We start from the raw sequence: 115,343 nt of genomic DNA on the forward strand, positions 1-115,343 counted from the left end.
CTGGTCTGTCACCATGGACACCATTTGGCCGAATTTCATTATTCAGCGTGAAATGAATACCTTGGGTATTCGCCAGATTATTCCCAATGGCCCGAACAGCATGATTATGCAATGGACCATGTTCGGCTATGAAGATGACAGTGAAGACATGCTGCGCCACCGGCTGCGCCAAGGCAACCTCATGGGGCCTTCGGGTTTCCTGGGCCTGGAAGACAACGAAGCGCTGCGCTTTGTGCAAGAAGGGATGCGCCGTTCCAGTACCGACATCAACGTTGTCAAACTCGACGCCGACAAAATTGGTACGTCAGACTCCCTGATTTCGGAAGCAGCCATTCGTGCCATGTACAAATACTACCGCGAAGTAATGGGGATCTAATATGCTTTCAACAATGAAAACCGACTTTTCCTATCAGCCTGTAAAGGTTGACGCTGCACGAGCGCAGCAACTGCGTGCGGAAATCGAAGCGTTTCATATCGAGTATTGCGCGGTACTGGATGCCTGCGATGTCAAAAAATGGCCTGAATTCTTCACTGAAGACGGCCTCTATCGCATTACCTCGCGTGAGAACGCCAACCAGAACATGCTGGTTGGCCTGGTTTATGCGGAAGGCCGCGGCATGATGTACGATCGCGCCGTGGCGATTGCACAAACACAAATGTTCGCACCGCGCCACACGATGCATATGGTGTCGAATATCCGTGTAATCGATGAGTCGAATGAGGTGATTGAGGCGGAAGCCAACTACCTGTTGATTCAAACGCTGATCGAAGGCCCTTCCACCATTCATCTGGCCGGCAAGTATTACGACCGCTTTGTGCGCAGTGAAAACGGCCTGCTGCTGAAAGAACGTCAGGTTGTATACGACACGGAAATTCTGGCTACCGACCTGGTTTATCCGGTTTAATAAAAAACCGCTGCTTTTTAAATAGTCCCTTTCTTGGGGACATTTAAAGCAGCGGTTTTTTGTTTGCCTTGGCAGACAGGTAAATATTTAAAGCCCTTCCAAGGCCTTCAACGCTTCATCACGTGTCATCACAGTGGCGTATTTTTGCTCCATGTCGAACATGTTCGCGTCGTGCGGGCCTATGGCACGGTCACCCACGCAATCAGACAACACCAGCGGACGAAAGCCCCACTGCATCGCGTCAACCACGCTGGCACGCACGCAACCACTGGTTACCGCACCGGCCACCACCAACGTTTGCACACCACGCATGGCCAACCAGGCAGCCAGCGAGGTACCGAAGAACGCAGACGGAACCGTTTTACGCACCACGTATTCGCCTTCCACCGGTGCCAGCTCAGAGACAATGGCGCTGTTGGGGTGATCTTCCTTCAGACCCAGCATACTGGGTACTTTCAGCGAAAAAATATTGTTATCGGCACCGTCGTCGGCAAAAACAATACGCGTATGCGCAACCGGCCAGCCACGCTTGCGTGCTTCAGCCAGCAAAGGCACGGTATTCTGAATCGCTTCTTTAATATTGCCGCCCCCAAATACCTCGGGATCGGCAAAACCATTCACAAAGTCGATAATCAGCAGGCCCACCGGGGCCTTCAGTTCGAACTGATTCCCGAACCCTTGTTTGGCATAGGTTTGAACGTCGTTACCTTGGCTCATTTAACACCACCATCCAGCACTTTGCCGTTACGCACCACTTCTTCACCGTCGAGCGACACGGTGCAATTGCGCAAAGGGATATCAATATGGCAAGCCGTTGTGCGGCTGCCACCACCTTCGTTATTCGGCCCTAACGAGAACAGGAAGTTGCCCTCATAGGCGCGCGCATCCATGCCGATGGTTTGTTCTTTGTCGTACAAGCCCAGAGTGGACCAATAGCAGCGCGGTTGCAAACCCCAGCCAATGTGGGAAATAGCATAGCCTTCAGGATCGTTGAAGGAAGCCATGTATTCACGCAGCAGTTCGGCATCGACACCACCTTCAATCTTGGTGGCGTAGCCGTTCTCGACCGTTAGAATAATCTGGTCGGTCGTATAGCTTTTCTGCGGTAACAGGATATCGCCCTTGTCGATCACAATACGGCCTGTAGCCTGACCTTCGTTGGGGAAGGTAAAGGCAAAACCGCTTGGCCAGTGATCCCAGCGGCCGACCTCATCTACAAAGGCATATTCTGCCGTCGCCGGGAATTCACCAATGGGGCAGCGCAAATCGGTACCCGCGTCCGAGACCACCGTCATTTCCTTGGCCGCCTCAATACGTGCCGCCGCCGTTTTCACGCGTTTGCGATCGGCTTCGGTAGGCACCGTGCGCACCAAGACTTCAGGTGGCTCAACAGCCAACAGAATTTTCGTGCCGCTTTTCAGAATGTCGATTTGCTCCGGCGAAAACAAAAGCGTCATAAGGTCGAGCACCAAATCGCTTTCTTTCAGGCAGGCAATCGCGGCCTTGTTACCCGTAAGCGGCGTGGTCCCCAGATAGGCCAGCGGATCACGACTAAGCGCTTTCTCGGCATTCACCGGCGGCAGATCGAGCCGGTTCATGACCGCCCCCAGGGATTGCACGGCAATCGCCGCACACCGCAAATTCTGGGGGTGCGTAGCGGTACTGGTCAGAATCGTTACAGTTTGGCCCGCCTCGAGCTTGGACAAACGCAGCACTTCCTGCCAGGCGGAAACAAGTTGGTAATCACTCACAGGCATGATGAACTCCTGAAAATAGCGGAATTAGGCGCGACGGGTTAGCGGGGCACCCAGGAAATTGCCGAAAGCCTCATAAAAGCCTTCTTCGTTGTCCCAGGGAATCATATGGCCCGCGTCATTCACGTGGGAAATAGCGACACCCGGGATCAGTGTCTTGATTTCTTCAATGTCTTCTTCACGAATGACGTCACCCCGCTCTGCCACCATGAGCATAGTGGGCACTTTGACCTTGGGCATATCGGCGTGAACGTCGTCTTTGTGGAAGTCTTCAAAGCTGGTGATGATGGCGCGTTCGTCGCAAGTATGAAGCCACTCGGCGCGCAACTGCAGTTGCTCTTGTGTCCAGGTGGGGCAAAAAGCACGCATTTCTTCAGCACTGCAGCCCTTGCGCGCCAGTGCCATGGAGTCGACATACCAGGGCAGCTTCGACGGATATTCGCGACGACCAGGGCCCGATACGGGGGGATCGACCATGACCAGGCGCGTCAAACCTTCCGGTTCTGAACGAGCTGCACGCACGCCGATGCGGCCACCCATTGAGTGGCCCACAATGCTGTAACGCTTCAACCCCAGCGCTTTGGCGAACTCAATAACATCAGCTGCCTGCGCATCCAGACTGTAATCGAGCGTATCGGAAGCTTCCGATAACCCACGGCCGCGAACATCGAGCACGTAGGTGTCAAAGTGTTGGCCAAAACGTTCTGCGACAAAGCCCCAAGTAATAGCCGGGCTGGTAATGCCGGGAACAATGACAACCGCATCACGGCCGGCCCGCTCGCCTTCATTGCCCCCATAACGCAGGTAATGCTGACGAATACCGTTAGCGTGAACATTGGCCCCATACAAAAACGCACTCATACTATCTCCGTTTAAAGCTTGAACAGGCGCTCGGCATTGCCATGGCAAACCAGCGCACGTGTTTTTTCATCCATCGGTGCCGTTTCGATGAAATCGGCGGCCACCGCAGTTTCTTCATAAGGGTAATCTACCGAAAACATAACACCTTCCGCGCCCATTTCGCCAATGGCACCCATTAAAGAAGGATGTGAACATACGCCCGATGTCGTGATGACGATGTTGGAGCCAAAATATTCGGATGGCTTGCGCTCCAGCGTAACGCCCTGCGGATAGACGGCAAAACGGCTGTCGAAACGCCAGCGCAAAAACGGCAGCCCTTCGCCCATATGCCCCAGAATCAACTTCAATTTCGGGAAGCGATCAAACACACCGCCGAACAACAAGCGCAATGCATGCGTGCCGGTTTCCACACCCCAGCCCCAAGTGGCGCCCATCAACTCAGGATGTTTGGTGAACATGTGCGGGGTATCGAACATATTGAAGGGGTGCAGATACAAGGGCACATCCAGTGCCTGCATACGTTCCCAAAACACGTCAAACGCCGGGTCATCGTAATACACGCCATGGGTGTGGCCGTTCACCAACGCCCCCTTGAAACCCAGCACATTCACCGCGCGCTCGAGTTCGTCGGCCGCCGCCTTGGGATCTTGCATGGGCAAATGCGCAAAGCCGCCAAAACGGGTGGGGTGCCGCGCAATCTGCTCTGCCAGAAAATCATTGTTTTCCTTTGCGCGGGAAATAGCAGCAGCCGTGTCTTTTTCGGCCTGCACACCAGGGCCCGTTTGCGAAAGAATCACATAATCGATTCCGGCCGCGTCCATTTCCTTCAAACGAATTTCATCGAAATCGGTAAGGCGACGCGTTAAGTCGGCCGCCACGGCAGGGTCGATCAGGCTGACAAACGCTTTTGAATAATCGCCAAAACCCACACCTGAAAAGTGCTCTTCCAACGCAATTTTACGAATTCGGCTCACAACAACTCTCCTCTTGCCTAAAGCGATAATATAAAGTTAATGTCAGTATACTGACAAAATCATCCCGCTCCTATGGCGTAAACCCTTATTTAACGATTCGGATAGAGATCAAACAGACTTCAACGCCGCCCGGCCATGTTGATTGTTCGCTTCCACAACTTCAGCCAGCAAGGTCATGAATGTCTTGCGATCAGCCGGCGACAGGGGCTCGATGAGGCGTTGCTGCGATCGCGCCATACCGTCTTTCAGCGACTCCATGAGCGCCAGCCCTTCAGGCGTGATATTGGCCTGACGTGAGCGTTTGTCAGTGGGGTTCACGCGCCGCTCTACCAGGCCTTTCTCCTCAAGCCGCTTGATCACATCAGCGGACGTAGTGCGATCAAGCCCCAATTCATAACCAATTGCAGTTTGATCCAGCCAGGGGTTGCGTGACAATACGGTCAGAATGCCATATTGAACCGGGGTGATATTCCCCTCTTTGCATTCCTCGAAGAACATTGCATAATGAATTTGATTCAACCGACGCACCAGGAACCCCGGGCGCGACCAAAGCCCCTGTTGGCTGAATACATCAGGCGTAATGTCGTCGGGCAAGGGCTCTTTCTTCATTGAACCGGCGGTGCCTGGCTGCGGCTTTTTTTTCTGTTCTATATCCGAAACTGAATCGTTGTCCGGCATGGCTGAATAACTCTGTCTCATAATGCTTTAGTCTCTCGTGTTTTTACTCAGTATACAGAGCAATTGAATGATTTGCATCGGTATTTTCACGATTGATACAACTTCACGATCCGCCCGTTCATTTCCCTGCCAATTCCAAAAACAATAGCAATAGTGCTAGTACAGCGGCAATTGCACCAAAGTTGGCTCATTCACCCCATTTTGCAAGGCCGGCGCAAGAGAACTCACCCGCACGCCCAGCAAACGCACGCGGGCCGAAAACTCAATCCGCTTCAAGCACTGCCGGGCGGCAAAATGAATTAACTGAACGTCATCCGTTTCCAGATCCAGCGAATAATCGCGGGTGACGGTCCGGAAATCTTCAAACCGCAATTTAACGCCTACTGTTCGCCCCCTCACGCCTTTGCGTTTCAGGTCCTCACCCACTTTTTCACATAAGTTGAAAAAGATAGACGACAAATGCGCGCGGTCGTGCACTACGTGCAAATCCCGATCGAAGGTTGTTTCCCGGCTGACCGATTTGGGCTCGGAGTGCGTTACAACTGCTCGCTCATCACGCCCTTGTGCAACCTGCAATAGCCAATAGGCATAAGTTCGACCAAAGTGTGTTTGCAACATGCCGGCATCGGCCATTGCCAATTGCGCAATCGTTTCAATACCTAAAGATTGCAATTTCTGCGTGGCTTTCGGCCCGATTCCATTAATTTTCCCAACCGACAACGGCCAGATTCGGGCCGGAATGTCGTCGTAGGTCAGGATGGTCAGGCCATCCGGTTTTTCCAGCTCGGAGCCGATTTTCGACAAAAGCTTATTGGGTGAAATCGCAATAGAACAAGTCAGACCGGTTGCCTCGAACACAGCCTCTTTCAGCCGCCGTCCGATGACGTTCGACGGCTCTTCGAGCGACGTCAAATCAATATAGATTTCGTCAATGCCGCGATCTTCAATACAAGGGGCAAGGGTAGCAACCGCTGCCTTGAACCGGCGCGAATAATCACGATAAGCATTGAAGTCGGCAGGCAGCAAATAGGCGTCGGGGGCCAATTGCGCCGCTTTCATCATGCCCATGGCGGAAAATACACCCAATGCCCGCGCCTCGTAGGTGGACGTGGTCACGACGCCGCGCCCCACATACTGACGCAAACGCCCGAACACGCGACGACCATCGGCGCGTTCAGCAGGGGCCGGCGTATTGCGCCCCCCAATCACCACCGCCTGCCCCTTCAGTTCCGGGTACTTCAGTAGCTCAACCGACGCATAGAACGCGTCCATATCAAGATGCGCGACACGTCGGGCCTCGCCGTGAATCGGTTGGTTGCCTGAATCGGTATCGTTGTAGGAAAGAGGGGGTGGCGGCATCTCGACATTTTAATAGTCCACGCGTACGCCCAACATAATACTGCGGCCGGGCAACGGCGCCACCTGAGCGAGATAAGAACTGTGGTTAAACGCCAAACGGTTTAAAAGGTTGCGCCCTTGCAAGTAAACCTGTGCATCAGCCCCTTGCGCCTCGAAATCATACGCAACACCGGCGTTAAGCATGGTATACCCCGGTGTCTCAATTTCGTATGCGGCGATCCGGTCCTGACGCAAAACCCTGATTACCTCAAGGTTTGCCCGCCAGTCCTGCCATTGCGCATTAATCCGGCCGCCCAGGCGCGCGGCGGGAATGCGCGGTAGATCCCCGCCGCCATTCGTTAAACGCCCTCGCGTCACGTCACCGAAAACGCCTACGGAAATAGTCCGATTCACCTGGTAATTCATATCGAGCTCAAGACCCACAAACTGCGCGTCCTGCTGCGCATAGCGAATTAAGCGGAAATCCTCATAACGATCCAGCGTTTGAGCATAAATATAATCTTTCACGCGGTTATAAAATACGCTGGCTTCAAAAGTGAAATCGCCCTCGGTCTTTCTTAACGTCAGATCCACACCGGTTGATTTTTCGGTGCCCAAGTCCGACTGCCCTATTTCATATGTATTCGTGGCCAAGTGAACGCCATCGGCATAAAGTTCCTGAGCTCCCGGCATGCGCTCCGCCCGGGAAAACTGCAATGCCAGAGAATAAGCCGGCGCAAACTCCCATATCGCGGCGGCCGATCCCGACAACGCCCGGCCCTGATAAGCCGGCTGGGTTGAGTCCGGACGAATCGACTGCCAATCGTGCCGCATCCCAACCTCAAAACGCCAATCATTCAAACGATAGGTCTCGAGCAACGCCACGCCCCACGTTTTCGTATGCGTGCTCGGTAAAAATCGCTCAGGCCCGGCGGTATCGAAACGACTTTGACCATTTTGCAGCGCGAACACCCCTTCCCATCCAGCAATAGGAGCATGTGCCAACTCGAGACGCAAATCGTACGCCCGGTTTTTAAACGTGCCGGCAATCTCGTCATGTTCCATTTCGTCGTGTCGGTACTTTGCAAATCCGGCGCGCCAGCTCAGCCGCGTTAACCCGGGTAACGGGTTACTGTATTCGCCGCGGGCATCAAACCGTTGCGACTTCAACCGCGTAACCGGGGTATCGCCCTCATCTGAGCCTTCATTATCGTGGTCATCGTGCCCCTCTTCCTCATGATCCTCATCATGATCATCACAATGCAGGGAGAAATCATGAGCGCTGCATTCGTCGTAGCCATGGTCATGGCCCGGTAACCCGTAACGACTGTTCATCTGGCTGAACGACAACCCGGTATAGCCGTTATCGTGAAACCAACTGGCGCCGATACTGCCCGTTGTGCTCCGGGCAAATGATCCGGGCAAACGCGATGTCGACCAATCAGGCACCCGGTAATCATCGGAATGGCGTGTAGAGCCCTCCAACCGGATAGCGAAATTTCCCTCCCCTGCCGTGACACCCACCGCACCCGCTCGCTCGCGGGCACCGGACGCGCCCCGCAAATTGGCAAACCCTTCAACGCCATCGACTGGCACCGCATCCGGTATCCGGCTATCGACCACATTCACCACGCCGCCAATCGCGCCCGCGCTATATAACAAGGCCCCCGGACCCCGAATGACCTCGATTCGATCAGCCAGCATCGGATCAACCGTTAAAGCGTGATCCGGGGAGATGCCGGACGCATCCATCACATCCGCACCATCTTGCAACACCACCACGCGCGGCGCTGTTTGTCCGCGAATAATCGGACGACTCGCGCCTGCCCCAAAGGTATCGGCGCGTACACCGGGTAGCCCCTCAAGCGCCACGCCCAAAGTTGTTTGATCACTTAACAGCAAACGCTCTCCCGAAAGCACCGATACCGGTATCGTGGCGTTATCCGCATCAGTTCTCAACGGGTTGGCTTTAATGACAATCTTTTCTAATTGCTTCGGCTCCGACGCAGGCGGCTCCACTGCTGCAACGCCAACACCATAAAAAGCCGCAACCAAGCCCACACCGGCATTCCAACTGCTTACCCAAACTTTTTTCACTTTCCTCTCCATTAATTTTGCAATGTTATAACATAACTTTTAATGGCAAAGAAAAACCCCGGTGAGGGTCACTCCCGGGGCGGATAAAGCAACTTACTGCCGCTTACTTAGTCGGCGAACTGCCACATTTTTGTTTCTGGGTTGATTTTCAATACACGACCCGGAATATAGGCATCACCCGATTCCTGGAACTCATACTTCTGAATGCCTGAGAACGTTTTCAAATCAACAAACGCGTCTTTAATCAGTTCACGCGCTTTATCGGCCGGCGTATTGCCGTCGATATTATTCTTGCGCATGATGTCGGCATAAAGCAGCACGGCGTCATAACTCAAGCTCCAGTTAGCGGTATTGGCCGGGTCACCCATCGTATCGTCGGCACGTTCAAGGAAACGCTCAACATAAGCCTTATTCAGCTCATTGTCACCGGTGGAGCTGTTCACTGTGGTAAAGCCCATCGAGTGCCAGTTTTTACCGTTATCACCAACCGTATAAACAAACGGGCCGGGCCAAATCAGCGAATTACCCATAACAGGCGCTTCAATGCCTTGCACATTGAACTCCTTGGCTAATTGCAAAGCGTTATGCCCCAACGCCGACACCATAATAGCGTCCGGATCCAGGCTTTTCACTTTAATCGCAACCGGCGAAAGATCGGTTGCACGGGTGGAGAACTCAACCAATTCAATCACTTCCACGCCATGCTTTTTGGCCAAGGCTGCATAAGCGTCGGCACCTGCTTTGCCTGATGCCTCACGCACATCGGCCACAATAACGATGCGCTTTGTATCAGGATAAATTCGCAAGAAGTCCGCAAAGCCGTCTGCAATGAATAAATCATCAGGCGGTTGCAGGCGGACTGTCCAGGGACGAATGGTAATACCCGGCTTGGCGGCAGTCGACGTTAAAGCCGGCACACCCATGCGGTTGGCCAACGGGCTGACTGTTTCCCACTGGGTGCCGGTCATGGGACCGATAACCGCAAAAACGCCGTCGTTGGCGAATTGGCGGAACATCAATACCGCCTGGCCTGGATCCATTTGGGTATCGGCAAACTGCATGTCGATCATGCTACCGTTTACGCCACCTGCCTTATTAACGTCTTCGACGGCCAATTCAATCGCTAACTGCTGCGATTTCCCATACGCCCCCAGCGGACCGGTTTGCGGTAACAACGTACCCAACTTAATGGGAGGCTTGTCGGCAGCCGATACGCCGAACGGCAATGCCAGCGCTGCGGCCAGCAACATTGCAAAACGCCATTTTTTCATAATATTTGTCTCCGTAACTATTAAAGGACTGATGAAACACTTGTTTACTGCGTTGCTTGAGCAGTCGGCGACGCCGGCTGCTTGATCTTGCCATGCCCCAAGAAACTGGCCATGATCGCTGGATCTTTAGCCAGCTCTGCCGCATCACCAGAGGTTAGGAACACCCCTTGATTCAGAACATACGCCCGATGCGCCAGACCCAGCGCGCTGCGAACGTTCTGTTCGACCAGCAAGATCGTCATGCCCGAGTCGCGAAGCTCGGCCAAAACTTTGAATACTTCTTTGGAAAACAAAGGCGACAATCCCATCGAGGGCTCATCAACCAGCAATAAACGCGGCCGATTGATCAGCGCCCGACCAATGGCCAGCATTTGCTGCTCACCACCGGATAATCCACCGGCCAACTGTTTGCGCCGCTCGCCCAGCCTTGGAAAGCGCGCATACACCTCTTCAGCCGCCGTTTCAAAAGAGGTATCGGTAGGCCGAATCTCCCATGCCAGGCGTAGGTTTTCCTCGACCACCATACCCTGCAAGGTACCACGCCCTTCAGGCACATGAAGCATGCCCAAGCGTGCCAACTGATGCGCCTTCACGGTGCGAATATCCTGGTCAAGGAACGTGGCCTGACCATCGGCAATGGGCAAAATGCCGGACAGCGCCCGCATTAAAGTCGACTTCCCCGCCCCATTGGCCCCAACAATCGATACCGTTTCCCCCTCTGAGACATGCAAGCTAACCCCGCGCAGGGCCTTAATGGGGCCATATGACACATGCAGGTCATTCACTTCAAGAATCCGGCTCATTCGTCGTCTCCCAAATACGCGCGCCGCACTTCCGGGTGCTCCAAAACCGCATGCACGTCGCCTTCAGCTATCTTTCGGCCATAATCCATCGCAACCGCGCGGTCTGACAAACTGCGAATCAGGCTCATGTCGTGCTCAATCAAGACCATCGCGCCTACGCGGCTTCGAATACGATGAATGTCTTCGACCAGTTGCTCTGTTTCGGCATCGTTCATGCCCGCCGCAGGTTCGTCCAGCAACATGAGTGCCGGCTTACCTGCAAGCGCACGTGCTATTTCAAGACGACGCGAATCGCCATACGATAACGAAGCCGCCAGATCATCCGCTTTATCGGTTAATTGCATCATATCCAGCAACGCCATTGCCTCAGCGCGGGCTTTCGCCCGCCCGGCAAAGTTCCACAGAGAGCGTAAAGGCGATGTTGCGTGGCGCTTATCGGCCACCATCACGTTCTCCAGAACCGTCATGCGCTTGAATAAACGAATGTTCTGAAACGTGCGCCCCACCCCGCGGCGCCCAATTTCATAGAGCGGTAACGTACTGATTTCATGACCCTGAAAACGAATACTGCCCGCCGTAGGGCGATAGAAACCGGTAATCGTATTCAACAGTGCGGTCTTACCCGCGCCGTTGGGGCCAATCAAACCAAGAATTTCACCTTCGAATACCTGCAAACTAATACCGTCAAGCGCACGAATGCCGCCAAAGGACTTTTGCAGATCGGTAATGTCCAAAATCACTTTCCCGCTCATGCTGCTTTCCTTTCAATAGCTTTTGAGGTTTTCCCGGCACGCAAGGTGGGAAAACGGAAAGACAGCAAGCCGTCGGGACGCACAAGCAACATCAGCAGTACCGCCAAGCCGAACACCGTTGGACGCCATTCGGCCAGTACACGAAAGTATTCCGGCAGCAAGGTCATGACAACGGCACCCACAAACGGGCCGATCATATTGTTCACACCGCCCAACACCACATACAACACCACGTAAATAGCCAACAGAACGTCGAAATTCTCGGGCCGCACGAACGTCAGGTAATGACCATACAAGGACCCGCCGACAGCCGCTACCGCCGCACCGGCTGCAAACCCGATCAGGCGAACAGCCGTAACATTAATGCCCATAGAGGCGGCAACACGCTCGTCTTCACGAACCGCGTCAAACACCCTTTGCAGCGGACTGAAAGAAACCACCGCCAGCAAAAGCCCGACAACCACAACGGCAATCACCACGGCAAACAAGTCGGTACCCAGCATGCCGCTCATGCCCCCGATTCCGCCCAGGAATTCGAGATTTTCAAGCAGTACCCGTACACAGAAGGTAATACCCAAGGTGGCCAGAATAAGATAAATGCCCCGTAACCTTAGTGCCGGAAAGCCGATGACCCCGGCAATAACCGCGGTGATCGCCGCCGCAATAAGCGTGGCCGGCCAGAACGACAGACCCATTTCCGTGGTGAGGTAACTGGCGGCATAACAGCCAATCGCCATGAAAGCGCCTTGCGCGAACGACAGGCTGCCCGTTAACAGAACGATATAAACACTCCAGGCCAGCAATACATTAATGCCTGTGATAATTAAGTAATCGCTTATCAAACCCGCTGCTCCCTGGAATGTAGCCCGCCCGCGAACAAGCCCGCGGGGCGCAGCAGAAGAATCAGAATCATCGCCAGCCAAACCGTCATTTCACCCAGGCGGCCCCAACCGAAATAGAACATTAGCGCCTCAATCACGCCAATAAGCAATGCAGCCAGAACGGCGCCACGCAAATCGCCCATACCGCCGATCGCCATGATAGCCATGGCTTTCAAGCCGAAAGTCAGACCAATCTCCGACCCGACGGCGTCACTGCGCAAAGCGAGCAACAACCCTGCAATAGCGGCCAATGCTGAAGAGATGAAAAACACGGCCTGCTTAACACGCAACACATTAACGCCGAGCAAGGTCGCTGACGTGGGCGCCTCCGCCACCGCTCGGATCTGACGGCCGATTTTCATATGATGAATCAGAAAATGCAGTCCAATCATCAAAGCCAACGTGACCGCCAGCACCATTAATTGCAGGTTCAGAAACCTGACCCCCGCTATTTCAAAGGTTTCGGTCAGCCAGCCCGTTTGTGGGGGAAGAGGAACATTCTCGTTCCCCCAGAACTTATGCACAAGGTCAATGAAAACCAGGCCAAGCGCCAGTGAACTTAATGCCGCCGTGATACGTGAGTCGGCACTTTGAAAACGCCGAAATGCCACGAACTCGGTAAACAAACCCAGCAAACCGCCAATAAGAAAAGCGAAAATAAACGCCCACTCCAATGGCAGGTAAGTCAAGGAGACCAGCCCGATGAAACCACCCAGCATGAACACTTCCGGGTGAGTGAAATTAAGCTTGTCGAGGACACCGACAATAAGCGTGAACCCGATGGCTACCAGCGCATACATGGCGCCGCTAACCAATCCGTTCAGTATCTGGCCTAGCAACATTGATTGCCTCCTTTATGCAGAGGCCTGAGCCGGTGCCGCGCGCTTCATGGTTTGCAAGCCTGGCAAAATTTCCTTGGCAAACATATCCATGTTGCGACGCGTAAGCTCTTCCGACAAATTGCCGAAATGCAGCATCGTTAGCAAATTACCGAAGTGCATTTCGTTCCAATGCGACTCAAGCTGCTGGCGCACAGTGGCCGGGCTACCGCAAACAAGCATACCCATGTCAATGGCCATTTCAATGGTCAGGTCTTGCGACAACATCGCCTTAGCCGCCATGATGCGCTTAAGAGAATCCCGCGAGCTGTACCCGGGCGGAAGCAGCATCTCGAACGGCATTTTCAATAAACGATTGCGGAACAGTTCAAACGGCTCGCGCGCCTCTTTAATGGCCTGCTCGTCGGTGTCTGCCACATAAACAGGTACCGCCCAGCCCAACTGGCTATCGTCTGCTTCGTAGCCAAACTGCTCGGCCGTATCACGATATGACTGCAAATATTTTTGCACCGCCTTGGCAGGGCTGAACGTTTGCAAATAAGTGTAGCGGTGGTCGGGATGCGCCGCCCAATCGATGGTTTCCTTACTGCCCTGAGACGGCACCCAGATTGGCGGATGCGGGTTCTGGAAAGGGCGTGGCCACAAGTTCACGTAATCCACGTTGTAATGCTTGCCGCTGAACGATGTAGGGCCGGGTTGCGTCCAGGCTTGTACGATCAGGTCGTGCGCCTCGTGGAAACGTTCGTGAGAAATGGTTGGGTTCAAACCGAAGGTATGGTATTCGGCACCAATGCCGCGCACAAAACCCGCAATTAACCGCCCGCCGGTAATCACGTCGAGCATGGCGTACTCTTCAGCCACCGTCATGGGGTGTTCGCGCAAAGGCAAAGCACTACCCAAAATAGCAATTTTCACGCGCTGCGTGCGACGCGCCAAAGCCGATGCCATGACTACCGGGGAAGGCATTAAGCCATAGGCGGTTTGGTGATGCTCATTGACCGCCACGCCGTCGAAACCCAATGTTTCTGCATACTCCAGCTCATCAAGATAACGGTTGTACAGCTTGTGACCTTTAACTGGGTCATAGAACTTGTTTGGCAGTTTCATCCAAACGGTTTCATATTCCTTCGTGGCCTCAAAATCCAGGTCGGCATACGACATCAAATGGAAAAGAGTGACATTCATGACTATTTAACCCCTTCAATAAATTGCTTAACAGACGCGCTGAACTCATCGGGAAACTCAACCTGAGGTAAATGCCCACAGTTTTTGAAAACCTGAAGCGTCGCGTTCGGCAGCTTTGGCTGCAGTGCCTCGCCTACCGCTAATGGCATGATTTTGTCTTGCTCACCCCAAATTAGTTTCACCGGCGCCTGAATACGATGGAGCCACTTGGGCAAATTCAGGTCATACAAACGCGGCTGCCAAGCCAGCCTTGCAACCGTTTCACGGTTCTTAAGCATGATGTCTTGCGCTTCCTCGGTATCGGGTGCCATCGACAGCACTTTCTGCGCAATGTCTTGATTAAAGAAAGTATTGCGGGCTGCCGTTTCAGCATCCCAAAGAAAAATATCACCAGGCAGAATGCCGGGAACACGTACACCCGCCGTACCCACCAAAGTCAACGACTTAATACGACGAGGCTCGCGAATCCCCATCTCCATACCAAGCCAGCCACCCATCGAGCTGCCCACCACGTGCACGCTGTCGAGTTTCATATGATCGAGTAGATCGAGATAAAAGTAAGCCAGGTCTTGCATGTTATCGAGCCATTCGGGCTCGTCCGACATGCCAAAGCCGGGGTGCTCGGGAACGATTAAGTCGTAGTCTTGTGCCAGCACTTCCATGAAAGGCTGAATCATGGGTGCGCCGTTGGCCCCATGCAGATACAACACCGTTGGGCCTTTACCACCCCGCCGAATGCGGGTTCGGCAACCATCAACGGTAATAAAAGATTCTTCAAACGCCATATTGCTGACTCCTGTTCTAATTAACGGACGCCTCGACGCTGGCGGCAAGGCGCGCGCGGCGGGCAAACTCAACAACCTGGCCGGCCATGATATTCAGCTGGGCGGCCACGTCGGGATTCTTGATACTGCCATCGGCCTCGAACGGCTTCAGGCTGGAATTAATCACGGCGGCGTAGGGTGTCGGCCAGCCACGAAGCGCATGCACAATTGAACGCAATGTCGACAAGGTTGAACCCATGGCTTGCGCACCATCGGCGCACACAATGCAGCCCACGGCACGATTGTCGAAGTACGGACGCTCGTCGGCGCGCATGTCTTCGGTGTAATCAAGCGCGTTTTTCAAGTGGCCGGAAATCGACCCGTGGTAGCTGGGCGACGACAAAATAATGCCGTCAGCCGCGCGCAAAGCCTCGACCAAACGCTGGGCATTTTCCGATCGCGATGCCACTGCCGGATCAAACGTTTCCATATCCAGGGCGGGACCGGACAGCATCAAGGTGCGCGCACCTTGACTCTCGGCCATCCGGAGAGCAGCCGCCATGGCCTTTTCCGACGTTGAGCCGACACGCATCGTGCCGCCAATCCCTACAATCAAAGGGGAATCTGTGTTCATACCTAATCCTTCACAAACCAAACTTTTTGCCACGCCAATAAGCCAGCCTGACCAATGAGCTTTAAAAATGACGTTACGGGTACCACTACCCAGACACTTGTCTCCAAACTACTATAGGGGTTTCTGGTTTTTCTTAAATTTATGACGTATAGTCATGCTAAAACTAAGCATGCTTTTTTTAAATGGTAAAGATCTGAAAATTACCTGTCAATAAGCCTAGGGTAAGTCCTGATACGATTTAGAAATGAAACAAAAAGACACTTCACACAATGCAGCCGAACCCGGATCCCCCGCGCAAAACCCGTTTATCAAGCTATACGATATGCCTGGATATTTGCTGCGTCGGGGCGGGCAATTCATTAATGCCACGTTCGACGCCGAAATGGGAAAAATGGGCCTGACAGCCAGCCAACTTGCGGCTTTCCTGGCGGTCAGCATTCAGGAAGGGATGGAGCAACGCGAACTGGCCGCCCGATTGAACTGGGACGAAGCCACCGTTGGCGGCATGGTGCGGCGGCTTGAGGCGCAAGGTTATTTTGAACGGCGCAGCAGCCCGAAATCGAAGCGGGGCCTGCAAATTTACATGACCCCGAAAGGCAAGGCACTTTATAAACAAGCCGAGCCTCATGTGGCTCGTATTCAAGTCAATGTAATGCGAAATCTTGCACCCGACGAACAAAAAACGTTGCTTTATTTGTTAAGCAAAATGATGGGCGAAAACAACTCGTACTATCAGACGGACGCTCCCGAATAAAGACGGCAGCGCCACGCGGATACGATTGGGATTTACTCGCGATACATTTGAAATGATGCGCTGCGCTGAGCGATGCGCCAGCCTTCTTCGGTGCGTACCAGGTAATCGTCGAACTGGCCGGCAACCTGGCGGACATCGGCTTTTCTGCCAAAAGCTTCAAGCGGCGAATCGGCGGCGGCACTCCATAGCAACACATAACTGGTCATTCGCGCAGAATTAAGGTCTGCTTCGTACACCACCGAATTGGTGACGAAGTGACGCGTAAGGCGCTCTTTCGGCTTACTTTGGTAGGAAGCCAGTATTTGCGCGCGCCCTACCAATGGCTCGCCCCCCGGCCTAACCAACGAGGCATCGGGCGTAAACAACTGCACCAGGGCTTCGTAATTTTGCTGATCGACCAGGCAAGCGGTACGCACCGCCAAATCTTTGCAAATCGTATGAATCGCCTGCATATCGGCGTCGAGATGATGCTCCATTCCTTTTTCCTTTTATTCGCGCGAAAGCCAGATATCCAACAAGGCACTGACCGCTTCGGGCTGCTCCATGGTCGACATGTGTCCACAGTGCTCAACCGCGTGTAACGTTACCCATTGCGCCGGCACCATATGACTCATCGCCTCGTGTCGCGCATAAGGGCTCCAGGCGTCTTCACGGCCACAAATAAGTGCGGTTGGGCAGTGCAATTTGCGCAACACCGGCCCCGCATCGGGGCGACCCAGCAAAGCATTAATTTGCGCTTCGAATTGCTCCGGCGTGCGGCGTTCGATCATATCCAGAATTTCATCGAACAAGGGTGACGCCAGACGATCGGGATGCACCATGCCGGGCGCCCACAACTTACCCATTTCACGCATGCCATGGGCTTTTGCATGCTGCAACAGCTTCATGCGCTTTTCACGCTCCTGCGCACCGGCCTCCCCCGCCGCGATAGGCTCATAACCCGTGTCGAGCAAAGCCAAACGCCGCACCCGTTGGGGTGCCATACGAACAACCTCAAGCGCAACCCGTCCGCCCATCGAATGACCAGCCAATGAAAAAACAGGGGCGGTCACTTCGGCCAGCACCTTTCTCGCCATGCCCTCGATGGAGCCCAGCTCGGCGTAGTGCGGTACGACCGTATCAACGCGTTGTCCCATCGCCTGACGTTGATGAACCCATACTGCGTCGTCGCACAACAACCCGGGCAACAGCACTAATGTTTCTTTCGACATGAAATATCCTTTGACTTAACGGTCGGCCCAAACGCCGCGCGGCACGCACACGTGGCCATCGAAAAGCCAACGTGCCGTACGAATTAATGCAGCTTGCGCCACACTCACGCCGTCAGCCGTTCGTTCCAATGCAATTTCCACCCCCATATGCCCAGTGGGGTGCTCAATTTCAAGCTTAATATGATCGCCATCGGGCACCACCCCCACACCCTCGCAAACCGTACCGGGCATGGCAACGGCCGTTGCCACGCTAACCGCCGCCAACACGCCAATTGACGCATGGCAACGGTGCGGAATGAAACAGCGCGTGTTAACAGCACCGCCGTGTTCAGGTGGCGACACCAAACACATTTTCGGCACCGTGCGTTCAGACACGTCACCCAGGTTCATCATCGGACCGACCTTCAGGCGGATCGCCTCGATACGCGCCTTCAGCGCCGTGTCGGCATCGAGCGCTTCCCGTGTCTCGTTACCCGTGCGCCCAAAATCCTGCGCCCGCATCAGCACCATGGGCATGCCGTTATCAATGCAGGTAAGCGACACACCGTCGATGACATCCTGCCTCTTTCCAGTGGGAAAAAGTGCGCCGCAACTGGAGCCGGCAGTGTCACGAAATGCAATTGGAATAGACGCCGCCGTACCCGGCACGCCGTCTATCCGTTGATCGCCTTCATAAACAACCCGCCCACCTGGTGTAGCAACATGTGCAACCGCTATTTGCCCCGTATTGACCATATGAATGGCAACCGGCGTCACGCCCTCCTGTGCCGCCACTATTCCCGTTTCAATGGCGAACGGGCCTACACCCGCCAGAATATTGCCGCAATTCTGCCCGTAATCAACCCGCGCTTCGTTAACGACAACCTGCGCAAAAAGATAATCGACATCGGCGTCGGCACGCGTTGACGGCGACACAATAGCGACCTTGCTGGTTAAAGGGTCCGCGCCGCCAATGCCGTCGATTTGGCGCGGGTCGGGCGACCCCATGACAGCCAATAAAACCGCGTCACGAACGGTGGCGTCGTCGGGTAAATCGGACGCATGAAAATAAGCCCCCTTCGACGTGCCGCCCCGCATTTGCACACAAGGAATACGCGTTTGCATCATCGCCCCGTGAATTACAAATCATTCAGAGAGTTAACGTAACGCAAACCCTTGGCCTCAAGGCGCTCGCGCATGCCGTAATAATCAAGACCCAATTCCCCGGTTGCCAGCACCTGACGCGTCTTTTCTTCTTTTTCCATCCGGGCCAACGCGGCCTGAGCAACCTGAGGCACGTCGGCCACTTGCACCACTGCCACACCGTCGTCGTCGGCCACAATAACGTCGCCGGGGTTAACCAATTGGCGTGCGCAGGTAACCGGAACATTCACGGAGCCCAACGTTTCCTTGACAGTGCCCTGGGCCGAAATGGCACGCGACCATACCGGAAACTGCATTTCAGTTAATGCACGCACATCGCGACAGCCGCCGTCAATTACCAGGCCCAACACACCGCGCGCCATTAAGGAAGTGGCCAGAAGATCGCCGAAGTAGCCGTCGGTGCATTCAGACGTGGTTGCAACCACCAGAATATCGCCTTTCTGACACTGCTCAACCGCCACGTGAAGCATCCAGTTATCGGCGGGCGGCACCAAAGCCGTAATCGCCGAACCGGCAATGCAGGCCCCCGGCCAAATGGGCCGCATATAGGGTGCCATCAGGCCCAAACGACTTTGTGCTTCATGTACGGTTGCAGCACCTGCCTTTTGCAGCAGTGCAATATCGGCCGGGTCGGCACGGGTTACTTTTTGAACGACAACGCCTCGCTTCATGCCAGTTCTCCTACCACTGAGGGGGTTAAACGCATATAGCCTTCCGCATACTCGATATTTCGGGCTGCGGTAATGCCTATATTACGCTTGGCCTGCACACCGCGCTGTTGCGCAACCCGCGTGTAGTAAGCCCATAAATGTTCTTGGCCGGCCATGCATTCAATCGCCTGGCGCTTTTTATCCCAAACATGGGTGATATCCAGAAACGTATTCGGCACCCATTCGCACTGCTCGGTTTGATGCGGTTCAAACGCATAAACCGGCGGCGCGCCCACCACTTTCTGGCCGGGGTTGTGCCCTTCGGCCTGCGCAATAACGCGTGCCTCTTGTGCAACATGCATCGCCAAGGGGTGATCGAAGTTGTAGGGGTCTTTGACCGAATGGCTTAACACAAATGCCGGTTGCAATTCGCGATAGACATCGACCAGACGCATTAATGTTTCGTCGGAGATGCGCATGGGGTAATCACCGACATCGAAAAACTCAATTTCAGCGCCCAAAACATCGGCCGCGCGTTGTGCTTCTTCCTTGCGCGCCGATTTAACCTTATCAAGCGTCATATCGCCTTTACGCCACAGCTTGGCCGACTCACCGCGCTCACCAAATGAAAGGCAGATCACTTTCATGCGATAACCCAGCGCGGCATGTACCGCAATCGCCCCGGCTGAACGCCAGACAAAATCGGCGGAATGCGCGCTCACCACCAGGCCCGCGCGCTGATCTGTTGTATTTGAATTACTCATTATTACCCCTCGCGAAGATACGAATCATGCAATCAAGCCAGTGTGCCAAAACTGAACCGGAGTGACCAGTGACATCGCGCGCAGGGCAATGCGTTTTACTTATACTTATAAAAATTAACTCAGCTCTTTCGCTAATATCTGGAGTTCTTGAATAAACAGACGAATGCTTGCACTGGGGTCAGCGTCGGCACGCATCGTCAAACCAATCTGACGCGATGTTTCCTCTACCGCTATAGGCAGAATACTAAACACACCCGAAGAAATACCGTGGAAAATCTGGCGACGCGACAATAAGGCAAGCCGATTGCTATCTTGCAACAATGCCTGCAACACTATGGCGCTATTCACTTCCAGTTCAGCAGAAGGCGGGGCAACCCCCGCTGCGCGAAATGCGCGTTCGAACGCCTCTCTTGCAGGCGTGCCGCTTAACGGCGCTATCCAAGGCTGGTCCACAACATCGCGCAGCGTTCTCAACGCCTGCTTTTCCAACGGATGGCCACGCCGCACCACGACTGAAAGCGTATCTTCAAACAACGGTGTTTGCACAACATCACTGCCCGGCGCGCCGGGGCGCAAGGCACCCACTACGACATCAATATCAGCATGACGCAACTGGTACATCAAGCCATCGTACGTGCCATCCACAATGGTCACTTTCAGATCATGACGCCGGACCAACATGCGATCAACCGCACGCGGCACCAACACACCGGCTGATAAAGGCAAAGAACCAATGACAATCCGCCCCTGCATCCGGCCGTCGAACGCCGCCAGATCCTCACCGGCATGACGAAATTCCGCCAAAGCCAACTTCACGCGGCGCAATAAAGCCTCGCCGTTTTCGGTTAACCGGACACCCCGTGCGGAACGCTGGAAAAGTTCGCACCCCAGCAGATGAGAAAGTTGCCGCAATGTTTGGTTGACGGCCGGCTGACTCACCCCCAGCCGCTGCGCCGCAATAGTCTCACTGCGGGTGTCACAAAAAATAATAAACGTTTGAAGATGCCGGTATCCCACCGTGTGAACAAATCGGCTTGTCGCCACCGGCGCGCCACTTTGATCATGCCCTTTCAGCTCAGTCTCGGCCAACTGAAGCTGCGCCATCGCACGCTCGGCACGATACGACAACAAACGCCCCACCGGAGTTGGCAACATACCTCTTGCCGCGCGCTCAAACAAAGGGCGGCCCAAATCGTCTTCCAACTCCCGAATTGCGCGCGCAATAGCCGATTGCGACAACGGCAGAATCAGAGCCGCCTGAGCGGTGCTTCCCGTTCTACAGACGGCTAGAACAGAACGAAAACGGCGCAAATGAGGCGCCAGCAGGCCGGGCATGGAATGACTCCTTTCTGGGAAGGGGTCATTTTAACGGCCGTGGACGCCGACGTCCTGAATAACATTACAAAGGCATCATGCCATCGAGCACAACAACCGCGGGCTTGAGCGAATCGCCCGACTGCACTGCTTTGACCAATGCGCTTAATGTTGTGTGCTCATACCGGTACTGCGCACACGCTTTGTAATAAACCGCCGTTACCCGCAAGGAAGGCGAACAGCCTATGCGCGTTAAGTCCTGGCTTAAACGGGTAACGCAAAAGCCACCCATGTAGCAAACCAAGGTCATGCCGTTATGCGACAACCTGACCCAATCAAGGCTCGGCTCATCGACACGCGGCGCAACAAGCGTCACACCGCGCCCAACCTGCGAAGGCATGAGGGGCAGTCGCAATGCCGCCGGATCCAGGGTGTCATCACCCACATTGACTGGAGTACGCAACCGCGCCACCGAATAACCCGCCCGCCGATAACGCCGCATCTGCCCCAACGCAACCGTTTGGCCCCGCGACTCATTATCTTGCGGCTCCAACCGGATCACGCGTGCGGAAGGCGGCGCCAGCTCAACCACACTTTGATGAACCCGCGCGTCTACCAACCACACTTCGCTTTCCTGAAGTGCACGCATGGCTCGCGACGCGGTAAGCGCAAGTGTATTGTGGTTACGTGCCCGCAACCAAAACATGCTGGTTGCGCCGCTGGAGATAAGATGGACGAAAGTATTCATACCTTTCATGCAAGCAAATAACGTGCCAGAAAGAAATGCTCAAACCCTATTCAGGCTAACGAGGTGATGCCGGCGCGTGCGGCTCAATCTGCCTCATCCCCGAACATTTCCTGCACCACTTTGGCGCGATGCGACAGCACATTCGCCTGGTTCAACGATCCTTTGTCGGTTATTTCCCGCGCGACGGCAGACGGGGGCTCAGTTGGAATGGCGTAGCAGTCAATTCGTGTGGAGCTGCCCGGATGCATGGCGTTATGACGCGCAATGGCGGCGCAAACATACTCGTGAATAGCGGGATGATGCGCCAGCGCGGCATAGTTCAAATCATTCTGCCCCACATGACGTCGGGCAACCCCCGTATCCAGAAATACCAGCAAACCAAGGCGATCCCGCCCCTGGCCGGCAATTACCACATCGGAAACCAAAGGCAATAACTCACCCATCAGCAAACCACGCAAGCGCCCAACCGATACCCAGGTGCCTGAATGCAACTTGAAATTCTCACTGATGCGGCCTTCAAAAATGATGCCTTTCGACGGTTCGCTTTCATCGGCAAGACTGGCCGCATCACCGCTGCGAAAATAGCCTTCTTCATCGAAAACCCGTGCGGTTAAATCGGGCCGCCCCAGATAACCGGGCATCACATTCGGCCCACGCACCCGAAGCTCAAAACGTCCATCGACAGGCGCGAACTTGATTTCACAACCGGGTACCGGAATACCCACATTGTCGGCTCGATGCGATTCAAAAAACACACCGGTTGCCAAAGGCGCGGTTTCTGTCGCGCCCCACGCCGTTATCATAGGCACCCGATGCCCCCGCACCAATTCAGCCAATGCCTCAAGGTCGGACCACGTTTGTTGAGGCATGCCGGCGCCGGCATAAAACATAAGGTCAAGCCGACGAAAGAAGCTTTCACGCAATACGGAATCGTCGCGCATACGCACGACCAGTTGATGAAACGCCAACGGCACGTTGAAATGGATGGTGGGTGAAATTTCGCGCAAATTGGTAATGGTTTGCTCGAATAATGACCCTATCGGCTTACCCTGATCGATATGCAGGGTTCCACCATTGCACATCGCCAAAAAAAACACCTCATTACCACCAAACGTATGATGCCAGGGCAACCAATCCACCAAAATAGGCGGCCGCTCAAGCACAAAAGGGAAAATCTGACGCAACTGCTGCTGGTTGGCACACAACATGCGATGCGTATTGATCACCCCCTTGGGCGCCCCCGTTGAACCCGAGGTAAACAAATATTTGGCAACAGTATCAAGGCCGACTTTGTCATTTGCCTGCGTGACCGCGTTGGTGGGCGCTGTACTTAAAACCGCATCTAAAGCGGTATGGCCGGGCACGGCTTCCGGCGTAATCACCTGCAAAGGCAAATCGCACACTTGCACTAACTGCCCAACCCAGTCTGTTTGCCCCACGTAAGCCACGCAAGGCTTCAACGTGTCGACGCACACTTTCAGTTTGTCGTGCGCCCCTTTTTGCGAAACATAAGCCGGCGAAACAGGTGCAACCGGCACCCCAACATAAAGCGCACCCAACAAAAGCGAAGCCGTCGCCAATGAGTTTTCGGCCAAAATCAACAATGGGTTGTGCGCATCACACCCTTTATCGAGCAAAAACTGCCCCACCGACCGCGCCTGCATCAGCGCCTGCTCGTATGTTAGATGCTGCCAAGCCTGCGTTTCATCACGTTGCGATAAAAAGACCTGCCCAGGCGCCTTCTGGGCCCACGCAAGCAGGTAATCGGTAATACGCGGTGCGTACTCAGCCAAAGGTTGGCTACTACGCAAAACAAAACCGCCGTTATCCAGCGGTGAACAAGTGGTTTCAGTGGGGCCGAAGAATGTGGTCATAAGGAGATTATCTTCTATTGACTTCCTCAACGCCACTGAATCCCTTTGCAAACAAAGTTAAACAAGCTACGTAATTAAGTGGAATAGCCGAGCACCAATACAATAATGAGTGCGGCAATGGCATACCAAATCCAGCGTTGCTGCATTGAAGGTTGTTTGCCACCCGAATCCCGGCCCGCTGCCTGCCCTTTGGATGCGGCATCTTCCGTGGGTTGCGCCGCGTTGTTCGAGGCCCCAGCACCCGACGCTTCACCCTCACCTGCACCCTCCGGCTCAACCCGCTGTTTAAAACGCTCGAAAAATTCGTCGGCCATTTTCTTGGCAACGCCGTCGATCAGGCGAGAACCCACTTGGGCCAGCCGGCCCCCGACCTTGGCCTGCACTGAATACTCCAGTTCGGTTTGCCCAGGCAAATCGCCCAAAACAACACTGGCATTGCCTTTGCCAAAACCGGCAGCACCACCCGACCCATCAAACGTTAGCGTATAAGACTCAGGTGGGTTGATATCGCCTAACGTTAACTTGCCCTTGAATTTGGCCTTGATCGGCCCGACCGCTGCGGTCATGACAATGTCGTACTCATTTTCGCCGCTTGCCACAAACTGATCACACCCTGGAATACATTGCTTCAGTACCTCAGGGTCGTTCAACGCCTCCCACACCTGGGCCCTGGGCAGTTGAATAACTTGTTTTCCAATTAACTCCACACGACCCCCTTACGCCTGGCTACCGGCATTGATTCGATCAGCCGCCAGCCGAACCGCCTGAATAATTTCAGGATACGCGGCGCAACGACACAAATTGCCGGCAAGATAATGTTTGATTTCCGACTCTGTCGGGTTAGGATTGGACGCCAGCAACTGTTTACTCATCAGCAAGAAGCCGGATGTGCAAAACCCGCATTGAAATGCGCCGCAATCGATAAAGGCTTGCTGAACAGGATCAAGCTGACCCGAAGCATCCAGGCCCTCAACCGTTTCGACCTGGGTACCATCCAGGTCAGCCGCCAGCGCAAGACACCCGCTAACCGACTTGCCGTCAACAATAACGGTACAGCAGCCGCACAACCCTTGCCCACAGCTTTCACGCGCACCGTAAAGTTCAAACGTGTTACGCAACACATCCAGCACGGAATGATGGGTTTGCACATGGGCCTTAACAGGTTGGCCATTCAAAACAAAACTAATTTGAGTATTGTTGGATTCGCTCATCACTCCCCCCACTGGCGAAACTTGGGATCATTCGCATGCAGTTCCCGGCACACGGTTTCATATTTCATTGGCATCGACGTAAGTCGCACCCCAACGGCATCTTCGATGGCTGCCGCAATGGCCGACGCCACACCGAACGCACCACTTTCGCCGACCCCTTTGGCGCCAAACGGACCATTGTTCTGGTAGGCATCGACGGCTTCGTTGCCCATTTGGTCGGGCAAGTCGGTAATGCCTGGAATCTTGTACTCGGCAAATGACGCATTGCGAAGCTGGCCGTCCTCGTCGAACTCCATGTTCTCGTACAAGGCCGCGCCTATTTGCATAATGGCAGCGCCCGAAACTTGCGTTTCCACAATCTTCGGATTCAATGCCGTACCGCAATCAACCACGTTTTCCATGCGTACCAAACGGAACTGGCCGGTTTCCGTGTCCACCTCAACCTCAACACCGCAACCGCCAATCATCCAGTTCGGCGTGATGCTCTCGGAGTGTCCCGTTTCCTTGTTAGGCGAAATGTAATCGGGAATATAGCTGCCAACCCCAACAATATTGCCGGCCTGCATGCCGTAGCGCTGCTTAAGCAATTTGCCGGCTTCCAACGGTTCCCCTTCAGGCACACCCAACTGAGCTGCCAGCACCTTCATTTTCTCGACGGCATCTTCGGCCGCAAGGCGTACCGCGTGACCCATATGGAAGGTTGAGCGTGACCCCAGCGTCGCCATGTCGTAAGGCGTAACGTCGGTGTCCGGACGAATGACCTTGATGTCTTCCGGATCAATGCCCAACACTTCAGCCGCCACCATCGACATGGTGGTATTGGAAGCCTGCCCCATATCAACCGTCGACATATGCAGGAAGCAGCTGCCGTCCGCCGAAAGGGTAACCATGGCCACCGACGTGGTGGGCGCAACAAGCGCCTTGAAGCCCACACCCACACCGCGACCGCGTCGCAGTTTTTCTGTTCCACGATCAAACGGCTCATTCCATTTCATGCGTTCGGCCGTGCGATCCAATACTTCAATTAATGCCGCATCGCGCATGATGGTGCCGGTGGCATGCGGACGCCCTTCTCGCAACATGTTCAGGCGACGGAACTCAACCGGATCCATACCCAGTTCACGCGCAATAATGTCGGCCTGGCTTTCGTACGCCCACACCAACTGCGTAATACCAAAACCACGGAACGCGCCCGCCGGCGGCAGGTTGGTGTACACCTGATAGGAATCCACCCAAACGTTGTCTATTTCATAAGGCCCCGGTGCCGTAAAGCCCGACTTTTGCGTAACACGCGGGCCAATATCGGCATAGGCACCGCCGTTCCACCACACCGTGCACTTGCGGCCCGTAATACGCCCTTCCTTATTCACCGCCGACTTGATCTTGAAGGTGGTGGCGTGCTTGGTAATGGTGTAGAACTGTTCTTCCATGGTTAACGCGACGCGCACCGGGCGCCGTGCCAGCATGGTAAGCGCCACAGCCAGCGCTTCCAGCTTCACATACAACTTCGCACCGAAACCCCCGCCCAGAAACGCGGTTCGTACACGTACACGAGATTCCGGCCAGCGCAACAAGCGCGCAATTTCCAGGCGCACAAACGACGGGCTCTGCGAAGCAGTGTGCACGGTAATACCAGAATCCGTTAATTCACCCACCGAAATCATGGGCTCCAACGGTGTATGCATCACCTGCTGGGTACGGAACGAGTGCTCAAAAATATGGTCGGCTTCGGCAAACGCTTTTTCCACATCACCCGTGCGCACCTGGAAATCCAACGCAATATTGGTATCACGCCTTCCTGCAAGGTGCTTCAGATCGGGGAATGTGCCGGCTGGTCGCAGCTCGTCGTGCACCACTACTTTCGACTCGGCTGCCTCCACTTCATTAAAGACCGCAGGCAACTCTTCATAGGTCACGTCAATTAGATGTGTGGCTTCTTCCGCAATATACGGGTCTTCCGACAGCACCACGGCAACAGGCTCGCCCACATAATGCACTTTGCCCACAGCAAGAATCGGCTGATCGTGAAATGCGGGCCCGAAATAGGGCTCGGGCATCACCGTCATAATATCTTCCGAGGTGATAACGGAATGCACGCCTTCCAGCGCTTCTGCTTCCGACTTATCGATAGACACAATACGTCCGTGCGCAACCGTACTGCGTAGAATTTTGGCATGCAGCATGCGCGGTAGCGTAAGGTTGTGAATGTATTCAGCGCGGCCGCTTACTTTTGTCTGGGCCTCGAAACGACCCCGGGAACGCCCCAGTTCGCGCGTTTGATCGCGTTGCGTTTCCATTTTCATGATGCCTCCTGTTGTCCGCCGCCCACTGCTGCACGCACCGCGCGCCCCAGATAAACGCTAAGCAAGTGTTTTTTGTACTGCGCGGAACCATGTTGATCGCTAACAATATCCAAACCATGCGCGGCTTCTTCGCCTGCCTGCTTCAGCAAAGCATCAGAAAGCGGTTGCCCCACCAACAATTGAACGGCATTGTCGAGCGACGTGGGGCGATCGGTTGCCGCGCCCACGATCAAGCGCGCGTCGGCCAAGCGGTCTTGCTCCATTTTCACCACAGCTGCCAGGCCTAACGTTGGCCAGTCGTGCGATACGCGTGTGGTTACTTTGAAATACGCCGCTTGCCGCCCCTGCATGGGTGGCACAATCACTTTGGTAATCAGCTCATTGCCGGCCAACGCGGTTTCGTAATAACCCAGGCACAAATCTTTCACGGGTAGCTCACGCGAACCATTCGGCCCCTGAATCACCACCGTGGCACCCAACGCGGTTAACACCGGTGGCATGTCCATGTGGGGATCGCCATGGGCCAGATTGCCGCCAATCATGGCTACATTGCGCACCCGAATATTCGATAACGTTTTAAACGTACGCGCCAACATGGGCCAACCCTGTTGAATCTCAGGCGAGCGCTCCAGTTCTGCCAGCGTCGTCATGCCGCCAATATGCAAAGAGCCGTCGGCGGCCACTGCAATTTGGCGGAACTCATCTTCAACATGGCGCAAACTCACCAAACGTGCCGGCCGCAACACGCCGGCTTTCATCATCAGCATAATGGCCGTACCGCCGCTAACCGGCCGTGTGTCGGGGTCGTCTGCACTAAGCAGGCTAACCGCCTCGGCCAGTTGCCTGGGCTTAACGTAATCAAAAGGCTTCATCAGGTTGTCTCCTTTCCCTACCCTTGTTATTTACTGCTGCACGCGGCTGCGCAACTCAGACAGCATGCGTGTAATGTCTTTCGGCACCTCAAGCGGCGTTAAATGACGCGCGCCCTCAATGGTTTTCAGGCGTGAACCCGGAATACCCTGATACAAGGCTTGCGCCATAGCCACCGGCGTGGCGTAATCTTCCGTTCCCACCACAATCGACACCGGCATGCGCAACCCCAGCAACTTCGAACGTGCATCGAACGCCCCCATGGCATGGCAGGCGCCTTCATAGCCGGTTAAATCATTGGCCACAAACACCGCCACGCTCTCTTGCACAACCTGCGGATGACGTGCCCGGAACGGCTCACCAAACCAACGCGTTTGCTGGAAACCCACCAAACTGCCGAACCCTTCCAAACGCGCTTTCGCGGCACGGTTGGCCCAATCGGCGGCGGCATTTTCGCCGTACCAGGCGGTGGTATCGATTAAGCCCAACGCACGCGTGATATCGGCGTTATCAATGGCAAACTGCAATGCCACACAGCCGCCCATCGACGCGCCGGCCACCACCACCTGGTCAATACGCAAGCGATCAAGTAAAGCGCGAACGTCAGCCGCCATGGCGGCGATGGTATAGGGCCCCTGCGGTTTGCTTGAACGGCCATGACCGCGCAAATCAACACATAGAACGGAACCTTGTTTGGCCAATTCAGGCGCCACAAAGCGCCAGAAGGAGTGGTCCATCGCCAAAGAGTGCAACAACACGGTGCAAGGGCCGGGCTGTTGCGACTCGAAATACTGGTAGTGCAAATTCACATTGGGTGCCACGGCCTCATTGCCGTAACGGGGGGTACATTCAGTTGTTGTCATATGCTTGTCCAATTCGTTGTTGAAGCAGGCTAAGCCTGAGCCGCAGGCGCCACAGTGGCGTCGCCTTCGCCGCTGCGCTGCAAACCGTCGGCCACCATGCCCGAGGCCTTGGCGAACTCCAGGTAACGACGCACCAACGCGGCCGCTTTATCACGCCCTTTGGGGCAACCCATCGCCTGCTCAATCACCGTGAAGCGCCCCTCAAGCACGCGATAGCCGGGGAACTGTCCCGCATGGGTGTTCAAGGGTTGACGTACGCCTGCAACCGTACTGATGCCGTCGGCGTCGAAACGCTCAATCGCATCTTCCGACAAGGGATAACGCACAATCTCAGCGTTCTTCAACGTGCGCGACAAGAACAGGTCGTAAGCCGCGCCTTTGCCCACCGCCACCGTCACGCCTTCCTGATCGACATCTTCGATGGTTTTAATGGGGGAGTCTTCGCGCACCATATACGTACCTTCAATCAGCACATACGGCGCGGTATAGGCAATGGTTTCGGCGCGCTTGGGGTCGATGGCCAGAAACGCAATATCCCAGACGTCATCTTGCGCAGTATCAGCAACCTTGCCCGCAGTGTCGAATGACACAAACTCAACTTCCAACCCAACACGCTGTGCCAGGCCACGCGCCAGATCGGCCGAGACGCCTCCCGCCTTCCCTTCCGGCAATCGCTTGGCCAACACCGGGTTGCCATAGTTAATGGCGGCCCGAATGCGGCCTTTGGGCGCAAGCTCTTGAATGGCGTCGGGATCTGCTTTCCAGTCTGGCTCATGTTGGTTGCTATTCAAACCACGGCTCCTTATATGAATTAATTTTTTTCATTGATGTGTTTGTTGTGAAAACAAACCAAAATATTTGCGTTCTTTTAAGCCATTACCTTCGGTAAACGGCTTGCCTTCTTCATCGTAACGGAACACAATTAAAAGAACTAACGATACTTATTCATTACAGGCATGAATTAAATTCATGCGAATTCACTACACCTTGACCTGTCTGTTTTCATCCTCGCCGTCCGTTAAAAGATGCCCCGCAATCTGCCCTCTTTAACCAGCCTGCTTGCCTTCGAAGCCGCCGCACGTCACTTGAATTTCACGGCGGCGGGCAAAGAGCTGCATCTCACGCAAACTGCGATCAGCCATCAAATAAAAAATCTCGAAGACCATCTTGCCACACGGCTGTTCGTACGACGTAACCGTGCACTGGTGCTAACCACCGCCGGGCAGCAGTATCTTGAATCGGTGCGGGACGCTATTGGTTTATTGCAATCGGCCACCGCAAGAACACGCGACGAAAAGTCGACCGAAGTTTTAACCATTCACTGCCTACCCACGTATGCCATGCAGTGTTTAATTCCCCGCCTGCCGGAATTTCAGGCCTTGCATCCCAACATCACGCTGCAGGTTCTCACCCACTCCACCTTCGACCAGTTCCGCCAACGCTCTTACGACATCGCCTTCCGTTACGGCACCGGCCAATGGCGCGGGCTGAAAACACAATTGCTGCAAAGCGAAGAAATCTTCCCGGTTTGCACCCCCACGCTCGCCCAAGGCATCAACCCGGAAGCCCCCCACGCTGCCCTGGCCCAGCTGGCCCAAATTCGAACTTATTTTTCGTCCACGTACCAAGATGACTGGCCCGTATGGCTTGAAGCCGCCGGCCTGGGCAATATCGAGTTTGCCCGCGAAATCATTTTCAACTTGCAAGTTACGTCGTTGCACGCCATTGTGAACGGGATTGGAGTGGGGCTGGGCCGCACTCCGCTTATTGACACTTACCTGCGTGAGGGCACACTAAGCGCCCCGTTCAAGTTGAAACTGAAAACGGGCTCAGGCTATTACATCGTTTGCCCTGAAGACAAAGCCGAGCACCGTCGTATCCAGGTGTTCTGGAAATGGGCCTGTGAAACCTTGGGTGCACAACCCGATGAATGAGGCTGCAACCCACACCACCCAAGCGGGCACCTTTCAACCTATTGGCGCCTTGCTGCAACATTATGCGTGGGTCCATCCCAATAAAACCGCGCTGGTCGACGTCGACAACGGCCAACGCCTGAGCTTTAAAGCCCTGCGGCAAGCCGTCGAACAAAGCGCCCTTGCCCTTAAGCGTACCGGCCTGCAACCTCAGGAAAAGGTGGTACTCACGGGTGACAACAGTATTGCGAAAGTGATTCTATGGCTCGCCATATGGCGTGTTGGAGGTGTTGTTTGCCCGCTCGACCCCGGTTTCATTCGCGCCTCGCTCAGCACCGTGGTCAACGCAATCAAACCTGCACTTGTACTTGCCGGCAATACACACGACCATGACCCAGCCCCAGGTACATTGCCCAATTCGATTCGCATCGTTTCTTACTGGGATACGCTCGACAACGGGGTTGTCATGCTCGACGCCCAAACAACGATAAGCACATCCACACACAGCACAAGCACTGAAACATCCTTTCCCGTAAATCAGGCTCACGACGTCGCCTGTATTTCCTGCACGTCAGGCACCACAGGCCGGCCCAAAATCGTGGTGTACGACCATCAGGCCATGTGGCTCAACGGCCTGGACTCAATCGCTATGCTGCAACTGGACTCAAACGACCGAATGCTGGAATACCGTTCGTTGAACTGGTACTCCAGCCAGATTCTAAGTTTGATGCCGTTTCTGCAAACAGGCCTCACACTGCATTTGGCTCGTCGATTTTCATTAAGACGCTTTGGTCAATGGATATACACACACCAACTCACCGTGAGCGTGGGCGTGCCCACGATTATTCAATTGTTATTGAAAGAGCCCATTGCACAGCATGAAAAGCTTTTGTCATCATTACGCGTCATCACATCCAGCACCGCGCCGCTTGCCATTGCACACTGGAAGGCATTCGAACAGTACTATCAGCGCCCACTCATTAACCTTTATGGCAGTACCGAAACAGGCTGGATCAGCGGCAATCGAATCCACGACCGCAAACCAGGCAGTGTTGGGCGCGTGTTGAGCTCGGTCCAGCTTAGCTTTGCCGCTCAACGCCCCATGCCCGGCGACGCCCCTATGCTGCAACCGTTTCTGGTTAATACGCAAAAAATTGCCCTGGGTTATCTGGACCCGGACGGTACCTTGCAACCGTTACGCAATCAGCCATTCCTAATGCGCGATGCCGCGCAACTGGATACTGACGGCTATTTACATGTTTGGGGGCGAACCGACGACCTCATCATACGGGGCGGGGTCAAAATTTCACCTGCCGAAGTGGAAGCTATTGTTGTGGGCCATCCCCATATCCAAGACGCCGCGGTTATTGGCATGCCCGATGAACTATACGGTATGCAAATCGTCTGTTTCTTCGTCCCTTACCAACATCAGGCCACTTCCACGGTCGACATTGTTCAACACTGCCGGCAAGTATTACCCCTGGAAAAAATTCCACAACACTTGATTCCGCTGTCACGCCTGCCCCGTAATCATCGGGGCAAAATTCTGAGATCGCAACTTACCTCACTGGCCCGCAATTTATTGAAGGCATAATCATTTGGGAATTTATGCATTTTCTGCTAGAGTTCCTAAAAAATGTATATATATCAACATATTAGGCAAGCTTAAATTATTATAAAAAAAAGAACTCATACGTCTTTTCGCAACATCAAATAATCGCTAAAGCGTTCTGACGCAAGTTCTTTTTTTTTAAACACTTGAAATCAATTTCCGACTTCCGATACGGAATCCAAACCAAATGGAGAGAGACACAAAATGTATTTGAAGAACACGTGGTACGTTGCCTGCACCCCCGATGAAATTGCAGACAAACCGTCAGGGCGACAAATTTGTGGCGAACGCATTGCGTTTTATCGCGGTAAAGATAATAAAGTTTGTGCAGTGGAAGACTTCTGTCCACATCGCGGCGCGGCACTGTCTTTGGGGTACGTGGAAGACGGCAACCTGGTATGCGGCTACCATGGCCTGGTGATGGGCTGTGACGGCAAACCCGTTGCCATGCCAATGCAACGCGTGGGCGGCTTTCCATGCGTTAAGCGTTACGCGGTTGTTGAGCGCAATAACTTTATCTGGGTTTGGCCGGGCGACGCCGACAAAGCCGACGAAAGCCTCGTACCTTCGTTTGAATGGGAAAACAACCCCGAGTGGGCCTACGGCGGCGGGCTGTTCCATGTGAAGTGCGACTATCGCCTCATTATCGACAACCTCATGGACCTCACCCATGAAACTTATGTGCACACCGACAGCATTGGGCAAGAGGAAATCGATGAGTCGCCGGTGAACACAGCGGTTGACGGCGACAGTGTTATTACCAGCCGTTACATGGAAGGCATTCAACCCCCGCCATTCTGGCAATTCGCGCTAAAGCAAAACGGCGCCGACCCCACCGCTGACGTTGAGCGCTGGCAGGAGTCACGCTTCAGCCCACCCAGCCACGTACTCATCGACGTGGGCGTCGCACACGTTGGCAAGGGGGGCGTCAATGCACCTCAACAACACAAAGCCCGTTCAATCATTATCGACTTCATTACCCCTGAAACCGAAACCACCACCTGGTACTTCTGGGGTATGGCACGCAACTTCAACCCGCAAGACAAGGCCCTCACCGGTAATATTCAAAAAGAGCATAAACGTATTTTCCTGCAAGACGTCGACGTTCTGGAAGCACAACAACGCAACCTTGAAGCCAACCCCGGCCGACGCTTGCTGATGTTGAACATCGATTCCGGCGGCGTACAAGCCCGACGCATTATCGAACGCCTGGTCAAGCAAGAGCAGGAAGAAAACGCGGCCTCCGCAGCCTAACTTGCCAAAGGTGCGTCCCAACCGGGACGCACCAAAAAAAGAGCCCCCGCAAAAGCGGGGGCAATACCGGAGGCCTTTACAACCAGCCTTTACAACACTTAACGCGCAACACCCAACAAGTGATTCAACTTGTCGTGATCGTCACGTAACTCGGCGGCCGTGCCTTCATGCACCACCGTTCCCCGATCCAACACCACAGCCCGCTCTGAAATAGCCAGAATAAGCTGAGGGTGCTGTTCCACAATAATCGCGCTCAGCCCCTCGTCGCGCGTGACCCGACGAATACCCTGGATAACCTCTTCAACCAGAATCGGAGCCAAACCTTCGGTGGGCTCATCAAGCAGCAACAACTTGGGGTTCAGCACCAATGCCCGGCCAATCGCCAGCATTTGCTGCTCACCACCCGACAACTGCGTACCCATGTTCTCTTTCCGTTCGGCCAGGCGCGGGAACATCTCATACACACGATTAGGCGACCATGGGCCGGGTCGCTCAATCGCCGTTAAATTCTCGTGTACGGTTAACGATTTAAAAATATTTCGTTCTTGCGGTACCCACCCAATACCGGCCGCCGCGCGTTGATAAGGATTCAACTTTTGCAACGGCTTGCCCAAGAGTTCGACACCGCCCTTGTAATGCTGGGTCACTCCCACAATGGTATTAATGAGTGTTGTTTTGCCCGTGCCGTTACGCCCAAGCAAAGCCAGCGTTTGGCCCTCTTCCATTGACAGGGAAATATCCTGCAACACCACCGCACCCGCGTAGCCGGCGCTTACACCTTCCATTCTCAGCAGTTCAGCCACCTGCCACCTCCTTTACCAGCTCGCTTGGCTCTCCATGCCCAAGATAAACCTCTTTAACACGAGGGTCGTTGGCAATGGTTTCCGGATCCGCTTCCGTTAACAGCGCACCGTTCACCAACACCGTCATGCGAGTGGCAAAGCTGAACACCAAATCCATGTCGTGCTCAATAAGCAAAATGGATACGTCTTTAGGTAAAGCGTCAATAATGGCCAGCAGATCCTGACGCTCCCCTTCGGGCACGCCCGCCACCGGCTCATCGAGCAACAGCACACGTGGATTACACGCCAAGGCAATGGCAATTTCCAACTGACGACGCTTGCCGTAAGGCAATACATGCGTCGGCTGATTCATCACGTCTTTCAACTTGAATTGCTCAAGCAACTCATCGCAACGATCCATGACGGCTTTGTTCGACCCCAGCAACTGCCACAACTTGCCGCCCAGACCCTGATGTTCGGATACCGTCAGTGCCAGCGTTTCAAGCGGGGTTAAGTCGTCGAACAACTGGTTGATCTGGAAAGTACGCACCATGCCGCGCTTAACCCGCTGGTGCACCGGCAAGTGGGTCACATCATCGCCTTCCAGCAGAATCGTCCCTTCCGTAGGCTCCAACACGCCGGTGAGCAAATTAACAAAGGTGGTTTTCCCCGCGCCGTTTGGACCAATCAAGGCATGACGGGCCCCTTTGCGCAAATTCAACGTGACGTTATCGATGGCGGTAATCCCGCCGAACCGCTTCACCAAACCCGTTGCCGAGAATGCGTATTCGGTTTCAGCCATGTGTTTCCCTCCTGAACCAGGTCCAGGGGCGCAACAAGCGGTCGCGCCCTACCCGCATTAACACAACCAGGAACAAACCAACCCAGAAGGTCCAGTATTGCGGCGTGATGTCGGACAAAATATGGTGCAGGCCACTGAACACAATTGCCCCTACAAAACCGCCGTATACCCATGCGGTGCCGCCAATCACAACCATTAACAATACATCGGCCGATTTCTCGAAAGAAAACACTTCCAATGAGGCAAAGTTCATGCTTTGCGCTTGCACCGCCCCCGCCACACCGGCAATGGCGCCGGCAATGGTGTAAATCAGTATGATGCGGCGCTCGGCACTAATGCCAATGGCCGTGGCACGCAAGCGATTGTCGCGAATCGCCTTCAGGCTGAAACCAAAGGGTGAATGCGCCAACCGTCGGCAAATGAACAAGAAAACCAACAACACTACCAGCGAATAATAAGCCGCCGTAATACCGTCGAACTTAAACTGGAAAATGCCGAAGATAGGAGCCATATCGACGCCCTGCAAACCGTCAGCACCCCCCGTCAAACCGGTTAGGTAGTTGGCTAATTCATAAAGTATCAAAGAAACACCCAAGGTCACCATAACCACCGTCAGATGGGTACCCCTAAGTACGGTAACACTGAAGATAAGCCCACCAATACCGGCCACCACCATCCCTGCCACGAGGCCGATGATCGGATCGGGAGAAACATGAATGCAAAACAAGCCGGCGGCATAGGCCCCCAAACCAAAGAAGGCAGCGTGACCCAACGACATAATGCCGGTGTAGCCCAGAATCAGGTCGAGCGAAATCGCATACAGCGCCATAATCGCCATTTGATTAATTAGAAACGACTGCCCTGGAAACAGCGCCAAAATCACAAACGGAACAACCCAGAAGAACGGCTCCCAGATTCTAAAGCGCGTATTACGCAACAACGTAGATTGAACGTCACTCATGGCTATTTACTCCCTCTGGTCGCAAACAACCCTTGAGGACGCCACAAGAGCATGACAATCATTACGATATACACAATGAAAGACCCTAGTTCCGGAATGTAGTATTTGCCTGCCACGTCGGCGATACCCAGCAAGAGCGACGCCAGCAGCGGGCCGGTAAGAGACGACGTTCCGCCGATCGCCACCACAATAAGGAAATAGATCATGAATTTGAATGGGAAGGTGGGGTCAAGACCCAATACCTGCGCACCCAGTGCGCCACCCAGCCCAGCGAGACCGGAGCCAAATGCGAACGTGGAAAAGAACACCACATTAACATTGATACCCAGACCGTCTGCCACGCGCTGGTCATCAACGGCCGCGCGCAAGCGGCTGCCAAAACGTGTTTTGTTCAATATGTATTGCAGCACGAACGCCAGCGCCACGCAGATAGCAATAATAAGAATCCGGTAATGGCCCATGGCCAGAATCTGATCGCCAATCGCAATTTCACTGCGCCCACGCAACCATTCGGGTAATTGAATAATTTGCTCGCTTGAGCCAATACTGTAATCAACCGCCGTCACGGCAATAAACGCCAGGCCGATTGAAAACAACACTTGATCAAGCGGCGGTTTGTTATACATGGGGCGATATAACGTGCGTTCCAGCACGGCACCCAACACCGCCGCCACAATAAATGCGATGGGCATGCACCACAGGAAGGGCACATCATAGTTCCGCATCAGCAGAACCGTGGTGTACCCCCCTGCCATGGCAAAGGCGCCGTGCGCCAGGTTGATGAAGTTCATCAACCCAAGCGTCACGGACAAACCAATAGCCAGTACAAACAACAGCATCCCATACGCGACGCCGTCAAAAAGTATGGTCAACATTACTTGGCTTCGCCTACAGCGTTAACGTTTTCAACAACATCGAACTCAACGTTGTGGTATTCATCGCCCACTTTTTTGACTTCGCGCATGTAAATGTTCTGAATGAAATCGCGATACTCAGGATCCAACGTAACCGGACCGCGTGGGCTTTCAAAGGAAAGACCTTTCATTGCATCAACCAGCGCCATGCCCTCTGCCTTACCATCGCTCTTCTTCAGCGCTTCGTAAATAAGCTGCATGCCATCGTAGCCGGCAACACCAAAGAAGTTGGCACGACTGGTGGGGTCAAACTTCTTGTAGGTTTCCTTGAACTTGCGATTCAATTCCGAATCATGGTTGTTTGAGTAGTAATCGGAAGTGATTGCACCCATTGCAGCATCGCCGCCTTCGTTCAGGTTGTCGTCGTCAGTAATGGCGCCGTGGCCAATCAACTTGATACCCGCTTCGGCCAAACCGCGCTGACCATACTGCTTCATCAAGGCCGCACCGGGGCCGGCAGGCAACATCACGAACAACGCATCGGGCTTCATGTCGCGAACACGCTGCAAGAATGGAGCGAAGTCGGGGTTGCGCATAGGTACGCGGATTTCTTCAAGAATTTTGCCGCCGCCTTCCAGGAAATATTTTTTGAATGACTCTTCCGACTCGTAACCCGGCGCATAATCAGGCACCAGCGTAACGGCTGTTTTAATGTCGTTTTCCACCGCCCACTGAGCAATACCCGAGGTAACCTGCTTAATGGTGCCGCTGGTTCGGGTAATAAAAGGCGAAGCATTGGTAACGGTTTGCGTTTGGGCCGCCATGATCACCATGGGGGTTTCCGACTCGGTGGCAACCGGTGCAACCGCCAACGCGATTGGCGTCAGGCCGAAACCGGCAATAACATCAACGTCGTCGTTCACAATCAGTTCTTGAGCCAGCTTGCGGGAGTTGGCAGCAACACCGCCGTCGTCTTTCAGAATGATTTCAACTTTACGCCCGGCAACCGTATCGCCGTGGTGTTCCATATAAGCCTGAGCACCGGCATAGACCTGACGGCCGGTCGAGGCGAAAGCACCCGTCATCGGCACAATCAAGCCAACCTTGAAGGGCTCTTCAGCCGCCCGGACTTGAGGGGCCTGAAAGCCAATTGCTGCTACTGCCATTGCGCCAACCAACGTGCGCAGGAAAAAACGCTTTTTCATAGCTATGTCTCCGTTATCGTTTGAATTAAAACTACAACACCTATTTACTACGACACTTCTTGAAAACCCTTTAGCTCCTTTTTGGTTTTCCTAACTCAGCCACAAACTCAGTCGATCTTGTCGAGCAAATTCGCGCCCTGATACAACCAATCGACTTCCCATGGAATATCGACATCGCGACTCTTGGCAAGTTCATTACGCAACAGGCGCTCACCTTCACGAGCATGCACAATGGCACCAAACAGCCGCGCCGTAGTAATAACACGCGCCGTCCTGTTCAAGCGCTGATCCTGATACTTCATGAACGCGGCGTTCACATTATTAGGTTGCTGCGCCACTTCGTGCGCCAGCACCAGTGCATCTTCCATTGCCATAATGGCACCTTGCGCCAAATACTGAAGCGTGGCGTGCGCCGAATCACCCAACAACGTCACGTTGCCGTCGGTCCAGTTGGTTGCAGGCTGTACATCGTGCAACAACCAGTTTTTATCCAACGCAAAATATTTCAACATATCGCGCACTTCAGGCGCACATTTATCGTAAGCGGCCTTGAATTCCTCCACACCGCCGTAATCGGCCTCACCGCGGGCATACGCCGGGCTTTGGAACGTAGCCACATTATTCATGACCGTACCGCCGCGCAAACGATATTGAACAATGTGGCAACCCGGCCCACCGTACACTACCATCGAATTCAAATATTCTTTATTGGAGATTTCCTCTACAGGAACCAGGCCGCGGTACACCACATAACCGGTAGAGCGGGGGGTGTCACCCACAATGCGGGCACGCGTTTTTGAGCGCAAGCCCTCGCAACCAATCATGGCACGCGCCTGCATCGTACGACCGTCGCTGCAATTGACTTCAACATAGCCATCGCGCTGTTCGTAACTGTCGACCTCGCCTTCCTCGAACGAGAAGTGCGGTTCGCGCCGGCAGGTTTCAACCAGCGCCGCATGCAAATCGCGACGGTGCACCACAAAGTAAGGATACTTGTAGCGGTCGACAAAGCGATCTTTCAACTGAATGCGCGATACTTCCTTCAAGTCGATGGCATCGACCAGAATCAGCGCGTCCGGATAAAACACCTGGGGCTCCAGAATTTCCATGACCCCAAGCTTTTTCAAAATAGCATGACCATTCGGCGCAATCTGAATGCCATAGCCAATTTCGCCAATTTCAGGCGCGCGCTCCAGCACTTTCACCGGAAGGCCCTTGCGTGCCAACGCCAGGCCTGCACAAAGGCCACCAATGCCACCCCCTGCAACAATAAACGGCAGGTTGTCTGCTGAACTCATAACCACTCCCTTTCACCGGGATGCTGAAATCGCAGAGACGACAACACCCCTGGGGCCCTTTTGCCCCATTTAGACACAATTCAAATTTGCTGATTAAAACTAAAGCCGGTACTTAGCCGATTTGCTCACGCCACAAATCAAGCGCTTGCTGCGCAGGACGATCGGAATAGCTGAACAAAACGGCATCATCGCCATCGTCGATTTCAAAGTGGTACGGCAACCAAGACGGACAAACAAGCACATCTTTCGGACCGAACTCGAGCACCTGACCATTCACCACACAGCGCCCGGAGCCTTCAACCGCAACATAAATCGTTGAATCGGTTGAACGATAAGGACGGCCTTTAAAGCCCTTGGGCATCAGCTGCATGAACTGACCCATGGTTGGCATGGCCCAATCACCGGTTACCGGATTGGTGTACTGCAGTTTATGGCCCCAGCACTCATTCAGCGCCCCGAAGCGACGCATCGTTTCCAATGCCTCGCGCGTGCGTTCGTAGGGATACCAGAACAGCGGCGATGTTTTGGAACGCGCCTTGTATTCAACCGGCTTCATGGTGTTGCCGAACTCAGCCAGGTTCGTGCCCGCTTCAACGTTCGTTTCCTGGCTGTGTTCCTCGCCTTTTTCCATGAACTGCGCGTCGAACAGTTCCACGATGGCCAGATCCAGACCGTCGAGCCACACCATGGGCTCATCGGACGGATTGCCGTGATCGTGGAAGGTCCAGGAAGGCGTAATCACAAAATCGCCCACGTTCATGGTGACTTTTTCACCCTGAACGGCGGTATAAGCACCCGAACCATGCAGAATAAAGCGCAAGGCCGACTGCGAATGACGATGGGCAGGCGCAACCTCACCCGGCATAATCAGCTGCAAACCCGCGTACAAACTGTTGGTGATACGGGTTTTTCCGCGCAATGCCGGGTTCTCAAGAACCAGTACACGGCGCTCAGCCTCCATCGCCGAAATCAAGCCACCCGCTTCAAGTAGCCACGGGTAGCTTTTTTCCCATTTCCATACATGCGGCGCCGCTTGTGTTTGAGGAAGCGGCGTTACGATGTTATGTAACACTTCCCACAAGGGCGTCATGCTTGCGCCGTCGATTTTCTTGTAAAAAGCTTCGCGATCGGCAACGTTATTAACGGGATGAGGTGCATTCATAATTGTCTCCTGCCTAATGTGCGTCAGGGTGTATCAGGCTGACTCAACGGCAACATACATGCGGCCGATTTTTTCGAATTCAGCCATAATGGTGTCGCCGGGTTTAACCGGGCCGACACCTTCCGGTGTTCCAGTGTAAATGACATCACCTGGATGCAGGGTATAAAAAGCCGACGCATACTCAATCAGTTCAGGAATATCCAAAACCAGATCTTTCGTATTGGCCTTTTGACGATCTTCATCGTTTACTGTCAGATGAAAACCCAACTGGGTGGCATCACCCATTTCATCGGCGGTTACCATCCAGGGACCCAGCACGCTGTAGGTATCAACCGATTTGCGCAGGCTGCGCTCTTCCGGGCCGCGAACCGTCATGTCCAGACCAATGGAATAAGCGGCGATGTGATCCCAGGCGTTTTCTTTCTTAATGTTGGTGCCAGGCTTACCAATAATAATGGCCAGCTCGATTTCGTGGTCGTTGCGGCGGTCGTGGTGACGCACCTTAACGGGTTCGCCGGCGCCGATTAAGGAACTGGTTGCCTTCAGGAACAAACCAATTTTTTGAATTTCCAGAACCTGGTTGCTATGGTGAATGGCTTCGTCGCTGCGGGCTTCCTGCAAATGTTTCAGGTAGTTCACCGGCGCAGCCACCAACTTGCCAGGGTTGGCAATGGGGCTTAGAAACTTGACTTCGTTCACCGCCTTGGAAGACGCGTTCGGCAACACAGCTTCAATACGTGCGCGAACCTTGTCTAAATTTGCGATGAGCAAATCGTGCGTGGGCAACGGGTAACCCGCAGGCGCCGGAATGGCATCGAGTGCTTCGGTTACATCAAAAACGCGATCATCTTTAACCACGCCTAATCGATTGTCGTCGTAACGGCAAATACGCATGTCTACTCCTGTTAGTAATAACTCAAGTTTCCAGGATTGTACGTTTCGCCGCAATACGCTGCCCTAAATACCCACTATTGCATTTCTTAATAGTAGTGCGGTTAAATCAGTAATATCCCGAATACCGAAATGCGATTATAAATAAATGGCCCAGAACAAACTCGATCTTTATGACTTTTTGTTATTAAAGGAAATACGTGCCGCCCGTAGCGTCACCGGCGCCTGCGAACAGGTTGGGTTAAGCCAGCCCGCAATTAGCGTGCGGCTGGGCCACTTACGCGAACACTTCGGCGACCCGCTGTTTGTGCGGACCTCGGAAGGCATGATGGCCACTCCCTTTCTGGAAAACCTGCTGCCCGACATTGACCATGCCATTAATTTGCTCAACCCGGAAGGTGGGGCCTATAAGCCTTTCGACGCCGGCACCTCCACCCGCCGGTTTCGCCTGGGCCTGAGCCATGTGGCGCAGTTGGTCATGCTGCCCGAACTGCTCGCCCTATTGAAAGAGTCCGCGCCCAAAATAAAGATTGATTCGGTCGACCTCGACAGCATGACACCCAGCCTGCTGGAAAACGGGAAGCTTGACCTTGCTATTGGCTACACCATTGATTTGCATAGCGGCTTCTATCAACAACGTTTGTTTGCCGAGAATTATTCCTGCATTTTGCGTGCCAACCATCCCCGCGTCATTGATACGCTCACGAAAGAACAATTTCTCCAGGAAGAGCACCTGGCGTTGGTCGCCCCGGCTACCGGGCACTCAAGACTCGACAAGGCGCTGGAAGAGCGCGGCGTTGAGCGCAAAATTGCAGTCAAAGTGTCATCGTTTCTGGGCCTGGAGCAAATTATTACTTCAACCGATCTGTTGGCGATTGTGCCGTCGCGCCTAGGCAGAACGCTGGCTTTGAACGGCAAGATCCGCATCATGAACCTGCCGTTCCCCTCTCTGTCTTACGAGGTGCGGCAATACTGGCATGGTCGCTATCACTACGATTCGGGCAATAGCTGGCTGCGCAAGCTGATCTTTGAAAAATTCACCAACTTGCCACCTGTTTTCACCAATTTAATTATGAGTCGTGGCTAGCCGCCCTATTTATTTCAGTGGAAAAAAGGGGCGTCGGGCATAATTTGAAGCACTTTCCGGTTATGCTCTTTCCTCACCAGCTACCATTTGTTAAGATTTTTGCCAATTAGCAATAAAGCAATAACAAACCCTTGGGCCGTCACCATTAACACAACAAAGTACCCGCCTACCCGCCGGCCATTCCATTTAAAGCATCCTCGCCCATTCGGAGACACTAGTGAAAACATACGCGGCCAAGCTGCTCCTTGCATGCGCCCCTCTGGTTCTGGCTGCTTGCGACAGCGGCAATACGTCATCGTCTAATGCAAGCCAAACACCGAATATTCTGTTCGTGATTATGGACGATGTGGGTATCGACCAAATGGCCTCGTTCGGCTATGGCGGCCTTACGCCGCCGCGTATGCCAAATATCAACGCCGTTGCCCAGGCAGGCCTTCGTTTTCGCAACGCCTGGGCTATGCCGGAATGCTCTCTTGGCCGTGCTTCATTCTTTGTCGGGCAATTCCCCCCCCGCACCAACATTTATCAAGCCATCGGGCCTAACGACCTGGCTAACTCTCACGTGTCACCGTTTGCCACCACGGCGCCAAAACTCCTGAAGAAAGCCAACTATGAAAGCGGCTTGTTCGGCAAATTTCACTTGGGCGGGCCGGAGAATAACGAAGCCGGCAACGCGGCACCCCACACGTTGGGATGGGACTACTTCTACGGTTGGCTGGGCGGCTTACCTGGATCAATTGACACCACGGCGGGGGGCCTGGCGGCTCTAGACACCCACAAATGTGGCTTTCTTCCAAGACAAAACAGGGCGGGAACCGACTTCGGGGCGTGTTTCAAGCCCGACAACAGTTGTACCGACATCAGCGTAACCGGGCCGGCACCCCACGAAGACGCACCAGGTCTGCAATGTATTGATTCAGGCGGCGTATTTGCGCCCAATCAAACGTGTAACGACCCTCGACCCGGCTGGGTCAATTTCAATCAGGAAAATGCCTACTATGTTTCGCCGCTGGTCATCAATGATGGCAGCTACGTAGAAGAGGTACCCTTAACCGATATGCGTGCGCGAGGTTACCGTACGCGCATTGAAACCGATGCCGCTATCGACTGGATCAAATCCCGGCCTGCCAACCGGCCCTGGATGGCCACCGTAAGCTACACGTCGGCACACACCCCATGGCAACAACCCCCTGTCGGCCTGCTATCCGAAAACACCATTTCGCTTCGTGACAGCCTGGATTGCGGGGCAACGGGTGCAGGCCGCCTGCTACAGAATCAGATGATCGAAGCAATGGATGCGGAACTTGGGCGTTTAATGGTTGAAACAGGACTGGCCCAATGGGACAGTAACGGCCGGCTTGTTTATAACCCTGCTGCATCCAACACCACCATTGTTATTGTGGGCGACAACGGCACGCTGGGCACGGCAGTCAAACAGCCTTTTTCACCCTCTGAAGCCAAAGGGACCGCTTATCAAACCGGTGTTTGGACACCGCTTATCGTGGCCGGCCCGCAAGTACAAGCACCCAATAGAGATGTAGAAAACATGGTCAACATGGTTGATGTGTTTCAATTTTTCGGGGAAGTAGCCAACTTAAACGTTCACGACGAAGCAGTGCAAACGCTCGACTCCACCAGCCTCATGGCTTATGTGCAAAACCCGGGCCAGGAAACCTTGCGTACTATCAATTTTGCAATGGGCAGCTTTAACTATCAGGCGAACAACACGCGCAATGCCCCATGTGTGATCAGCACCAGCTGCACCCAAATTCCCGTATCAAAGAGCGTTTGCGAAGACAATCAAGGTGTATGGTGGGGGCCGGGTTACGACGACCCATCGGTTGTGGATAACGGTGGCACGGGATACAGCATGTGCTGGGAAGTGAACAAAGCACTGGCCAATGACGGACAAAACCAAGTGACGATCAATCCGGAAACCTCCATCGGACTTCGTAACGAACAATATAAGTTGGTTCGCAATATTACGCAGGAATACGATGCGTCCACCCCTAACAGCCCGCGTACTGTCACCGAGGAGGAGCTCTACCAAATCAACCAGGACAAAAACCGCCCCTTGCTGGACACACCAGACCGTGACTTGCTGCAGGCACCTACGCCCCAAACACTGGCTATCTACGACGATTTGAAGAAAAAAATGGATCAGGTATTGGCTTCGAATCCGCTGTGCCCGGGAGACGGCAACCTGGATCGGGTCGTCAACGGTGACGATGTGGAACACTGGGCCCGCATTGCCCGCGAATGGGGGAAATCCAGCATGTACGACTTCATGGTAAGCGGCGCGTTCGACGGCCTGACCAACGCCACTGACGGCAGCATCATTCAGAACAATCTGAACACGAATTGCGATCCGGTTTATGCGATTTACTAGAATGAATCGATATCAGTGGGCGGTCGCCGGGGTCGTGGGAATTGCACTGGCCGCAGGCTTCATTCTGACCCAAACGAACGGGTCGTCCCAAGAGGTCACAAAACCCACCGTCATTATCGGCGACGGCGAAATAGGCCCTGAGGGTATGGCGTGGATTCCATCGGGTACGTTCCTCATGGGCAGCGACAGCGAACTGGCACAACCCAACGAGCGGCCCACCCACTCCGTTCACGTCGACGGTTTCTGGATTGACACGACTCACGTTACCAACGCGCAGTTTGCAAAGTTTGTTGAGGAAACCGGGTATATCACCACGGCAGAACGTAAGCCCGATTGGGAAACAGTTCGCGTGCAATTACCCCCCGGCACCCCTAAACCACCCGATGATGTTCTTGTGCCGGGTGCCATCGTATTCGTGGGCACCAACAAACCTGTACCCCTGAACCAGTATTGGGCATGGTGGCGATACAAGCCGGGTGCGAATTGGCGCCACCCCAAAGGCCCTGGCAGCACCATTGAAAACAAACCAGACCATCCCGTTGTTCAGGTCAGCTATGAAGACGTTCAGGCCTATGCAAAATGGGCCGGCAAACGCCTGCCGACTGAAGCAGAATGGGAGTACGCCGCCCGGGGCGGAAAAGAGCAGGCCAACTATTCCTGGGGTGATGAACTGATGCCCAACGGCCAGAGAATGGCCAACTACTGGAACAAGGAAGACACCGTGTTTCCCGTGGTTAACCCCGCTGCCGGCGACGGTGTCGACACCCTGCCGGCCGGATCCTTCGCGCCCAATGGTTACGGTCTGTATGACATGACAGGAAATGCATGGCAGTGGGTGAAAGACTGGTATCGCATTGATTACTTCGCCCAACAGGCTCAAAAAGACGAGGCATCAATCCGTAACCCGCAAGGCCCTGCAACATCGTTCGACCCCTCTCAACCCGGCACGCCGGCCGATGCGCCCAAGCGCGTTATTAGGGGCGGGTCCTTCTTGTGCGATGAAAGCTATTGCCTTTCCTACCGGCCCAGTGCCCGACGCGGAGCCGACCCATACAGCCCTATGTCGCATCTGGGTTTCCGTTTGGTCAAAGACGCACCGCCACCCGGCTCTTGAACCACCATCAAAACCTCGCCCATTATCACTGAATCATCTGATTCATCTCGATAATGGGCATCATGATCGCCAAAACAATCACCAGCACCACCAGCCCCATTAGCAACGTCAGCAGAGGCTCAAGCAACGCCGTCATCGTCACCGCCCGGCGCTCAACGTCCTGGCCGAGTGATTGCGCTGCGCGCTCAAGCATTTCGGGCAAGCGGCCCGTTCTTTCGCCGCTATCGATCAAATGAATAAGCAACGGCGGAAACACCTGGTGCGACTTCAGGGCCGCTGCCAGGGGGCTACCCTCGCGCACCCGACGCGCCGCTTCATTTGCCGCTTGCTGGAGCCGACGGTTAGTTAAGGTGCGGGTTGCCGCAGGCAGCGCGGTCACCAGCGGAACGCCGCTGCCGGCAAGAATGGCCAACGTGGCCGCGTACCGTGCGGTATTCATTTCTTTAACAAAGCGGCCCACAAAAGGCAGGGTTAGAATCCGCGCGTGCCAGCGCAAGCAGAACGACGGCAGCCGCAACAATCCGCGCCAGCCCGCATAAAGCAAACCCATTACAACAACCGTCACGCCGCCCCAATGCTGAACAAAATCGCTTACCACGAGCAACATCCGGGTGAGAAGCGGCAGTGCCTGTTGCGTTTGATTAAACGCGCCAACCACCTGGGGCACAACATAAATCAACAGAAACGTAACGATGGCCATGGCAACAAACATCACGACGGCCGGATAAATGAAAGCGGTCATGACTTTATTACGCAATTGACTTCTTGACTCCACATACGTCGCCAATCGTTCCATCACCGCCGCCAATTCGCCCGACGTTTCGCCCGCTTCAACCAATGCAAGATAAACCGGCGGAAAGGCGCGAGGATGCACCGACATCGCCTCGCACAAACGGTGACCGGCACGAATATCGGACCGAACGGCGGCCAGCACCGCCGCGGCCGGATGTGATTCCAATTGATCGATAATGGCGCCCAGCGCTGCCTCCAGAGACAACCCCGCCGCCAGCAAACCAGCCAACTGGCGTGTAATCCAGCCTAAATCCGTATCACTTAGCTTTAAGCTGCGCCTGAACCACTCGACCCGGTTTGAGGCCCGGCTGACCGGGTTTAATGACAGCGGTAATAAGCCGCGTGCCCGCAAAAATTGCCGTGCACTGCGTTCCGTATCGGCATCGACCAGTCCGCGCTCTACCTGGCCGTTTGCTTTCGCTGCTTCGTACCGATAACTGGGCATGTCTGTCTTTCTTCCCGTTTACTTAAGTATCGCGCGTAACACGCAGCAGCTCTTCCAACGTGGTAACGCCTTGCTCAATCCAACGCTCCCCATCTTCGCGCAAGCTACGCAACCCGTTGTCACGGGCGTGATGACGCAAGCCCTGTTCATGAGCGCCGGAATGAATCATCTCGCGTGCGGCATCATCAACCACAAACAATTCGTGGATACCGGTACGACCGCTATAACCTGTATGGGCACAAGCCACACACCCCGCTGAAGAAGGTAACGCCACGCCGCGGCCATCCACCTCCTTGCACGAAGGGCAAAGCTTTCGAATCAAGCGCTGCGCCAACACACCTTGCAAGGTAGAGGCCAGCAGGAAAGGCTCAATACCCATATCAATTAAGCGCGTCACTGCCGATACGGCATCATTGGTATGCAGCGTAGCCAAAACCAAATGACCTGTTAAAGACGCCTGGACGGCAATCTGCGCCGTTTCCAAGTCACGGATTTCACCAATCATGATGACATCGGGATCCTGCCGCAAAATGGCACGCAGTGCCTTGGCAAACGTTAATTCGATGCGCGCATTCACCTGAGTCTGCCCAATTCCCGCCAGGTCATATTCAATCGGGTCTTCGACCGTCAGGATATTGGTGGTGGCGGTATCAAGTTGCGCCAGCGCGGCATACAGCGTGGTTGTCTTCCCGCTTCCGGTGGGGCCGGTTACCAAAACAATGCCATGAGGCAGATGCAACAGACTATTTAACCGGCTCAAAACATCGGGCGCCATGCCCAGCCGTGTGAGCTCCAGGCGTCCGGACTCCTTATCAAGCAAACGCAATACCGCGCGCTCGCCGTGCACAGTCGGTAGCGTAGACACCCGCACATCAATAGGACGCTTGCCCACACGCAACGCGATTCGCCCGTCTTGCGGCAAACGCTTTTCCGCAATATCCAGATTGGCCATGATTTTGATTCGGGAGACCAACGCGTTATGCAAAGCCCGACGCGGATTCACAATATCGCGCAGGGTGCCGTCAACGCGATAACGCACAACAGAATAGGTTTCAAATGCCTCCAAATGCACGTCGCTGGCCCCGTCGCGCACCGCCTGCGTAAACAAGGCGTTAATCATGCGAATGACGGGTGCATCATCGGCCATCTCAAGCAAGTCTTCCACCTCGGGAATGGCTTGCATTAAACGATCAAGATCAATTTCATTGGCGGCGGCATCCACCACTGCTGCCGCATCCCCGGTCTGCGCATACACCGAGGCCAGTAATGTGTCGAACGTCTCCTCGGCAATACGCCGTGTCGGCAGCTCACCGAAACGGCGCCGCAGTTCAATTAGAACCCAATCCGAGGCGCGTTCCGACAACACCACCGACACGCCCTCGGGAGTGGCCTGAATCAGCGCACGATGCGCTTGCGCCCAGGTATAAGGCACACGTGGCGTCATGATGGATTAGTTTCCGTTGATTGATCTGGACTGAAACCGCGCAAATCGAGCAGGCCGGTGCCGGGATTGCGATCAACGGCAGGCAGCGGCGCCACGTCGGCATCAGATGCCAACCAGGAGGCATCGTCCGGCAAGTTGGCCCGTACGGCTCTCATGTAGTTGTAGCGATCCAGCGTAATGCTCGCGCTGTCTTGCGCATTGCGAATGATGTGGGGCCGCAGGAATACCATCAGGTTGGTTTTTGTGCGGGTGCGGCTATCGTAACGGAAGAGCTGCCCAATACCGGGGATGTCGCCCAACAACGGCACTGAGCTGGTCGAGGTTGACAAGGTATCTTCCAACAGCCCCCCCAGCACAATAATCTGCCCGTCATCCACCAACACATCGGTTTCCAGCGCGCGTTTACGCGTAACCAATCCGTTCAGCGCACTCGATGCACTGGCGTCGATATCACTCACTTCCTGATACAGCGCCAGCTTGACCGTACCTCCTTCCGAGATTTGCGGACGAATCCTTAAAGTCAGGCCCACATCTTCACGCGAAACGGTTTGGAATGGATTGCTCGCACCGTCGCCGCTGGTGGTGTATTGGCCGGTCACAAACGGCACTGTCCTGCCCACCATAATGCTGGCCTCTTCATTATCAAGCGTCAGCAAATTAGGTGTCGACAACACATTGGCATTGCCGTTCGACTGCAGCGCACGCGCCAGCACGGAAAGATTCAGCACCTGGTTACCCAGAATATTTACGGTGCCGCGAACCACACCCAAACTCAGACCCTGAGCCAAAGTGTCGATTGAACTGGCCCCGGTTCGATTCAAGCCGCTGCCACCCAAGTTGGCACCACCGAAGAAAGACGAGCCGCCATTTTCAATATCATTCGCGCCCAACATCCACTGAATACCCAATTCAGCCGCATCATCCGCATTCACCTCAACAATCAGGCTTTCAACCAGCACCTGGGCCCGGCGTTGATCAAGCTGATCGATCACTTCACGCAAGCTGCGATAAAGCGGTGGCGGTGCAGCAATAATTAAGGTATTGGTTGAAGGGTCCGCCTGTATCGTTGCGCCGCCGGCACTAAATGAAACGGGCTGCGACCTGCCGGTGCGCGAGCCGCTACCGCCGGCCTGCATGCTATCAAGCATGGCCACACCCGGCATCGAGGCCGCCCCGCCAACCGAATTTACCGGCAACGCCCCGCCGTCCTGCTCGAGAGACTCATCCATCAGCTCGCCAAGGCCATTCGGATCGGAAACCTGAGCACGATTACCGTCGCCCGAGCCTGCATGGCCCTCGAGCGCACCACGTAAAACCTCAGCCAACTCCGTCGCCTGCGCGTTCCTTAAATACACAACGTGCAAATTTCCCCCGCCCGACTCCGGACTATCGATACGACGAATCAAGTTGCGCGCCTGCGCCAGCTTTTCCGGACTGTTTGCCCGCAATAAAACAGCATTGCTGCGCGGATCGGCCACCACCACAACCTGGCCCTGACTGTCACCACCCCGGCGATTACCCAACAATTGGTTTGCCAAAGCCGCCACATCAAGCGCGACGCCGTGACGGATCGGCATGACATCCGTACTCATGGAGTCGGGTGTATCAATACGCTCAATGACCTGGGCAATGCGCGCCAGATTATCGGCATAATCCGTTACCACCAACGTATTGTTCGATGGATAGGCATTGATGGTGTTGTCGGGCGCGATCATGGGGCGTAGAACCGGGACAAGGTTTGCCGCACTCTCATAACGAAGCTGGAACACGCGCGTTGCCAATTCGCCCCCGCCCTGTGACCCATCGGCCACCTGCACACCCTGCAACTTGGCATCCGCCTCGGGCACGACACGGGTCACCCCATTCACATCAACCGCCGCGAAACCGCGCATGCGCAACGCCGCCAATAGCATTTCATAAGCTGTCTGCGAATTCACCGGGGTTTCCGATACCAGCGTAAGCTGCCCGTTCACGCGCGGGTCCACCACGAAATTACGGCCCGTAAATTGCGCCAACGCCCGCACCACGCCGCTCACGTCTGCCTCAACAAAGTTGAGCATCGTAGTCGCGCCGTTATCATTCGCCGGGGCACGAGCCTGACCCTCGCGCTCGGTATTGTCGGTATCCGACATTGCATTGTCCCGCTCATACCGAACCGGCGGCACCGATTGCGACACCGCGTTAGGCGGCGCCGTCACGCGCCCCTCGCTTGCCGTCGCAGAAGTGCGAACAACCAAAGGGGACGGGCCCGAACCTACGGAAGACTGATTCATACCCGCACAACCGGCCAGCAAGCCCAATAAGGTCAAACCGGCAATAAGTTTGCCCTGCCCGGCAAGGCCCGGGGTATCAACACGCGCACTAGTCAATGGATGTCTCCAGATCATTATTTCTCTTTCTTCATTTATGGATTCGCACGATACCGCAACCGCGTTTCCCCGTTTCGATACGGCCCCAATGTCGCCAATAAATCTTGCAGCGCCGCCTGTGTTTGCGCCCCCACACCAGGGGCGGAACGGGCAACCACCTCGAAATTAAAATCAACCCTACCGTGAATAACGCCGTTGCCCTCAAGAAGCAATGGGCCCTCCGTTGTTTTCAGGCCCATTTCCACCGACCCCGGTTCACCTTGCGTTAGCGTCAACACATATTGGCCCATGGGACGAACCCGCGTTAACGACGACGACGCATTGAGCCAGTCGAGACGCAACAACTCGGCTCCCTGCGCGCGCTCAGCCTGGCCCAGAAACGACGCCGGCCAACTTGCCCGCAACACCCCACCGGGACCCATGGCCGCAATCCGGGCATCCAGTGTCGACAACACCAGCGCCGGCATTTCCAGCGACTGCCCCGATACACCCATGCCCGATAAGGCCGGTGCAAGGAGCAAGGGTCCATTCAACCAAGGATGCTCAACATACCATTGCGGGCGCGGCAGCCAGCCACTATTGCCCCAAACCAATCGCCACTCAACCGGCGTGGGCACAGTGCGCATTCGGCCCTGAACACCGACGGCAATCGTGGCACGCCCCTGCCACACCGTACCATCGGCATCCACAATAGACAAAGGCCAATTTGACGGCACCCACGACATCACCCACCGTGCAGGCAGCACGGCAAACGCAGCAGCGCCTGCAACAAGCAGGAGCCCCGCCACCTGAGCAACAATACGCCGCCTCACGAGGCCGCCTCACTGGGCTGCTGCAAAATTACTTCGCCGCTGAGCTGATCAGGCTGTGCCCTGCCCGACACGACAGCCCGTGCCAAATCAGCCGCATGGATCTGCAAACGCAAGGCGTAGGGGACGTCAGACAACCAAGCGAGCACATCGGCAGCGTTGGCGTTAGAAAAAACAATCAGCCAGCGCCAATTGGCTTGCCCACCCGCCCCCTCTTCCAGCAACTGAACCCGCGAACTTAACCCTGCGCTTTGCAGACTTTCCTCTATGGCACCACGCATCTGCTGATCAGGGATCGCGCCGGACACTTGCCGACTTAACGACTTTGCCTCAACAACCAAAGCTTGAATCTGCACCAGATCGGTGCGCAACTGCGGTATCGATACCTGTGCTTCATCAATCGTTTTTAACGCCGGACTCACAAGCAAAATCCAAACCGTTACAAGCAATAAAAAAGCCGCGCAAAAGCCAACCAGCCCACGCTCACGCGCGTTCAAACCCGCCCACCGAATTGAGCCATGTTGCACTAAAGACGCGCCGCGTATGCGAAGTGTTTGGGCCTGTGACCGCAACCTGAAAAGAAAACTCACCGTTGCGCTCCTTCGCTCACTTGATTCCGGCTGAAACGCCAAATATTGTTGTTCTTACCTTCGTCGCGACTCAAGGTCAGACCTTGTTGTTCAGCTGTCAGGCGCACTGTTTCAAAAGCCGCTCCAGCCCCGGTATTTTCCACCAGCACAAGCGTTAGCACTTGATCCTGGTAACGCAGGGCTTCAAGCTGAATATCGTATGGCCCAAGCAATGCTGCGACACCCAAACCCAGCGGAATGAAATCACTTTGCACGGCTGACCCCGTTGCCCGCAACAACGCATCACGCTCATTCTGTGCCTGACGCAACGGATCAATCACCACGCTCATCTGCGGGAATGCGTTTTGCACCTCGCGTACCGCCTGATCACGCAAACCTTCCATCTCCCGGTTCAATTGATTGGCATAAAGCTGCAAACCCGCCAACCACACCAGCACAGCCGCCGCGACCCAATACAACGTCGATTTCCATTGCCTGACCGGCGAATGCGGGCGCCACTTTGGCCGCGCAAAGGACCAATCTGGAAGAGGCGTTTGCCAGCGCGCGTCAACCGGCAAAGCAAGCTGCCGACCCGGATGAGGATCACGCTGCGGCAATGCGTGTGCCAGCGGCGTGATCCGTTGTACGTTCAAGCCCAAGCGCTCCAGCATCTGCCATCCATGCAGCACGGCTTTGCGATCCACCCAGGCAACATCCACCCCGCCTTCACTGCCTCTTGGCCCATACGCAATACACAAATCCTCTACATTGCTTAACGTCAATGGCTCAACGCATGCATTAATTGCGTCTTCACGTTGTGACGACCGAACCGGCGGAACCTGCACGGTGGCCACAACCGCATCGTCGGGATGCAGAATCGCCTCGACCCAATCAGCCCCAGTGCCTTGCGCGAGCGACTCCAGCGCTTGCTCACCACTACGCAGCAAACGTCCCCCTCGATCAAACAAGGCAAAAGCCACTTTCGTCGTTCTATCAATTTGATCCAGTTTCGGCAAAGCGAGTCGCAGGCGGGTTTTCATATTAATGTTCTATCCAGACAACAGCAGGCGGATTCTGTCGGGTACGATGCATCAACGCCTGCACAGTGGTTAAAGCCTCACCCAAGGACACCACACCGGAAACCTTGAACCAATCACTTCTTATTCCTATCGCGACCGCCAGGTTGCCCCCCCTCATTTGTGTACGATTCAAAAAATCACCCCGGCTATTGAACCATTGCCCCTCATCGCGCGCTTTGACCAACCCCCGCGCAGCGGCCAGACCCAACTCCGGCATCAGCGCACTTAGCAGTTCAGCGGGTGCGGTATTCACGTTAACAGGCCCCCGTTCAGGCAAAATCGTAATGTAATCTTTAATACGCATGATCGTCTGCACGGAAAAACCATCAACCCCTTCCAGGTCGCGCAAAGTGCGCAGACCAATCGGACCTTGTTGCGTTATTTGCGCTTGCTGCGAACCGGCAATACGCTGCGCAACCACCATAGCCAATTCCGGGGCCACGCCCAGCATTGAAAACAGGCGACGCAATACAGACACCGCGTCCGGCTGTATTTGACCCTCGACCGCCAACGCATTCAAATTGAATTTCCCCTGCTCATCTTCGATTTGGCCGGACACCTGGGCACTGCGAGTGCCATCCGGCAACGGCACTTCAAATCCCACAATTGCCTGCGACCACACCCCATTCGGCACGGTTAAAGCATGACGTCTCGCGTCATTAATCAACATCACGCGGGCCCAATCGAGCCCACCCCGCAATAACCACTCCGCCTGTGCGCGATCGCGTTCTCCAACAAGCAATCTGCTTAGCATGGCCTGTTGTTGAACCATACTTGCCGCCATCATTGAAACAGCCGCCACCACCACCAATGCGCCCACCACCGCCATGCCGCGCTGCATCGAGAACGTGTTAGGTCGACGGCGGGTGCTCATGGCAATAACACCACCTTCCGAAATACAGCGGGCGCGCCATTATCGATGCGGACAACGCTTACCTCGAACCCTTTCAGCCCTGTTTCGCTCGCGTCTGAATCCAGTGTTTCCGTCGGCGACACCCATTGCTGCTCAGCGCCCCACTCACGCAGGGAGAATGAGGCAATATCCTCCAGTACGACTTCATAACGATTCAATTCCGGCATCGGCAAAGTGTATGACGGATCACTGACCGCCCTTAGCAAACGTGAGCCGTCCTGACGCCACTCAACCAACTGCCAAGCACCATTTTCCCGGGTGCGAACTATAGACAAAACAGGCGAGCGCCAAAGCACGCCCACATGACGCTTCAAATCATGTTCAACCTGACCCAACACCCTTGCCAAAGACTGCGTATCCTGAATGCGTGTCTGCAAGATTTGAACCGAACGATCCGTCATGTCGAGCGCGCGCCAGGAAATCACACTCAGCAAGGCCATGAGTGCCAGCGCCACCAAGATCTCTATCAACGTTAAGCCGCGTTGCGCAGGTGTGGCTGCACTCATGGCAGCACCGATAACAAGCCGTTCAACTCGCCCAATACCGGGCCAGCGCCCAAACGGGCACGCACCGTCACAAGACGAAAATTGGCATTGATCGTATCGGCAAAAACCTGTTCACACACAAAATCCAGGCCACCTTGCGGACACGGCTGAAAACGACGCCCCGGAGCAGGCATTTCGCGCGACAAACGCAGTTCGGCTACCCGGTTTTCTACCGCTTGCAACGCCAACGTGCGTTGCTGCAAGGCACGTGTGCCGTCCACGCTCAAGCCCAATGCCCGCATGCCCGCCGCCAAAGCAATACCCACAATCGCCAACGCAATCAGCACTTCAACCAATGTAAAACCCGATTGATGCGAATAACCGCTCATGGCAGCACCCGATACTGCCCCTGGGCCGAACGCACTATCCGGACCTGAGTCAAACCATTATCCAGCTCAACCACCCGGGGACCCGACATCCATTCACGGTTGAAAACCGGTGTAATGGGCGGATCAACACGAACACGCACCGGCTCTTCAGATTGCCAGGCACGCGCCCGCAAGGTTGGATTACGCTCAGTGAGTGCTTGATGATTCAAATCGACATAACGCGCCAGATCGGCCGGCAGATACGGGGTTTGCAAAACCGACTCGAACTTAAAGCCGTTTGCCCCATACCGCCAGGCAATAGCCGTTGCCTGTTGGCGCGCCTGCGCTTGAGCCGCCGTAAAAAGCTGCGACAACACCTGCGCGTCTTGCTTCAATAGCCGGCGCTCACGGCCCGCCACCAGGCCAACCCCAACCAAAGCCGCCGTTGTCCCCATAATAGCCAGCACAACCAGCATCTCCAGCAGGGTAAACCCTTTTTCAGCGCGACTATTGCGACCAGGATCCGATATCCGCATCTTTTCCTTCGCCGCCCGGGCGCCCGTCTGCCCCCAAAGAGAACACATCCACTTCACCATGCACACCCGGATTCAAATATTGATAGGGTGTTCCCCAAGGGTCATTCGGCAAACGTTCCAAATAGGCTTGCCGCCCTGCCTGCGCCGAATCGCCGGCGCCCATTAGTGCGTTTAAACCTTGCTCGTTATTCGGATAGCGGCCATGGTCAAGCCGATACAACTTCAACGCCTGCATGAGCGAACCAATATCCTGACGGGCGGCAATGGCACGCGCCTGATCGGGGCGACCCATTAAATTAGGCACAATTAAAGCGGCCAATACACCCATAATGACCACTACCACCATAATTTCAATCAACGAAAAACCGCGTTGGCGGTTCAATCTTCTTTTACGCGAGGGCATCATTTACTTAGCCTGATATAGAAAATAGCCCGTTATCATGACAGACATAAACAGGTTTTGAATATATACCTTATTCTTGACGGTAAAAACCGATGTTTGCCATTATTTTTCAGTAGTGTTTTTGGTTGTAGTCATGGCAAACTCACGTTGCCGACAAAGCAATGCTGCCTCCATCCTATCTCATGACGATTCAAACATTCTCTACAGACCCTGTTGCGCCGCGCGTTGTACGTACCATTGCCGTTATCGCTCTGGCCGCGGGCCTGGGCATCTGGGCGGCGCTATTGCTCGCCCCCACCCCCCAAAAGCTTGCGCCCGTTTTGTCGACTTATTCCGCCAATCCCGGCATTCAGCCCATGGCGCAATGGTTCGGCGGGCGAACGCTTGGCATAAAAATTGATCTTGTCGGGGTTATTGCCAACACGGGCGGGCAAGGTGCGGCACTGCTCAGCATCAATAATCAACCTGCGCGTACGTATCGCAACGGCCAATCTCTCGCGCCTGGCATTTTTCTTGAAACGGTGTCACACAACGGTATCACCATCAGCCAGGATGGCGTGGCTGAAGATATTCCCATTACCCGCCAACAAGCCAACTATCCCAATGGCTTCATCACCCAGAACGCAAACTGACATTTATGTGGGAATGGGAACCTTGGGGTCTTAATCCGGCGGTCAGCATTGCAGCTGCTTTAATGTGGTCTTGGGGGCTCACATGGTTATTGCGCCAAGCCGCCTTGCGGCTCGTTGTACAAATCAACCCTCGACTTACCCGGCAAAATCCACTCCTCGATTTTTCCGCGCACATTCCAGTGTGGCTCATAACAACGCTCACCACTTTAATCACGGTGTGGCTTCTAGGACCGACACCCGTTGGGTTGGCAGTCATCGTCTTCAATAACGTACTGGTCACGCTTGGATGGGTCGACGCTCGGACGGGTCTGCTTCCCGATTTGCTTACGCTGCCCCTGTTGTGGCTGGGCCTGCTGGTTAATCTGAACGGGGCACTCACTCCCTTGCCCGATGCGGTGATTGGCGCCATAGCCGGCTACTTATGGCTATGGATCACCTTTCACGTCTTTTTCAAAACCACAGGCAAAGCCGGTATCGGGCAGGGCGACTTCAAGCTGCTGGCCGCCCTGGGCGCCTGGTTGGGTTGGATGGCTTTACCCTGGGTGCTGCTGCTTGCTTCCATTACGGCGTTGGTTTGGGCCGGCATCATGAAAATGCGAGGCCACCTTAAGCGCGGCCAGGCAATCAGCTTCGGCCCCTACCTTGCGGCAGGGGGCATTGCCATCATGCTTTATCTGTTGGCTTGATTATTTGAAAGCCACAGTCGGTAAACGCACTTAATTGCGTCGCTCTATTTACCCAAACCCGCGCACAAAGCCTCAAAGCAATCCGGATCCAATGCTGTGCCTACCGTCCCGCGCATGATCTCCAGCGCCTTATCCACGGGTATCGCACTTTTATACGGACGTTCCGCAGTAATAGCGTCGAAAATATCGGCGGTGGTAATAATGCGCGTTTCCAGCCGAATGTCTTGCTCCGTCAGGCCACGGGGATAACCGGCACCGTCCAGCCGTTCGTGGTGCGCGCCGGCAACACGGGCAAGCTCATTAAAGGCTGAAATACGACCGAGTATCGTCTCGGTATAACCGGCATGCCGCTTCACGGCGGCCCACTCTTGCTGATCCAAACTACCCGCCTTGTCGAGCACACTGTTGCTCACCCCGAGTTTGCCCACGTCATGCAATAACGCGCCACGTTTAAGCCAGCGCCGACTCGATGCAGATAGCTCCAGCCGGTTTGCAATCATGTCGGCATACTGCGCCACCCTGACACTGTGACCACTGGTGTACGGGCTTTTGGCGTCCACCACTTCACCAAAAGCAGCGGCAATATCATCCAAATAATCTTCATCGAGAACGACTTGATGATGCAACGGCTCCAAATCATGCACCGCGCCGTCGATAGCCGGCGAAGACAACATATCCCAGAAAAGCGGGTCACGCGAAACCGCGTCGAAAGCCTTTACCAGCGCCGGATCGAACCAGCGCCCCGAACGCAGGTTAATTTCATCCAGGGCGGCCTGTGCGCCACCTTCGGTATGAAAGACATCAATCACCTGGGCAAGCAAGGCAATACGCGAATAAATGGGAATCTGATCGGCAACAAGACCGTCGGGATAACCTTTACCGTTGTAATGTTCATCAAGGCTGCGAATACCCTCGGCAACTTCAACAGGGAACCGCAACAAACGTGCGATCTCGGCGCCGCGCTGGCAACGCGTTGAAATCAGTTCCTGTGTGAGCTCATCGGCATTGCGAATAACGCTCATGACACGCCTGAACCGGTCGGCCAAGCCCTCGCTCAAACCCGTATGACCCAGCACGAACGACAACGCACGCGGCTTGCTGTCGCCGACTGTTTTAAAGCCCTTTTTGAACTGTAGATCGTCGGTAAGATAGAGTTCGCAAATGCGCGCCGCATTGCTGCTACACCCCAGATCCTTCAGCAGCAATGTGTAATAAAGTTCCCAAAGCTGCTGTTGCGATAAGCCGATTTGGCGGCCAATATGCATACCGATCCAGCAACAACGCACACAATGGCCCGGTGGCTGTCCTTCTGTGATGTCAAGCGCATAGCTGAACGCGCCCATCAACTCCGAAAGTTTCAATGTTTTCATTGTTGCCACCACACAATGCAGCATTGTGTTTTAAATGGGTTTTGGGCTTAAGGTTGCCGCGAAACTTGATCATACGCGTTGCTCTTACGCGGCACAACGGAATTTCCCACGCAAGGACTTGCAATCAGCCGATTGCAAACCTGCCGCCCCACCACCCAGAATATTGATCTTCACTTTGAGGCCTCCTGCGCCAATTTTTCTGCAATAAGAGCACGTAAAGCGGCGCGGTCAAGCTTGCCCACCCGTGTTACGGGAAACGAATCGCATGACTCGATGCGTTCGGGCAATTTATATTTGGCCAGGCCTTTTTCAAGTAAGAACGCACCCAGTTCTTTCACCGTGGGCAACGTGCATCCTTCACGTGCAATCAGAAACGCACAAGCTTTCTCGCCATAGATTTCGTCCGGCATGGCCACCACCTTGCCATCGGCAATGGCGGGGTGACGGGCAATCAAATGTTCAATATCTTCGGTTCCAAATTTCTCTCCGCCCCGGTTGATGTTGTCGCGCATACGGCCTTCGAAGCAGTACACCAGTTCGCCATCGATACGGCGCGCACGCACCATGTCCCCGGTTCTGAAGAAGCCGTCGGGCGTGAAGCTCACAGCGTTAATGTCGGGCGCGGAGTAATAGCCCTGTAACGACGAAGGCCCGCGAAAGCAAAGTTCGCCCACTTCATCCACTGGCAGCTCATTAATGCCACCGGGCTGAAGAATACGTATTTCATCGTGCGGTGAGCACCGCATACCGATACTGCCGTGGCGAATCTCGGCCGAGGCGCCGGGCGTGCCCGTTAAGATCAGGCCCTCGGTAATGCCGAACATATTGGTTGAGCACACACCTGTGGCCCGCTCAATCGACTCTGCTCCCATAAGCGTAAACAACATCTTCAACGATGACAGATCATGTTTCGCAACATGCGGATAAGAAGCAATGGCGGGCGCATGCGGGCCGATCGTAAAGGCAAACTGCACCTTCTCGCGTTCAATCATGTCGAAGTAGCGCGCTACATCCCAACGTGGCATCAATACCGTTGTTGCAGGGTAAATGACGGCCCGCACAATCGAAAAAAGCATGCCCGCGTTATGCAGAACAGGCAAAGCCCAAATACCAATATTCCCAGCTTCCATTTCATATTGGTTGCACCAATCCCGCCCATGCGCCAGGTACTCACCATGAAAACGGGGAATAATTTTCGGTACACCCGTTGAGCCCCCGGATAACTGAAAAGCCGCCACATCGCCCGCACTGAACTCGTCGGATGTATCCAAAGCGGGCAACGATTCAGCACACAAATCGTCAAGTGTGTGCACACCCTCAACTGTCTCTCCACCCGTCGAAATAACATGGGGAATATCGTGGCGCTTGGCCATATCCGCCGCAAATGACAGCAAGTCGAAGTTGCCGCCCGCATCCTTCTGCACGAAATAACCTTTGGGCTGTGTAAGTTTGGCTAACGTGCCAATTTCAATTTCACGAAATTGCGGAATACTGCATACGGGAATGACCCCCGCTTTAAAGCAACCAAACAATGCAATAGCGGTTTCAATATTGGTGCCCATTTGAAACATCGCGCGATCGTGCAAACGCAAGCCCAGCTTGCGCAACGCAGCTGCCAAACGGTCGGTTACCGCATCAAGCTGCGCGAAAGTAATTCGGCGCTCATCACACACATAGGCGACTTGATCGGGTGCAATTTGCGCCGCATCGCGCAGCGCCTGGCCCATTGTTCTGCGCTCCCACGCGCCGCACCCGGTATAGAAACGTGCTTTTTCGGCATCGGGATAAACAACCCCGTCGATACGATTAAGTGGTTGAATCACTGCTTTGTCCCCCTTGTTTTCGATCAATAATAGACAGGAAGGGTTATAAATACAATGAAGGAACTATTATTATTACTATTCACCATTTAAATAGTTTGGCTCATGCTCAGTATCAACAATCTCAGTAAACACTACGACGGCCATCTGGTATTCCAGGGTTTAACATATACGTTCGAACCGGGATGTTTCGCACTATGCGAACAAGAAAGTACCGGTAAATCCACCTTGCTGGGTATTGTTGCAGGGCTCATCAAGCCCGACTCGGGCGACGTTTTTATCGACGGCATCTCATTAACAAAAGATCCGAAACACGCCAAAAGCCGAATCGCCTATGTACCCGACAACACCATGGAATTTCCCATGGAAACGGGCCGCTGGCTGCTGGAAAAAGTCGCGTCAGAGAAAAACGCGAACATCGATGACGACGTACTCGACTTGGCATCCAGGCTCGAGCTGACGCCGCATCTGGACAAACGCTTTGAACAAATGTCGACGGGCATGCGCCGCAAGGTTTACCTTACGGCAGCCGCAATCGGCAACCCTGCCGTTGTAGTTTTAGACGGCGCCACAAGCGGATTAGACGCACGCGCCTGTGCCGTCGTGGCAGAGCAATTCAAAATCTGGGCTAAAGATCGCGTCGTCCTGTTCGTCAGTTTCGACTTCGATCTGGTGCAAGCCTGCGAGGCGGCCACCCTAGAAATCACTCGCCTTCACGCAGCGTTACGCGACGAGGCTGCCTCGCGCTGACGCTTGGCTTCCTCTAACAGATAGACCTGATAATCGTCCAAATCGCCATCGAAGTCTTGAATTCCGCCACGCGACACCAGCCAGAATTCGTCGCAAACCGAACGCAACAAGGCACGGTCATGGCTGACCAACATCACCGAGCCTTCAAACTCATTCAAAGCCACACTCAGTGCCTCGCGGGTTGCCAAATCCAAATGGTTGGTGGGCTCATCAAGTAGCAGCAAATTAGGGCGCTGCCACACAATCATGCAAAGCACCAAACGCGCTTTCTCACCGCCGCTCATGCTGCCAACCGCCTGCTTGACCATATCGCCACTGAAATTGAAGGTGCCCAGAAAATTACGCAAACCCTGTTCGCGGCATTCCATGGCACTGGGACGCACCCCGGCGGGGGTGTCTCGTACCAGGCGTATCATGTGTTCCAGCGGATTTTCGGCAGGCCGCAGAACGTCGAGTTCTTGCTGGGAAAAATAACCGATATTCAAGCCTTTCCCGGTAATGATTTCACCCGCAATAGGCTGCAACGCCCCCGCAATGGTTTTCACCAACGTCGACTTGCCCTGCCCATTCGCGCCAAGAATACCAATACGGTGTCCCGCCAAAACAGAACGATTGGCGTTCTGAACGATTACCGTAGGCGTCGCATTAGAGGGCGCATCCTCCGGCGGCGGATAACCAAAGCTAGCAGCAGTAATCGCTAACATGGGGTTGGGCAGATTAAGCGGTGCTTTAAAGCCAAACTGGAACTCGGCATCTGCCAGAACCGGCGCAATTTTTTCCATGCGCTCAAGGGCCTTAACACGGCTTTGTGCCTGTTTGGCTTTACTGGCTTTTGCCTTGAAACGGTCGATAAACTTTTGCAGGTGAACCACCTTTTCCTGCTGCTTCGCATGGGCCGCCTGTTGCAACGCCATTTGTTCCGCCCGCATGTCTTCAAACTTGCTGTAATTGCCGCCGTAGCGTACCAACCTGCCATTGTCGATATGCAGCGTCACGTTAGTCACGGAATCCAGAAACTCCCGGTCATGACTAATAACAACCATTGTCCCGGCATAATTCTTAAGCCACGCTTCCAGCCATACCAACGCATCTAAATCCAGGTGGTTGGTCGGTTCATCCAACAGCAGCAAATCCGACGGGCACATTAACGCGCGCGCCAATTGCAGGCGCATACGCCAGCCGCCCGAGAAACTGTTCACCGGCTTGTCGAGTTCAGCCACACTAAAGCCCAGCCCCAGAATCAGGGCCTGAGCCCGCGAAGGTGCATCGTGTGCGCCGGCGTCGTGTAATGCCGTATAGGCGTACGCCATGCGCATGCCATCGTCACTTTCCTCAGACGCCGTCACTTCGTGTTGGGCCGCCAGCAAAACCGTATCGCCCTCCACGACGAAATCGGTCGCACTTTGTTCCGTTTCCGGCATGTCTTGCGCCACTTGCGACATACGCCACTGCGCCGGAATAGAAAATTCGCCACCGTCGTCGTGCAAGGTGCCGTTCAACAAAGCAAATAACGAAGACTTGCCCACGCCGTTACGCCCCACCAGACCCACTTTCTCACCGGGATTCAGCGAGACGGAGGTTTTATCAAGCAATACTTTGCTGCCGCGACGCAAGGTCACGTTTTTAAGGATAATCATTAAGGGCAGATCTTTATTTTGAATGCACAAACCCCTTAACCAAGGTGGGCTGGGATCTGAACAAAGGATGGTGCGGCGGGGGCCAACTGGGCGGCGCACCTGGAAGCAGGGCGCTAAAACCGCGCAAAAACAGCACGAATTGTAGCATTTGAGGCTTTCTACCGTATATTCTGTGCTATACGCAGGCCTTACCGAAAGGAAAAAACATGGCAAAAAAGAACACGCTGGATCCCGATGAAGCAGCGCTTATTCAATGGTGTATTGAAGTAGAAGGCCTCCTGGTTGCCGCAGGCGCAACCGTGCGTCAGGCGCAGGAACATATTGAAGAACAGGCCGAATGGTTTACCGACCTGTTTTACGACGGGCTAACGCCTGAAGAGGCGGCGAAGGAGGCGCTGAATTGAAGCAGACCGTATCAAAAGCATGGGGAGCTGTTGTGTCGTGTGCCGCTACGCAGTACAATATATTATGATTAGGCGTTTCCGCCATAAAGGACTTGAGCATTTCTTCGTAACGGGTTCAATGAAGGGAATCCAACCTAATCACGCCAAAAAATTAGGGCAAATTCTGCGCGTTCTGGACGTCGCTGTATCGCCGGCCGAACTAAATCTACCCGGCTTCGGGTTGCATCCGTTGCACGGCAATCTTGAAGGACATTGGTCAATTGTGGTTAACGGAAACTGGCGTATCACGTTTGTTTTTGAAGGGCAGGATGTAGATATAGTCGATTATCAAGACTATCACTAATCGAGAAAGACATGAGTACCTTGCATCACCCACACCCTGGACACACCTTGCGCGATCAAGTAATTACGCCGCTCGGCTTATCAGTCAGCGAAGCGGCGCAAAAGCTGGGTATGTCCAGAACTGCCCTTTCTCGTGTGATTAACGGCAAAGCCGGCATCAGTGCGGATTTGGCTATCCGCCTGGAGATGGCAGGCATCAGTACCGCCCGGTTTTGGACTGCACTGCAAACAGAATATGATCTTGCGCAGGCCCGCCTGCACAAGCAACCCCCTATTGCACGACTGATGCCTGATGTACCGTTTACCTCATAATCATCATGACTTCGGCATCGGCAAGGCCGGCGGGGTTATTTCAGAGTTCAGCGGTGCACTTACAATCTCTTTGGCATTCAAATCGAACGAATTCAGATCAATACCGCGCAACACCTGATTGTCGTACGTCTTAACGTAGTACATGCCATTGGAAAGATCTGCCACGGTCGACCACTGCGTATATTCAAGCGGATCATCGCCTTGATCTTTTTCGCGCACCCAGCCTTTTGGAATATCAAAGTTATTCAGAATATGCTCGGCCAAGCGCACACTTTCGGGGCCGCTTGCCACCGGCTCAACACTCATGGTTAAGCCAAGCGCGCGAATGAAACGCGAGGGGGGCGTGCCGTCGCCAGGGATACCCAACAGACCCGAGCCTTGTCCAAAGGGCGAAATTGTCATGCCATCCAACTTAAGTGGCTCCGCATTCACACTTGAAAGCTTGACGTAGTTACTTAGGTTCGTAAGGTGCCAATCGAAAGTCGGTGAGTTCGTCATCACGCCCACGGGGTTGTCGTACACCTTCAACTTGCCATCGATAGGCTCAACAACCAACGACGCCCCACTTGCATCATGCAGTGTGTAATGCAGCGGCGGTGCAATTTTCAGCGCCTCCTGAATCACCTTCACAACAGCCACTTCGTTATTGTTAATGGCCGCTTTCACCTCTTCCACCGTTGCAAAGTTCGTCAATGCCCAGGTTAAGAAATCCCAAGGGGCAAGCGACTTGGCCGGATCCGCTTTGGCGGGGTCAGCGTAGTTGGCAAAGCCGGGGAAATACAGCACGCCGCCTGCCAAACCTTTCTCGTTCATGCCGTCAACCAATGTACTCATGCCAAGCCCATTCAAACCCACGGCAGCATATTTGCCTGTCCAGGTCATCGCTTCCTTACCATCGGGGCCGATGGAAGACAGCTTATGGTTGCGCGGAATCACCATGGCTTTTGAATCCATGGAAAAACCGAACTCCATCGTGCGGCCATAAACCGACCCGCCATCGCTTGTAGGAATTAAAAAGCTCGTGCAAGCCGACGCAACATGCGGTGCCAGCATGGCTGCAGTCAGCAACGCTGCGGCAGTTTTGCGCACGGAACGGCGCCAGGAAAAAGTAGAAGACGAAACGCTGGAAGGCATAGGGTAAAGTCCTTTCTTTCGTTGTATGGATTAAGCTTCAACCAGGGGTAAAGCCGCATCCCTAAAGGGACTCCCCCGTGCCCGTGCGGGCATGCTGCGAGGATAACATAGCGGTTAACTTCGCCGACGTTGCCAGAACGGCTGATCAGCCCAGCGAGGCTGCATGCCGTAATAATAATTTCGTTGCGTTAAATACGTTTGCCACAATTGCTGCTGTTGCGCGCTATATTGACCAATATAAGTGTTGCTGCTGCTTAACCCTGCTGCTTTTTCTTCAAAGTCACTTAACGCGTAATGAATCATATGCCCGGCATGGCTGGCGGTTCTAAGCGCCTTGTCGATACCTTGTGAAGACAGCGGGTCGTAAGCTTGCGCCGCATCCCCCACCGCCATCCAGGCATCACCGCAAAACGCTTGTAAACACTGGCTGTTAGCCGGTGCACCGCGAATCGTGCCGCAAGGTTGGTAGCCCTTGGATTCAAGCAAAGGCCCAATATGGGTCGAGTCGCCCAGCAACGCGTCGAAGCCTTCCCGGCGCGCCGCCATTTTGGCTGCCGGTAAATCTTTATCGGAATGAAACACCACCAGGCGCATAGGTTCGCCGCCTTCAACAGCCGGTAAGCGGTTGCTATACCACCACCCATTAGGCGCCGCCTCAATCCGTGTGTAGTGCTCCTCATCGGGGTTCGCACAGGAAAACCATTGTGCATAGGCGAACAACTGGTCGTTATCGGGAACCGGCTGAACACCCAACGCCTTGGCCACCGCAGCCCGACGACCGGTGCAATCGACCAGATAGCGCGCACGAACCTGCATTGTTTGCGTTTCGGAACGAAGCGTTAATTGCCAATTAAAATCGGCGTCTGTGGTCGTATGCACGCAGGATTCGAAGCGCACCTCTTCAAGCAGCGCAGCACCCGCCGCAACGGCCTTTTCCCGAAGGGCCTTATCAAAAGCCAGTCGTTCAACGCACAAACCGAACCCCGTCGACGTAAAAAAGAACTCAGTGACATCGGGCTGTTCGGATGCCCAAACCGAAACATTCCCGGCCGTTCTAAAAACGCCTGGAAAATTTTGTGACGGGTCTTCAATATTGCCCAGGAAATGCTTAACGATACCGATGGAAGCAGGGGGCAGCGATTCGCCCAACTTGAAGCGGGGGGCGGTTCGCTCCTCTACCAGCAGCACACGCCGGCCAAACCCGGCCAGCGTGATCGCGGTTGCAGCGCCTGCCGGCCCCGCCCCCACAATCACCACATCCCACGTACCATCGGCCGGGTCGAACTGCGCTAGCGACACAAATTATGATGCTTTGGTCGACGGCTTGTTCAAGGCCGGATCGCGCTCTTGCTCGGTGAACACAATCGACCCTTTATCCTTCACGAAACTACCGTCGCTATTCTTCATGGGCAACACCATGCCCAATCTCGGCCAGGCATAATCCATTTGCTGGTAACCGTCGGTAGACGAAAGCGGTTCGCCCTCTGCATCGTAGCCACGGAACCACTCTTTGTGTGTTCGGGTTTGCGTTGCCGGGTCGTATTCAAACACCACCTCGGGCCGTTGTGTGGGCCACCAAGCTTCGTTGCACGACCAGAAATCGCCCTGCCACGGGCTGGACATATACGCAGCCAGCGAACCCGCCTCGACATCTTTACCCACACGAAACGCCTCAGCAAAATACTCGCGGTAAATAATCAAGTAAGGAAACTCGATACCTGGGTGGAAACCGCCCCCAATGGTGGGTTCGAGTGCTGAACTATCCAAGGCATGCGGTTGCTCGTTCAACGGCAACTGATCGAACGGTTTGGGTTCAATGGGTGTGCCGACATCGAAGTTACCGTCGGCCCAATTCTGCATGTGTTTCAACTGCCAATCGGTCAGGCTTAGGAACTGGTCTGGCAAGTCGATGCCCAATTGCTCATTCTGCAAAGGTTTACCGCCCGTGCCCCACAACTTGGGCATTTTGGAGGCGTCTTCTTCGCGTTGGAACTCTTCGTTCTTCCAACTGGTGGGCCGCTGAGGGGGAGGCGGCATGAGCGAATCAACCAACTTGCCGTTCTTCCCGGGCGCATGACGCATTAAGCTATAGATTCGTTGCCGAATGGGCTTCATCTGTTCGCTTGGGTCGGACAACAACTTCAGATAATCGGCGTTCAGCAAATTACCCGGCTGGTTCGGGCCATGGGCACGCCCCTTTGTTTCACTTGTCAGGCCCGCCGCCTCGGCGCTCACCCAGCCATAATTCACCGCATTGGCGAAGATCGGATACACATCGCGGTAGAAATTCGTTTTCTGGTTGGCGTACGGATACGACTCGGGGAAGGCCTCGTACACGCGATCGCGAATCGACACCACGTGATACATGTAGGGAGAATACTTTGGCGGCGCGGTCACCACCCAGGCCCCATTTGTAGGGTTGCGCGTGCCGTCGTCCATTTCCGATTTCACGTTATCGCGCGTGCTCAGCACCGTGCCGTCGTTCAACGTCACGGTAACGTCGATTTCGCCGCCACAGGTGTCGTCCCACCAACCTGGAATATTGAAATAAGCAAACTGGTTCGTTAGTGGGTTCTGGCCATTATCGGGCCCATTCGGCGGCGACATGGTTTCACTGGGGTTCGACATAATCACCTTGGGCGTGGTGACACTTTCGCCTTTCCCCGGTGCGGCCACAAATATCAATCGGCCTTGGTCATCAACGCGAAGCTGCCCCAGTTCAATATCTTTCGCCGCAGTGTAGGTCACTTCCACTTCCTTGGAAGGATCCTTCGGCGTAAACCCTTCAAAACGCAACTCTCCGGGCAAGGTGCCTTTCTCGATACCCGTGAAGACATCGCCCTTCATGACGACCGGGTCTTTCTGACCCGAAGCAATCGTGTGCACACCCGGATCAATAATTAATTGATCGCGCTCAATGGGCTTCTTTCCTGGCTGAATAGACGGGTTACGCAACTTATCGGGGTCGAACAAATAAGCGCCCTGAAACGCATAATTGGCCGACTTCATATTGCGCACATGAACCCGCCAGCGCAAGGATTTGACCGCGTCTGAGTCGGACGTTAGCTCGCCGATGACTTTATCGTTGGCGTCGTAGGCATACACCCGGTAGCGCTGCGCCTGACGCTTCAACCGCGCCTGGCCATCGCGGTAGGTGCCGCCGTTGGGCCCTGGGCCGCCGCTACCGCCCGGATCCACCACAACCCCCGGCGCTTCAGGGCCGATAAAGAATTCGTCGCTGTTCCCCAGCCTGGCAAGGCCGATACCAGGATGAATGCGAATGCGCTTAATCTGCTCGGACACGGCTTCTTTCCTTTAAAAATTGTGCTTAAAAAATAAGGCTGCCTAACCGGCGCTCACGATTTTCCAATCGAGTAAGTCGGCCGATGCCACCTTATACCGATTACCAAAATGCTCGATGCTGGCGTAGGTGAGCCCGGCGGATTGCGTATGAGCCTGTACCGAAAAGCCCCCGCCGAAGCTAGCTTTGATTGATTTTTCAATACGCGCGTTCATTGTCGCGTTCTGCACATTATTTGCATTAGCGACTTGTGCGGCCATAGCCATGCCCGGCACCATTAACGTTCCCGCCGCAGCACAGCCCTTAATGAAATCCCTACGCTTTATGCCCATTTGCACCGCCCCTTAATTATTGCGCCCTTGGCATGGGCGCTGCTTGTTTAGCAAACTACATCAGAATAATGAAACCATTATGAAACGAGCTCCGTTTGAAGTCTAGACCTGTGCCCGCAAATGCACTAATCGCGCCCCGCTTTTGCAATGGCATCAGCAATTGCCTGCGGGTCGGTAAACCACACCTCGTGGCTCCCGCTACACTCAACATAACGAAACAGCCCCAGCTTCTCCGACAAACGCGGATGCCAGCCCAGGCTTTGCGGCAAGGCGGTGTCTTCGCGACAATTTACATAACTCTTCGGAACAGGACTGGCCGCCATAGGTTGGCTTAACACAACGCCGTCTTGAAACGTTTTATAAGGATGCGGATTCAGCTTTTCATAGGCGCTGGTGGCCAAGCTTAACGAAGCATCATTAATGAACGCCTCGCGCCATACCGGAAACGGCAACATCACCGCACCATTGTTCTGCGCTGAAACCGCATCGAAAAGCTCAACATAATGCGGCGGTACCAAATCATTCAGCGCCTCGCCGGGATCAGGCACAAACGCATTCACATAAACCAAGCGTGCCAAACGTTCGGGGCGTAAATCCGCCACCCGCGAAATCACCATACCGCCGTAGCTGTGGCCCACCAAGCGAACTTCGCTCAAATCATGTTCGTCGAGGTACGCCGCCAGCGACTGCGCCGCGTCTTCCAAACCAATAGTGGCACGATCATCGCCGGGCCGGTTTCCCGCCAAAGTAGGGCACATGACCAAATGGCCGCGCGAACGAAGATGCTCTGCTGTGGGCTCAAGCTCCGCCCCCGTATGCCAAGCTCCGTGAACCAACACATAAGTTAATTGCGTCATGGTGCGTCTCCTTTAGTGGTTTTGAAGACAATGCTAGCAGAAGCAACGACGATTAAGAAGTGATCAACAGCTGGCCGGCGGCATGGTGAATCATCCCGGCTCAGCCAGAGCAAGTTACGTTAGCCCCTGTTCATTCGGGCCGCGCTGTCGAAGAAAATGTAAAGATTTACCCCTTGCCAACACAGCATTAACGATGCGATCGCAACGTGCACCGTCGAATGAAAATGCATCGTCCAGCGTCAGATCAATATCGTTCGCCAAACTCGCACGTAACAGGCTGCGGGCTCGATGGTATCGAGTGCGCACGGTTGCCTCCGGCATTTTTAGTGCCAACGCAACTTCTTGTGTCGTTAACTCCTCCACGGCACGTAACACAAACACTGTTCGGTACAAGTCGGGCAGCTGCTCAATATGCGCCTCTATGATCTTGCGCAACTGCGCCCGCATTGCAAACCGTTCAGGTTGTTGGTCGGACTTATCCGTTAACGAAGCCTGCACTTCAGGATCAGGTGAATTGATGGTGGTATCCAAAGGAATAATTTGAGCACTTTTACGCCGCAATCGCCCAAGCGCCTCGTTCACGACAATTTGTACTAACCAAGTTGAAAGTTTGGCCTCCAGGCGAAAATTGGGTAACGCTTGCCAGGCTCGCAAATAGGCCTCCTGCAGCGCATCTTCGGCCTCTGTATCGCTGTTCAAAATGCTACGCGCCGTTCGAAATAGCAGCCGATTATGGCGGCGCATAATTATTTCAAAGGCTTCGTCGTTGCCAAGTGCAGCAGACGCGATGAGCTCTTTTTCCGGCGTAGCCTCTGAATAAATGAGGGGTGTTCTTAATTGTGTGGTTTGCATGGCAACCCTAAATTAAATGCCTATAGAACTCATCCCGAAGTGCTTTATCATCTTTGAAAGCACCGCGCATGACAACATTTTTCATCAAGGCGCCATCGTCCTTAATGCCTCGCCAGTGCATACAAAAATGGCTCGCTTCCATCACCACGGCCAAACCATCCGGCTTTATATGCTGTTCCAATTCATCGGCAAGCATCATGACCGCCTCTTCCTGTATTTGCGGCCGGCTCATAATCCACTCACAAATGCGTGCGTACTTGGACAAGCCAATTAAGTCTGACGATGCGTTGGGTCGCACACCGATCCACACCTTGCCCATAATAGGGCACAAATGATGTGAGCAAGCACTACGTACTGTGATCGGCCCCACCACCATCAACTCGTTTAGTTGTGAGATATTTGGGAACGCCGTTATTGAAGGCGCGTGTTCATAGCGCCCTTGGAACACTTCGCGAATAAACATTTTGGCAACACGTTTTGCAGTGTCGGCAGTGTTGTGGTCATTCTCAACATCGATCACCAGGGCCTTGAGCATTTCACGCACACAACTTTCGACTTCTGCATGCAGCGCGTGCATTTCGCCGTTTTCTATAAACGCAGCAATATTGTCATTGGCATGATAGCGGTGCCCGGCGGCAAGCAGTCGAGAGCGGATCCGATCTGAGACGCGTGAGCTTCCCATAAAAGGACGATTTTCTATAGGAGGGGTCGGTAAGGTTGCAAGCATGGGTAAATTTAATCTCTATTCTTCAGAATGCCGGCAACATCGGGAAAACCAGCAACCGCCGCAGCCGGCAATAACGCGTCGGTCGTTGCGTAGGGCCGCACTGAGGCATCGACATGTCCAACCACGATTCGGCCGACCATGCCCGCATGCTCATGGGGGATGCAAAAGTAGTCGTAAATACCCGGCTTATCGAACTTTAGTGCAAAAGATTCGTCGGGCATTAAATAGCCGGAATCCCAAGACGCGGCTCCGCCGGGAATTCGCAGGGGTTTGCCATTGTCGGGATGATAGGCAGTGACCGTATGAACATTTCCCACCTCATGATTGACCCATCTAACGGTTTGGCCGGGTTGTATGAACAAACCACGCGGACGAAACCAAACATGTGCGCCAGATGCAGCGCCGGACATGCTGATTTCAACCGCTTCAGCGGCAACAGAACGCCTGGAAAAAAGGGCTGACAGCAACAGGCCGGCGCCACCCGATAGCAAAGCGCGCCGGCGCGCATTATCGACGAACGCTTTCATTTGGCAACCCGGCTTTCCGCATTTGCCGGTACATTCCAAAGCACGATATGAATGTGTGGCTCGGCAACGCCGGGGTGGCCCGCGTTATACACAATATCAACGTGATCAACCGACCCTGCAGGCGCTTTTAAATCATTCAGATTCATATCCGGTGTCATAAGCGACAACGGAATCATATAGGTGGTGTTAACCAGCTTACCGTCGCGGTCGTAACCCAGAAAAGGGCCGGCGGGCAGGCTGTCTGGATCGACAAAAAGCTGCCCCATACCCGGGATGAAATCCGGCAGTTTCACCAATGAACTCACTGCTTTGTGTGGCGCAGGAGGAGGAGCCTGCAACACTGAAGGCTCTGCGGCGGCAACACCGCCGACGGTAAAAGCAAACGTAGCAGCTGTTGCAGCTGCAGCAATAACAGGACGAATCATGAGGATGCTCCAAAAGTGCGTGACGGGAGTCGCCACGTCTTACCCATTAGATGCAACCACCTTTGATTCCGTTTCAACGCTCATTGATATTTAACGCCCAATCACCCCGTTTAATCAAAACCCGCGAGTAACTGATCAGACGACACCGTATTGCGGAAATGATGTTCCCACAACCGCACCCCAAGCTGCCCGGATCGGTCTAACGACGAGCCAACCGTTAAATCCGTTACCAGCGTGGGATGCAACCCGGCATCAAACAGCGCAAAGCCCGCCGCCAGCACACACGTTTCTGTTTGAACACCACACACTAGAACGCGATCTGGATTAAAGCGCTTCAAATAGGCCAACACTTCCGCAGGCGGCGTATAACTATGCTTAACGAATACCTGATCCGGCACCACCAAACACGTGTCTTGCGCTGCAGGCCGCCAGCCCAACTGACTCTGGAAGGGTGTGTGCACCTCGTCGTGTAATTCAATTGTGGCAATAGAAGGGATATATTCAATCACGCGTTCAATACCCGCCACCAACCAATTGGGGGGCGAAAAGGTCGATTGCACGTCAACAACAAGCAGTATCTGGCGCATGGCGCTGTTCCCGTTTCATATTCAAGGTCGTCGCGTTAGCGGCTTTTTATCACCACCGGTATTAACGGCTTAAGCTGCCCCGAACCGGCCGCATCCAAGGCAATAATCGCCAACTGATCCAGTATCCGCAGGCAAAATATGCGGCGCTGGGCGCTGGGCTTGCCGCCGCCGGAACCCCCCATGGTCCAGCCGCACTATAAGCCTGGCGACCCATATCGTGTTTGGATTTGGGCTGTTTCTTTGCGTAAAGGTTATTGCCTGAATCCAAACGTCGCAAGACAGAGCCTGTTAATTTGCCGCGTCAGGCGCTTGCAATACCGTAAAAGTAAGCGGGTTATAAGTCTTTTCATCCCCTTCGGTGACGGTTTCAAAGAAAACCGCATCCAGCCCCATTAAGAACCGGTGTGATGCATCGGCCCAGCAATTTACCGCCATGTCGTAACGGTTCTCGCCTTTCTTGGCACATTCGTACCTGGCATTTTCCTTTGCTTTGTACAAATCAAAAAGCATCACGGCCACGGCATCGTTTTTGACTTTATCAATGCATGCTTCAATAAGCCCATAAGGTCCCATCGAACCCCATGACGTTGTATTCAGCTTCCGATCCCAACAGCTCTTAAAGTCCTGCTCAACCGCAGGCTTATTGGCAAGCACGAAATCAACCACCTCATTGCCCCTTTCCAAATCGTCTTCCGTAGGGCCGCCGCTAATCCCACTGTTCGATGCCGCGTAGATTCGGCTCACAAGCGCGGCACGCGCCATATCGGAAGCCAGTGTTTCATTCCTGCGCTCCAAGCTAGCAATCTGTTCTTGCAGCGTTTGATTTTCTGTTTTCAACGAAATGTAGAAATAGGCAGCAACAGATACTGCGGCAATGAATGCCAATAGCAACGCACGTTTCATCGTCATCCTTAGCCAGAAATGAATTTTAGGTTAGCGACGCACTTGATAAGATACTACCTTCCAACTAAGGCGCCACACCCGTACCAGGGTACAAAAGGATAGTAAATGAACATATGGGTTGATGCCGATGCGTGCCCCGCCGTGATCAAAGACATTCTTTACAGGGCGGCGCAGCGATCACAACTGCCGCTCACGCTCGTGGCCAATCAAATGCTGCGCACGCCGCCATCACCTTTGATCCGCGCCGTGCAGGTGCCGCGAGGCTTCGACGTGGCCGACGACTACATTGTTGAACGCAGCACTACCGGCGACCTGGTCATTACCGCAGACATCCCGTTGGCCAGCGAGGTTTTGAATAAAGGCGCGCTGGTACTGAACCCGCGCGGCGAGCGTTACACCGCCGACAACATCAGCGAGCGGCTGTCGATGCGCGACATGCTGGATGAATTACGTAGCAGTGGCGTTGATACCGGCGGGCCGGCGGCGTTCAGCCAGGCAGACAGAAGGGCGTTTGCCGGCGCGCTGGATCGAATTTTGCAGAAAGTGGTGCGAGAAAAATTACTTGCCTAGTTCCACATTCGCCTCAATTCTCACCGGCCCTGAGCCTTGTTCGGCTAGCTTGTCTTCGGGGTTATAAAGCGTGCATCGCTCAAGCGACAGGCAACCGCATCCGATGCAGTCGCTCAGGTTGTCACGCAACTGGATCAAGCTAGCGATCCTTTCATCCAGATCTTCTTTCCACTTGGATGACAGCAGCCTCCAATCCTTTGCGGTGGGTGTTCTTCCTTCCGGCAGGGTGCTAAATGCATCCTTAATGGCAGCCAGCGGAATGCCCAGCCGCTGCGCGACTTTAATAACTGCTACCCGTCGCAACACGTCTCGCGAATAGCGGCGCTGGTTACCGCTATTACGACGACTTTTGATCAAACCCTTTGATTCATAGAAATGCAGCGTCGAAACCGCAACGCTGCTTCTGATAGCAACCTCGCCGACCGAAAGATTTTGCGATAGTGAATTTTCAGAACATGTCGACACTTCGTCCACCCCCTTGACCTCAAGTTCACTTGAGGTTTTAGACTGCCCTCATTGTTTAGTCAACCGTAATGAGGGAACAAACATGCAAAGCAAAATTAATATTGCGCTTACCTACGGCAGCGCGCGTGAAGGTCGATTTTGCAATAAGGTGGTCGAATGACGGACATCACGCCTTACCTGGACCTCATTCATTATGACGGCACACTTGTGCCATCTTCCAGAACGCTTTACCAATTGCACCTGCGGCATACACACACCATTCCTTTTGAAAATCTCTCTCCTCTTACCGGAGAAGAAGTGCGGCTGGACATCCCCTCTTTGCTGGAAAAATTCACAGTACGGAACCGCGGTGGCTATTGTTTTGAGCACAACACCGTTTTCCAGCATGTGCTGCAACAGCTCGGTTTCAAAACCGTTAACCTTGCTGCGCGAGTGCGGTTGAACGAGTCAGATGAAGTCATCACGCCCCGCAGCCATATGCTGTTGCTGGTGGAGGCGGATGGACAACAATGGGTTGCCGATACCGGTTTCGGCGGCATGTCCCTACCTGTCCCTATACGGTTTTCCGTCGATGAAATTCAAGACACGCCGCATGGGCAATATCGCCTGGGGTTCGACAGCGGAATCTATCGCCTAGAAGCCCGGATCAAAGACGAATGGAAGGTTCTGTATATATTCGACCTGGCTGCGCACTATCCGCCTGACTACGAGGTATACAACTGGCATGTTTCACGTCACCCGTCTTCCTACTTTGTCACAGACCTGGTCGCAGCCCGTGCCGCGAAGGAAGGGCGCCATGTACTGCATGACACGCAGTACTCCTTTTATTCACTGGCAGGTGAAGTAGAAAAGCGGCAACTCCACTCCGTGAATGAAATCAAGGAACTACTGGAAAATACATTTCGCATCCGAACCGACGGCGTGCCGGGACTCGATGCACGACTGGATGCACTGCTCGCCGCAGGAAAAAACAGCAATCTGTAAAAGACGACAATAAAAGCAAGATGGGTGGCGCAGCTAGCTACCCACCGACAACCTCGCGCCAATTACATCGTCTCAGACAAAACCTATCCAGCGGCCGGCTATGAGGACAGAAAGCCAAAGAATGGCGGATGTGACAGCCAAGGTTCGAACTCGCACCGATGGCCGGCCGCTGCGCAGGGCTGCATTAAAGTGCTCGCCGTGATGCTGAAGTGCAATGTTGCAAATTGCCAGTACAAGCAATGTGACCTTCAAAAGGAAAGCTGGATTCTCTGCGTACTCCACCGGCTTCACTGAGAATAACCAAAGCCCTGTCGTCACTGCGAGTGCGGCGCCCGTTGCCGCTGCGCGTACAAGAAAGGGGCCAAGGGTCGGCAGATCCCGTCCACGCGTTGAGCGCAAAAGAAGTAAATCGAGCGGTAGTATCGCGCCAAGAAGTAGCCCAATACCAAGGATATGGGCCGCATTAACAACGAGATAGGCGACCCAGTATTCCTGCAGGAAGGCGGCACCGGGCCAGCCGGAAATGGCTTGCAGAAAACCTGTCATCGCCGTGTCGTTATTGCTTGATGCGTTCTGGATACATGTCGTACTGTTTGCCGCCGACCGTAATGCGAACGGCTTTTATATGCGCCTTGTTCGGCTTGAGAAAATTAGCGTCAAGACGACTGTTAGGAGCGGCGAACGCGAATATAGCTTTTGCCACTCTCGGACAAGTCGTTCAGCAGCAGTATCAATTGAAAGAAAGGACATTGAGATCTCGGCGATTATTTTTGCTTCTACCTAACGTAGTTTATCCCGCAGAACCTGCGGAATAAACTGGGCTGTGCGGGGCACTCTGGACACTGAATTATCCTGGAAGTGGCTTATAGCATAGGTTTGCAGGCGGTTACTATTTAAATATTCCAAATATGAGAGTCTTTTACTGGCAGACGTCAACTGGGGTAGCTATAGCTGCCTACTGCCTTTTTCTGCGGCTCGATACTAACAGCGGCAGTTCAACAATGGCAGCCTGCATCTTACTGGGCGAGCGAGATGCCTCCATATGTAACGAAAGACATGGGTTTATGAGAAAATGCCAACTACAGAGTAAGTGGCGAGATTGTGAAAATGAATATGTCACAAGCACCTAAGAGGAGACGCGATGTTATGCAGCAACATCGCCTGCCTCTAACACGTTAAGTCTGAGGAGCGGAATGCAAAGCATCATTCAGGTTTTGAGGGAGGGCTGTGGCCGAGATCGGCTAGCTGTGGTCGCAGACATTCTTTCTATTCTTGGGGTTTCGTTCGCAGCCGTTGTAGGCGGCGTACTCACCCTTACCACAACACTAAATGTCAGCAATCTAATTGGTGCAGTAATCATTTCGTTGCTGTCGCTGGCCGGCTCCGCCGTGGTCTTAGTCGGATTCCTAGCAGTTTCTGGCTGGCTATCGAGAAAGGCCTCCAATGTCTGGCTGCTGCAATTCGCTCTTTGGGCGATTTTTTCCGCCCTATTTTTATTAGCTATTTTTGCTTGGTATGAAATGATCAGTTCGTTTCGCTTTTCCAAATAGCGGATCGAATCAACAACTTAAGCAGACCAGCTATACCGGCTGCTTAGTCTGAGCCTCGAACAACTGTTATACCGTGTTGAGTCCAGCGGAATTAAGGGTCATGGTTACTGTAAAGTAGCCATCAGGCGTTGAAAATCGAGCGGTTTTAACGGACCGAACTCTAACGCTAAGTTTTGACCACAGTAGGCCCGAAGCCCTCGACTGGAAGCTTTGGCTGAATGTCCGTTTCGGGTCGAGGCTGTGTGGAAACGCGTCAGGCACTTGATACGAACTAATTAAGACAGCATAAACGACGCGAATTGATTAGTTCGGCCCGCAGGACAATCGAGTCATTGACGAATGAGGGAGCTGCCAAGGCCACTCCAGAAGGCTGCAAATGAGGCTTAGTGGGGCTGATTGAGCATTAGCCGGGCTTACACCCTCATCAGCTTCATTGCACTTACGGTGCCGTCGAACCCTAGAATGCTGATCACTCGCCAACTCTTAAAGGTGCCAAACACGTGCTCAACCGTTTTGCGCCTGATCGTCATGGATTTCGGCGATTGGTCCAGACGGCGTTGCACCGTCTCGAGTACTTCTTCGTGCTACCAGCGTGAGATACGCCGGTAAACACTAGGCGTGCACTGAGATTTGATTGAACACTGCTTGCACGCACTGCTCCAGTAACGACGAATAAGCATGCAGCTCTCCTCACGGGAGAACCGGTAGATGGTGCGCTGTCCCGCTGGACACAGCGTACTCATCTTCTTCCATAAATGAAAACAGTTTGAGCTCTCGGCATAGAGCCACGAATTGACGACAGACATTACGGATACCAGCGCCGTTGTTTCGACGGAAAGCGGCGACTGGACTGGATACAGTTGAGGTAGCCATATATGTAGATACTCAGAAGAACGGCCGGATGATAGGAGGGGCGACCGGTATTGGCGGGCGTTGCCCCTTGAAACCCCAACGAAGCCAAGTCCAGTTCGCTGACAAAGGCTTCAACCACTCGTATTGGGTTGTCTTCGCCGATAAAGTCATCCAAGCACTCTGGCAGTAGCGTCACTTGCCGCCTGTCTTGACCGGTGATGTATCTGGACATATTGAATCTCCACTCAACATGCTTAGACCTCTACTTCGAGCTGATCACCCAGAAAATGAGGGTTTTCACACAGCCCCCACCCAAAGCGGCGAGAAGCGGAAATTCGCTTGGTTAATTCCAGTGTCCTGTGAAGACTGATTTGAGTTATTCATAGCTCTGTACCTGAGCGACAGCAAACTGTTTTTTACCGGTCCTTGGATACCTGGTCAATTGGAGTCAGTGGTGCCTTCATTCTTCAGTTCAGCAAACTTTTCGGCCAGGCGACGCCATACTCTACTGTGAATTGGTCGGCCGGTACTTCAGAGACCGAGCAGGCCGCCGCGAGGCCATATCAGCTCGGTATTTTCCGTCAAGGCGACTGCCATTGAACACACGGCACAGGGCCTAGTGAGGAACAACTTACTGACGCCCCCCACCCGGAAAATCCAAACAGCTCAAACCTGCTGTACGTTGACATACGGCAGGTTTGAGATAAATGCACTTTTGCTGCGTGGGTGGAATGGAGACTGTTATTTCGTTTATTTCGTTTTTCTCTGTTTCGGCATAGAATATAACTTTGTATAGTCAAAGTACTAAAATTCAGAATAAGTGTCCCAACGCAGTTCCTCCAGAAACGACCCGATGGACGGGAGGTTCAGATGGCCATCCACGGGCAACGTGTACTTGCCTCCTGTCTTTCGGGGCGGAGCAAGACCTAGCGGATTCAGGTCTTCGGTGACGGCGACCAAGTATACGAGATGAAGCTGTCTACCTCGACATTCCGTCTTGTAGAAGAAATTCTGCTTGGAATAGCCAATGGAAGAACAGTCCGGATCGTGCCTGTGCACGCCGAGCTGACTACGCAGGAAGCTGCAGATCTGCTCAATTGTATCGAGGCCTCACATGGTGAAGCTGCTGGAGGATGGGGAATTGAGCGATCAGGCCCAGAAGCTGAAGATGGGGTACGAATGACATTTCATATCGTCTAATCCTTGGGGCGCGCGCTCAATGATGAATGCATGGAAGATAGACAATGCCTGTTCCGATAATCGATCTATTTGCAGGGCCGGGGGGACTTGGTGAGGGGTTCGCCTCGTTGAAGGGGCACAGACAACAGCCGTTCTTCGAGATCGGTCTTTCTATCGAGAAGACCGCAGTTGCGCATCGCACGCTGACATTGAGGGCAGTGTTCAGACGCCTGCGTGGCACGAAGGACATTCGGCATTACTACAGCTACGTGCAAGGCAAGATCGATGAGGCTGAATTCCGCGCAATCCCGGCTGTGGAAAGTGCCTTCGAGCATGCCTCAAAGGAAGCAAGGTGTCTGGAACTCGGCAAGTCAGATGAGGCCGCCATCGATGCCGAGATACGAGCCGCACTGAAAGGTCAGGAAACCTGGGTGCTCATCGGTGGCCCGCCATGTCAGGCGTATTCCCTTGCTGGCCGCTCCCGCCGGGCGAACGACAAGAACTTCCACAAAGATGAAAAGCACTTCCTCTACAAGGAGTACCTGCGGATCATCCAAGTACACAAGCCAGCGATTTTCGTGATGGAGAACGTCAAGGGGTTGCTCTCGTCGAAGCACTCCGGCAATCCGATGTTCGAGAGGATAGTTGCTGACCTGTCCTCCGCTACAGAAGGCCTCGAATACGAGATCCGCTCCTTCACGAAGCCTGGCAACAGTGACTCTCTGGAGCCTGCTGACTACCTTATTCATTCCGAACGCTATGGCATACCTCAAAACAGACATCGCGTGATTTTGCTTGGCGTTCGAAAAGGGCTTGGCATTCCCCAGCACAGACTGCTGACTCCCGTTGCAAGACCCGCAACTGTCAGGCAGGCCATTGACGATCTGCCAAAGATCAGAAGCCGGTTGTCCAAGGACGATTCGCTCGACGCATGGCGCAAGGCTATCTTGGCTGCTCCGGCTTACGTCAAGGGATGGAAAACGGAAAACGAGTCCACCATGATCGACTCGATGCGAGAGTTCGCGGCCTCGGCGACCAGCGTCACAACGGGTAGTTCCTTCATTGCAAAGGAATACAAAAGGACAAGGAAGCAGACAGAGCTTCAGAAGTGGCTGCATGACCGAAGCCTGGGGGGGGTGTGTCAGCATGAAGCGAGATCGCACATGGCAACCGATCTGGCGCGATATCTTTTTTCGGCCACCTTTGCGCATTCGCTGGGATATTCCCCGAGGCTGAATGTTTTTCCTTCAAAGCTTCTACCCGACCATATCAATGTCCATGTCCTAGGCGAAAACCAGCCCATACCATTCAATGATCGCTTCAGGGTTCAGTGTAGAAATGAACCGGCAACCACTGTGGTTGCCCACATTGCCAAGGATGGTCATTACTACATCCATTACGACCCGTCGCAGTGCAGGAGCCTCACCGTCAGGGAAGCTGCGCGTCTGCAAACCTTCCCTGACAACTATTTCTTTGCTGGCAACCGCACCGAACAGTACACCCAGGTCGGGAATGCCGTTCCCCCCTTGTTGGCCCGAAAACTCGCCGAAATCGTGCGCAGCATTCTGAACAGAATGACTCGGGAGAAGCGAAAACAGGAAGGTGATCACTTGTGTAAAGAAGCGGTGAAAAGCCAGCGTCATCGCCTTCCTGCGCGGCGTGGTCAGGTGCCGTTGCTTGCCGAGGTCGATTGACCGACCTCCAAGACAGGAGCATTGCCATGCAACCATTCTTGAACCGCACATGCAGTTTCTACAAACGAATGCTTCAGTGCACACTCCCAGATAATGGCCACTCGCCAGTCAAGAGCCTTGAGGGCATCCATGTGTCGTCTGTCGCGCTCGATGTTTCCCTGGAACTTCTTCCTCCAGAAGTCGCCATTCGTTCGCGGCATGGTCGTGAATCGGCAACCGTCATGTCGATGCCAGAAACAGCCATGGACGAATACCACAGCCCTGTACTTCGGGAACACGATGTCAGGGGAGCCCGGAAGTTTCCTGACATGGAGTCGATACCGGAATCCTCTCGAGAAAAGAATGGTGCGGAGAGTCCGTTCCGGCCAAGTGTTCTTTCCTCTGATGCTCGACATCATGCGGCTGCGCTGTGGAGTCGTTGGTATACGCATGATCTGGATCGAGTGATATCAGGGTGTGCAGAAAAGCGACCGCTTTGTGACGGTGTATTGAGAAAACCGATCCGTTGAATGAAAGAAAGCCGCTGTATATTTTCAGAAGCTTAGCACGCTGCTGACAGCGGAACATGTTGAAGGGGAGTATCGACATGGCGAGGGAATGTAGACATCCACCAAGTGCAGCATGCCTTTCGGCATCGATGAGAGACCTTGGATATTCACTCGAAACAGCTGTTGCGGACCTGATCGATAACAGCATTTCCGCAGACGCGGATGCGATCGATATCGTCTGCGATATTTCCGGCGAACGTCCCGTACTTGTCATTCTCGACAATGGCAGAGGCATGGATGAGGTGGAACTGCTGGCTGCAATGCGTCATGGAACCGGAAACCCAAGACAGCAGCGTTCTCCACAGGATCTCGGGCGCTTTGGCCTTGGGCTGAAGACTGCATCGTTCTCCCAGTGTCGATCCCTCACGGTTGTGAGCAAGAGAGGTGACAAAGTCTGCGGTGCCGAATGGGATCTTGATCGTATCGATGTGACGGACGACTGGGTTCTGAGCGTCCTCGATGAAGCTGACATCCATACGCTGCCAAACATTGAGCGCCTTGGCAGCCAAGGCACTGCCGTCATCTGGCAGAAACTCGATCGATTGATAGAAGACGAAGCCGGAGATCACAGTCAGGAAATCGTCAACGAAAAGCTTGAAGTGGTCGGGAGGCATCTATCCCTCGTCTTTCACCGTTTTCTTTCCGGGGAAGTCAAGGGAAATTCAAGAGTCTCGATCTCCGTCAATGGTCACCCCATTTCTGCATTCGACCCTTTTTGCCGGAAGAATCCTGCCACTCAGATGCTTCCGGAGGAGATCGTCCGGGTTGGTGATGCCGAGGTGCGTTTGCAGCCTTATGTGTTGCCCCATCACAGTCGTCTTTCCGCGTCTGAATATGACTTCTACCAAGATCGCAGTGACTTCATCTCGAATCAGGGGGGCTACGTCTACCGGAACGGACGCCTGTTGGCATGGGGAGACTGGTTCCGACTGGTGCCGAAAGGGGAAGCGACCAAGCTGGCCCGTGTGCAGATCGACTTTCCCAACAGTCTGGATGAGGCTTGGACCATCGACATCAAGAAATCACATGCACGCCCACCGCATATGGTTCGTGAGCGCCTACGTCAGATCATCAGTCAGATCACAGGAAGCAGTGTGAGAGTGCATCGGGGGCGTGGTCAGAAACTGTTTCAGGAAGTGAAGGCTCCATTATGGGAAAGGTATGCCGATCAAGCCGGAATCAGGTACGTCCTGAATAGATCGCATCCTATCGTGGAGCGATTGCGGGCTCGACTCAATGGCGAGGGAATCCAGCATTTGGATCTTCTTCTTGAAGCCGCTTCCGCATCTTTGCCAATCGAGATGGTGTATTCAGATTATTCGACCTCCCCTCGTGATGTGAAGTACAAGCCACCAATGCAAGATGCGCAGGAGAAGCTCCATGAGCTGAAGCTTGCTCTTTGGGGTAATGCATCAGGGAATGCGGAAGTATTCAGGGATATCGTCAGATCGACTCAGATCTTTGACGCCTATAAAGAAATTGTCGAGCAGTACATCGAGAAGGAATTTTCATGAGTATGCAGAGGGGAAAAGAAAAAGTCGTGCTGGCGGCTTTGGTTGGGGCATTTGATGGTCAAGAAAATATTCCCTCACGCGAAGATATCGCGACTAGGGCTGCGGCGCTTTCCCCCATCCTGGGATATTCCGGTGATCTCACGAATATCATCGCCGAAGCGGAATCGACCATACCTCAGCGTATGAGTGCCGGCGTTTCTCTGGTAGATGTCGATGCTGCGCATGATGAAGACTGGATTCACAAGCGCGAGATCGGCACGACATATGCGGATGCCTATGGTGGCTATCTTCGGGGTGAAGGCTGGAAGCCAACCGTCGTCAATACCCTGCTTAACGGTGATGGATCGAAGATCCTAGGTCTGCTGCAAGACCCCAAGAGTGAGGGAGCATGGAGCCGTCGTGGTCTTGTCATCGGACATGTCCAGTCTGGCAAGACAGCAAACTATATGGGTGTTATCGCGAAAGCCGCAGATGCCGGATATAAATTCATCATTGTCATCGCGGGCATCCACAACAATCTGCGCAAGCAGACACAGCAGCGCATCGACGAGGGCTTTGTTGGCCGGTCCAGCGACCCTGCCAACCGGGTGAGCATCGGGGTGGGAGTGGATGGAAGCTACCCAAAGCCAGTAACACTGACAACCATCAACTCTGACTTCAATAAGCAAACTGCCAGCGTGAGCGGTGCGCAGTTGAATGACTTCAAGAATCCGGTGGTTCTGGTCATCAAGAAGAATGTAAAAACGCTCGAAGCTCTGCACTCATGGTTGAGGGAGCTGAACGCGAAAGGTCGTGACCGCATTGCCGATGTGCCAATGCTGGTCATCGACGACGAAGCCGATAACGCGTCCATCAACACCAACAAGCCTGACATCAATCCGACCGCCACCAACTCCTGGATCAGGAAGATACTGCGCCTGTTCACCAAGAACTGCTATGTTGGATACACGGCAACTCCATTCGCAAACATATTCATCGACCCTGATGCCTTCGACAAAGATGCCTATGAGGAGCTTTTCCCGAAGGACTTCATCCATTCTCTCGATGCACCATCGACGTATTTTGGACCGGACAAGGTCTTTCTGAACGAAGCCAGCAGTGATGCTGTACTTCGGAAAATCGCCGACGCTGAGAAGTATCTTCCGCTTACGCACAAGAATGGTTCAACGGTCGCCGAACTGCCGGACAGCCTCTATGAAGCGCTTGACCAATTCATCGTGGCACGCGCCATCCGGAATCTTCGAGGTCAGGAACGCAAGCACTGCTCCATGCTGATCAATGTGTCGCGTTTTGTATCGGTCCAAAAAGAGGTGCGGAGCTTCATAGGGCTACGCCTCAACCATATCCGGAATGCGGTGAAAGCCAACTACATGATGCCGGAGGAAACATCGACAAAGAACGAATACATGGCGCGACTTAAAGCCATGTTCGATGTTGAATTCGCCGATAACAAGTTTGCCGGCAGGCACTATGCCTGGAGTGAAGTCAAAGTCGCTCTCTGGAGTGTTTTCGAGCACCTGCGGACCTATGTGGTCAACAGCAAGAGCGACGAGGTGCTCGACTTTGCGAAATACGAGAAGGACGGTATTGGTCTCACCGCCATTGCCATCGGCGGTTTAAGCTTATCGCGCGGCCTCACAATCGAAGGTCTGACGATCAGCTATATGTATCGCAACACGCGGATGTACGACACGCTGATGCAGATGGGACGTTGGTTCGGATATCGACCTGGATATGAAGATATCTGTCGTGTCTGGCTGCCGATCGACTCCATTAATTGGTACAAGCACATTGCCTTGGCGTCGGAGGAACTCCGTCAGCAGATCACGCGGATGCGCCAGGCCGATATGAGTCCGAGGGACTTTGGTCTCTACGTCAAATCGCATCCGGACAGTTTGCTGGTTACTGCCACCAACAAGATGCGGAGCGGCGAGAAGGTCGTTCTCAACCAGAATTTCACAGGTCTCCTCGTCGAAAGTTACGACCTTCCTCTCGATCCAGAGGTCAGTGCGGACAACGAGGCGCTTATCGAGGAGTACTGGCGGACTGGGTTCGGTGAGACCGTGAAAGAAACCGAAAAGGGCTGGTTTATTTCGGATGTCGATGTCGAGAGGATTGATGAGTTCCTGCTGCGCTTCAAATCACACAAGGATGCACGACAGAAAAAGATATCGGCCGTTGAATATCTTCAAGCGATTTCAGATAAATACCCGAAGGGTGATGTGCTTCTGATATCCAAAGGAGCGGGTAATCCTGACGGGTTTCGTCTCGGTGCGCAGGAGCGTCGGGCGGAGGGTGCGACCGCTGAAAAATGGAGAGTATCTGGATATCGCGTCGCCAGTCGCGGAGATGAAAAACTGGGACTCAGCAATGATCAGTTGATTGCTGCAGAAGCACTTGCTGCCGAAGACTCCAAGAGTAAATCAAAGAAGCCATCAGACATACACTATCGGGTGGTAAGGGACAAGCCATTGTTGATGCTGCATGTCCTTGAACCGACCGACAACGACAGGTTTGAAGGTCATCGTGTACCCGCATGGGGATTGAGCTACCCCGCTGGTCTCTATGGTGTCGAGATCGAGGTCGTCGCCAACAAGGTCTGGATGGAGCAGTACGGCGCGATGGACGACAACCCTGATGACGACGAGGATTACGACGATGAGTAGGTCTGTGCCATGGGACAGCATTCCGACTCCGGCTGCAGATTTTACGGTCATGCGCGTATCCGGGGCAAGCGGAGTTCCCATCTATTGGGGGCGAGACATGGGCGCGCAGTGCCTGCTGATCGTGGAACTGCAAGGAAATCACACTGTGCAGTTTCGTCGGGATACGGTCACCCTGCATGGGATCGGAGTCGATCTGCGCATTGGGGACAAGGATGGGGCGCAGCGGCTTGTCCTTACGCTCGCTCGTCATATCGACAGAGACCTATTCCTTGGCCTTTGTGAAACACTGATCGGCAGCTTGAAGGATGTTGCCGATTCCGCTGAGGCACTTTCCGTGGCTCTTGCCCATCTTAAGCGTTGGAAAACATTCCTGGCTGGCCGGAACGCCCGGCTGCTTTCTCCTGAAGAGGTTCGGGGGCTATTCGGTGAACTGCACGTCCTGCGCAAGCTCTACCAGGACAGGCTCACCCAGACGGCAGCAATTGACGCATGGTGCGGGCCAGACAAATCCCATCAGGATTTCATTTTCGGCGATCGCGCCATCGAGGTGAAGTCGCTCTCGGGGCGAGAGCGCAGCACAGTTCGTATTTCGTCGGAAGACCAGCTTGAATCGCTTTCCGACGAGCTATTCCTGCTGACGTTACGTCTGATAGACAGGCCTGATGCCGAACAGGCATTTTCGTTGAACAGTGCCGTGGCACTGATTACGGAAGAATTGACGGATTCTGAAGCAATTGAGCAGCTCATGAGCAAGCTGGCAGATGTGGGCTATGCACCCCTTGCCGAATATGACTCACCTTGCTTCGCTGTGCGCGACGTTCAGGGATATCGTGTTCATGACGACTTCCCTCGTTTGATCCGATCTGAACTTCCAACTGGGGTTGTCAAGGTTGCCTACGACATCAAGCTTGAAGCGATCGCCCAGCATCAGTGTGACGAGGCGGTCGTATTTGGAGGGGATTGATGGAACAGACAGCCGATGAATTCTTCCATGACTTTCGGCAGGAACTCCTGTCAGGTGCTGAAGCCAAGGGTCGGTTTCAGCTTGATGAGTTCATGGAAACAGTTGCAGCCGAACTTGTCGAAACAGGATTCACCGAGGGATTCGAGCTGTGTCACTATCGTCCGCCACAGGGTGGCATACGTGTAGATGGATACTGGTTTAATGACGAAGGGAACCTCGATCTTTTTGTCGCTGATTTCGATTCCCGTGCCGAGCTGGCTTCCCTGACAAAGACGGAGCTTGAAGCGACATTTAAACGTCTGTCTAGGTTTTTCGAGGCAAGTATCGACAGGGATCTTGCGGTTGATCTTGAGGTCACTTCGCCTGGGCACGGTCTTGCCAAACAGATTGCCGACCGTGCGGGCGGCATCAACTCACTTAACCTGATCCTTCTCTCCGAACGCACGCTCAGCGGGACAGTGCAGAGCCTCCCTGAAGGGGAGGTTGCTGGTATCCCCGCCAGCTATCAGGTATGGGATATCTCGCGGCTTCATCGTCAACGCAGCTCTCGAAGTCACAAGGAGCCGCTCGATCTGGACTTCGCGCAGATGTTCGGCAAGGGCATCGCCAGTCTTCCGGCTCATCTGGGAGCTGATGCCTATCAGTCCTTCCTCATGGTCATGCCTGCGGATTTTCTTGCGACCCTTTACGGAAAATTCGGAGCACGCCTGCTTGAGCAGAACGTTCGCACGTTCCTGCAGGCCCGTGGAAGTGTGAACAAAGGTATCCGGGCAACCATCCTGAATGAGCCGGAGATGTTCTTTGCCTACAACAACGGGGTGACGGCCACGGCACAGCGCGTCGAGACTGAAACGGCGGACTCTGGTCTGGTGATCACGAAGGTTGTCGACCTTCAGATTGTGAATGGTGGGCAGACCACGGCATCACTGTTCCACACGCGGAAACGGGACAAGGCGGATTTGTCACGGATATTCGTCCAGATGAAGCTCTCCGTCATCGACAGTCAGCAAAGCGAGATGGTCGTGCCGAAGATCTCGGAATACGCCAATACTCAGAACAGGGTGAATGCTGCCGACTTCTTCTCGAATCATCCGTTCCATGTTCGGATGGAAGACTTCTCACGGCGCATCTGGGCACCGGCACAGAAAGGAGCCACCCGCGAGACGCGCTGGTTTTATGAGCGTGCACGTGGTCAGTATGCCGATGCGCAGTCGAAGCTCACGCCGGCAGAACAGCGTCGCTTCAAGGCCGAATATCCAAAGCCACAGATGTTCACAAAGACAGACCTCGCAAAATTCGAGAATGTCTGGGATGAGCACCCTCGCTGGGTCAACCTTGGTTCGCAGAAGAACTTCGCGCAGTATGCCAAGCGCATCGGAAGCGAGTGGGAAAAATCTTCGGATACCTTCAACGAGTTCTACTTCAAGAGGGCTGTCGCTCGTGGAATGGTTTTCCGTGCCACGGAGCGCATAGTTTCCGCGCAGGCTTGGTACAACGGCGGATATCGAGCCAACATTGTGGCTTATACGCTTGCCGTGCTTGCTGAGATCGCAAGGTGCAGGAACGAGGCGATCGACTTCCTCGCCATCTGGAATGCGCAGAAGGTGGATCCAATTCTGGAGACCGCGATTGCTTCTGTCGCATCCGTGGTAAATGAAGACATCACCGATCCTCCCCCTGGCATTTCGAACATAAGCGAGTGGTGCAAGCGGGAGGGATGCTGGACACGCATTCAGGCCAAATCCAACGTCATCGCTGCGAGTCTGGACACAGGGTTCTTCGATCGACTGGTATCGCTCGATGAGCAAATGGAGACCGAGCGAAACGCAAGGAAGACACAGAAGATCGACGACGGCATCGAAGCTCAGAAGAAAGTATTGGCGATTCCGTCTGTCGATTGGGGTCGCTTGAACAGGGCACTTCTGGAAAAAGGAGTTCTCACATCAAAGGAAATGGGTGTGCTCAAGATCGCCATGCAGATTCCTCTCAAAATTCCAACCGAAAAGCAGTGTGCAGTGCTGCTGGAGGTCATCGAGAAGGGGCGTCTGGAGGGCGTGATCCTGAAGGATACGGAGCACTTCTTGAAAAGAACGTAACGCATCAACACTTCGTATTGCCTCGCTCCTTTCCTCTCCGTGGGAGATCCAATGCTGGCTATATGGGGCAAGCGAGTACAACATACCTTTTGCTCGGTCGGAGCCCGTGCCGTGGTGCTGGGCAACCAGTTGCTTTGCGTTATGTGACGTTATTGCTCCGGTTCTCAGAGACTTGAATTTTTTGAGTGCTCATTCATAGGGAATGAGGTCAAGAAAAATTCAAACTTCACTGTGCCGAATCTATAAATGATGCGTTCCGTAAATCAAATGAGGTTTTCATACGCTCGGCAAGTCCCATTACTGGTGTGCTGGACGCAACGGACTTCTGAACGTACGCACCGAGATCTAGGATGAACAGAACTGCCACTTTGTGCTAGCTCGCGTAAGTTCACCTGCGGTTGTCTATTGGCAGCTCCCACAGCAAAGCGGTAGTTCGATAGGAACAACTCGCTAGATGTTTTGTAGCGACAACTGCAATTCAAGATCTTTATCTGATTGGCTTTTCAGTGGTGAACAGCAAATTGCTGCAGAGTCAACTGAAAACCATCTGCAAAACCGTGGTCAATTCACAGTTAGGCATCACTGGCGTACCACGACTGGTAGTTTGTCGACGTAGGCAACATGCGGCGGCCCTTTTTTAGATTGCATGAGGCGCATAACAATTGAAGATTTGTTATGTCGTTGATGCCGCCTGCAGCAAGCGGGAACATGTGATCATAGTGCTCAGCTTTGTTGATTGAGATGACGCCTGTTAGGTCAGTATTGCACGATGCACACATTCCTCGATCTCTGAAGTATATGGCCCGCCTTGCCCACTCTGGGACGTGCGTCCGTGTCGGAATGCCGTCCTTCCGCAGCAGATGACGCTCTTCAATGGCTAAATCATTTCGCGTTAGACTATCTACTACTCCAGAGACATAGCTATTGAGCTTTGCGAGCAGTGCTCTGTTCCCAAACAGGAGATAGAACACTTCATTAGTCAATTGAGTCAAGAGCGTGTCAAACTCGCCGGTGAGGCGAAGCTCGTTGTGATAGTCGTGAATAACGTCTTGTGAAGCATCTGCAAGATCTATTTTTTCCTGCTTCAACCATGCTCGAAAGCCAGGTGTTTCTATTTGGTGGTGCGCTAGCGCTTGATCAATCCACAAGCTGGGCCAGCGGCTGTTTTCTATAGCTTCTAGCGATACCTCTTGAAGGCGCTCATAGATTAAATCTTCAATGATGTACTGGGCGAAATCATGCAGTACGCTCCACTTTGGAAAGGGCCGCAGAAAAAGCCAAGCCTCACGACCTTCGTGCCAGCTATTCAGATTCCGAAGATAAGGCATCGTATCGTTGAGCACATTGTGAACAATATTCGCGTAATAATACGTTTCGAAGAACTCCATTCGGAGTAGTGGTTCGCGCATGATCTGTGAAGTCTAACTATAAATAGACGACTCATCACCGGCTAAGGTTGGTAGCCTAACCTGACTGAGTCTAGTCATACCAATTGGTAATCAACTGCTTGTGTACGTTTAGGCAAGCCTAAAAATTCCAGATAAGAGGATTGTCTGCTCCTGGCCGATAACAGAAGCTCAAAATTTCTCCCCAACTCCTTTCCAACCAAAACCAAAACTTATAACAATCCTCCCCCATGCGCAACCCCAAGTCGTTGTGGGGGTACCGGGCGGTGGAGCTTTGAGCACGCCGCTGGTTGTACCTGGGTCGGAGATCCAAGGGCGCGGCCTGTTCGAGCGGGGCGCTTTCGACCCACCGGGTCGATCCCGCGAGTTCCGCGCCCGCTCCGAGCCAGGAGCAACCAGCGGGTAGCCCCGAAGGGGCCGTGCGATGGCCCCGCCGCCCGGCACCCCCACAACGACGCCCAAAAGAAAATCGGGCCACCCAAAAAGGCAGCCCGACTCAAACAAAAACACCTCAAAAAACAATCAAGTATCAATATTCCCCGCCTGCAACGCATGCGTTTCAATAAACGCGCGCCGTGGCTCAACATGATCGCCCATCAGCGTGGTGAACAACTCATCCGCCGCAATCGCATCCTCAATCTGCACACGCCACAAGCGTCGCACCTTCGGATCCATCGTGGTTTCCCACAACTGTTGCGGGTTCATCTCGCCCAGACCCTTGTAGCGCTGCTTGCTTACCGCACGCTCGGCTTCGGCACGCAACCACAACACCACCTGGCGGAAGTCACTGACATACTTCTCTTTCTGCTTGTCGCCTTCGCCACGGCGAATCACCGCCCCTTTGCCCAACAAGCCAAGGAAGGTTTTCGCCGAACGCGACAACACCGCATAATCGGCACCGCGCACAAAGGTGCGGTCGAACACGCTTACGCGCACATTGCCGTGATGCAAGCGGCGCAATACCAAACGCCATGGGCCGTCTTCTTCCGGTTGCTCGGCATCCACCGTTACGCGGCTTAGCACCGCAGAGCCCGCCAGCGCGTCCTGCAAACGCTGGGCCGATTCTTTGGCCTGGGTTTCGTCGTCAAGGTGAATTTCCACGCCCTCGGCCATGGCCGACAAGGCCTGTTCATCCATCTGGCGCGACAAGCGCTCAATCACCGCATCAGCCAAAATATACTGGCGTGCCAGTTCCGACAAGGCATCACCGGTAATGGGCTCGGCACCTTCACGTGGGGTGAGCGCGGTGTCTTTCAGCGCCACTTCCATCATGTACTTGGCTTCTTCGTGGTCGTCTTGCAGGTAACGCTCGTCGCGGCCCATCTTCACTTTGTACAAGGGCGGCTGGGCAATGTAAATGTGCCCACGCGCCACCAGTTCCGGCATTTGCCGATAGAAAAGCGTCAGCAGCAAGGTACGAATATGCGCGCCGTCAACGTCGGCGTCGGTCATGATAATGATGCGGTGGTAACGCAGTTTCTCAATATTGAAATCGGGCCCAATGCTGGTACCCAACGCCGTAATAAGGGTGGTAATGGCTTCGCTGGCAATCAGGCGATCGAAGCGCGCTTTTTCCACGTTCAGCACTTTACCGCGCAGGGGCAAAATAGCCTGGAATTTGCGATCGCGCCCTTGTTTGGCGGAGCCCCCGGCCGAGTCACCCTCCACAATGTATATTTCGCTGAGCGCCGGGTCTTTTTCCTGGCAGTCGGCCAGTTTACCGGGCAGGCCCGCGCCTTCCAGCACGCTTTTACGGCGTGTCATTTCACGTGCGCGGCGGGCGGCGTCGCGTGCCCGGGCGGCGTCAATAATTTTGTTGCACAGCGCCTTGGCGTCGTTCGGGTTTTCAAGCAGCCACGTTTCCAGCGTACGGGCCACAGCCTCTTCAACGGCGGGGCGTACTTCACTGGAAACCAGCTTGTCTTTGGTTTGGCTGCTGAATTTCGGGTCGGGTACTTTCACCGACAACACGCAGGCCAGGCCTTCGCGCATGTCGTCACCGGTGGTGTCGATTTTGGCTTTCTTGGCCAATTCGTTGTCGGCAATGTATTTGTTCAACACACGCGTCATGGCGGCGCGCAAACCGGTTAAGTGGGTGCCGCCGTCGCGCTGGGGAATGTTATTGGTAAAGCACAATACCGTTTCCGAGTAGCTGTCGTTCCATTGCATGGCCACGTCAACGCCAATGTGCTCCTCGTTCACTTTCGACTCAGTGCTCACCGCAAATACGTTCGAATGCAGGGCGGTTTTCGTGCGGTTAATGTATTCCACGAACCCTTTCACCCCACCCGAGAAGGCGAAGTTGTCTTCCTTGCCGTCGCGTTCGTCAATCAGGCGAATTTTCACGCCGTTATTCAGGAACGACAGTTCGCGCAGGCGCTTGGCCAGAATATCGTGGTGGTACTCGACGTTCTCGAAAATGGTGTCATCGGCCAGGAAGTGCACCCGCGTACCTTGCTGTGTAGTGGTGCCCGTAACGTGCAAAGGCTCAACCCGCTCGCCACGACGAAACTCCATTTCATGGGTTTCGCCGTTACGCCATATAGTCAGGCGCAACCATTCCGACAACGCATTCACGCACGATACACCCACACCGTGCAGACCCCCGGATACCTTGTACGAGTTGTGGTCGAACTTCCCGCCGGCGTGCAGTTCGGTCATCACGATTTCGGCCGCACTGCGGCCGAATTCGTCGTCTTTGTGAATATCGGTGGGAATACCCCGCCCGTTGTCGCTAACCGAAATGCTGTTGTCGGCGTGAATGGTGACGACAATGTCGTCGCAATAGCCGGCCAACGCTTCGTCGATCGCGTTGTCGACCACTTCGAACACCATGTGGTGCAAACCGGTACCGTCGGACGTATCGCCAATGTACATGCCCGGGCGCTTGCGTACTGCTTCAAGCCCCTTAAGCATTTTGATTGATTCGGCACCATAATCCACTTCAGGTGTATTCACGGTTGAGTCTGACATATAAAACCTTGTGTTTGATTAAATGCGCATCGGCATGACGACGTATTTGAAATGCTCGTCGTCGGGCGATGTAATAAGTGCAGACGCGTTGGCGTCGGGTTGAACCGACCAGCGCACCATGTCCGACTTCATGTTGGCCAGTACGTCCAGCAGGTAGCTTACGTTAAAACCCACATCCAGGGGTTCGTGGCTGTAATCGACGTCGATTTCTTCCTGGGCTTCTTCCTGTTCGGCGTTGGAAGAAGACACTTTCAGCACGTTGTCGCCCAACTGGAAACGCACGCCTTTCAACTTGTCGGTGGTCAGAATGGCGGCACGTTGCATACTGCCCTGCAAACGCTCGCGGTAGACCATGAAATGGCGTGTATAGGTGGTGGGGATCACACGGGTGTAATCGGGGAACTTGCCTTCCACCAGTTTGGAAATGAGTTCGACATCGTTGAAACGGAAACGAATCTGCCCCGAGGACACATCGATTTGCACGGGGTCGTCGGTTTCACCCAGCAGGCGCTGCATTTCCAATACGGTTTTGCGCGGCACGATCACGTCGTGCTTCTGGGTAATGCCTTCGGCCGCCGTGGCGCTATGGGCCAGGCGGTGGCCGTCGGTGGCCACGGCGCGCACGAAACCGGGTTCGAACACAAACAGCAAGCCATTCAGGTAGTAACGAATGTCTTGCTGGGCCATGGAAAAATGCACCTGGTTAAACAGCTGCTTCAGTGTTTTTTGCGCTAATGAAAACGACACGTCGAACTGTTCCGGCTGCGACACCGTGGGGTAATCGTTGGCCGACAAGGTTTGCAACGCAAAACGGCTTTTGCCCGACTGAATGTTCAACTTGCCACTAGTAAGGCTTAAGCTGATTTCATCTTCGGGCAGGGCGCGCAAAATGTCCATTAGCTTGCGCGCCGCCACCGTGGTGGATTCCGATTCATCGCCCACGCCGAAATCGGCGTGCGTGGTAATTTGTACTTCCAAATCGGTGGCCAAAAACGACACACTGTTGCCTTCCTTGCGCAACAATACATTAGCCAGAATAGGCATGGTATTGCGACGCTCAACAATGCCGGCCACCGTAGACAACGGTTTCAGCAACGCATCTCTTGTTGTTTGTACGAATTGCATGATTATCCTTTTAGGGTTTGTTCCAACACATGCAAAGCATGATTGAGTTCTGGGTTTTTTGACCTCGCTTCGGAAATTTTTCGAACGGCATGCAGCACCGTCGTGTGATCCCGCCCGCCGAACAGATCGCCGATTTCAGGCAAGCTTTTCTGCGTTAATTCTTTGGCCAGGTACATGGCCACCTGACGCGGCATGGCAATGTTTGCCGGCCGCCGTTTGGAATACATATCAGCCACTTTGATTTTGTAATAATCGGCCACGGTTTTCTGAATGTTTTCCACCGTAATTTGCCCGTTGGACACCGACAGCAGGTCTTTCAGGGCGTCTTTGCACACTTCCACCGACAATACATCGCGGCCGTGAAAACGCGCATAAGCCAATACTTTACGCAGGGCACCTTCCAGCTCACGCACATTGCTGCGCAAATGCTTGGCAATAAAGAAGGCCACATCTTCAGGCATGGCCATGCCTTCCACATCGGCCTTGCGCAGCAAAATGGCCACGCGCATTTCCAGCTCGGGCGGCTCTATGGCCACGGTTAAGCCCGAGTCGAAGCGCGAGATAAGGCGACTGTCGATATTCGACAATTCCTTGGGGTAGGTGTCGGACGTAATAATAATTTGTTTGCGTTTGGCCACCATGGCTTCAAACGCATAGAAAAACTCTTCCTGCGTGCGGTTCTTGCCCGCGAAGAATTGAATATCGTCGATAAGCAATAAATCGAGCGAATGGTAATAACGCTTGAATTCATCGAAGGCCTTACGCTGGTAGGCCTTCACCACATCGGACACGTACTGGTCGGCATGCACATAACGCACCCTGGCGGCTTTGTCGGCCTTCAACAGGGCGTTGCCAATAGCGTGAATCAGGTGGGTTTTACCCAAACCCACGCCGCCATACAAGAACAGCGGGTTATAAGATATGCCGGGGTTTTCGGCCACTTGCAGCGCAGCCGCGCGGGCCAACTGGTTGGCTTTACCGGTAACGAAGTTGTCGAAGGTTAAATCGGTGTTCAACCTGGAGCGATCGTAAACCGAATCAACCGTGGCGGCCGCCAACGGAGAGGGCGCGGGCGCAGCCGGTTCGGGTGCCATGGCGGAAGACTCGGTAAGCGCCGGCTCCGCATTCAGCACCGAAGCCGGGGTAGCGGGTGCCGAGGGCGGGCGCGCCGTGGGTGCCGCGCGGTTGCCCGACGCTGCCAGTTCGAACGACACCTGCACGGGCTGGTCGTACCATTCCGTTGCCAGGGTTTCAATTTGACGAGAAAAATTCTTGCGAACCCAGTCGAGCTTGAAACGGTTCGGCGCAGACACGCGCAACAACGCCTTGGACTCGTCGTACTCCAGCGGAACCAGAGGACGAATCCAGGCACTGATTTGCTGCGGGGGTAGGTCTTGCTCCAGGCGTTGAATACAGGTCTGCCAAAAATCTTTCATATCCACCACTTCAGTAAACCTCGATTCTACCTTGTTGTGGGGTAAGTTATCCACAACCCCGGTTCTTCATAGCCATGCGTAATAACGCTAAGCATTTGACTAAACTCGAATAATTTGGTGAAATAGCAGGCTTTCCCTTATTTTCCAACCTAAGGCATTGAGCCATGAAACGCACATTTCAACCTTCCGTTACTCGTCGCAAGCGCACACACGGCTTTCGCGTACGTATGAAAACCCGTGGCGGCCGCGCTGTCATTAACGCTCGCCGCGCCAAAGGCCGCAAGCGTCTGGCTGTTTAAGCCGGTTTTATTACCGGCCGGCGGCTTGTTGCACAAAGCAGGCAAGCCACCTTGTCAATGAACACTGCGCGGGCCACCTTCTCGTCGGCGGCGCGCCTGTTGCGCCCCTCTGAATACGTTGCTGCATTAAAAGGCCGGCGCGTAGCCAAAGGGGCTTTGTTCGTTGTGTCTACCCCCAGGGGCGGCGCAAACAGCCCACAACCTCGGCTTGGTCTCATTATTGGCAAGAAGCAAGCCAAGCGGGCAGTCACCCGAAACACAATTAAACGCATCATTCGGGAAAGTTTTCGCCTGCAGCAAAACAGGCTTCCCAATCGCGACATCGTGTTTCGGCTGCACACCAGAATTGAACCTTGCACGCTAACGGCACTCAAAAAGCAGGTCCGCCAAGAGGCGGACACGCTTTTGAAGCAGGTTACAAAATGCTGAAAAAGCTGTTTATTGCGCCCATCCGTTTTTACCGCTACTTTTTAAGCCCCTGGTTTGGCAACAGTTGCCGCTTTACACCCACGTGTTCGGCATACGCCATCGAGGCCATTGAAAAGCATGGGCCCATTAAAGGGTGGGGGTTGGCGCTGTACCGAATAGGGCGTTGCAACCCCTGGTGTAAAGGGGGGCACGACCCTGTTCCAAAACCGAATCATCAGCACTAAACCGTGTCTTGCTCAAGAACCCCGCTACTGCGGTAAACTAGCAGGCTTTGCTCTGTGTACTAACTGATAACAGGCGCTATGGATATCCGACGCACCCTCCTCTGGATTGTATTTACGTTCTCACTGCTGCTGCTATGGAATAACTGGCAAATTCACAACGGTCAGCCGTCGCTATTGGGGGGAGGGCCAACGCAAACCGCGTCCACCCAGGCGCCCGATAACGGCAGCCAAACCGGGCAAAGCACGGCAACCACCAACAGCACCGGTAATATTCCGGAAGGCGTACCGGCCGGCAGCCAGGCGGCAACCGAGAACGTTCCTGCGCAAACCACCCAAACCGAACAGGGTGCACAGGGCGAACTGGTGTCAGTTACCACCGATGTGTACGACCTGACTTTCAACACGCAGGGCGCGCAGCTGGTAAAAGCGCAATTGCTTGATTTCACCGGTTTCGATGGTGAAGACAGCCCCATGATGCTGCTCGACAATTCGCCCACCTCTATTTATGTGGCGCAAACCGGCGTAGTCGGCGCACCGCAAGGCACGCAATTCCCCACGCACTTAACGCCTTTTCGCATGGTTTCTTCAGAAACCAGTCTTACCGACGATTACCTCGACGTTGTTTTCGAAGCCGAATCCGGCAACTTGAAAGTCACGAAAACCTACCGGTTGGAAAAGGGCAGCTACAACATTCACGTGCGGCACGATGTTGAAAACCTGGGTAATCAGCCGGTTGAGCCGTCGGTTTACCTGCAGCTGACGCGCGACGGTAACGACCCACCCGACAGCTCTTTCTTCTACAACACCTTCACCGGCCCAGCCGTTTATTCCGAACAGGAAAAGTATCAAAAAATTGACTTTTCCGACATTCAGGAAAACAAGGCGAAATACATCAAGCAGGCCGACAATGGCTGGATTGCCATGGTGCAGCACTACTTCGCCAGTGCCTGGGTGCCCACTCAAGGGCAAACACGCTACAACGAAGCGCTGCGCGTAGGCAACAACCTGTACTCCATTCGTGCCATTGAGCCCATGGGCACGGTTGCGCCGGGTGAAACCGCCACTGCGCAATCGCAACTTTGGGTTGGCCCGCAAGACCAGGGCGCCATGGAAAAAGTGGCCCCCGGGTTGAATGTGGTGGTCGACTACGGCTTCCTCACCATTATTGCCAAACCCTTGTTCGAACTGATGACCTGGATTCACAGTTTTGTGGGTAACTGGGGCTGGACAATCGTTCTGCTGACGCTCCTCATCAAACTGGTGTTCTACCCGCTGTCGGCGGCCAGCTACCGCTCCATGGCAAAGATGAAGCAGGTAACGCCACGCTTGCAAGCCTTGCGCGAGAAGTTCGGCGACGACCGCGCCAAGCTGAACCAGGCCATGATGGAGATGTACCGCACCGAGAAAATCAACCCATTGGGCGGGTGCTTGCCCATGGTGGTGCAGATTCCGGTTTTCATTGCCTTGTACTGGGTACTGCTGGGTAGCGTGGAAATGCGCGGCGCCCCCTGGATTCTCTGGATTCACGACCTGTCGGCCCGCGACCCCTGGTTCATTCTGCCTGCCGTCATGATGGGCACTATGTTCCTGCAAATTAAGTTGAACCCCACACCGCCCGACCCCATGCAGGCCCGCATTATGATGCTAATGCCTTTGGTATTCGGCGGCATGATGTTCTTCTTCCCGGCCGGGCTGGTGCTGTACTGGTGCGTGAACAACATTATTTCCATTGCCCAGCAGCGCTACATTATGCACAAGCTCGACAAGCAAAAAGAACAGGCCCAGCGTTAATTCAAAACGTGAAGCAATTGAAACCGGCGCAGGCAAACCCTGCGCCGTTTTTTTTCCCACACATGCATACCAACACCGGAAGTAAAATACGCCCACAATGACAGCGCGCGCTTACGACCCCATTATTGCCATTGCCACCGCCCCCGGAAGAGGGGGCATTGGCGTCATTCGTATTTCCGGACGCGATCTGGCCGCTTTGGGCGAACGCCTGTTCACCACGTCGTTGAAACCACGTCATGCGCATTATCTGGGCTTCAACGACGAAAACGGCACTGCCATCGACAAAGGCATTGCGCTGTTCTTCCCCGGCCCACACTCCTACACCGGAGAAGATGTGCTGGAACTGCAAGGCCACGGCGGCCCAGCCGTTTTGCGGCGATTGCTAACGCATTGCCTGGAAACCGGCAAAGACATGGGCCTGCGCCTGGCCGAGCCGGGCGAATTCACCCAACGCGCCTTTTTGAATAGCCGCATGGACCTGGCCCAGGCCGAAGCCGTGGCCGACTTAATCGAAGCCTCGTCCGACGCGGCCGCGCGCAGCGCCATGGCCTCGTTAAGCGGCGCGTTTTCGCAGCAGGTTCATGCACTGGACGACCAGGTGGTGCATTTGCGCATGCTGGTGGAAGCCACGCTGGACTTCCCGGAAGAGGAAATCGACTTCCTGGAAAAATACCAGGCACGTGAAACACTGGCTTCGCTGCAACAGGATTTAGACAAGATTCTGGCCCAGGCGCAACAAGGGCAAATTCTGCGCGAAGGCCTGCATGTGGTGCTGGCAGGTCAACCCAATGTGGGCAAATCCAGCTTGCTGAACGCCCTGGCTGGCGATGAAGTGGCCATTGTGACCCCCATTGCCGGCACCACCCGCGACCGCGTCATTCAACAAATTCACATTGAAGGCGTGCCGCTGCATATTATCGACACCGCAGGTTTGCGGGAAACCGAAGATACCGTTGAAAGCATCGGCATTGCCCGCAGCTGGGCGGAAATCGAAAAGGCCAATGTGGTCTTGCACCTGCAAGACATTCGCGCCCAGAACGACAAACTGGACTCGGCCATTGCCGAACGGTTGCCCAAACACATTCCGGTGTTGAAGGTGTTTAACAAACTGGATTTGGCGCAAGGGGAACTGGAACAGACGGCATCAGCACCCGAGCAAACCGAATCGCAAAACGTGTTGTTCATTTCGGCCAAAACCGGGGAAGGACTGGATGCACTGCGCACCCGGCTGCTGGATATTGCCGGCTGGAGCCCGGCAACGGAATCCCCCTGGCTGGCACGGGAGCGCCACGTTCGGGCATTGGAAGAAGCCGCCATACACCTGCAACAAGCGGCCGACCACGCCGCCCATAACGATCAGGTGCTGGATTTATTCGCCGAAGAATTGCGGCTGGCCCATGAGGCGCTGTGCAGCATTACAGGCCAATTTACCAGCGACGATTTGCTGGGCGAGATTTTTTCCAGTTTTTGCATTGGGAAGTGAAACGTCACTGTACCTTGCGGCTGATCTACTAGGAAGGCGTGTCTTCAGGCTTGCTTCAGAGGTAGCGTGTGAGGCTTGACGCGTCTCACGTTCTTAGCTTCTTGCTCATAGGCACGATGACGCACATCCCACAACTCAACCGCGTGCTGAATATTCAGCCAAAATTCGGGTGTATTCCCCAAAGCCGCTGCGAGTTTTATTGCCATGGGTGCAGTCAACGTGCCTTTGTCATGCACAATTCGGCTGAGTGTATTTCTATGTACACCCATTGCTCCGGCAAGTTCACTGATTTCAATGTTCATAGGTTCCAGAAACTCCGTGAGCAGCATTTGGCCCACGGTCACTGGGCGACGTTTTGTATTTCTCATAACCATATCCTCTTCTAGCCCTTGTAAACATGTGGGTCTAGATATGTATCTTGGGCGGTGCCATCTTCCCAGCGAAAAATCAGACGATACTGCTTGTTAACCCGAATGGAACACCATCCAGAAAGGTTTCCCTGCAAATGTTCAAAACGGTTACCAGGCGGAATCCTCAAGTCTGACTCCTGCGTCGCGGCATCCAGAATCTGAATCTTTCTGAACAGAGCGCCTTCAATAGTGCTGGGTATTTTCTTGTGGCTTTGGTCTTCGTCGTAGAAAGCCTCCAGCCATATATCCCTGAATTCAACCGCCATAGTTACCTGATTGCTTTTTAATCATTTTATGCACAATGCTGTTGTGCGTCAAGATCGTTTGAAAGGGGAACGGATACATATCAAAAATAATGTTGCTATAGCTTGGTCTGATGCCAGATTGGCCCGCGCACGCGCCCCTATTCAATAAAGCGCGCCCGGCCCGCCAGCAGCCCCGACCACAGGGCACCCGCGATAAGCAGCATCATGAACGCCGCCACAGCATTCCAGTCGCCTGTGTATTCATGCAAAATGCCCACGATAAGCGGCGCCACGGCAGCAATCATATAGCCTATCCCCTGTGACATACCCGATATCGCCGCCGCCACCTGCGGGTTGGGTGAACGCAGCACCAGCAGCGCCATCGCCACCGCGAACATGCCGCCAAACCCCAGCCCGAATATCCCCGCCCAAATGTAGACGGCACTGGTCGCCCCGTAGATCAGGCCCAGGAAACCGACCGCCACCAACATCATCAAGACGAAGATCGTGGGCCGCTGGTCGCGCCCGCGCGTGGCGATCCAGGGCCCGGTAATGGACGTGGAAAGCTGGATGCTCATGAGCGTAGCCAGCACAAAACCCGCATCCAGTGAGCTGAGCCCGCGATCAATCAGTATCAGCGGCAGCCAGCCGAAAATGCTATAGGCAATCGCCCCCTGCGTGCCCATGAACAGCGTCACCTGCCATGCCAGCCAATTGCTGCGCAAGCGGGGCACCGCCGTCGACTGCCGGGCGCTAAAGGCCGACTCGCCGCGCACCTGCGGCACCCAGGCCAGCGCGGCCAGCACAGCCGGAACGGCCCAGAACCCCAATGCAAGGCGCCAGTCGCCCAGCCATTGTTCCATGGGCACGGTAACCCCCGCCGCCGTCGCTGCGCCCGCCGCCAGGGCGGTGGAATACAGGCCCATCATCAGCCCCGCATTCACCGGAAAGTGCCGCTTAATAATGCCCGGCAAAAGCACCATTACCACACTAATGGCCAACCCCAGCAAGAAAGTGCCCACGAACAGACCCGGTGACCCCAGGTTGCTGCGCAATACAATGCCACCCGTCAGCAAAACCAGGCTGAACAAAATAAGGCGCTCGGCGGACTGTAGCTTTAGCATACGCGGCGCAAACGGCGCGAACGCGCCAAAACACAAGACCGGAAGGGTAAGCAACACCCCCAGCGCCGTTGCGGACAAGCCCAGGCTCTTGCCGATAGAATCAATAACAGGCCCCACACTGATTAGCCCGGCCCTCAAATTCATCGCCACATACACGATCGTAATTAGCAGCAGCACCTGCGCCAGGCCCTTCTTGCCGCGCTCGGGCTTGCTCTTTTGCGCCGGACCTTTATTAATAACAGTATTAGCCTCTGACGAATTGTCGGACATGGCCTATCTCTCTTTCTTCTGCTTTCTCTAACCCTAAAGTGTGCCACATTCCCACGCATCAGGAGGCGCTCATGGCGCGGCCGGCGCAAGACATTCGGCAGTAATACCTAATCCTCACGGCCGTTGACACACGTCACCATGGTCACTACCGTATTCAAATCGCTGGTCGAACTGTTCGGCATGGCAGCGTATTTTTAAAGGAGACACGCCATGAAAATGCTTGTTAACGCAACACTCGCCGCCATAACCCTGGTTGCCGGGCTTTCTGTTGCCGGCGCCGCCGGCCCGGCCATGGTAACCGTCCAGGAGTCCTCCCTTGGCGCCCACCTGGCCGATGGCGAAGGCCGAAGTCTCTATTTATTCAAAGCCGACGAACCGGGAAAAAGCACCTGTTTCGACGCCTGCGCCACCGCATGGCCACCGCTTACCAGCGATGGCGAGCCACAGGCCGGTGCGGGTGTTAACGCCGGCGCGCTGGGGTCACTAAAGCGCCCCGATGGTACGATGCAAGTAACCTACAATGGTTGGCCGCTTTACTATTTCATCAAAGACAAGGCCCCGGGCGATACCATGGGCCAGGATGTCAAAGGCTTTGGTGCCGAATGGTATCTGGTCATGCCCAGCGGCAAGGAAGTACACAGCAAGTAAAACGAAAGGAGAGTTCATGCCGGAAATCGTCAATCCTGCAACCGGAAAGATCATCAAGGAACGCGCCTGGGACACTTCCGAAGTGGTAGAGCGCAAGCTCAACGCCGCGGCCCAAGCCTTCACCCACTGGCGTGAACTCAGTTTTGAACAACGCGGCGCGCACCTGAAAGCCGTGGCCAGGCAATTGCGCGAAGACAAAGTCCTTCATTCATCGCTCATGACCGAAGAAATGGGCAAACCCGTGAAAGAGGCCGATGGAGAAGTGGAAAAAACGGCCTGGGCTGCGGAGCACTATGCCGAACACGCGCAAACCTATCTGGCCCCCCAAACCATCGAGTCCGACGCCACGCGCAGCTGGGTACAGTATCTGCCGCTGGGTACCGTGCTGGGCATTCTGCCGTGGAATTCCCCTTACTGGCTGGCCGCACGCGTTTTCGCGCCGGCCCTCATGGCCGGCAATACCGTCATTATCAAACACGACTCACATGTGCCGGGCTGTGCCGACGCCATTGAAGAAGCGTTTCGCAAGGCGGGCGTTCCGGAGGGTGTATTGCAAACCCTGGTCGTCGACAACGACACGGCCGGCGCACTGATTCGCGACCCCAGAACTGCCGCGGTCTCGTTTACGGGGTCTACCGGCGGAGGCAAGCAGGTTGCCGCCCTGGCCGCAGGCGAAATTAAACCGGCGGTGCTGGAACTGGGCGGCTCCGACCCGGCCGTGATCCTGGCCGACGCCGATCTCGATCAAGCCGTAGACACGGTTGCCTTGTCACGCTTTATTTGTGCGGGCCAGTCGTGTATTGCCGCCAAACGCATTTTGGTGGAAGAGTCGGTTTACCCTGAAGTCGTGGAAAAATTTCGCAAGCGACTTGAAGGTATGAAAGTAGGTGATCCCACCCAACCCGACACCGATATCGGCCCCATGGCGCGGGCCGATTTGCGCGATCAGCTGCACCGTCAGGTTGAAGACTCCATCAAGGCGGGCGCACGTTGCCTGCTGGGTGGCGAAATACCAAACAAGCCGGGTAGCTTTTATCCCGTTACGCTGTTAACCGACGTACCGCGCGATGCGGCGGCTTTTACCGAAGAAACCTTCGGCCCGGTTGCGGCATTAACGCCGGTTAAAGACGCTGACGACGCCATAGCAGTGGCCAACGCCACGCAATATGGCTTGGCGGCCGCCGTCTGGACGACGGCAGAGCGGGGCGAGGCACTGGCCCCACGATTCGAAGCCGGCCAGGTCGCCATTAACGGAATTGTAAAAACCGATCCGCGACTGCCCTCCGGCGGTATCAAGAAGTCGGGCTATGGCCGCGAATTGGGTATGCTGGGCATTCACGAATTCGTGAACGCCCAGCAGGTATGGTTAGGCCCGAAACGCGGCTAATTCGGCTTCACCACAAAATCGCGGTCAAGATCGAAAAAGGACTCACACCCTTTTTCGGTCACGCGAATGGTGTCGGAAATGCCACAGGTTTTATCGCCGTCAACACCGTACATCCAGGGAATGATATGAATGGTCATGCCGGGCTTAAGCACCTCTTGCGAACCTTGCTTCAAACTTAGCATGTAGCCTTCATCCCACGACGGGGCAAAAGCAATACCAATGGAATAACCGGCGCGTGTCACCAGCTGGGCACCCACATCGTTGTCGGAAATAATGTTACGCACCAACTTGTCTACATCAGACACGGTCACGCCGGGGCGAATGAGGTGTTCAACTTCAATCAGCGCAGTTTTCATGCGCTCTTGGGCTTTGTACATGGAATGGCTTAGCTCACCCAGCACCACGGTACGCATCATGGCCGTATGGTAGCGGCGATAACAACCCGCCATTTCCAGAAATACATGTTCATTAGCCTGTACCGTGCGCCCTTCCCAGGTAGCATGGCCAATCATGGTGCGCGGACCCGACGTAACGTAGGGCAGTACCGCCGGGTACTCACCCCCAGCGCTGAACATGGCGGAGCAGGCTGCGGCGGCGATTTCATTTTCCGTTGCCCCTTCGGCCACGGCTTCGTATGCCGCCTTCATCCCCGCTTCGGTGGCCTTCGCGGCTTTTTTCATGACCTCGATTTCGTCGTCTGACTTGCAGATACGGCCTTCTTCCACAATGCCGAAACAGTCTTGCAAGTTACCGTTGGAAAACATGGTGTGCAAACGGTCTTGCTGATAGGCCGGAAAGAAATAACTATTACGCTCATGGCCCACATTCTTGCCGATCAGACCCATTTCCCGAATCACGTCGTACAACATCTGTATGGCGTCGCCGGTGTCACTGTAATAGCGGGCGTCTTCGACCCAGGTACGGTACTCGATGTTGGAGGTTTCCAAATGACGCGTAATCGAAACCGGCTCGCGGTCGATCGGCACCAACAGCGCCTGGAAAAATGAATAACCGGTGGTTTGATGGCCGGTTAAATAAGCCAGGTTTTCCGGGTCGGAGATAATCACTGCGTCCAGCAAGCGCTCTTGCATTCGCTGGCGCAGTTCAGTCAGGCGACGTTCATATTCTTTCAGGGAAAAGGTTAGCCCGTCGTGATCCCTCATTGCGTCACCCCTTCATTTACTGCCGCCTCCAACAGATCCAGCCCGCGCTCGAGCGTTTCTTGCTCGATGGTTAGGGGCGGGCACGCCTTGATGACGCGGCCATCGGTGCCGCACGCACCTACAATAACGCGCTGTTTCGCAGCCGCCGCCATGATTTTTTTCGCGATGGCAGGGCTGTGTGTATCGAGGCCTTGCATCATGCCGCGGCCACGCACTTCGAAATTCAGTTTCTTATGGTTCGCAACAATATTGTTCAGGCGCTCTTCCATATAACGACCTTTTTCCTGCACCGATTTCAGAAAGTCGTCGTTTTCATAATAGGCCAGCGCCTCACTGCCGGCCACGAACGACAGGTTCTGCCCACGGAAGGTGCCGGTGTGATCGCCCGGCGACCACTGATCAAGCTCAGGACGAATCAGGAGCAAGCCCATGGGCGTGCCGAAACCACCTATGCCCTTGGCCAGACACACCAGGTCGGGATCCAGGCCCATGTCTTCCCAGCTGAAAAAGTGCCCGGTGCGACCATTACCCAATTGAATGTCGTCAATGATGAACAGCGCGCCGTATTCCTTGGCCAAGGCCTGCAGCGCCTGCAACCACTCTTTGCCGGCAACGTTCACGCCACCTTCGGCCTGAACGGTTTCAACCAGAAAAGCGGCCGGCGCCTCAACGCCACTGGAAGAGTCGGCCAGGGTTTGGCGAATCATGTCCAGGGAACCCACGCCCGTGCCGGCATACCCTTCGAAAGGCAGGCGCAGCACATCATTTAATGCAACGCCGCTGACGTTACGGTAATGCGCGTTACCGGTCACGGCCAGGGCGCCCAGCGTCATCCCGTGAAAGCCGTTTGTGAACGCCGCGACAGTTGAACGGCCGGTGACCTTGCGCGCAAGTTTCAGAGCGGCTTCAACCACATTGGTGCCGGTAGGGCCGGTGAACTGAAGTTTGTATTCCAGGTTGCGTGGTTTAAGAATGATGTCTTCGAAACGTTCAATAAAAGTACGTTTCGCAGTGGTGTGCAAGTCAAGGCTATGGGTGACGCCGTCGGCCTGCATGTAATCGATAATCGCCTGGCGTTGGCGTTCATTATTGTGGCCATAATTCAGCACACCCGCGCCGGCGAAAAAATCGATAAATTCAACACCGTTTTCATCCCATTGGCGCGCATTCGATGCTTTGTCGAATACGGCCGGATAGGCACGGCAGTAGGCTCGGACATTGGATTCGAGGCGTTCAAATACGTTCATTGAAACTCTCCTTTTTGTTCAAGTGAGTTACTGCTTTCCAATGACGATGGTACCGCAATCCTATTGTGTCATTCTGTTACTTAAGCCTGTTAGGCCCGCATTACGCCGAATAACACGAAGGCGCGAGTGGTTCGCGCCTTCGTTACAACATTGATGCTGCTGACGTTTTCAAGGCTTTAAAGCGCGTTTCTCGGCGATCCTTTTTCGCGTGGATTCAATCCATTGCGCACGCGTTTGAAACCCCGGCCGATTACGCGCCATTTTCTCGGTGCGCGCAATAATTTCTTCGTCGCTTGTATCCAGATCTAACGGTTCTTTGCAAGGCTGCGCCGAATAGAAAGGGCTATCGACATACACTTCAATTGGGTTGCTTTCCGGGTCTTTGAAGTAAATAGACCACGCGTTGCCGTGATCGACCTGACCGATATTCTGAATACCCGCCTTTTGAGCAAAGTGATAGTAGGCACGCAAGTCGGCAAGTGATTTCACCAGAAAAGACAACTGGTTCACCGGGTTGAACGGCAGGTTATCGGGCTTGCCGTCGAACAACACGATCTGGTGATGAATTTCCGGATCTTGCGATAAGAAATAGAGGCGGTGCCCGGTTGATGCCACCCCTTCATCAATAATAACCAGACCCAGCTTATTGCAGTAAAAATCCACCATTAAGTCGAGATCGACACAATGGATGCCTGCGTGGGTAAAGTGCAGAATGGGGGAATGATTCATAACCGCCTCACAGAGAATTGAATATGTTCCGTACGTTCTTACGCTTCGTCGGCAACGGTGTTCGACAAGGTTCCTACTTGTGAGATCACCACTTCAAAGGTGTCGCCGGGTTTCAGGAACACAGGGGGCTTGCGTTTAAAGCCCACGCCGCTGGGGGTACCAGTGGCCAGAATATCGCCGGGGTTCCAATCGAGCGCTTTGGACACGTATGAGATCAAATAGGGGATATCGAAAGCCAGCTCCGACAACTTGCCTTCCTGCATGACTTCGCCGTTCAGCACACCTTTAATTTCCATTTTCCGGTAGTCGTCGACCTCGTCGGCGGTGACCATCCATGGCCCCAGGCCGCCTGTTTTACGGAAGTTCTTGCCCATGCCGTATTGGTGGGTGTGAAATTGCCAATCGCGCAGGCTGCCGTCGTTGAAGCAGGTGTAACCGGCCACATGCGACATGGCATCTTCCGGCTTAATATTGGCACCGCCTTTACCGATTACAACCGCAAGTTCGGCTTCAAAGTCGAAATCGTGCGATGCAGTGGGGCGAATGAGCGGCGCGTTTGCAGCTTGCAGAGTATCGGCGAAACGATGAAAAACAACTGGATAATCGCCCACTTTGCGCCCCGCTTCCGCAGCATGCGCCACATAGTTAATGCCAATGCAAATAATTTTGCTGGGTTGGGGAATAACCGGCTCCAGCGTGACGGCATCAAGACCAAATTCCGGTGTTTGGTTCGCAACATAGGCTTTTGCTTCTGCTAATGATTTCTCGCTGCCGACCAATTCCGCCAAACTACCCACTCCAGCGATTTTGTCTGTTAAATCAACAACTTTGTTATCATTAACAACCGCACCGAAGCCCGGTTTTCCTGCCTTAACGTAAGAAACATATTTCATTGTCAGCCCCTTTTTTATGCATAAAGTGATTTTACTGCACTATAGCAAAAAATGTGCATGATGGAATACCCCTATTCCGTATAACCAGACGGTAGGACGAATGACATGAAACACATTATGGAGGGAGGGCCTTGGCCCAAGCATGATGAGACTTCAATACGAACGAGGACGTCACTGCAAAGGACGTCTGAGCGCGGGGCATTCAGACCGGCTAACTACTGTTGTAGCAAGCCGTGTGCGACTAAACACATTTCTAATTGTTATGATGCCTACCGAATGCCCGGTTTATAATGCTGCTGTTAAAAATAACATTTCAGCGTTAACTGGAAACTTGGTGGTTTCCTTCTTTTGTATTTAATGTTAAACCAGTTAACGTTCAACTAGTGTTCTTTTGCCGCCTGCACAAGGCATTTCGACAGCTTGTCGAAATGAAGCAGTGCTGCCTGGGTCAGTGTAATTTGTTTGCGGCGGGAATCTTCTGTATCGGTCAGCATAATCCAACCCTTGGCCCGCATCGATTTCAAACGATTATGTATGGTTGCAGGTGAACCCAGTTCGGAATACGCCATCATGTCGCGCACCGACAACCGGCTGGCCTCTTTGGTTGCAAAGGCCACCAAGCTCAAAATACGCTCTTCCAGGGGATCAAGCGCAGGTAACGACGGCAAGCCACGCAGTGATTCGGCTAACTGAAGAAAACGCAGGTAAATGTCAGCGGGGCGAGTTTTATCTTTCATTTGAAATGCCATTAGATAATTCGTTAGTCATAAATCTTGCTATGAACGCGGCTGATCTTAGCAAGCGCCTATTTGTAGGACAATAATTTAAATGTCACAAATAGTATTACAGCTATTCATGATCGCGCTTTCAAGCGTACTTTTCCTGTTTTTGTTACAGGTTAATGGTTGGCTGTTCAACCAATTTGAGTGGATTGCAGGCGTAAACTGGGTGTACTTGCCGGCCGGGGCCCGCTTGTTGTGCGTACTGTTATTTCGTACACCCGGCGCCATTGGCATTGGGCTTGGATCATGGCTGGCAGGCTCTTATTACGCTGTTCATCCCGACCCAGTATATACCGTAATTGTTAGCTTTTTGTCGGCTTTTTCGCCTTATCTCGTTTATTTATCATTAAATAACCGGCATAACCTAAGTGGGTCGCTAACCAACTTAACACCGAAACTGCTCGTACAATGCTGCTTCCTTTTTGCCATTACCAGCGCCTTTCTTCATCACATTTGGTTCGCATTCTACGGCCATGCCGACGCATCATGGCAAAGCCTTTTAGTGATGGTAACCGGCGATTTCGTCGGTGCAATACTTTTGTTATATTTTGTAAAGATTTTGCTGGCAGTGCTACGAAAATCAGCATTAAAGCCAAAACGAAACTAGCTTACGGCCCGGCCCAGGCCAATAAGCGCAGGCAGAAATAAACGAACTGTTGTACCTTTATTCACAATTGAGCGAATGCGAACCTGACCTCCCGATTGGCGCACAAAACCATACACCATGGCTAACCCCAACCCCGTGCCTTTTCCCCTTTCTTTGGTAGTGAAAAAGGGTTCAAACACACGCTCAAGCAGTTCGGGCTCAATACCCCGCCCGGAATCTGAAACCGAGATTTCAACATAAGCCCCTTTAGACACCTCCAACTCCTGGGCTTCCGACACGCTGAGCCAGTGGTTTTCAGTACGAATTAATAACCGGCCACTGCCGTTCATGGCGTCACGCGCGTTAATGGCCAAATTCAATAAAGCACTTTCAAGTTGTACGGGGTCGACATGTATGCGGTACAACGTGTCATCACAATTCAAATCAACCAAAATTTGCTCACCCAGTGCCCGTTGCAGAAACGGCTTGATCTGCCCGAGCAGTTCATTGATATCAATAACTTTGGGCTCTAAAGGTTGTTTACGGGCAAACGCCAATAAGGCCTGGGTTAAGTCAGCGCCGCGTTGAGCCGCTTTAACCACCATACCGGCCAACGGCTTTTTGTCGTCGTCGTCGGCCAGGTTTTCTTCCAGCAGTTCGGCATTGCCCAAAATAACGGTTAATAAATTGTTGAAATCGTGCGCAATGCCGCCTGTCAGTTGGCCCAGGGCATCCATGCGTTGCGCTTGCAATAGCTGCTCTTCAAGCCCCAGGCGCTGGGTAATATCACTGAAACTGACCACCGCGCCGGTAACCGTACCGCTGAAATCGACCGTGGGGGAAACGACATACTCCACGGCAAACGCGCTTCCATCTTTGCGAAAAAAATAATCTTCGTCCACGCGCCGCACACGGCCATCGCGCAACGTCTTGAATACCGGGCATTCTGTAATAGGGTAAAGTGCACCGTTTTTTCGATGATGGTGCACCAGAGCATGAGATTGCTTACCCAGCATCTCTTCACTGGCATAACCCAGCATTCGCGACGCCGCCGCATTCACGAACATCAGCCGTCCTTCGCGGTCAATTCCATGAATACCTTCGGTAACCGATTGAAGAATCACCGCCGACTGACGCTGCATTTGTGAAAGCCTTAATTCAGCAGTTTTCCGTTTGGTGATGTCGGTTATGTAGCCTTCAAGCAAAGAAATATCGCCGTTACGATTGGGGAGCGCATTACCTTGTTCCCAAACCCACCTGATTTCACCGTCGGCCCGACGAATCCGGTATTCCAGGTTGAAGTGGCCTCCTTTTTCGAGACCTCCCCGCACCTTTTCGTTGACCAAAGCCACATCGTCAGGAAAAACCAGGTCGGCATAGGCAACGGTTCGGTTACCAAGCAACTCTTCGGCGCGATAGCCGGTTAGCCGCTCAACCGCTTCACTTACAAACAACATGGTCCAGTATGCGTCGTTGCGACAGCGGTAAACCATACCCGGCAAATTCGCCAGAAATCCTCGAACATCAGTGATGGAATCGCCATTCATTTTTTCCGGCTTCCTTGGCGTTGTACATGGCGCGATCGGCTTTGTTCAATAAATCGTCTGAGGTGTCAGCATCTTCAGGGCAAAATGCGATGCCCATGCTGGCGGAAATTTTGACAGTGGCCGACTTGAGTTCAATGGGTTGCAACAAAACCGATAAAACCTTACGCAACACTGTTACCACATCAGATTCTTGCGTAATATCCCCCAATATTAAAGTAAATTCGTCGCCACCCAAACGCGCAACCGTATCACTGGCCCGTACCGCGCTTTTCAGGCGGTCGGTTACGATGATGAGCGCCTGGTCGCCGGCCTGATGCCCGTATGAATCGTTAATTTCCTTGAATTCGTCAAGGTCGATAAATACCAGTGCAAAGCCATTGCCGTAACGCTCGGTTCGTCGAATTTCATGTTCCAGGCGATCGAAAAACATGCGTCGGTTCGGCAGCCCGGTTAACGCATCGAAATTGGCCTGGCGCCAGATAATTTCCTCGGATGCTTTCATATGAGAAATATCGGTAATAGTGCCAATCATTCTGCTTGGATTCCCGCTTTCATCGTGTTCAACGATAATGCCGCGTGTCATAAACCATTTCCAGCTTTCATCTTTGCACTTCAAACGATGTTCCACCTTGTGATGCAGATTAAGCCCATTAAGGTAATCGTCCAGCGCCTGGGTAACGCGTGCATATTCATCGGGATGCAAACGGCTTTTCCATTCATCAATTGAAACGCTCAATTCGTCGGGCCCATATCCCAACAGGGCTTTCCATTGTGCGGAAACTCGAAAAGTTTGATTTGGAATATCGTAATCCCACATGCCGTCGCCCGAGCCTTCAAGCGCAAACTTCCATTTTTGTTCACTAATGGTTAATTTTCGGTTAATGCGCTTAATGTGGCGCAATGCGCCCGTACGATCAACAAGTAGCCAGGATAAAACCGCCAGAAATAACGTGGCTGTGATCCCAAATAACGCCACCCACCATTGCGTGGCGGGCATGTATCGGCGTTCGAAATCGGTGGTGGAAACGGTTTTTATGGTCCAGATCCGCCCAAAAGCCTCTACCGTACGAAATGCGTCCTGAACATGTTTGCTTTCGTCTATTTTTGGGTACGACGAACCCGCTGCACCATAGATTTGAATTGGGTTGTTTTGGTTCGTAATGTCGAAAATTTCATAAGTTAAGTTAATTTGCTCCGACAATAGAACTGAAGCCATGCTCTCACGCATATCGAATGCAATATACGCCCAACCCAACAATTGCCGATTACCGTTGTTATCGCTATAACTAAGCAGGTTTTGAAATATCGGCATGTAGAACAGATAACTATTCGACACCTTATTCGCAGCGTGATCCTGAAACAAACTTAACGGGCCCAACAACATTGCGTGACCCGTTTTCATGGCTTCAAGCATCGTTTGTTTGCGCGGCGCACTTTCAAACGCGTTGCGCCCGATCACATTCAGATTCTCCGGGCTGGCGGGAAAAATATAAACAACGGGTGCCTGATCGGCTGTTTCAAAGAAAGCGGCATACCCGGAAGCACGCACACCCGGGTTGGTTTTCTGCAAATGCAAGGTATCAACAAACGCGTTGAATTCTTCGCGGTCCACCACAACCGACGCAGCAAATAACGCGCGAATCGCTTCCAGTTGTTGTTCAAAATCGTCGAGTTGACGCAAAAACCGTTCTACCGCCAGGTCGGCTTCAATTAAGAACAGCCGATTCAACTCGTTACGAGCCTGGGTATTAAAAAAAGTCCACAATTGATACGTTAAGGCAAAACCCAACAACATTACCGCGATAGACGCGGTAATGGGGCGCAACCTAAGTCGCAAATAGGGTTTATGCAGTAACTGAGACCAACCCGGCATTGTATTTATTTGTAAGAGAACCTTATCACCATTGAATTCTGTTCTAGCAGAAAAAGCAATAGCCGTTTTTCCTCAGGGTTGGTCCTAATTTATTTATAAAATATAAATATTATGATTCATAATTATTAACCTGATATCCTATTTTTCTTATCGCAGGACACGCCAACATGACTTCTACAAAACAATACAACTTGCTGTCCGTCAAAATGCTGGACAACATTGCGCTCGTTACCCTAACGCGTCCGGCTAAACGCAACGCAATCAACCTTGATCTGGTCAGTGAGCTGAATCAATGTTTTCAATCCTTTTCGGAAGACGTGAAAGCCATTATTTTGAATGGCGAGGGTGAGCATTTCTGTGCCGGTCTCGATCTGTCCGAGGTTCGGGAACACACGGTACCCCAATCCGTTCTGCATTCACGTATGTGGCATGAAGCTTTCAACCAAATTCAGTTTGGTCGGGCACCTGTTATTGCGGTGATGCATGGTGCCGTTGTCGGCGGGGGGCTTGAGCTGGCTTCCGCCACACATATTCGTATAGCTGAATCGTCTGCTTTTTACGCCCTGCCCGAAGGGAAACGGGGGTTATTCGTGGGCGGTGGCGGCTCGGTGCGTATTTCACGACTCATGGGCGTCAACCGCATGACCGACCTCATGCTTACCGGCCGTGTACTAAACGCTGAGGAAGGTCAGCAAATTGGCGTGTCAACCTATTTAACCGAACCAGGCAAGGGGTTGGAAAAAGCCATGGAGCTTGCCAAAGGTATTGCAAGTAACGCTGAAATGACCAACTACGCCGTTATGCACATGTTGCCGCGTATTGCCGATCAGAATATTCAAGATGGCCTGGCCACGGAATCATTAATGGCGGCCGTTGCACAAACCGACCCGGCAACACGACGCTTGCTGGCGGAATTTCTGGATCAGAAAAAGAATAAAGTTCAAAGGAGCTAAGCCTCATGCATTACCACCCCCCTTTGAAAGACATTTCATTTGTACTGTTTGAACTGTTCAATGCTGCACAAACATTGAACCGTTACCCTGAGTTTGAAGAAATTGACCAGGATTTAATGAGTCAAGTCATTGAAGAAGCCGGGCGTTTTGCATCTGAAATACTCCTTCCCACCAATGCAGTGGGTGATCGCGAAGGCTGCCAATTTGAAAACGGCCATGTAAAAACACCAAGCGGATTCAAACAGGCTTACCGGCAATTTCAGGAAGCCGGTTGGCCCGCATTGGCTTGCGATCCCGCCTACGGCGGGCAAGGTTTGCCTCATACTTTAAACACCGTTTTATATGAAATGTTAACGGGAACCAACCATGCATGGTCAATGTTTCCCGGGCTTCTACACGGCGCGTATTCCAGTCTTTATCATTACGCCAACGATGAATTGAAGGATATCTATTTACCCAAAATTGTCAGCGGCGAATGGCTTGCCACCATGTGCTTAACGGAACCGCAAGCCGGCAGTGATCTGGGCTTGATTCGCACCAAGGCAACGCCCGCCGATAATGGGCACTATATTCTTGAAGGCAACAAAATCTTCATTTCCGGTGGTGAACACGACTTAACCGAAAATATTGTGCATTTGGTTTTGGCCCGATTACCCGACGCAC

General features: G+C 53.9%; 115 protein-coding genes and 2 pseudogenes (2 of these 117 running past the window's edge). 35 read left to right on the top strand and 82 right to left on the bottom strand.

Annotated elements, in window-relative coordinates; genetic code table 11:
* Both CJO09_RS11480 and CJO09_RS11485 read left to right on the top strand, forming a co-directional pair.
* Positions 1-376, top strand: partial view of an aromatic ring-hydroxylating dioxygenase subunit alpha gene (locus tag CJO09_RS11480; RefSeq protein WP_119442466.1) — the final stretch only. The gene continues 914 nt to the left of window position 1, outside the view; 376 of the gene's 1,290 nt are visible here — the last part of the coding sequence; its start codon lies off the left edge, out of view; its stop codon occupies positions 374-376.
* A gap of 13 nt (positions 377-389) precedes the next feature.
* Positions 390-905: an aromatic-ring-hydroxylating dioxygenase subunit beta gene (locus tag CJO09_RS11485; RefSeq protein WP_119442569.1), complete on the top strand. Its 516-nt coding sequence runs from the start codon at positions 390-392 to the stop codon at positions 903-905.
* Between the two features lie 87 nt (positions 906-992).
* On the opposite strand, the gene CJO09_RS11490 is transcribed toward CJO09_RS11485, so the two are convergent.
* From CJO09_RS11490 to CJO09_RS11560, 15 genes are all read right to left on the bottom strand, one after another.
* Positions 993-1,622, bottom strand: coding sequence for an N-carbamoylsarcosine amidohydrolase (locus CJO09_RS11490; RefSeq protein WP_119442467.1), 630 nt, complete (start codon positions 1,620-1,622; stop codon positions 993-995).
* A complete protein-coding gene (locus tag CJO09_RS11495; protein ID WP_119442468.1) occupies positions 1,619-2,662 on the bottom strand; it encodes a 2,5-dihydroxypyridine 5,6-dioxygenase NicX family protein in 1,044 nt (347 codons plus the stop codon). Before CJO09_RS11495 ends, CJO09_RS11490 begins: the two co-directional genes overlap by 4 nt.
* 24 nt (positions 2,663-2,686) lie before the next feature.
* On the bottom strand, positions 2,687-3,520 hold the full coding sequence (locus tag CJO09_RS11500; RefSeq protein ID WP_119442469.1) for an alpha/beta fold hydrolase: 834 nt from the start codon (positions 3,518-3,520) through the stop codon (positions 2,687-2,689).
* Positions 3,521-3,531: 11 nt separating this feature from the next.
* Positions 3,532-4,494, bottom strand: coding sequence for an amidohydrolase family protein (locus CJO09_RS11505; protein ID WP_114420292.1), 963 nt, complete (start codon positions 4,492-4,494; stop codon positions 3,532-3,534).
* A gap of 108 nt (positions 4,495-4,602) precedes the next feature.
* On the bottom strand, positions 4,603-5,103 hold the full coding sequence (locus CJO09_RS11510; protein ID WP_119442570.1) for a MarR family winged helix-turn-helix transcriptional regulator: 501 nt from the start codon (positions 5,101-5,103) through the stop codon (positions 4,603-4,605).
* A gap of 225 nt (positions 5,104-5,328) precedes the next feature.
* The gene (gene dinB, locus CJO09_RS11515) at positions 5,329-6,480 is read right to left on the bottom strand and encodes a DNA polymerase IV (RefSeq protein ID WP_119442571.1); all 1,152 of its coding nucleotides are present in this window, start codon (positions 6,478-6,480) and stop codon (positions 5,329-5,331) included.
* 60 nt (positions 6,481-6,540) lie between these two features.
* A complete protein-coding gene (locus CJO09_RS11520; RefSeq protein ID WP_281270763.1) occupies positions 6,541-8,607 on the bottom strand; it encodes a TonB-dependent receptor domain-containing protein in 2,067 nt (688 codons plus the stop codon).
* A 107-nt stretch (positions 8,608-8,714) separates the two neighbouring features.
* Positions 8,715-9,878 carry an ABC transporter substrate-binding protein gene (locus CJO09_RS11525; protein WP_119442471.1) on the bottom strand — a complete coding sequence of 388 codons (1,164 nt, stop codon included), beginning with the start codon at positions 9,876-9,878 and terminating at the stop codon, positions 8,715-8,717.
* Positions 9,879-9,922: 44 nt separating this feature from the next.
* Positions 9,923-10,681, bottom strand: a complete 759-nt coding sequence (locus CJO09_RS11530; protein WP_119442472.1) for an ABC transporter ATP-binding protein — start codon at positions 10,679-10,681, stop codon at positions 9,923-9,925.
* A complete protein-coding gene (locus tag CJO09_RS11535) occupies positions 10,678-11,433 on the bottom strand; it encodes an ABC transporter ATP-binding protein (RefSeq protein ID WP_119442473.1) in 756 nt (251 codons plus the stop codon). Before CJO09_RS11535 ends, CJO09_RS11530 begins: the two co-directional genes overlap by 4 nt.
* Positions 11,430-12,275 carry a branched-chain amino acid ABC transporter permease gene (locus CJO09_RS11540; RefSeq protein ID WP_158582750.1) on the bottom strand — a complete coding sequence of 282 codons (846 nt, stop codon included), beginning with the start codon at positions 12,273-12,275 and terminating at the stop codon, positions 11,430-11,432. The genes CJO09_RS11535 and CJO09_RS11540 overlap by 4 nt, the downstream gene beginning before the upstream one ends.
* Positions 12,272-13,156: a branched-chain amino acid ABC transporter permease gene (locus CJO09_RS11545; RefSeq protein WP_114420286.1), complete on the bottom strand. Its 885-nt coding sequence runs from the start codon at positions 13,154-13,156 to the stop codon at positions 12,272-12,274. The genes CJO09_RS11540 and CJO09_RS11545 overlap by 4 nt, the downstream gene beginning before the upstream one ends.
* Before the next feature lie 12 nt (positions 13,157-13,168).
* Positions 13,169-14,338 (bottom strand): LLM class flavin-dependent oxidoreductase, encoded by a 1,170-nt coding sequence (locus tag CJO09_RS11550; RefSeq protein ID WP_119442475.1) that lies wholly within the window; start codon positions 14,336-14,338, stop codon positions 13,169-13,171.
* Positions 14,339-14,340: 2 nt separating this feature from the next.
* Positions 14,341-15,123: an alpha/beta fold hydrolase gene (locus CJO09_RS11555; RefSeq protein WP_119442476.1), complete on the bottom strand. Its 783-nt coding sequence runs from the start codon at positions 15,121-15,123 to the stop codon at positions 14,341-14,343.
* A gap of 16 nt (positions 15,124-15,139) precedes the next feature.
* Complete coding sequence (locus CJO09_RS11560) at positions 15,140-15,736, bottom strand: NADPH-dependent FMN reductase (protein ID WP_114420283.1); 597 nt, start codon at positions 15,734-15,736, stop codon at positions 15,140-15,142.
* Between the two features lie 244 nt (positions 15,737-15,980).
* On the opposite strand from CJO09_RS11560, the gene CJO09_RS11565 reads away from it, so the two are divergent.
* Positions 15,981-16,490 (top strand): MarR family winged helix-turn-helix transcriptional regulator, encoded by a 510-nt coding sequence (locus tag CJO09_RS11565; RefSeq protein ID WP_119442477.1) that lies wholly within the window; start codon positions 15,981-15,983, stop codon positions 16,488-16,490.
* A gap of 32 nt (positions 16,491-16,522) precedes the next feature.
* Here the strand turns inward: CJO09_RS11565 and CJO09_RS11570 are convergent, their stop codons facing one another.
* From CJO09_RS11570 to CJO09_RS11635, 14 genes are all read right to left on the bottom strand, one after another.
* Entirely contained in the window at positions 16,523-16,966 is a 444-nt protein-coding gene (locus CJO09_RS11570) for a nuclear transport factor 2 family protein (RefSeq protein WP_119442478.1), read from the bottom strand.
* Positions 16,967-16,978: 12 nt separating this feature from the next.
* Positions 16,979-17,701: an alpha/beta fold hydrolase gene (locus tag CJO09_RS11575; RefSeq protein WP_119442479.1), complete on the bottom strand. Its 723-nt coding sequence runs from the start codon at positions 17,699-17,701 to the stop codon at positions 16,979-16,981.
* 15 nt (positions 17,702-17,716) lie between these two features.
* On the bottom strand, positions 17,717-18,805 hold the full coding sequence (locus CJO09_RS11580; protein ID WP_218961063.1) for a 4-oxalomesaconate tautomerase: 1,089 nt from the start codon (positions 18,803-18,805) through the stop codon (positions 17,717-17,719).
* 14 nt (positions 18,806-18,819) lie between these two features.
* A complete protein-coding gene (locus tag CJO09_RS11585) occupies positions 18,820-19,515 on the bottom strand; it encodes a 4-carboxy-4-hydroxy-2-oxoadipate aldolase/oxaloacetate decarboxylase (RefSeq protein ID WP_119442481.1) in 696 nt (231 codons plus the stop codon).
* Positions 19,512-20,258 (bottom strand): PIG-L deacetylase family protein, encoded by a 747-nt coding sequence (locus CJO09_RS11590; RefSeq protein WP_119442482.1) that lies wholly within the window; start codon positions 20,256-20,258, stop codon positions 19,512-19,514. The genes CJO09_RS11585 and CJO09_RS11590 overlap by 4 nt, the downstream gene beginning before the upstream one ends.
* 114 nt (positions 20,259-20,372) lie before the next feature.
* Positions 20,373-21,593 carry a LysR family transcriptional regulator gene (locus tag CJO09_RS11595; RefSeq protein WP_119442483.1) on the bottom strand — a complete coding sequence of 407 codons (1,221 nt, stop codon included), beginning with the start codon at positions 21,591-21,593 and terminating at the stop codon, positions 20,373-20,375.
* Positions 21,594-21,657: 64 nt separating this feature from the next.
* Positions 21,658-22,320: an SAM-dependent methyltransferase gene (locus CJO09_RS11600; protein WP_114420275.1), complete on the bottom strand. Its 663-nt coding sequence runs from the start codon at positions 22,318-22,320 to the stop codon at positions 21,658-21,660.
* 83 nt (positions 22,321-22,403) lie between these two features.
* Entirely contained in the window at positions 22,404-24,194 is a 1,791-nt protein-coding gene (locus CJO09_RS11605) for a feruloyl-CoA synthase (protein ID WP_119442485.1), read from the bottom strand.
* 74 nt (positions 24,195-24,268) lie between these two features.
* On the bottom strand, positions 24,269-24,901 hold the full coding sequence (locus CJO09_RS11610) for an SRPBCC family protein (protein WP_119442486.1): 633 nt from the start codon (positions 24,899-24,901) through the stop codon (positions 24,269-24,271).
* 9 nt (positions 24,902-24,910) lie between these two features.
* A complete protein-coding gene (locus CJO09_RS11615; protein WP_114420272.1) occupies positions 24,911-25,405 on the bottom strand; it encodes a (2Fe-2S)-binding protein in 495 nt (164 codons plus the stop codon).
* Positions 25,405-27,708, bottom strand: a complete 2,304-nt coding sequence (locus CJO09_RS11620; protein WP_119442487.1) for a xanthine dehydrogenase family protein molybdopterin-binding subunit — start codon at positions 27,706-27,708, stop codon at positions 25,405-25,407. The genes CJO09_RS11615 and CJO09_RS11620 overlap by 1 nt, the downstream gene beginning before the upstream one ends.
* Entirely contained in the window at positions 27,705-28,580 is an 876-nt protein-coding gene (locus CJO09_RS11625) for an FAD binding domain-containing protein (protein WP_119442488.1), read from the bottom strand. Before CJO09_RS11625 ends, CJO09_RS11620 begins: the two co-directional genes overlap by 4 nt.
* A 30-nt stretch (positions 28,581-28,610) precedes the next feature.
* Positions 28,611-29,441, bottom strand: a complete 831-nt coding sequence (locus CJO09_RS11630; RefSeq protein ID WP_119442489.1) for an alpha/beta fold hydrolase — start codon at positions 29,439-29,441, stop codon at positions 28,611-28,613.
* Between the two features lie 29 nt (positions 29,442-29,470).
* Complete coding sequence (locus CJO09_RS11635) at positions 29,471-30,232, bottom strand: ABC transporter substrate-binding protein (protein WP_119442490.1); 762 nt, start codon at positions 30,230-30,232, stop codon at positions 29,471-29,473.
* Positions 30,233-30,466: 234 nt separating this feature from the next.
* Between CJO09_RS11635 and gcvA the strand changes: the two genes are divergently transcribed.
* The 3 genes from gcvA to CJO09_RS11650 all read left to right on the top strand — a co-directional run bounded on the left by gcvA (position 30,467) and on the right by CJO09_RS11650 (position 34,220).
* Positions 30,467-31,375 carry a transcriptional regulator GcvA gene (gcvA, locus tag CJO09_RS11640; protein ID WP_119442491.1) on the top strand — a complete coding sequence of 303 codons (909 nt, stop codon included), beginning with the start codon at positions 30,467-30,469 and terminating at the stop codon, positions 31,373-31,375.
* Entirely contained in the window at positions 31,344-32,948 is a 1,605-nt protein-coding gene (locus tag CJO09_RS11645) for a class I adenylate-forming enzyme family protein (protein ID WP_147404924.1), read from the top strand. Before gcvA ends, CJO09_RS11645 begins: the two co-directional genes overlap by 32 nt.
* A gap of 222 nt (positions 32,949-33,170) precedes the next feature.
* Complete coding sequence (locus tag CJO09_RS11650) at positions 33,171-34,220, top strand: aromatic ring-hydroxylating dioxygenase subunit alpha (protein WP_119442493.1); 1,050 nt, start codon at positions 33,171-33,173, stop codon at positions 34,218-34,220.
* A 98-nt stretch (positions 34,221-34,318) separates the two neighbouring features.
* On the opposite strand, the gene CJO09_RS11655 is transcribed toward CJO09_RS11650, so the two are convergent.
* The 8 genes from CJO09_RS11655 to CJO09_RS11690 form a co-directional block, all read right to left on the bottom strand.
* Positions 34,319-35,023, bottom strand: a complete 705-nt coding sequence (locus CJO09_RS11655; RefSeq protein WP_114420265.1) for an ABC transporter ATP-binding protein — start codon at positions 35,021-35,023, stop codon at positions 34,319-34,321.
* Complete coding sequence (locus CJO09_RS11660; protein WP_119442494.1) at positions 35,016-35,804, bottom strand: ABC transporter ATP-binding protein; 789 nt, start codon at positions 35,802-35,804, stop codon at positions 35,016-35,018. Before CJO09_RS11660 ends, CJO09_RS11655 begins: the two co-directional genes overlap by 8 nt.
* Positions 35,797-36,765 (bottom strand): branched-chain amino acid ABC transporter permease, encoded by a 969-nt coding sequence (locus CJO09_RS11665; RefSeq protein WP_119442495.1) that lies wholly within the window; start codon positions 36,763-36,765, stop codon positions 35,797-35,799. Before CJO09_RS11665 ends, CJO09_RS11660 begins: the two co-directional genes overlap by 8 nt.
* Before the next feature lie 2 nt (positions 36,766-36,767).
* On the bottom strand, positions 36,768-37,640 hold the full coding sequence (locus CJO09_RS11670) for a branched-chain amino acid ABC transporter permease (protein ID WP_114420262.1): 873 nt from the start codon (positions 37,638-37,640) through the stop codon (positions 36,768-36,770).
* Entirely contained in the window at positions 37,640-38,824 is a 1,185-nt protein-coding gene (locus CJO09_RS11675; RefSeq protein WP_119442496.1) for an ABC transporter substrate-binding protein, read from the bottom strand. The genes CJO09_RS11670 and CJO09_RS11675 overlap by 1 nt, the downstream gene beginning before the upstream one ends.
* 107 nt (positions 38,825-38,931) lie before the next feature.
* Positions 38,932-40,122: an FAD-dependent monooxygenase gene (locus CJO09_RS11680; protein ID WP_119442497.1), complete on the bottom strand. Its 1,191-nt coding sequence runs from the start codon at positions 40,120-40,122 to the stop codon at positions 38,932-38,934.
* Positions 40,123-40,234: 112 nt separating this feature from the next.
* Entirely contained in the window at positions 40,235-41,284 is a 1,050-nt protein-coding gene (gene gtdA, locus CJO09_RS11685; protein WP_119442498.1) for a gentisate 1,2-dioxygenase, read from the bottom strand.
* A gap of 33 nt (positions 41,285-41,317) precedes the next feature.
* The gene (locus CJO09_RS11690) at positions 41,318-42,178 is read right to left on the bottom strand and encodes a fumarylacetoacetate hydrolase family protein (protein ID WP_119442499.1); all 861 of its coding nucleotides are present in this window, start codon (positions 42,176-42,178) and stop codon (positions 41,318-41,320) included.
* Positions 42,179-42,323: 145 nt separating this feature from the next.
* Between CJO09_RS11690 and CJO09_RS11695 the strand changes: the two genes are divergently transcribed.
* The 3 genes from CJO09_RS11695 to CJO09_RS11705 all read left to right on the top strand — a co-directional run bounded on the left by CJO09_RS11695 (position 42,324) and on the right by CJO09_RS11705 (position 46,765).
* Positions 42,324-43,262, top strand: a complete 939-nt coding sequence (locus tag CJO09_RS11695; RefSeq protein WP_114420257.1) for a LysR family transcriptional regulator — start codon at positions 42,324-42,326, stop codon at positions 43,260-43,262.
* 217 nt (positions 43,263-43,479) lie between these two features.
* Positions 43,480-45,651: a sulfatase-like hydrolase/transferase gene (locus tag CJO09_RS11700; RefSeq protein WP_245961311.1), complete on the top strand. Its 2,172-nt coding sequence runs from the start codon at positions 43,480-43,482 to the stop codon at positions 45,649-45,651.
* Position 45,652: 1 nt separating this feature from the next.
* Positions 45,653-46,765: a formylglycine-generating enzyme family protein gene (locus CJO09_RS11705; protein WP_119442500.1), complete on the top strand. Its 1,113-nt coding sequence runs from the start codon at positions 45,653-45,655 to the stop codon at positions 46,763-46,765.
* A gap of 25 nt (positions 46,766-46,790) precedes the next feature.
* Here CJO09_RS11705 and gspF read toward each other — a convergent pair whose 3' ends face one another.
* The 12 genes and pseudogenes from gspF to CJO09_RS15955 all read right to left on the bottom strand — a co-directional run.
* The gene (gspF, locus tag CJO09_RS11710) at positions 46,791-48,002 is read right to left on the bottom strand and encodes a type II secretion system inner membrane protein GspF (RefSeq protein ID WP_119442501.1); all 1,212 of its coding nucleotides are present in this window, start codon (positions 48,000-48,002) and stop codon (positions 46,791-46,793) included.
* A 22-nt stretch (positions 48,003-48,024) separates the two neighbouring features.
* Positions 48,025-49,446 carry a type II secretion system ATPase GspE gene (gspE, locus tag CJO09_RS11715; RefSeq protein ID WP_119442502.1) on the bottom strand — a complete coding sequence of 474 codons (1,422 nt, stop codon included), beginning with the start codon at positions 49,444-49,446 and terminating at the stop codon, positions 48,025-48,027.
* On the bottom strand, positions 49,443-51,833 hold the full coding sequence (gene gspD / locus CJO09_RS11720) for a type II secretion system secretin GspD (RefSeq protein WP_245961312.1): 2,391 nt from the start codon (positions 51,831-51,833) through the stop codon (positions 49,443-49,445). The genes gspE and gspD overlap by 4 nt, the downstream gene beginning before the upstream one ends.
* Positions 51,834-51,850: 17 nt before the next feature.
* Positions 51,851-52,627, bottom strand: a complete 777-nt coding sequence (gene gspN, locus CJO09_RS11725; RefSeq protein WP_119442503.1) for a type II secretion system protein N — start codon at positions 52,625-52,627, stop codon at positions 51,851-51,853.
* Complete coding sequence (gspM, locus tag CJO09_RS11730; RefSeq protein WP_158582751.1) at positions 52,624-53,214, bottom strand: type II secretion system protein GspM; 591 nt, start codon at positions 53,212-53,214, stop codon at positions 52,624-52,626. The genes gspN and gspM overlap by 4 nt, the downstream gene beginning before the upstream one ends.
* Positions 53,211-54,233 carry a type II secretion system protein GspL gene (gene gspL, locus CJO09_RS11735; protein WP_119442505.1) on the bottom strand — a complete coding sequence of 341 codons (1,023 nt, stop codon included), beginning with the start codon at positions 54,231-54,233 and terminating at the stop codon, positions 53,211-53,213. Before gspL ends, gspM begins: the two co-directional genes overlap by 4 nt.
* 1 nt (position 54,234) lies before the next feature.
* Positions 54,235-55,146, bottom strand: coding sequence for a type II secretion system minor pseudopilin GspK (gene gspK, locus CJO09_RS11740; protein ID WP_119442506.1), 912 nt, complete (start codon positions 55,144-55,146; stop codon positions 54,235-54,237).
* Positions 55,143-55,691 carry a PulJ/GspJ family protein gene (locus tag CJO09_RS11745; RefSeq protein ID WP_119442507.1) on the bottom strand — a complete coding sequence of 183 codons (549 nt, stop codon included), beginning with the start codon at positions 55,689-55,691 and terminating at the stop codon, positions 55,143-55,145. Before CJO09_RS11745 ends, gspK begins: the two co-directional genes overlap by 4 nt.
* The gene (gene gspI / locus CJO09_RS11750; RefSeq protein WP_119442508.1) at positions 55,688-56,059 is read right to left on the bottom strand and encodes a type II secretion system minor pseudopilin GspI; all 372 of its coding nucleotides are present in this window, start codon (positions 56,057-56,059) and stop codon (positions 55,688-55,690) included. The genes CJO09_RS11745 and gspI overlap by 4 nt, the downstream gene beginning before the upstream one ends.
* On the bottom strand, positions 56,056-56,574 hold the full coding sequence (locus tag CJO09_RS11755) for a prepilin-type N-terminal cleavage/methylation domain-containing protein (protein WP_158582752.1): 519 nt from the start codon (positions 56,572-56,574) through the stop codon (positions 56,056-56,058). The genes gspI and CJO09_RS11755 overlap by 4 nt, the downstream gene beginning before the upstream one ends.
* Positions 56,546-56,980 (bottom strand): type II secretion system major pseudopilin GspG, encoded by a 435-nt coding sequence (gene gspG, locus CJO09_RS11760; RefSeq protein ID WP_119442510.1) that lies wholly within the window; start codon positions 56,978-56,980, stop codon positions 56,546-56,548. The genes CJO09_RS11755 and gspG overlap by 29 nt, the downstream gene beginning before the upstream one ends.
* Positions 56,981-57,055 (bottom strand): annotated as a pseudogene (locus CJO09_RS15955) (hypothetical protein); the annotation flags it as partial.
* A gap of 83 nt (positions 57,056-57,138) precedes the next feature.
* Here CJO09_RS15955 and CJO09_RS11765 point away from each other — a divergent pair.
* Both CJO09_RS11765 and CJO09_RS11770 read left to right on the top strand, forming a co-directional pair.
* Positions 57,139-57,609 (top strand): type II secretion system protein N, encoded by a 471-nt coding sequence (locus tag CJO09_RS11765; RefSeq protein ID WP_119442511.1) that lies wholly within the window; start codon positions 57,139-57,141, stop codon positions 57,607-57,609.
* Positions 57,610-57,614: 5 nt separating this feature from the next.
* On the top strand, positions 57,615-58,295 hold the full coding sequence (locus CJO09_RS11770) for a prepilin peptidase (RefSeq protein ID WP_245961313.1): 681 nt from the start codon (positions 57,615-57,617) through the stop codon (positions 58,293-58,295).
* A 44-nt stretch (positions 58,296-58,339) separates the two neighbouring features.
* Here CJO09_RS11770 and CJO09_RS11775 read toward each other — a convergent pair whose 3' ends face one another.
* Both CJO09_RS11775 and CJO09_RS11780 read right to left on the bottom strand, forming a co-directional pair.
* On the bottom strand, positions 58,340-59,665 hold the full coding sequence (locus CJO09_RS11775; protein ID WP_119442575.1) for an HD-GYP domain-containing protein: 1,326 nt from the start codon (positions 59,663-59,665) through the stop codon (positions 58,340-58,342).
* A gap of 170 nt (positions 59,666-59,835) precedes the next feature.
* Positions 59,836-61,488: an AMP-binding protein gene (locus CJO09_RS11780; protein ID WP_245961314.1), complete on the bottom strand. Its 1,653-nt coding sequence runs from the start codon at positions 61,486-61,488 to the stop codon at positions 59,836-59,838.
* Positions 61,489-61,590: 102 nt separating this feature from the next.
* Between CJO09_RS11780 and CJO09_RS11785 the strand changes: the two genes are divergently transcribed.
* Complete coding sequence (locus CJO09_RS11785) at positions 61,591-62,235, top strand: ATP-binding cassette domain-containing protein (RefSeq protein WP_119442512.1); 645 nt, start codon at positions 61,591-61,593, stop codon at positions 62,233-62,235.
* On the opposite strand, the gene CJO09_RS11790 is transcribed toward CJO09_RS11785, so the two are convergent.
* Positions 62,199-63,872, bottom strand: coding sequence for an ABC-F family ATP-binding cassette domain-containing protein (locus CJO09_RS11790; protein WP_119442513.1), 1,674 nt, complete (start codon positions 63,870-63,872; stop codon positions 62,199-62,201). The two genes, CJO09_RS11785 and CJO09_RS11790, sit on opposite strands and share 37 nt — an antisense overlap.
* Before the next feature lie 206 nt (positions 63,873-64,078).
* Between CJO09_RS11790 and CJO09_RS11795 the strand changes: the two genes are divergently transcribed.
* From CJO09_RS11795 to CJO09_RS11805, 3 genes are all read left to right on the top strand, one after another.
* A complete protein-coding gene (locus CJO09_RS11795; protein WP_114420237.1) occupies positions 64,079-64,276 on the top strand; it encodes a hypothetical protein in 198 nt (65 codons plus the stop codon).
* 64 nt (positions 64,277-64,340) lie between these two features.
* On the top strand, positions 64,341-64,619 hold the full coding sequence (locus tag CJO09_RS11800; RefSeq protein ID WP_114420500.1) for a type II toxin-antitoxin system RelE/ParE family toxin: 279 nt from the start codon (positions 64,341-64,343) through the stop codon (positions 64,617-64,619).
* A gap of 11 nt (positions 64,620-64,630) precedes the next feature.
* Positions 64,631-64,930 carry a HigA family addiction module antitoxin gene (locus tag CJO09_RS11805; protein ID WP_114420236.1) on the top strand — a complete coding sequence of 100 codons (300 nt, stop codon included), beginning with the start codon at positions 64,631-64,633 and terminating at the stop codon, positions 64,928-64,930.
* Positions 64,931-64,933: 3 nt separating this feature from the next.
* On the opposite strand, the gene CJO09_RS11810 is transcribed toward CJO09_RS11805, so the two are convergent.
* The 12 genes from CJO09_RS11810 to CJO09_RS11860 form a co-directional block, all read right to left on the bottom strand.
* The gene (locus CJO09_RS11810; protein ID WP_119442514.1) at positions 64,934-66,064 is read right to left on the bottom strand and encodes a linear amide C-N hydrolase; all 1,131 of its coding nucleotides are present in this window, start codon (positions 66,062-66,064) and stop codon (positions 64,934-64,936) included.
* 114 nt (positions 66,065-66,178) lie between these two features.
* Positions 66,179-67,363 (bottom strand): NAD(P)/FAD-dependent oxidoreductase, encoded by a 1,185-nt coding sequence (locus tag CJO09_RS11815; protein ID WP_119442515.1) that lies wholly within the window; start codon positions 67,361-67,363, stop codon positions 66,179-66,181.
* A gap of 3 nt (positions 67,364-67,366) precedes the next feature.
* Positions 67,367-69,367 carry a LodA/GoxA family CTQ-dependent oxidase gene (locus CJO09_RS11820; protein WP_119442516.1) on the bottom strand — a complete coding sequence of 667 codons (2,001 nt, stop codon included), beginning with the start codon at positions 69,365-69,367 and terminating at the stop codon, positions 67,367-67,369.
* Positions 69,368-69,409: 42 nt separating this feature from the next.
* Positions 69,410-69,697: a twin-arginine translocation signal domain-containing protein gene (locus CJO09_RS11825; RefSeq protein ID WP_119442517.1), complete on the bottom strand. Its 288-nt coding sequence runs from the start codon at positions 69,695-69,697 to the stop codon at positions 69,410-69,412.
* A 125-nt stretch (positions 69,698-69,822) separates the two neighbouring features.
* Entirely contained in the window at positions 69,823-70,554 is a 732-nt protein-coding gene (locus CJO09_RS11830; protein ID WP_119442518.1) for an alpha/beta hydrolase, read from the bottom strand.
* 114 nt (positions 70,555-70,668) lie between these two features.
* On the bottom strand, positions 70,669-71,406 hold the full coding sequence (locus tag CJO09_RS11835; protein WP_119442519.1) for an RNA polymerase sigma factor: 738 nt from the start codon (positions 71,404-71,406) through the stop codon (positions 70,669-70,671).
* Between the two features lie 7 nt (positions 71,407-71,413).
* The gene (gene folE / locus CJO09_RS11840; protein ID WP_119442520.1) at positions 71,414-72,133 is read right to left on the bottom strand and encodes a GTP cyclohydrolase I; all 720 of its coding nucleotides are present in this window, start codon (positions 72,131-72,133) and stop codon (positions 71,414-71,416) included.
* An 8-nt stretch (positions 72,134-72,141) separates the two neighbouring features.
* A complete protein-coding gene (locus tag CJO09_RS11845; RefSeq protein WP_119442521.1) occupies positions 72,142-72,660 on the bottom strand; it encodes a cupredoxin domain-containing protein in 519 nt (172 codons plus the stop codon).
* Positions 72,657-73,085, bottom strand: a complete 429-nt coding sequence (locus CJO09_RS11850) for a DUF5602 domain-containing protein (RefSeq protein ID WP_245961315.1) — start codon at positions 73,083-73,085, stop codon at positions 72,657-72,659. The genes CJO09_RS11845 and CJO09_RS11850 overlap by 4 nt, the downstream gene beginning before the upstream one ends.
* Positions 73,086-73,195: 110 nt before the next feature.
* Entirely contained in the window at positions 73,196-73,672 is a 477-nt protein-coding gene (locus CJO09_RS11855; protein ID WP_119442522.1) for an isochorismatase family protein, read from the bottom strand.
* A gap of 35 nt (positions 73,673-73,707) precedes the next feature.
* Positions 73,708-73,854 carry a hypothetical protein gene (locus CJO09_RS15605; RefSeq protein ID WP_158582753.1) on the bottom strand — a complete coding sequence of 49 codons (147 nt, stop codon included), beginning with the start codon at positions 73,852-73,854 and terminating at the stop codon, positions 73,708-73,710.
* A 106-nt stretch (positions 73,855-73,960) separates the two neighbouring features.
* Positions 73,961-74,575 (bottom strand): hypothetical protein, encoded by a 615-nt coding sequence (locus CJO09_RS11860; protein WP_119442523.1) that lies wholly within the window; start codon positions 74,573-74,575, stop codon positions 73,961-73,963.
* Between the two features lie 105 nt (positions 74,576-74,680).
* Between CJO09_RS11860 and CJO09_RS11865 the strand changes: the two genes are divergently transcribed.
* Positions 74,681-75,145, top strand: coding sequence for a YaiI/YqxD family protein (locus CJO09_RS11865; protein WP_119442524.1), 465 nt, complete (start codon positions 74,681-74,683; stop codon positions 75,143-75,145).
* On the opposite strand, the gene soxR is transcribed toward CJO09_RS11865, so the two are convergent.
* Positions 75,134-75,619: a redox-sensitive transcriptional activator SoxR gene (gene soxR, locus CJO09_RS11870; RefSeq protein ID WP_281270764.1), complete on the bottom strand. Its 486-nt coding sequence runs from the start codon at positions 75,617-75,619 to the stop codon at positions 75,134-75,136. The two genes, CJO09_RS11865 and soxR, sit on opposite strands and share 12 nt — an antisense overlap.
* Before the next feature lie 147 nt (positions 75,620-75,766).
* Here soxR and CJO09_RS11875 point away from each other — a divergent pair, with 147 nt between their 5' ends.
* On the top strand, positions 75,767-76,594 hold the full coding sequence (locus CJO09_RS11875; RefSeq protein WP_119442525.1) for an arylamine N-acetyltransferase family protein: 828 nt from the start codon (positions 75,767-75,769) through the stop codon (positions 76,592-76,594).
* 72 nt (positions 76,595-76,666) lie between these two features.
* Here the strand turns inward: CJO09_RS11875 and CJO09_RS11880 are convergent, their stop codons facing one another.
* Entirely contained in the window at positions 76,667-77,140 is a 474-nt protein-coding gene (locus tag CJO09_RS11880) for a DUF2214 domain-containing protein (RefSeq protein WP_119442526.1), read from the bottom strand.
* Between the two features lie 647 nt (positions 77,141-77,787).
* On the opposite strand from CJO09_RS11880, the gene CJO09_RS11885 reads away from it, so the two are divergent.
* Positions 77,788-78,144 carry a hypothetical protein gene (locus CJO09_RS11885; protein ID WP_119442527.1) on the top strand — a complete coding sequence of 119 codons (357 nt, stop codon included), beginning with the start codon at positions 77,788-77,790 and terminating at the stop codon, positions 78,142-78,144.
* Between the two features lie 756 nt (positions 78,145-78,900).
* Here CJO09_RS11885 and CJO09_RS15960 read toward each other — a convergent pair.
* Positions 78,901-79,228: pseudogene (locus tag CJO09_RS15960) on the bottom strand (transposase); the annotation flags it as partial.
* A gap of 737 nt (positions 79,229-79,965) precedes the next feature.
* On the opposite strand from CJO09_RS15960, the gene CJO09_RS11895 reads away from it, so the two are divergent.
* Complete coding sequence (locus CJO09_RS11895) at positions 79,966-80,196, top strand: hypothetical protein (RefSeq protein ID WP_245961316.1); 231 nt, start codon at positions 79,966-79,968, stop codon at positions 80,194-80,196.
* A 44-nt stretch (positions 80,197-80,240) separates the two neighbouring features.
* Positions 80,241-81,869 carry a DNA cytosine methyltransferase gene (locus CJO09_RS11900; RefSeq protein WP_119442528.1) on the top strand — a complete coding sequence of 543 codons (1,629 nt, stop codon included), beginning with the start codon at positions 80,241-80,243 and terminating at the stop codon, positions 81,867-81,869.
* Here CJO09_RS11900 and CJO09_RS11905 read toward each other — a convergent pair.
* Complete coding sequence (locus CJO09_RS11905; RefSeq protein WP_119442529.1) at positions 81,839-82,300, bottom strand: very short patch repair endonuclease; 462 nt, start codon at positions 82,298-82,300, stop codon at positions 81,839-81,841. The genes CJO09_RS11900 and CJO09_RS11905 overlap by 31 nt on opposite strands.
* Positions 82,301-82,506: 206 nt before the next feature.
* Between CJO09_RS11905 and CJO09_RS11910 the strand changes: the two genes are divergently transcribed.
* From CJO09_RS11910 to CJO09_RS11925, 4 genes are read left to right on the top strand one after another with little or no spacing between them, the layout of a single operon-like run.
* Complete coding sequence (locus tag CJO09_RS11910; protein WP_245961317.1) at positions 82,507-83,931, top strand: ATP-binding protein; 1,425 nt, start codon at positions 82,507-82,509, stop codon at positions 83,929-83,931.
* Positions 83,928-86,597, top strand: coding sequence for a Z1 domain-containing protein (locus tag CJO09_RS11915; protein WP_119442530.1), 2,670 nt, complete (start codon positions 83,928-83,930; stop codon positions 86,595-86,597). The genes CJO09_RS11910 and CJO09_RS11915 overlap by 4 nt, the downstream gene beginning before the upstream one ends.
* A complete protein-coding gene (locus CJO09_RS11920; RefSeq protein WP_119442580.1) occupies positions 86,590-87,561 on the top strand; it encodes a PD-(D/E)XK motif protein in 972 nt (323 codons plus the stop codon). Before CJO09_RS11915 ends, CJO09_RS11920 begins: the two co-directional genes overlap by 8 nt.
* The gene (locus CJO09_RS11925; protein ID WP_119442531.1) at positions 87,561-89,657 is read left to right on the top strand and encodes an AIPR family protein; all 2,097 of its coding nucleotides are present in this window, start codon (positions 87,561-87,563) and stop codon (positions 89,655-89,657) included. The genes CJO09_RS11920 and CJO09_RS11925 overlap by 1 nt, the downstream gene beginning before the upstream one ends.
* A gap of 572 nt (positions 89,658-90,229) precedes the next feature.
* Here CJO09_RS11925 and CJO09_RS11930 read toward each other — a convergent pair.
* Positions 90,230-91,045: an HNH endonuclease gene (locus CJO09_RS11930; protein ID WP_158582754.1), complete on the bottom strand. Its 816-nt coding sequence runs from the start codon at positions 91,043-91,045 to the stop codon at positions 90,230-90,232.
* Positions 91,046-91,337: 292 nt separating this feature from the next.
* Here CJO09_RS11930 and CJO09_RS15850 point away from each other — a divergent pair, with 292 nt between their 5' ends.
* On the top strand, positions 91,338-91,469 hold the full coding sequence (locus CJO09_RS15850; protein WP_281270765.1) for a hypothetical protein: 132 nt from the start codon (positions 91,338-91,340) through the stop codon (positions 91,467-91,469).
* A 116-nt stretch (positions 91,470-91,585) separates the two neighbouring features.
* On the opposite strand, the gene gyrB is transcribed toward CJO09_RS15850, so the two are convergent.
* From gyrB to dnaA, 3 genes are read right to left on the bottom strand one after another with little or no spacing between them, the layout of a single operon-like run.
* Positions 91,586-94,036 carry a DNA topoisomerase (ATP-hydrolyzing) subunit B gene (gyrB, locus tag CJO09_RS11935; protein ID WP_119442533.1) on the bottom strand — a complete coding sequence of 817 codons (2,451 nt, stop codon included), beginning with the start codon at positions 94,034-94,036 and terminating at the stop codon, positions 91,586-91,588.
* A gap of 18 nt (positions 94,037-94,054) precedes the next feature.
* Positions 94,055-95,161: a DNA polymerase III subunit beta gene (gene dnaN / locus CJO09_RS11940; protein ID WP_119442534.1), complete on the bottom strand. Its 1,107-nt coding sequence runs from the start codon at positions 95,159-95,161 to the stop codon at positions 94,055-94,057.
* A gap of 2 nt (positions 95,162-95,163) precedes the next feature.
* Positions 95,164-96,597 carry a chromosomal replication initiator protein DnaA gene (gene dnaA, locus CJO09_RS11945; protein WP_119442535.1) on the bottom strand — a complete coding sequence of 478 codons (1,434 nt, stop codon included), beginning with the start codon at positions 96,595-96,597 and terminating at the stop codon, positions 95,164-95,166.
* A gap of 164 nt (positions 96,598-96,761) precedes the next feature.
* Between dnaA and rpmH the strand changes: the two genes are divergently transcribed.
* The 5 genes from rpmH to mnmE all read left to right on the top strand — a co-directional run bounded on the left by rpmH (position 96,762) and on the right by mnmE (position 100,823).
* Positions 96,762-96,896 carry a 50S ribosomal protein L34 gene (gene rpmH / locus CJO09_RS11950; RefSeq protein WP_023951589.1) on the top strand — a complete coding sequence of 45 codons (135 nt, stop codon included), beginning with the start codon at positions 96,762-96,764 and terminating at the stop codon, positions 96,894-96,896.
* 57 nt (positions 96,897-96,953) lie between these two features.
* The gene (gene rnpA, locus CJO09_RS11955; RefSeq protein WP_119442536.1) at positions 96,954-97,325 is read left to right on the top strand and encodes a ribonuclease P protein component; all 372 of its coding nucleotides are present in this window, start codon (positions 96,954-96,956) and stop codon (positions 97,323-97,325) included.
* Entirely contained in the window at positions 97,319-97,549 is a 231-nt protein-coding gene (gene yidD, locus CJO09_RS11960; protein WP_119442537.1) for a membrane protein insertion efficiency factor YidD, read from the top strand. The genes rnpA and yidD overlap by 7 nt, the downstream gene beginning before the upstream one ends.
* A 78-nt stretch (positions 97,550-97,627) precedes the next feature.
* Positions 97,628-99,340, top strand: a complete 1,713-nt coding sequence (gene yidC / locus CJO09_RS11965; RefSeq protein ID WP_119442538.1) for a membrane protein insertase YidC — start codon at positions 97,628-97,630, stop codon at positions 99,338-99,340.
* Positions 99,341-99,437: 97 nt separating this feature from the next.
* On the top strand, positions 99,438-100,823 hold the full coding sequence (mnmE, locus tag CJO09_RS11970) for a tRNA uridine-5-carboxymethylaminomethyl(34) synthesis GTPase MnmE (protein ID WP_119442539.1): 1,386 nt from the start codon (positions 99,438-99,440) through the stop codon (positions 100,821-100,823).
* Positions 100,824-100,867: 44 nt separating this feature from the next.
* On the opposite strand, the gene CJO09_RS11975 is transcribed toward mnmE, so the two are convergent.
* The 3 genes from CJO09_RS11975 to CJO09_RS11985 form a co-directional block, all read right to left on the bottom strand.
* Complete coding sequence (locus tag CJO09_RS11975) at positions 100,868-101,191, bottom strand: HigA family addiction module antitoxin (RefSeq protein WP_119442581.1); 324 nt, start codon at positions 101,189-101,191, stop codon at positions 100,868-100,870.
* A 14-nt stretch (positions 101,192-101,205) separates the two neighbouring features.
* Positions 101,206-101,499 carry a type II toxin-antitoxin system RelE/ParE family toxin gene (locus CJO09_RS11980; RefSeq protein ID WP_044628576.1) on the bottom strand — a complete coding sequence of 98 codons (294 nt, stop codon included), beginning with the start codon at positions 101,497-101,499 and terminating at the stop codon, positions 101,206-101,208.
* Positions 101,500-101,636: 137 nt separating this feature from the next.
* Positions 101,637-102,872 carry a CynX/NimT family MFS transporter gene (locus CJO09_RS11985; RefSeq protein WP_119442540.1) on the bottom strand — a complete coding sequence of 412 codons (1,236 nt, stop codon included), beginning with the start codon at positions 102,870-102,872 and terminating at the stop codon, positions 101,637-101,639.
* A 210-nt stretch (positions 102,873-103,082) separates the two neighbouring features.
* On the opposite strand from CJO09_RS11985, the gene CJO09_RS11990 reads away from it, so the two are divergent.
* Together CJO09_RS11990 and CJO09_RS11995 are read left to right on the top strand one after the other, a co-directional pair.
* The gene (locus tag CJO09_RS11990; protein ID WP_119442541.1) at positions 103,083-103,520 is read left to right on the top strand and encodes a COG4315 family predicted lipoprotein; all 438 of its coding nucleotides are present in this window, start codon (positions 103,083-103,085) and stop codon (positions 103,518-103,520) included.
* A 16-nt stretch (positions 103,521-103,536) separates the two neighbouring features.
* Positions 103,537-104,907 carry an NAD-dependent succinate-semialdehyde dehydrogenase gene (locus CJO09_RS11995; RefSeq protein ID WP_119442542.1) on the top strand — a complete coding sequence of 457 codons (1,371 nt, stop codon included), beginning with the start codon at positions 103,537-103,539 and terminating at the stop codon, positions 104,905-104,907.
* Here CJO09_RS11995 and doeA read toward each other — a convergent pair.
* From doeA to CJO09_RS12020, 5 genes are all read right to left on the bottom strand, one after another.
* Positions 104,904-106,070, bottom strand: a complete 1,167-nt coding sequence (gene doeA, locus CJO09_RS12000; RefSeq protein WP_119442543.1) for an ectoine hydrolase — start codon at positions 106,068-106,070, stop codon at positions 104,904-104,906. The genes CJO09_RS11995 and doeA overlap by 4 nt on opposite strands.
* Positions 106,067-107,317 carry a diaminobutyrate--2-oxoglutarate transaminase gene (gene ectB, locus CJO09_RS12005; protein ID WP_119442544.1) on the bottom strand — a complete coding sequence of 417 codons (1,251 nt, stop codon included), beginning with the start codon at positions 107,315-107,317 and terminating at the stop codon, positions 106,067-106,069. Before ectB ends, doeA begins: the two co-directional genes overlap by 4 nt.
* 168 nt (positions 107,318-107,485) lie before the next feature.
* Positions 107,486-108,046: a VOC family protein gene (locus CJO09_RS12010; RefSeq protein WP_119442545.1), complete on the bottom strand. Its 561-nt coding sequence runs from the start codon at positions 108,044-108,046 to the stop codon at positions 107,486-107,488.
* 38 nt (positions 108,047-108,084) lie between these two features.
* Positions 108,085-108,939 (bottom strand): fumarylacetoacetate hydrolase family protein, encoded by an 855-nt coding sequence (locus CJO09_RS12015; RefSeq protein ID WP_119442546.1) that lies wholly within the window; start codon positions 108,937-108,939, stop codon positions 108,085-108,087.
* A gap of 380 nt (positions 108,940-109,319) precedes the next feature.
* Positions 109,320-109,676, bottom strand: a complete 357-nt coding sequence (locus CJO09_RS12020) for a winged helix-turn-helix domain-containing protein (protein ID WP_114420496.1) — start codon at positions 109,674-109,676, stop codon at positions 109,320-109,322.
* A 91-nt stretch (positions 109,677-109,767) separates the two neighbouring features.
* Between CJO09_RS12020 and CJO09_RS12025 the strand changes: the two genes are divergently transcribed.
* On the top strand, positions 109,768-110,328 hold the full coding sequence (locus CJO09_RS12025; protein ID WP_119442547.1) for a hypothetical protein: 561 nt from the start codon (positions 109,768-109,770) through the stop codon (positions 110,326-110,328).
* Here CJO09_RS12025 and CJO09_RS12030 read toward each other — a convergent pair.
* The gene (locus CJO09_RS12030) at positions 110,325-111,854 is read right to left on the bottom strand and encodes a PAS domain-containing hybrid sensor histidine kinase/response regulator (protein WP_119442548.1); all 1,530 of its coding nucleotides are present in this window, start codon (positions 111,852-111,854) and stop codon (positions 110,325-110,327) included. The genes CJO09_RS12025 and CJO09_RS12030 overlap by 4 nt on opposite strands.
* Positions 111,832-113,727, bottom strand: a complete 1,896-nt coding sequence (locus CJO09_RS12035) for a sensor domain-containing diguanylate cyclase (protein WP_119442549.1) — start codon at positions 113,725-113,727, stop codon at positions 111,832-111,834. The genes CJO09_RS12030 and CJO09_RS12035 overlap by 23 nt, the downstream gene beginning before the upstream one ends.
* 167 nt (positions 113,728-113,894) lie before the next feature.
* Here CJO09_RS12035 and CJO09_RS12040 point away from each other — a divergent pair, with 167 nt between their 5' ends.
* Both CJO09_RS12040 and CJO09_RS12045 read left to right on the top strand, forming a co-directional pair.
* Complete coding sequence (locus CJO09_RS12040) at positions 113,895-114,680, top strand: crotonase/enoyl-CoA hydratase family protein (RefSeq protein ID WP_119442550.1); 786 nt, start codon at positions 113,895-113,897, stop codon at positions 114,678-114,680.
* A gap of 5 nt (positions 114,681-114,685) precedes the next feature.
* Positions 114,686-115,343 carry the start of an acyl-CoA dehydrogenase family protein gene (locus CJO09_RS12045; protein WP_119442551.1) on the top strand. 1,136 nt of this gene lie beyond the right edge of the window, so only the first 658 of its 1,794 coding nucleotides appear in the window; its start codon is at positions 114,686-114,688; the stop codon falls past the right edge of the window.

Source organism: Neopusillimonas maritima, from assembly GCF_003576595.1.
GTDB lineage: Bacteria > Pseudomonadota > Gammaproteobacteria > Burkholderiales > Burkholderiaceae_B > Neopusillimonas > Neopusillimonas maritima.

Bases quoted from the DNA above. Each gene is read 5' to 3' on its own strand.
- CJO09_RS11485 (WP_119442569.1), top strand. From the start codon at position 390: ATGAAAACCGACTTTTCCTATCAGCCTGTAAAGGTTGACGCTGCACGA.
- CJO09_RS11490 (WP_119442467.1), bottom strand. From the start codon at position 1,622: ATGAGCCAAGGTAACGACGTTCAAACCTATGCCAAACAAGGGTTCGGG.
- CJO09_RS11495 (WP_119442468.1), bottom strand. From the start codon at position 2,662: ATGCCTGTGAGTGATTACCAACTTGTTTCCGCCTGGCAGGAAGTGCTG.
- CJO09_RS11500 (WP_119442469.1), bottom strand. From the start codon at position 3,520: ATGAGTGCGTTTTTGTATGGGGCCAATGTTCACGCTAACGGTATTCGT.
- CJO09_RS11510 (WP_119442570.1), bottom strand. From the start codon at position 5,103: ATGAAGAAAGAGCCCTTGCCCGACGACATTACGCCTGATGTATTCAGC.
- CJO09_RS11525 (WP_119442471.1), bottom strand. From the start codon at position 9,878: ATGAAAAAATGGCGTTTTGCAATGTTGCTGGCCGCAGCGCTGGCATTG.
- CJO09_RS11530 (WP_119442472.1), bottom strand. From the start codon at position 10,681: ATGAGCCGGATTCTTGAAGTGAATGACCTGCATGTGTCATATGGCCCC.
- CJO09_RS11535 (WP_119442473.1), bottom strand. From the start codon at position 11,433: ATGAGCGGGAAAGTGATTTTGGACATTACCGATCTGCAAAAGTCCTTT.
- CJO09_RS11545 (WP_114420286.1), bottom strand. From the start codon at position 13,156: ATGTTGCTAGGCCAGATACTGAACGGATTGGTTAGCGGCGCCATGTAT.
- CJO09_RS11550 (WP_119442475.1), bottom strand. From the start codon at position 14,338: ATGAATGTCACTCTTTTCCATTTGATGTCGTATGCCGACCTGGATTTT.
- CJO09_RS11555 (WP_119442476.1), bottom strand. From the start codon at position 15,123: ATGGCGTTTGAAGAATCTTTTATTACCGTTGATGGTTGCCGAACCCGC.
- CJO09_RS11560 (WP_114420283.1), bottom strand. From the start codon at position 15,736: ATGAACACAGATTCCCCTTTGATTGTAGGGATTGGCGGCACGATGCGT.
- CJO09_RS11565 (WP_119442477.1), top strand. From the start codon at position 15,981: ATGAAACAAAAAGACACTTCACACAATGCAGCCGAACCCGGATCCCCC.
- CJO09_RS11570 (WP_119442478.1), bottom strand. From the start codon at position 16,966: ATGGAGCATCATCTCGACGCCGATATGCAGGCGATTCATACGATTTGC.
- CJO09_RS11575 (WP_119442479.1), bottom strand. From the start codon at position 17,701: ATGTCGAAAGAAACATTAGTGCTGTTGCCCGGGTTGTTGTGCGACGAC.
- CJO09_RS11580 (WP_218961063.1), bottom strand. From the start codon at position 18,805: ATGCAAACGCGTATTCCTTGTGTGCAAATGCGGGGCGGCACGTCGAAG.
- CJO09_RS11585 (WP_119442481.1), bottom strand. From the start codon at position 19,515: ATGAAGCGAGGCGTTGTCGTTCAAAAAGTAACCCGTGCCGACCCGGCC.
- CJO09_RS11590 (WP_119442482.1), bottom strand. From the start codon at position 20,258: ATGAGTAATTCAAATACAACAGATCAGCGCGCGGGCCTGGTGGTGAGC.
- CJO09_RS11595 (WP_119442483.1), bottom strand. From the start codon at position 21,593: ATGCCCGGCCTGCTGGCGCCTCATTTGCGCCGTTTTCGTTCTGTTCTA.
- CJO09_RS11600 (WP_114420275.1), bottom strand. From the start codon at position 22,320: ATGAATACTTTCGTCCATCTTATCTCCAGCGGCGCAACCAGCATGTTT.
- CJO09_RS11605 (WP_119442485.1), bottom strand. From the start codon at position 24,194: ATGACCACATTCTTCGGCCCCACTGAAACCACTTGTTCACCGCTGGAT.
- CJO09_RS11615 (WP_114420272.1), bottom strand. From the start codon at position 25,405: ATGAGCGAATCCAACAATACTCAAATTAGTTTTGTTTTGAATGGCCAA.
- CJO09_RS11620 (WP_119442487.1), bottom strand. From the start codon at position 27,708: ATGAAAATGGAAACGCAACGCGATCAAACGCGCGAACTGGGGCGTTCC.
- CJO09_RS11625 (WP_119442488.1), bottom strand. From the start codon at position 28,580: ATGAAGCCTTTTGATTACGTTAAGCCCAGGCAACTGGCCGAGGCGGTT.
- CJO09_RS11630 (WP_119442489.1), bottom strand. From the start codon at position 29,441: ATGACAACAACTGAATGTACCCCCCGTTACGGCAATGAGGCCGTGGCA.
- gcvA (WP_119442491.1), top strand. From the start codon at position 30,467: ATGCCCCGCAATCTGCCCTCTTTAACCAGCCTGCTTGCCTTCGAAGCC.
- CJO09_RS11650 (WP_119442493.1), top strand. From the start codon at position 33,171: ATGTATTTGAAGAACACGTGGTACGTTGCCTGCACCCCCGATGAAATT.
- CJO09_RS11660 (WP_119442494.1), bottom strand. From the start codon at position 35,804: ATGGCTGAAACCGAATACGCATTCTCGGCAACGGGTTTGGTGAAGCGG.
- CJO09_RS11665 (WP_119442495.1), bottom strand. From the start codon at position 36,765: ATGAGTGACGTTCAATCTACGTTGTTGCGTAATACGCGCTTTAGAATC.
- CJO09_RS11670 (WP_114420262.1), bottom strand. From the start codon at position 37,640: ATGTTGACCATACTTTTTGACGGCGTCGCGTATGGGATGCTGTTGTTT.
- CJO09_RS11675 (WP_119442496.1), bottom strand. From the start codon at position 38,824: ATGAAAAAGCGTTTTTTCCTGCGCACGTTGGTTGGCGCAATGGCAGTA.
- CJO09_RS11680 (WP_119442497.1), bottom strand. From the start codon at position 40,122: ATGAGTTCAGCAGACAACCTGCCGTTTATTGTTGCAGGGGGTGGCATT.
- gtdA (WP_119442498.1), bottom strand. From the start codon at position 41,284: ATGAATGCACCTCATCCCGTTAATAACGTTGCCGATCGCGAAGCTTTT.
- CJO09_RS11690 (WP_119442499.1), bottom strand. From the start codon at position 42,178: ATGCGTATTTGCCGTTACGACGACAATCGATTAGGCGTGGTTAAAGAT.
- CJO09_RS11695 (WP_114420257.1), top strand. From the start codon at position 42,324: ATGGCCCAGAACAAACTCGATCTTTATGACTTTTTGTTATTAAAGGAA.
- CJO09_RS11705 (WP_119442500.1), top strand. From the start codon at position 45,653: ATGAATCGATATCAGTGGGCGGTCGCCGGGGTCGTGGGAATTGCACTG.
- gspF (WP_119442501.1), bottom strand. From the start codon at position 48,002: ATGCCCAGTTATCGGTACGAAGCAGCGAAAGCAAACGGCCAGGTAGAG.
- gspE (WP_119442502.1), bottom strand. From the start codon at position 49,446: ATGACGCCACGTGTGCCTTATACCTGGGCGCAAGCGCATCGTGCGCTG.
- gspD (WP_245961312.1), bottom strand. From the start codon at position 51,833: ATGATCTGGAGACATCCATTGACTAGTGCGCGTGTTGATACCCCGGGC.
- gspL (WP_119442505.1), bottom strand. From the start codon at position 54,233: ATGAAAACCCGCCTGCGACTCGCTTTGCCGAAACTGGATCAAATTGAT.
- gspK (WP_119442506.1), bottom strand. From the start codon at position 55,146: ATGAGCACCCGCCGTCGACCTAACACGTTCTCGATGCAGCGCGGCATG.
- CJO09_RS11745 (WP_119442507.1), bottom strand. From the start codon at position 55,691: ATGAGTGCAGCCACACCTGCGCAACGCGGCTTAACGTTGATAGAGATC.
- gspI (WP_119442508.1), bottom strand. From the start codon at position 56,059: ATGAGCGGTTATTCGCATCAATCGGGTTTTACATTGGTTGAAGTGCTG.
- CJO09_RS11755 (WP_158582752.1), bottom strand. From the start codon at position 56,574: ATGCGGATATCGGATCCTGGTCGCAATAGTCGCGCTGAAAAAGGGTTT.
- gspG (WP_119442510.1), bottom strand. From the start codon at position 56,980: ATGATGCCCTCGCGTAAAAGAAGATTGAACCGCCAACGCGGTTTTTCG.
- CJO09_RS11765 (WP_119442511.1), top strand. From the start codon at position 57,139: ATGCTGCCTCCATCCTATCTCATGACGATTCAAACATTCTCTACAGAC.
- CJO09_RS11770 (WP_245961313.1), top strand. From the start codon at position 57,615: ATGTGGGAATGGGAACCTTGGGGTCTTAATCCGGCGGTCAGCATTGCA.
- CJO09_RS11775 (WP_119442575.1), bottom strand. From the start codon at position 59,665: ATGAAAACATTGAAACTTTCGGAGTTGATGGGCGCGTTCAGCTATGCG.
- CJO09_RS11785 (WP_119442512.1), top strand. From the start codon at position 61,591: ATGCTCAGTATCAACAATCTCAGTAAACACTACGACGGCCATCTGGTA.
- CJO09_RS11790 (WP_119442513.1), bottom strand. From the start codon at position 63,872: ATGATTATCCTTAAAAACGTGACCTTGCGTCGCGGCAGCAAAGTATTG.
- CJO09_RS11795 (WP_114420237.1), top strand. From the start codon at position 64,079: ATGGCAAAAAAGAACACGCTGGATCCCGATGAAGCAGCGCTTATTCAA.
- CJO09_RS11800 (WP_114420500.1), top strand. From the start codon at position 64,341: ATGATTAGGCGTTTCCGCCATAAAGGACTTGAGCATTTCTTCGTAACG.
- CJO09_RS11805 (WP_114420236.1), top strand. From the start codon at position 64,631: ATGAGTACCTTGCATCACCCACACCCTGGACACACCTTGCGCGATCAA.
- CJO09_RS11810 (WP_119442514.1), bottom strand. From the start codon at position 66,064: ATGCCTTCCAGCGTTTCGTCTTCTACTTTTTCCTGGCGCCGTTCCGTG.
- CJO09_RS11825 (WP_119442517.1), bottom strand. From the start codon at position 69,697: ATGGGCATAAAGCGTAGGGATTTCATTAAGGGCTGTGCTGCGGCGGGA.
- CJO09_RS11830 (WP_119442518.1), bottom strand. From the start codon at position 70,554: ATGACGCAATTAACTTATGTGTTGGTTCACGGAGCTTGGCATACGGGG.
- CJO09_RS11835 (WP_119442519.1), bottom strand. From the start codon at position 71,406: ATGCAAACCACACAATTAAGAACACCCCTCATTTATTCAGAGGCTACG.
- folE (WP_119442520.1), bottom strand. From the start codon at position 72,133: ATGCTTGCAACCTTACCGACCCCTCCTATAGAAAATCGTCCTTTTATG.
- CJO09_RS11845 (WP_119442521.1), bottom strand. From the start codon at position 72,660: ATGAAAGCGTTCGTCGATAATGCGCGCCGGCGCGCTTTGCTATCGGGT.
- CJO09_RS11850 (WP_245961315.1), bottom strand. From the start codon at position 73,085: ATGATTCGTCCTGTTATTGCTGCAGCTGCAACAGCTGCTACGTTTGCT.
- CJO09_RS11855 (WP_119442522.1), bottom strand. From the start codon at position 73,672: ATGCGCCAGATACTGCTTGTTGTTGACGTGCAATCGACCTTTTCGCCC.
- CJO09_RS15605 (WP_158582753.1), bottom strand. From the start codon at position 73,854: ATGGGGGGTTCCGGCGGCGGCAAGCCCAGCGCCCAGCGCCGCATATTT.
- CJO09_RS11860 (WP_119442523.1), bottom strand. From the start codon at position 74,575: ATGAAACGTGCGTTGCTATTGGCATTCATTGCCGCAGTATCTGTTGCT.
- CJO09_RS11865 (WP_119442524.1), top strand. From the start codon at position 74,681: ATGAACATATGGGTTGATGCCGATGCGTGCCCCGCCGTGATCAAAGAC.
- CJO09_RS11875 (WP_119442525.1), top strand. From the start codon at position 75,767: ATGACGGACATCACGCCTTACCTGGACCTCATTCATTATGACGGCACA.
- CJO09_RS11880 (WP_119442526.1), bottom strand. From the start codon at position 77,140: ATGACAGGTTTTCTGCAAGCCATTTCCGGCTGGCCCGGTGCCGCCTTC.
- CJO09_RS11885 (WP_119442527.1), top strand. From the start codon at position 77,788: ATGCAAAGCATCATTCAGGTTTTGAGGGAGGGCTGTGGCCGAGATCGG.
- CJO09_RS11895 (WP_245961316.1), top strand. From the start codon at position 79,966: ATGAAGCTGTCTACCTCGACATTCCGTCTTGTAGAAGAAATTCTGCTT.
- CJO09_RS11900 (WP_119442528.1), top strand. From the start codon at position 80,241: ATGCCTGTTCCGATAATCGATCTATTTGCAGGGCCGGGGGGACTTGGT.
- CJO09_RS11905 (WP_119442529.1), bottom strand. From the start codon at position 82,300: ATGCGTATACCAACGACTCCACAGCGCAGCCGCATGATGTCGAGCATC.
- CJO09_RS11910 (WP_245961317.1), top strand. From the start codon at position 82,507: ATGAGAGACCTTGGATATTCACTCGAAACAGCTGTTGCGGACCTGATC.
- CJO09_RS11915 (WP_119442530.1), top strand. From the start codon at position 83,928: ATGAGTATGCAGAGGGGAAAAGAAAAAGTCGTGCTGGCGGCTTTGGTT.
- CJO09_RS11920 (WP_119442580.1), top strand. From the start codon at position 86,590: ATGAGTAGGTCTGTGCCATGGGACAGCATTCCGACTCCGGCTGCAGAT.
- CJO09_RS11925 (WP_119442531.1), top strand. From the start codon at position 87,561: ATGGAACAGACAGCCGATGAATTCTTCCATGACTTTCGGCAGGAACTC.
- CJO09_RS11930 (WP_158582754.1), bottom strand. From the start codon at position 91,045: ATGGAGTTCTTCGAAACGTATTATTACGCGAATATTGTTCACAATGTG.
- gyrB (WP_119442533.1), bottom strand. From the start codon at position 94,036: ATGTCAGACTCAACCGTGAATACACCTGAAGTGGATTATGGTGCCGAA.
- dnaN (WP_119442534.1), bottom strand. From the start codon at position 95,161: ATGCAATTCGTACAAACAACAAGAGATGCGTTGCTGAAACCGTTGTCT.
- dnaA (WP_119442535.1), bottom strand. From the start codon at position 96,597: ATGAAAGATTTTTGGCAGACCTGTATTCAACGCCTGGAGCAAGACCTA.
- rpmH (WP_023951589.1), top strand. From the start codon at position 96,762: ATGAAACGCACATTTCAACCTTCCGTTACTCGTCGCAAGCGCACACAC.
- rnpA (WP_119442536.1), top strand. From the start codon at position 96,954: ATGAACACTGCGCGGGCCACCTTCTCGTCGGCGGCGCGCCTGTTGCGC.
- yidD (WP_119442537.1), top strand. From the start codon at position 97,319: ATGCTGAAAAAGCTGTTTATTGCGCCCATCCGTTTTTACCGCTACTTT.
- yidC (WP_119442538.1), top strand. From the start codon at position 97,628: ATGGATATCCGACGCACCCTCCTCTGGATTGTATTTACGTTCTCACTG.
- mnmE (WP_119442539.1), top strand. From the start codon at position 99,438: ATGACAGCGCGCGCTTACGACCCCATTATTGCCATTGCCACCGCCCCC.
- CJO09_RS11975 (WP_119442581.1), bottom strand. From the start codon at position 101,191: ATGAGAAATACAAAACGTCGCCCAGTGACCGTGGGCCAAATGCTGCTC.
- CJO09_RS11980 (WP_044628576.1), bottom strand. From the start codon at position 101,499: ATGGCGGTTGAATTCAGGGATATATGGCTGGAGGCTTTCTACGACGAA.
- CJO09_RS11985 (WP_119442540.1), bottom strand. From the start codon at position 102,872: ATGTCCGACAATTCGTCAGAGGCTAATACTGTTATTAATAAAGGTCCG.
- CJO09_RS11990 (WP_119442541.1), top strand. From the start codon at position 103,083: ATGAAAATGCTTGTTAACGCAACACTCGCCGCCATAACCCTGGTTGCC.
- CJO09_RS11995 (WP_119442542.1), top strand. From the start codon at position 103,537: ATGCCGGAAATCGTCAATCCTGCAACCGGAAAGATCATCAAGGAACGC.
- doeA (WP_119442543.1), bottom strand. From the start codon at position 106,070: ATGAGGGATCACGACGGGCTAACCTTTTCCCTGAAAGAATATGAACGT.
- ectB (WP_119442544.1), bottom strand. From the start codon at position 107,317: ATGAACGTATTTGAACGCCTCGAATCCAATGTCCGAGCCTACTGCCGT.
- CJO09_RS12010 (WP_119442545.1), bottom strand. From the start codon at position 108,046: ATGAATCATTCCCCCATTCTGCACTTTACCCACGCAGGCATCCATTGT.
- CJO09_RS12015 (WP_119442546.1), bottom strand. From the start codon at position 108,939: ATGAAATATGTTTCTTACGTTAAGGCAGGAAAACCGGGCTTCGGTGCG.
- CJO09_RS12020 (WP_114420496.1), bottom strand. From the start codon at position 109,676: ATGAAAGATAAAACTCGCCCCGCTGACATTTACCTGCGTTTTCTTCAG.
- CJO09_RS12025 (WP_119442547.1), top strand. From the start codon at position 109,768: ATGTCACAAATAGTATTACAGCTATTCATGATCGCGCTTTCAAGCGTA.
- CJO09_RS12030 (WP_119442548.1), bottom strand. From the start codon at position 111,854: ATGAATGGCGATTCCATCACTGATGTTCGAGGATTTCTGGCGAATTTG.
- CJO09_RS12035 (WP_119442549.1), bottom strand. From the start codon at position 113,727: ATGCCGGGTTGGTCTCAGTTACTGCATAAACCCTATTTGCGACTTAGG.
- CJO09_RS12040 (WP_119442550.1), top strand. From the start codon at position 113,895: ATGACTTCTACAAAACAATACAACTTGCTGTCCGTCAAAATGCTGGAC.